123 protein-coding genes and 1 pseudogene (1 of these 124 only partly in view) are annotated in these 107,784 nt (G+C 64.7%); 77 read left to right on the top strand and 47 right to left on the bottom strand.

Annotation, left to right across the window (positions count from 1 at the left end; translation table 11 throughout):
- The 3 genes from modB to ABMA46_RS17110 form a co-directional block, all read left to right on the top strand.
- Positions 1-702, top strand: the 3' portion of a protein-coding gene (gene modB, locus ABMA46_RS17120; RefSeq protein WP_349001152.1) for a molybdate ABC transporter permease subunit. 3 nt of this gene lie to the left of the window's left edge; the window shows 702 of its 705 coding nt (coding positions 4-705); its start codon lies beyond the left edge, outside the window; it ends in the stop codon at positions 700-702.
- A complete protein-coding gene (gene modC, locus ABMA46_RS17115; protein WP_349001150.1) occupies positions 699-1,811 on the top strand; it encodes a molybdenum ABC transporter ATP-binding protein in 1,113 nt (370 codons plus the stop codon). Before modB ends, modC begins: the two co-directional genes overlap by 4 nt.
- Positions 1,812-1,885: 74 nt before the next feature.
- Positions 1,886-2,227: a winged helix-turn-helix domain-containing protein gene (locus ABMA46_RS17110; RefSeq protein ID WP_349001149.1), complete on the top strand. Its 342-nt coding sequence runs from the start codon at positions 1,886-1,888 to the stop codon at positions 2,225-2,227.
- Between the two features lie 62 nt (positions 2,228-2,289).
- Here ABMA46_RS17110 and ABMA46_RS17105 read toward each other — a convergent pair whose 3' ends face one another.
- Both ABMA46_RS17105 and cobF read right to left on the bottom strand, forming a co-directional pair.
- Positions 2,290-2,718 carry a hypothetical protein gene (locus ABMA46_RS17105; protein WP_349001147.1) on the bottom strand — a complete coding sequence of 143 codons (429 nt, stop codon included), beginning with the start codon at positions 2,716-2,718 and terminating at the stop codon, positions 2,290-2,292.
- 123 nt (positions 2,719-2,841) lie between these two features.
- On the bottom strand, positions 2,842-3,615 hold the full coding sequence (gene cobF, locus ABMA46_RS17100; protein ID WP_349001224.1) for a precorrin-6A synthase (deacetylating): 774 nt from the start codon (positions 3,613-3,615) through the stop codon (positions 2,842-2,844).
- A gap of 117 nt (positions 3,616-3,732) precedes the next feature.
- On the opposite strand from cobF, the gene ABMA46_RS17095 reads away from it, so the two are divergent.
- The 5 genes from ABMA46_RS17095 to ABMA46_RS17075 all read left to right on the top strand — a co-directional run bounded on the left by ABMA46_RS17095 (position 3,733) and on the right by ABMA46_RS17075 (position 8,338).
- A complete protein-coding gene (locus tag ABMA46_RS17095; RefSeq protein WP_349001146.1) occupies positions 3,733-4,254 on the top strand; it encodes a dihydrofolate reductase in 522 nt (173 codons plus the stop codon).
- A gap of 164 nt (positions 4,255-4,418) precedes the next feature.
- Complete coding sequence (hflK, locus tag ABMA46_RS17090; RefSeq protein WP_349001144.1) at positions 4,419-5,534, top strand: FtsH protease activity modulator HflK; 1,116 nt, start codon at positions 4,419-4,421, stop codon at positions 5,532-5,534.
- Entirely contained in the window at positions 5,534-6,496 is a 963-nt protein-coding gene (gene hflC / locus ABMA46_RS17085) for a protease modulator HflC (RefSeq protein ID WP_349001143.1), read from the top strand. The genes hflK and hflC overlap by 1 nt, the downstream gene beginning before the upstream one ends.
- A 4-nt stretch (positions 6,497-6,500) precedes the next feature.
- Positions 6,501-6,686: a DUF2065 domain-containing protein gene (locus tag ABMA46_RS17080; protein ID WP_349001142.1), complete on the top strand. Its 186-nt coding sequence runs from the start codon at positions 6,501-6,503 to the stop codon at positions 6,684-6,686.
- A 128-nt stretch (positions 6,687-6,814) separates the two neighbouring features.
- Entirely contained in the window at positions 6,815-8,338 is a 1,524-nt protein-coding gene (locus ABMA46_RS17075) for a DegQ family serine endoprotease (RefSeq protein ID WP_349001141.1), read from the top strand.
- 158 nt (positions 8,339-8,496) lie between these two features.
- Here the strand turns inward: ABMA46_RS17075 and ABMA46_RS17070 are convergent, their stop codons facing one another.
- Both ABMA46_RS17070 and serB read right to left on the bottom strand, forming a co-directional pair.
- Complete coding sequence (locus ABMA46_RS17070; RefSeq protein WP_349001140.1) at positions 8,497-9,054, bottom strand: GNAT family N-acetyltransferase; 558 nt, start codon at positions 9,052-9,054, stop codon at positions 8,497-8,499.
- A complete protein-coding gene (serB, locus tag ABMA46_RS17065) occupies positions 9,051-9,938 on the bottom strand; it encodes a phosphoserine phosphatase SerB (protein WP_349001138.1) in 888 nt (295 codons plus the stop codon). Before serB ends, ABMA46_RS17070 begins: the two co-directional genes overlap by 4 nt.
- Between serB and miaA the strand changes: the two genes are divergently transcribed.
- Entirely contained in the window at positions 9,937-10,869 is a 933-nt protein-coding gene (gene miaA / locus ABMA46_RS17060; protein ID WP_349001223.1) for a tRNA (adenosine(37)-N6)-dimethylallyltransferase MiaA, read from the top strand. The genes serB and miaA overlap by 2 nt on opposite strands.
- A 123-nt stretch (positions 10,870-10,992) precedes the next feature.
- Positions 10,993-11,787: a GGDEF domain-containing protein gene (locus ABMA46_RS17055; protein ID WP_349001136.1), complete on the top strand. Its 795-nt coding sequence runs from the start codon at positions 10,993-10,995 to the stop codon at positions 11,785-11,787.
- Between the two features lie 53 nt (positions 11,788-11,840).
- Here ABMA46_RS17055 and ABMA46_RS17050 read toward each other — a convergent pair whose 3' ends face one another.
- The 5 genes from ABMA46_RS17050 to ABMA46_RS17030 form a co-directional block, all read right to left on the bottom strand.
- Positions 11,841-13,673, bottom strand: a complete 1,833-nt coding sequence (locus ABMA46_RS17050) for an ATP-binding protein (protein ID WP_349001134.1) — start codon at positions 13,671-13,673, stop codon at positions 11,841-11,843.
- 162 nt (positions 13,674-13,835) lie between these two features.
- A complete protein-coding gene (locus ABMA46_RS17045; RefSeq protein WP_349001132.1) occupies positions 13,836-15,644 on the bottom strand; it encodes an NAD(P)-binding domain-containing protein in 1,809 nt (602 codons plus the stop codon).
- Between the two features lie 193 nt (positions 15,645-15,837).
- Entirely contained in the window at positions 15,838-17,409 is a 1,572-nt protein-coding gene (locus ABMA46_RS17040) for a GMC family oxidoreductase (RefSeq protein ID WP_349001131.1), read from the bottom strand.
- A 45-nt stretch (positions 17,410-17,454) separates the two neighbouring features.
- Positions 17,455-17,985 (bottom strand): gluconate 2-dehydrogenase subunit 3 family protein, encoded by a 531-nt coding sequence (locus ABMA46_RS17035; protein WP_349001130.1) that lies wholly within the window; start codon positions 17,983-17,985, stop codon positions 17,455-17,457.
- Positions 17,986-18,061: 76 nt separating this feature from the next.
- Positions 18,062-18,457 carry a VOC family protein gene (locus tag ABMA46_RS17030; RefSeq protein ID WP_349001128.1) on the bottom strand — a complete coding sequence of 132 codons (396 nt, stop codon included), beginning with the start codon at positions 18,455-18,457 and terminating at the stop codon, positions 18,062-18,064.
- A 198-nt stretch (positions 18,458-18,655) separates the two neighbouring features.
- Between ABMA46_RS17030 and ABMA46_RS17025 the strand changes: the two genes are divergently transcribed.
- The 11 genes from ABMA46_RS17025 to ABMA46_RS16975 all read left to right on the top strand — a co-directional run bounded on the left by ABMA46_RS17025 (position 18,656) and on the right by ABMA46_RS16975 (position 26,596).
- Complete coding sequence (locus ABMA46_RS17025) at positions 18,656-18,985, top strand: ribbon-helix-helix domain-containing protein (RefSeq protein ID WP_349001126.1); 330 nt, start codon at positions 18,656-18,658, stop codon at positions 18,983-18,985.
- A 210-nt stretch (positions 18,986-19,195) separates the two neighbouring features.
- Positions 19,196-20,977, top strand: coding sequence for an acetolactate synthase 3 large subunit (locus tag ABMA46_RS17020; RefSeq protein WP_349001124.1), 1,782 nt, complete (start codon positions 19,196-19,198; stop codon positions 20,975-20,977).
- A 72-nt stretch (positions 20,978-21,049) separates the two neighbouring features.
- The gene (ilvN, locus tag ABMA46_RS17015; protein WP_349001123.1) at positions 21,050-21,622 is read left to right on the top strand and encodes an acetolactate synthase small subunit; all 573 of its coding nucleotides are present in this window, start codon (positions 21,050-21,052) and stop codon (positions 21,620-21,622) included.
- A 165-nt stretch (positions 21,623-21,787) separates the two neighbouring features.
- The gene (locus ABMA46_RS17010) at positions 21,788-22,384 is read left to right on the top strand and encodes a LysE family translocator (protein ID WP_349001122.1); all 597 of its coding nucleotides are present in this window, start codon (positions 21,788-21,790) and stop codon (positions 22,382-22,384) included.
- A gap of 45 nt (positions 22,385-22,429) precedes the next feature.
- Entirely contained in the window at positions 22,430-23,041 is a 612-nt protein-coding gene (gene nthA, locus ABMA46_RS17005; RefSeq protein ID WP_349001121.1) for a nitrile hydratase subunit alpha, read from the top strand.
- On the top strand, positions 23,038-23,697 hold the full coding sequence (nthB, locus tag ABMA46_RS17000; protein ID WP_349001120.1) for a nitrile hydratase subunit beta: 660 nt from the start codon (positions 23,038-23,040) through the stop codon (positions 23,695-23,697). The genes nthA and nthB overlap by 4 nt, the downstream gene beginning before the upstream one ends.
- A complete protein-coding gene (locus ABMA46_RS16995; RefSeq protein ID WP_349001119.1) occupies positions 23,684-24,058 on the top strand; it encodes a nitrile hydratase accessory protein in 375 nt (124 codons plus the stop codon). Before nthB ends, ABMA46_RS16995 begins: the two co-directional genes overlap by 14 nt.
- 47 nt (positions 24,059-24,105) lie before the next feature.
- Positions 24,106-24,648 (top strand): NADPH-dependent FMN reductase, encoded by a 543-nt coding sequence (locus ABMA46_RS16990; RefSeq protein WP_349001117.1) that lies wholly within the window; start codon positions 24,106-24,108, stop codon positions 24,646-24,648.
- Between the two features lie 124 nt (positions 24,649-24,772).
- Positions 24,773-25,036 carry a type II toxin-antitoxin system VapB family antitoxin gene (locus ABMA46_RS16985; RefSeq protein ID WP_349001116.1) on the top strand — a complete coding sequence of 88 codons (264 nt, stop codon included), beginning with the start codon at positions 24,773-24,775 and terminating at the stop codon, positions 25,034-25,036.
- Positions 25,036-25,422: a type II toxin-antitoxin system VapC family toxin gene (locus ABMA46_RS16980; protein WP_349001114.1), complete on the top strand. Its 387-nt coding sequence runs from the start codon at positions 25,036-25,038 to the stop codon at positions 25,420-25,422. The genes ABMA46_RS16985 and ABMA46_RS16980 overlap by 1 nt, the downstream gene beginning before the upstream one ends.
- A gap of 46 nt (positions 25,423-25,468) precedes the next feature.
- Positions 25,469-26,596 (top strand): ATP-dependent DNA helicase, encoded by a 1,128-nt coding sequence (locus ABMA46_RS16975; protein WP_349001112.1) that lies wholly within the window; start codon positions 25,469-25,471, stop codon positions 26,594-26,596.
- Between the two features lie 273 nt (positions 26,597-26,869).
- Here the strand turns inward: ABMA46_RS16975 and erpA are convergent, their stop codons facing one another.
- The gene (erpA, locus tag ABMA46_RS16970) at positions 26,870-27,217 is read right to left on the bottom strand and encodes an iron-sulfur cluster insertion protein ErpA (protein ID WP_349001110.1); all 348 of its coding nucleotides are present in this window, start codon (positions 27,215-27,217) and stop codon (positions 26,870-26,872) included.
- Positions 27,218-27,339: 122 nt separating this feature from the next.
- Here erpA and ABMA46_RS16965 point away from each other — a divergent pair, with 122 nt between their 5' ends.
- The 9 genes from ABMA46_RS16965 (at position 27,340) to tatC (ending at position 38,513) form a co-directional block, all read left to right on the top strand.
- Complete coding sequence (locus ABMA46_RS16965) at positions 27,340-28,572, top strand: deoxyguanosinetriphosphate triphosphohydrolase (RefSeq protein WP_349001108.1); 1,233 nt, start codon at positions 27,340-27,342, stop codon at positions 28,570-28,572.
- 207 nt (positions 28,573-28,779) lie between these two features.
- Positions 28,780-30,537 (top strand): arginine--tRNA ligase, encoded by a 1,758-nt coding sequence (gene argS / locus ABMA46_RS16960; protein ID WP_349001106.1) that lies wholly within the window; start codon positions 28,780-28,782, stop codon positions 30,535-30,537.
- Positions 30,538-30,640: 103 nt separating this feature from the next.
- A complete protein-coding gene (locus ABMA46_RS16955) occupies positions 30,641-33,655 on the top strand; it encodes an SPOR domain-containing protein (protein WP_349001104.1) in 3,015 nt (1,004 codons plus the stop codon).
- 121 nt (positions 33,656-33,776) lie between these two features.
- Entirely contained in the window at positions 33,777-34,793 is a 1,017-nt protein-coding gene (gene nagZ / locus ABMA46_RS16950; protein WP_349001102.1) for a beta-N-acetylhexosaminidase, read from the top strand.
- 201 nt (positions 34,794-34,994) lie between these two features.
- A complete protein-coding gene (locus ABMA46_RS16945; RefSeq protein ID WP_349001221.1) occupies positions 34,995-35,792 on the top strand; it encodes a segregation and condensation protein A in 798 nt (265 codons plus the stop codon).
- Positions 35,789-36,529: an SMC-Scp complex subunit ScpB gene (scpB, locus tag ABMA46_RS16940; protein ID WP_349001100.1), complete on the top strand. Its 741-nt coding sequence runs from the start codon at positions 35,789-35,791 to the stop codon at positions 36,527-36,529. Before ABMA46_RS16945 ends, scpB begins: the two co-directional genes overlap by 4 nt.
- A gap of 136 nt (positions 36,530-36,665) precedes the next feature.
- Positions 36,666-36,899: a twin-arginine translocase TatA/TatE family subunit gene (locus tag ABMA46_RS16935; RefSeq protein ID WP_349001098.1), complete on the top strand. Its 234-nt coding sequence runs from the start codon at positions 36,666-36,668 to the stop codon at positions 36,897-36,899.
- Between the two features lie 31 nt (positions 36,900-36,930).
- Positions 36,931-37,677, top strand: a complete 747-nt coding sequence (tatB, locus tag ABMA46_RS16930) for a Sec-independent protein translocase protein TatB (protein ID WP_349001096.1) — start codon at positions 36,931-36,933, stop codon at positions 37,675-37,677.
- Positions 37,674-38,513: a twin-arginine translocase subunit TatC gene (gene tatC, locus ABMA46_RS16925; protein WP_349001094.1), complete on the top strand. Its 840-nt coding sequence runs from the start codon at positions 37,674-37,676 to the stop codon at positions 38,511-38,513. The genes tatB and tatC overlap by 4 nt, the downstream gene beginning before the upstream one ends.
- 147 nt (positions 38,514-38,660) lie before the next feature.
- Here the strand turns inward: tatC and tyrS are convergent, their stop codons facing one another.
- On the bottom strand, positions 38,661-39,914 hold the full coding sequence (gene tyrS / locus ABMA46_RS16920) for a tyrosine--tRNA ligase (protein WP_349001092.1): 1,254 nt from the start codon (positions 39,912-39,914) through the stop codon (positions 38,661-38,663).
- Positions 39,915-40,184: 270 nt separating this feature from the next.
- On the opposite strand from tyrS, the gene ABMA46_RS16915 reads away from it, so the two are divergent.
- Both ABMA46_RS16915 and ABMA46_RS16910 read left to right on the top strand, forming a co-directional pair.
- On the top strand, positions 40,185-40,919 hold the full coding sequence (locus ABMA46_RS16915; RefSeq protein ID WP_349001090.1) for a glycosyltransferase family 2 protein: 735 nt from the start codon (positions 40,185-40,187) through the stop codon (positions 40,917-40,919).
- A complete protein-coding gene (locus ABMA46_RS16910; protein WP_349001089.1) occupies positions 40,912-41,244 on the top strand; it encodes a lipid-A-disaccharide synthase N-terminal domain-containing protein in 333 nt (110 codons plus the stop codon). The genes ABMA46_RS16915 and ABMA46_RS16910 overlap by 8 nt, the downstream gene beginning before the upstream one ends.
- A 23-nt stretch (positions 41,245-41,267) precedes the next feature.
- On the opposite strand, the gene ABMA46_RS16905 is transcribed toward ABMA46_RS16910, so the two are convergent.
- Entirely contained in the window at positions 41,268-41,912 is a 645-nt protein-coding gene (locus ABMA46_RS16905; RefSeq protein WP_349001088.1) for an FMN-binding negative transcriptional regulator, read from the bottom strand.
- A 184-nt stretch (positions 41,913-42,096) separates the two neighbouring features.
- Positions 42,097-42,771 carry an alpha/beta hydrolase gene (locus ABMA46_RS16900; RefSeq protein WP_349001086.1) on the bottom strand — a complete coding sequence of 225 codons (675 nt, stop codon included), beginning with the start codon at positions 42,769-42,771 and terminating at the stop codon, positions 42,097-42,099.
- Positions 42,772-43,037: 266 nt separating this feature from the next.
- Here ABMA46_RS16900 and ABMA46_RS16895 point away from each other — a divergent pair, with 266 nt between their 5' ends.
- The 9 genes from ABMA46_RS16895 to ABMA46_RS16855 all read left to right on the top strand — a co-directional run bounded on the left by ABMA46_RS16895 (position 43,038) and on the right by ABMA46_RS16855 (position 50,921).
- Positions 43,038-44,198: a cysteine desulfurase family protein gene (locus ABMA46_RS16895; protein WP_349001084.1), complete on the top strand. Its 1,161-nt coding sequence runs from the start codon at positions 43,038-43,040 to the stop codon at positions 44,196-44,198.
- A gap of 198 nt (positions 44,199-44,396) precedes the next feature.
- Positions 44,397-45,932, top strand: coding sequence for a Fe-S cluster assembly protein SufB (gene sufB, locus ABMA46_RS16890; protein ID WP_349001083.1), 1,536 nt, complete (start codon positions 44,397-44,399; stop codon positions 45,930-45,932).
- A gap of 40 nt (positions 45,933-45,972) precedes the next feature.
- Complete coding sequence (locus ABMA46_RS16885; protein WP_349001081.1) at positions 45,973-46,296, top strand: GIY-YIG nuclease family protein; 324 nt, start codon at positions 45,973-45,975, stop codon at positions 46,294-46,296.
- Between the two features lie 60 nt (positions 46,297-46,356).
- Positions 46,357-47,112: a Fe-S cluster assembly ATPase SufC gene (gene sufC / locus ABMA46_RS16880; RefSeq protein ID WP_349001079.1), complete on the top strand. Its 756-nt coding sequence runs from the start codon at positions 46,357-46,359 to the stop codon at positions 47,110-47,112.
- A gap of 16 nt (positions 47,113-47,128) precedes the next feature.
- Positions 47,129-48,394 carry a Fe-S cluster assembly protein SufD gene (gene sufD, locus ABMA46_RS16875; RefSeq protein ID WP_349001077.1) on the top strand — a complete coding sequence of 422 codons (1,266 nt, stop codon included), beginning with the start codon at positions 47,129-47,131 and terminating at the stop codon, positions 48,392-48,394.
- Between the two features lie 82 nt (positions 48,395-48,476).
- Positions 48,477-49,718 carry a cysteine desulfurase gene (locus tag ABMA46_RS16870; RefSeq protein WP_349001075.1) on the top strand — a complete coding sequence of 414 codons (1,242 nt, stop codon included), beginning with the start codon at positions 48,477-48,479 and terminating at the stop codon, positions 49,716-49,718.
- Positions 49,719-49,723: 5 nt separating this feature from the next.
- A complete protein-coding gene (locus tag ABMA46_RS16865; protein ID WP_349001073.1) occupies positions 49,724-50,137 on the top strand; it encodes an SUF system Fe-S cluster assembly protein in 414 nt (137 codons plus the stop codon).
- 74 nt (positions 50,138-50,211) lie between these two features.
- Positions 50,212-50,466 carry a hypothetical protein gene (locus ABMA46_RS16860; RefSeq protein WP_349001071.1) on the top strand — a complete coding sequence of 85 codons (255 nt, stop codon included), beginning with the start codon at positions 50,212-50,214 and terminating at the stop codon, positions 50,464-50,466.
- A 20-nt stretch (positions 50,467-50,486) separates the two neighbouring features.
- Positions 50,487-50,921 carry a DUF930 domain-containing protein gene (locus ABMA46_RS16855; RefSeq protein ID WP_349001069.1) on the top strand — a complete coding sequence of 145 codons (435 nt, stop codon included), beginning with the start codon at positions 50,487-50,489 and terminating at the stop codon, positions 50,919-50,921.
- A gap of 54 nt (positions 50,922-50,975) precedes the next feature.
- Here the strand turns inward: ABMA46_RS16855 and ABMA46_RS16850 are convergent, their stop codons facing one another.
- On the bottom strand, positions 50,976-51,287 hold the full coding sequence (locus tag ABMA46_RS16850; RefSeq protein WP_349001067.1) for a DUF1236 domain-containing protein: 312 nt from the start codon (positions 51,285-51,287) through the stop codon (positions 50,976-50,978).
- A gap of 193 nt (positions 51,288-51,480) precedes the next feature.
- Here ABMA46_RS16850 and sufA point away from each other — a divergent pair, with 193 nt between their 5' ends.
- Complete coding sequence (gene sufA / locus ABMA46_RS16845; protein WP_349001065.1) at positions 51,481-51,867, top strand: Fe-S cluster assembly scaffold SufA; 387 nt, start codon at positions 51,481-51,483, stop codon at positions 51,865-51,867.
- Between the two features lie 151 nt (positions 51,868-52,018).
- Here sufA and ABMA46_RS16840 read toward each other — a convergent pair whose 3' ends face one another.
- The gene (locus tag ABMA46_RS16840) at positions 52,019-52,516 is read right to left on the bottom strand and encodes a GFA family protein (protein WP_349001063.1); all 498 of its coding nucleotides are present in this window, start codon (positions 52,514-52,516) and stop codon (positions 52,019-52,021) included.
- A 136-nt stretch (positions 52,517-52,652) separates the two neighbouring features.
- On the opposite strand from ABMA46_RS16840, the gene ABMA46_RS16835 reads away from it, so the two are divergent.
- Entirely contained in the window at positions 52,653-52,976 is a 324-nt protein-coding gene (locus tag ABMA46_RS16835) for a TfoX/Sxy family protein (protein ID WP_349001061.1), read from the top strand.
- Between the two features lie 174 nt (positions 52,977-53,150).
- On the opposite strand, the gene ABMA46_RS16830 is transcribed toward ABMA46_RS16835, so the two are convergent.
- Together ABMA46_RS16830 and ABMA46_RS16825 are read right to left on the bottom strand one after the other, a co-directional pair.
- On the bottom strand, positions 53,151-54,068 hold the full coding sequence (locus ABMA46_RS16830) for a pseudouridine-5'-phosphate glycosidase (protein ID WP_349001060.1): 918 nt from the start codon (positions 54,066-54,068) through the stop codon (positions 53,151-53,153).
- 37 nt (positions 54,069-54,105) lie between these two features.
- The gene (locus tag ABMA46_RS16825; RefSeq protein WP_349001058.1) at positions 54,106-55,050 is read right to left on the bottom strand and encodes a carbohydrate kinase family protein; all 945 of its coding nucleotides are present in this window, start codon (positions 55,048-55,050) and stop codon (positions 54,106-54,108) included.
- A gap of 230 nt (positions 55,051-55,280) precedes the next feature.
- Here ABMA46_RS16825 and recA point away from each other — a divergent pair, with 230 nt between their 5' ends.
- The 4 genes and pseudogenes from recA to ABMA46_RS16805 all read left to right on the top strand — a co-directional run bounded on the left by recA (position 55,281) and on the right by ABMA46_RS16805 (position 61,078).
- The gene (gene recA, locus ABMA46_RS16820; protein WP_349001056.1) at positions 55,281-56,366 is read left to right on the top strand and encodes a recombinase RecA; all 1,086 of its coding nucleotides are present in this window, start codon (positions 55,281-55,283) and stop codon (positions 56,364-56,366) included.
- Positions 56,367-56,630: 264 nt separating this feature from the next.
- Positions 56,631-59,297, top strand: coding sequence for an alanine--tRNA ligase (alaS, locus tag ABMA46_RS16815; protein WP_349001054.1), 2,667 nt, complete (start codon positions 56,631-56,633; stop codon positions 59,295-59,297).
- 4 nt (positions 59,298-59,301) lie between these two features.
- Entirely contained in the window at positions 59,302-60,597 is a 1,296-nt protein-coding gene (locus tag ABMA46_RS16810; RefSeq protein WP_349001052.1) for an SDR family oxidoreductase, read from the top strand.
- Positions 60,594-61,078 (top strand): annotated as a pseudogene (locus tag ABMA46_RS16805) (DUF2269 family protein). The gene ABMA46_RS16810 and the pseudogene ABMA46_RS16805 overlap by 4 nt, the downstream one beginning before the upstream one ends.
- 169 nt (positions 61,079-61,247) lie before the next feature.
- On the opposite strand, the gene aqpZ reads toward ABMA46_RS16805, so the two are convergent.
- The 3 genes from aqpZ to ABMA46_RS16790 all read right to left on the bottom strand — a co-directional run bounded on the left by aqpZ (position 61,248) and on the right by ABMA46_RS16790 (position 64,021).
- Positions 61,248-61,970 (bottom strand): aquaporin Z, encoded by a 723-nt coding sequence (gene aqpZ / locus ABMA46_RS16800; RefSeq protein ID WP_349001050.1) that lies wholly within the window; start codon positions 61,968-61,970, stop codon positions 61,248-61,250.
- Between the two features lie 85 nt (positions 61,971-62,055).
- Positions 62,056-62,691 (bottom strand): glutathione S-transferase family protein, encoded by a 636-nt coding sequence (locus ABMA46_RS16795; protein WP_349001048.1) that lies wholly within the window; start codon positions 62,689-62,691, stop codon positions 62,056-62,058.
- A 118-nt stretch (positions 62,692-62,809) separates the two neighbouring features.
- Entirely contained in the window at positions 62,810-64,021 is a 1,212-nt protein-coding gene (locus tag ABMA46_RS16790) for an NADP-dependent isocitrate dehydrogenase (protein ID WP_349001046.1), read from the bottom strand.
- A gap of 125 nt (positions 64,022-64,146) precedes the next feature.
- Here ABMA46_RS16790 and ABMA46_RS16785 point away from each other — a divergent pair, with 125 nt between their 5' ends.
- The 4 genes from ABMA46_RS16785 (at position 64,147) to ABMA46_RS16770 (ending at position 66,602) form a co-directional block, all read left to right on the top strand.
- On the top strand, positions 64,147-64,542 hold the full coding sequence (locus ABMA46_RS16785) for a barstar family protein (RefSeq protein WP_349001045.1): 396 nt from the start codon (positions 64,147-64,149) through the stop codon (positions 64,540-64,542).
- Between the two features lie 93 nt (positions 64,543-64,635).
- Positions 64,636-65,520 carry an RNA methyltransferase gene (locus ABMA46_RS16780; RefSeq protein WP_349001043.1) on the top strand — a complete coding sequence of 295 codons (885 nt, stop codon included), beginning with the start codon at positions 64,636-64,638 and terminating at the stop codon, positions 65,518-65,520.
- Positions 65,513-66,358 carry a glutamate racemase gene (gene murI / locus ABMA46_RS16775; protein WP_349001041.1) on the top strand — a complete coding sequence of 282 codons (846 nt, stop codon included), beginning with the start codon at positions 65,513-65,515 and terminating at the stop codon, positions 66,356-66,358. The genes ABMA46_RS16780 and murI overlap by 8 nt, the downstream gene beginning before the upstream one ends.
- A gap of 61 nt (positions 66,359-66,419) precedes the next feature.
- The gene (locus ABMA46_RS16770; RefSeq protein ID WP_349001039.1) at positions 66,420-66,602 is read left to right on the top strand and encodes a DUF3008 family protein; all 183 of its coding nucleotides are present in this window, start codon (positions 66,420-66,422) and stop codon (positions 66,600-66,602) included.
- Positions 66,603-66,639: 37 nt separating this feature from the next.
- Here the strand turns inward: ABMA46_RS16770 and ABMA46_RS16765 are convergent, their stop codons facing one another.
- The gene (locus tag ABMA46_RS16765; protein ID WP_349001038.1) at positions 66,640-67,278 is read right to left on the bottom strand and encodes an NAD(P)-dependent oxidoreductase; all 639 of its coding nucleotides are present in this window, start codon (positions 67,276-67,278) and stop codon (positions 66,640-66,642) included.
- Positions 67,279-67,442: 164 nt separating this feature from the next.
- On the opposite strand from ABMA46_RS16765, the gene ABMA46_RS16760 reads away from it, so the two are divergent.
- Positions 67,443-67,853: a winged helix-turn-helix transcriptional regulator gene (locus ABMA46_RS16760; protein ID WP_349001036.1), complete on the top strand. Its 411-nt coding sequence runs from the start codon at positions 67,443-67,445 to the stop codon at positions 67,851-67,853.
- Positions 67,854-67,916: 63 nt separating this feature from the next.
- On the opposite strand, the gene ABMA46_RS16755 is transcribed toward ABMA46_RS16760, so the two are convergent.
- Positions 67,917-68,123 carry a hypothetical protein gene (locus tag ABMA46_RS16755; protein ID WP_349001034.1) on the bottom strand — a complete coding sequence of 69 codons (207 nt, stop codon included), beginning with the start codon at positions 68,121-68,123 and terminating at the stop codon, positions 67,917-67,919.
- Between the two features lie 332 nt (positions 68,124-68,455).
- Here ABMA46_RS16755 and rpsD point away from each other — a divergent pair, with 332 nt between their 5' ends.
- Entirely contained in the window at positions 68,456-69,073 is a 618-nt protein-coding gene (gene rpsD / locus ABMA46_RS16750; RefSeq protein ID WP_349001032.1) for a 30S ribosomal protein S4, read from the top strand.
- Between the two features lie 124 nt (positions 69,074-69,197).
- Positions 69,198-70,061: a tRNA 2-thiocytidine(32) synthetase TtcA gene (gene ttcA, locus ABMA46_RS16745; protein ID WP_349001031.1), complete on the top strand. Its 864-nt coding sequence runs from the start codon at positions 69,198-69,200 to the stop codon at positions 70,059-70,061.
- Between the two features lie 9 nt (positions 70,062-70,070).
- On the opposite strand, the gene ABMA46_RS16740 is transcribed toward ttcA, so the two are convergent.
- Both ABMA46_RS16740 and grxD read right to left on the bottom strand, forming a co-directional pair.
- A complete protein-coding gene (locus tag ABMA46_RS16740; RefSeq protein ID WP_349001029.1) occupies positions 70,071-71,333 on the bottom strand; it encodes a multidrug effflux MFS transporter in 1,263 nt (420 codons plus the stop codon).
- Between the two features lie 195 nt (positions 71,334-71,528).
- Positions 71,529-71,864, bottom strand: a complete 336-nt coding sequence (gene grxD, locus ABMA46_RS16735) for a Grx4 family monothiol glutaredoxin (RefSeq protein ID WP_349001027.1) — start codon at positions 71,862-71,864, stop codon at positions 71,529-71,531.
- 147 nt (positions 71,865-72,011) lie between these two features.
- Between grxD and ABMA46_RS16730 the strand changes: the two genes are divergently transcribed.
- The gene (locus ABMA46_RS16730; protein ID WP_349001025.1) at positions 72,012-72,815 is read left to right on the top strand and encodes a phosphodiester glycosidase family protein; all 804 of its coding nucleotides are present in this window, start codon (positions 72,012-72,014) and stop codon (positions 72,813-72,815) included.
- Between the two features lie 3 nt (positions 72,816-72,818).
- Here the strand turns inward: ABMA46_RS16730 and ABMA46_RS16725 are convergent, their stop codons facing one another.
- The 10 genes from ABMA46_RS16725 to purC all read right to left on the bottom strand — a co-directional run bounded on the left by ABMA46_RS16725 (position 72,819) and on the right by purC (position 80,333).
- The gene (locus ABMA46_RS16725) at positions 72,819-73,052 is read right to left on the bottom strand and encodes a BolA/IbaG family iron-sulfur metabolism protein (protein WP_136360105.1); all 234 of its coding nucleotides are present in this window, start codon (positions 73,050-73,052) and stop codon (positions 72,819-72,821) included.
- Positions 73,053-73,111: 59 nt separating this feature from the next.
- Positions 73,112-73,621: a hypothetical protein gene (locus tag ABMA46_RS16720; protein ID WP_349001024.1), complete on the bottom strand. Its 510-nt coding sequence runs from the start codon at positions 73,619-73,621 to the stop codon at positions 73,112-73,114.
- Positions 73,587-75,812, bottom strand: a complete 2,226-nt coding sequence (purL, locus tag ABMA46_RS16715; RefSeq protein WP_349001022.1) for a phosphoribosylformylglycinamidine synthase subunit PurL — start codon at positions 75,810-75,812, stop codon at positions 73,587-73,589. Before purL ends, ABMA46_RS16720 begins: the two co-directional genes overlap by 35 nt.
- Positions 75,813-75,855: 43 nt before the next feature.
- Positions 75,856-76,380 carry a hypothetical protein gene (locus ABMA46_RS16710; protein WP_349001020.1) on the bottom strand — a complete coding sequence of 175 codons (525 nt, stop codon included), beginning with the start codon at positions 76,378-76,380 and terminating at the stop codon, positions 75,856-75,858.
- Positions 76,381-76,546: 166 nt separating this feature from the next.
- On the bottom strand, positions 76,547-76,963 hold the full coding sequence (locus ABMA46_RS16705; protein WP_349001019.1) for a hypothetical protein: 417 nt from the start codon (positions 76,961-76,963) through the stop codon (positions 76,547-76,549).
- Positions 76,964-77,046: 83 nt separating this feature from the next.
- Positions 77,047-77,715 carry a phosphoribosylformylglycinamidine synthase subunit PurQ gene (gene purQ / locus ABMA46_RS16700; protein ID WP_349001018.1) on the bottom strand — a complete coding sequence of 223 codons (669 nt, stop codon included), beginning with the start codon at positions 77,713-77,715 and terminating at the stop codon, positions 77,047-77,049.
- Between the two features lie 100 nt (positions 77,716-77,815).
- Positions 77,816-78,892 (bottom strand): acyltransferase family protein, encoded by a 1,077-nt coding sequence (locus ABMA46_RS16695; protein ID WP_349001017.1) that lies wholly within the window; start codon positions 78,890-78,892, stop codon positions 77,816-77,818.
- A gap of 116 nt (positions 78,893-79,008) precedes the next feature.
- Positions 79,009-79,263 (bottom strand): hypothetical protein, encoded by a 255-nt coding sequence (locus tag ABMA46_RS16690; protein WP_349001016.1) that lies wholly within the window; start codon positions 79,261-79,263, stop codon positions 79,009-79,011.
- 25 nt (positions 79,264-79,288) lie between these two features.
- Complete coding sequence (gene purS / locus ABMA46_RS16685; RefSeq protein WP_349001015.1) at positions 79,289-79,531, bottom strand: phosphoribosylformylglycinamidine synthase subunit PurS; 243 nt, start codon at positions 79,529-79,531, stop codon at positions 79,289-79,291.
- A gap of 10 nt (positions 79,532-79,541) precedes the next feature.
- Positions 79,542-80,333, bottom strand: coding sequence for a phosphoribosylaminoimidazolesuccinocarboxamide synthase (gene purC, locus ABMA46_RS16680; protein ID WP_349001014.1), 792 nt, complete (start codon positions 80,331-80,333; stop codon positions 79,542-79,544).
- A 267-nt stretch (positions 80,334-80,600) separates the two neighbouring features.
- Between purC and ABMA46_RS16675 the strand changes: the two genes are divergently transcribed.
- Together ABMA46_RS16675 and ABMA46_RS16670 are read left to right on the top strand one after the other, a co-directional pair.
- Positions 80,601-80,921 carry a DUF1476 domain-containing protein gene (locus ABMA46_RS16675; RefSeq protein WP_349001013.1) on the top strand — a complete coding sequence of 107 codons (321 nt, stop codon included), beginning with the start codon at positions 80,601-80,603 and terminating at the stop codon, positions 80,919-80,921.
- A gap of 103 nt (positions 80,922-81,024) precedes the next feature.
- Positions 81,025-81,804 (top strand): HpcH/HpaI aldolase family protein, encoded by a 780-nt coding sequence (locus ABMA46_RS16670; protein WP_349001012.1) that lies wholly within the window; start codon positions 81,025-81,027, stop codon positions 81,802-81,804.
- 61 nt (positions 81,805-81,865) lie between these two features.
- On the opposite strand, the gene ABMA46_RS16665 is transcribed toward ABMA46_RS16670, so the two are convergent.
- Complete coding sequence (locus tag ABMA46_RS16665; RefSeq protein WP_349001220.1) at positions 81,866-82,414, bottom strand: RBBP9/YdeN family alpha/beta hydrolase; 549 nt, start codon at positions 82,412-82,414, stop codon at positions 81,866-81,868.
- 203 nt (positions 82,415-82,617) lie between these two features.
- On the opposite strand from ABMA46_RS16665, the gene ABMA46_RS16660 reads away from it, so the two are divergent.
- Entirely contained in the window at positions 82,618-83,442 is an 825-nt protein-coding gene (locus ABMA46_RS16660; protein ID WP_349001011.1) for a VOC family protein, read from the top strand.
- Here ABMA46_RS16660 and ABMA46_RS16655 read toward each other — a convergent pair.
- From ABMA46_RS16655 to purB, 3 genes are all read right to left on the bottom strand, one after another.
- A complete protein-coding gene (locus tag ABMA46_RS16655; RefSeq protein WP_349001010.1) occupies positions 83,439-84,011 on the bottom strand; it encodes an RBBP9/YdeN family alpha/beta hydrolase in 573 nt (190 codons plus the stop codon). The genes ABMA46_RS16660 and ABMA46_RS16655 overlap by 4 nt on opposite strands.
- 70 nt (positions 84,012-84,081) lie before the next feature.
- Positions 84,082-84,294, bottom strand: coding sequence for a hypothetical protein (locus ABMA46_RS16650; RefSeq protein ID WP_349001009.1), 213 nt, complete (start codon positions 84,292-84,294; stop codon positions 84,082-84,084).
- A gap of 118 nt (positions 84,295-84,412) precedes the next feature.
- Positions 84,413-85,732, bottom strand: a complete 1,320-nt coding sequence (gene purB / locus ABMA46_RS16645; RefSeq protein ID WP_349001008.1) for an adenylosuccinate lyase — start codon at positions 85,730-85,732, stop codon at positions 84,413-84,415.
- Between the two features lie 294 nt (positions 85,733-86,026).
- Between purB and ABMA46_RS16640 the strand changes: the two genes are divergently transcribed.
- Entirely contained in the window at positions 86,027-86,275 is a 249-nt protein-coding gene (locus ABMA46_RS16640; protein ID WP_349001219.1) for a DUF2171 domain-containing protein, read from the top strand.
- 6 nt (positions 86,276-86,281) lie between these two features.
- Here the strand turns inward: ABMA46_RS16640 and ABMA46_RS16635 are convergent, their stop codons facing one another.
- Together ABMA46_RS16635 and ABMA46_RS16630 are read right to left on the bottom strand one after the other, a co-directional pair.
- Positions 86,282-87,286 (bottom strand): P1 family peptidase, encoded by a 1,005-nt coding sequence (locus ABMA46_RS16635; protein WP_349001007.1) that lies wholly within the window; start codon positions 87,284-87,286, stop codon positions 86,282-86,284.
- Positions 87,286-88,356, bottom strand: coding sequence for a branched-chain amino acid ABC transporter substrate-binding protein (locus tag ABMA46_RS16630; RefSeq protein WP_349001006.1), 1,071 nt, complete (start codon positions 88,354-88,356; stop codon positions 87,286-87,288). Before ABMA46_RS16630 ends, ABMA46_RS16635 begins: the two co-directional genes overlap by 1 nt.
- A gap of 171 nt (positions 88,357-88,527) precedes the next feature.
- Here ABMA46_RS16630 and ABMA46_RS16625 point away from each other — a divergent pair, with 171 nt between their 5' ends.
- Genes ABMA46_RS16625 through ABMA46_RS16585 form a run of 9 tightly spaced genes read left to right on the top strand, consistent with a single transcriptional unit; the run spans position 88,528 to position 95,465 of the window.
- Positions 88,528-89,022 (top strand): flavin reductase, encoded by a 495-nt coding sequence (locus ABMA46_RS16625; RefSeq protein ID WP_349001005.1) that lies wholly within the window; start codon positions 88,528-88,530, stop codon positions 89,020-89,022.
- Positions 89,023-89,062: 40 nt separating this feature from the next.
- Positions 89,063-89,998: an AAA family ATPase gene (locus tag ABMA46_RS16620; protein WP_349001004.1), complete on the top strand. Its 936-nt coding sequence runs from the start codon at positions 89,063-89,065 to the stop codon at positions 89,996-89,998.
- Positions 89,995-90,324 carry a DUF4258 domain-containing protein gene (locus tag ABMA46_RS16615; protein WP_349001003.1) on the top strand — a complete coding sequence of 110 codons (330 nt, stop codon included), beginning with the start codon at positions 89,995-89,997 and terminating at the stop codon, positions 90,322-90,324. The genes ABMA46_RS16620 and ABMA46_RS16615 overlap by 4 nt, the downstream gene beginning before the upstream one ends.
- Entirely contained in the window at positions 90,321-90,533 is a 213-nt protein-coding gene (locus ABMA46_RS16610) for a hypothetical protein (RefSeq protein WP_349001002.1), read from the top strand. Before ABMA46_RS16615 ends, ABMA46_RS16610 begins: the two co-directional genes overlap by 4 nt.
- Positions 90,534-90,542: 9 nt before the next feature.
- Positions 90,543-91,784 (top strand): vWA domain-containing protein, encoded by a 1,242-nt coding sequence (locus tag ABMA46_RS16605; RefSeq protein ID WP_349001001.1) that lies wholly within the window; start codon positions 90,543-90,545, stop codon positions 91,782-91,784.
- Between the two features lie 48 nt (positions 91,785-91,832).
- Complete coding sequence (locus ABMA46_RS16600) at positions 91,833-92,183, top strand: XdhC family protein (protein WP_349001000.1); 351 nt, start codon at positions 91,833-91,835, stop codon at positions 92,181-92,183.
- A gap of 3 nt (positions 92,184-92,186) precedes the next feature.
- Positions 92,187-92,891: an XdhC family protein gene (locus ABMA46_RS16595; RefSeq protein ID WP_349000999.1), complete on the top strand. Its 705-nt coding sequence runs from the start codon at positions 92,187-92,189 to the stop codon at positions 92,889-92,891.
- The gene (locus ABMA46_RS16590) at positions 92,888-94,516 is read left to right on the top strand and encodes an NTP transferase domain-containing protein (RefSeq protein ID WP_349000997.1); all 1,629 of its coding nucleotides are present in this window, start codon (positions 92,888-92,890) and stop codon (positions 94,514-94,516) included. Before ABMA46_RS16595 ends, ABMA46_RS16590 begins: the two co-directional genes overlap by 4 nt.
- Before the next feature lie 49 nt (positions 94,517-94,565).
- On the top strand, positions 94,566-95,465 hold the full coding sequence (locus tag ABMA46_RS16585; RefSeq protein WP_349000995.1) for an alpha/beta hydrolase: 900 nt from the start codon (positions 94,566-94,568) through the stop codon (positions 95,463-95,465).
- A 3-nt stretch (positions 95,466-95,468) separates the two neighbouring features.
- Here ABMA46_RS16585 and ABMA46_RS16580 read toward each other — a convergent pair whose 3' ends face one another.
- Complete coding sequence (locus ABMA46_RS16580; protein WP_349000994.1) at positions 95,469-96,518, bottom strand: DUF1176 domain-containing protein; 1,050 nt, start codon at positions 96,516-96,518, stop codon at positions 95,469-95,471.
- A gap of 117 nt (positions 96,519-96,635) precedes the next feature.
- Here ABMA46_RS16580 and ABMA46_RS16575 point away from each other — a divergent pair, with 117 nt between their 5' ends.
- On the top strand, positions 96,636-97,142 hold the full coding sequence (locus ABMA46_RS16575; RefSeq protein ID WP_349000993.1) for a DUF1993 domain-containing protein: 507 nt from the start codon (positions 96,636-96,638) through the stop codon (positions 97,140-97,142).
- 3 nt (positions 97,143-97,145) lie between these two features.
- Here ABMA46_RS16575 and ABMA46_RS16570 read toward each other — a convergent pair whose 3' ends face one another.
- Complete coding sequence (locus tag ABMA46_RS16570) at positions 97,146-97,310, bottom strand: hypothetical protein (RefSeq protein ID WP_349000992.1); 165 nt, start codon at positions 97,308-97,310, stop codon at positions 97,146-97,148.
- Between the two features lie 47 nt (positions 97,311-97,357).
- On the opposite strand from ABMA46_RS16570, the gene ABMA46_RS16565 reads away from it, so the two are divergent.
- From ABMA46_RS16565 to ABMA46_RS16555, 3 genes are all read left to right on the top strand, one after another.
- Entirely contained in the window at positions 97,358-97,567 is a 210-nt protein-coding gene (locus tag ABMA46_RS16565; RefSeq protein ID WP_349000991.1) for a hypothetical protein, read from the top strand.
- Positions 97,568-97,770: 203 nt separating this feature from the next.
- Complete coding sequence (locus ABMA46_RS16560; RefSeq protein WP_349000990.1) at positions 97,771-98,139, top strand: hypothetical protein; 369 nt, start codon at positions 97,771-97,773, stop codon at positions 98,137-98,139.
- Positions 98,140-98,253: 114 nt separating this feature from the next.
- On the top strand, positions 98,254-99,318 hold the full coding sequence (locus ABMA46_RS16555; RefSeq protein WP_349000989.1) for an aldo/keto reductase: 1,065 nt from the start codon (positions 98,254-98,256) through the stop codon (positions 99,316-99,318).
- A 21-nt stretch (positions 99,319-99,339) separates the two neighbouring features.
- On the opposite strand, the gene ABMA46_RS16550 is transcribed toward ABMA46_RS16555, so the two are convergent.
- The 5 genes from ABMA46_RS16550 to ABMA46_RS16530 form a co-directional block, all read right to left on the bottom strand.
- Complete coding sequence (locus ABMA46_RS16550; protein WP_349000988.1) at positions 99,340-100,374, bottom strand: histone deacetylase family protein; 1,035 nt, start codon at positions 100,372-100,374, stop codon at positions 99,340-99,342.
- The gene (locus tag ABMA46_RS16545) at positions 100,374-100,874 is read right to left on the bottom strand and encodes a GNAT family N-acetyltransferase (protein ID WP_349000986.1); all 501 of its coding nucleotides are present in this window, start codon (positions 100,872-100,874) and stop codon (positions 100,374-100,376) included. Before ABMA46_RS16545 ends, ABMA46_RS16550 begins: the two co-directional genes overlap by 1 nt.
- Complete coding sequence (gene kce, locus ABMA46_RS16540; RefSeq protein WP_349000984.1) at positions 100,871-101,806, bottom strand: 3,5-dioxohexanoate:acetyl-CoA acetone transferase; 936 nt, start codon at positions 101,804-101,806, stop codon at positions 100,871-100,873. The genes ABMA46_RS16545 and kce overlap by 4 nt, the downstream gene beginning before the upstream one ends.
- 45 nt (positions 101,807-101,851) lie before the next feature.
- The gene (locus ABMA46_RS16535; RefSeq protein ID WP_349000983.1) at positions 101,852-103,198 is read right to left on the bottom strand and encodes an aminotransferase family protein; all 1,347 of its coding nucleotides are present in this window, start codon (positions 103,196-103,198) and stop codon (positions 101,852-101,854) included.
- Between the two features lie 215 nt (positions 103,199-103,413).
- Positions 103,414-105,051, bottom strand: coding sequence for a N,N-dimethylformamidase beta subunit family domain-containing protein (locus ABMA46_RS16530; RefSeq protein WP_349000981.1), 1,638 nt, complete (start codon positions 105,049-105,051; stop codon positions 103,414-103,416).
- A 140-nt stretch (positions 105,052-105,191) separates the two neighbouring features.
- On the opposite strand from ABMA46_RS16530, the gene ABMA46_RS16525 reads away from it, so the two are divergent.
- The 5 genes from ABMA46_RS16525 to ABMA46_RS16505 form a co-directional block, all read left to right on the top strand.
- Positions 105,192-105,440, top strand: a complete 249-nt coding sequence (locus tag ABMA46_RS16525) for a ParB N-terminal domain-containing protein (protein ID WP_349000979.1) — start codon at positions 105,192-105,194, stop codon at positions 105,438-105,440.
- A 176-nt stretch (positions 105,441-105,616) separates the two neighbouring features.
- Entirely contained in the window at positions 105,617-106,015 is a 399-nt protein-coding gene (locus tag ABMA46_RS16520) for a GFA family protein (RefSeq protein ID WP_349000977.1), read from the top strand.
- Between the two features lie 117 nt (positions 106,016-106,132).
- The gene (locus ABMA46_RS16515; RefSeq protein ID WP_349000975.1) at positions 106,133-106,327 is read left to right on the top strand and encodes a hypothetical protein; all 195 of its coding nucleotides are present in this window, start codon (positions 106,133-106,135) and stop codon (positions 106,325-106,327) included.
- Positions 106,328-106,579: 252 nt separating this feature from the next.
- Positions 106,580-107,593: a glycoside hydrolase family 25 protein gene (locus tag ABMA46_RS16510; protein WP_349000974.1), complete on the top strand. Its 1,014-nt coding sequence runs from the start codon at positions 106,580-106,582 to the stop codon at positions 107,591-107,593.
- A gap of 60 nt (positions 107,594-107,653) precedes the next feature.
- On the top strand, positions 107,654-107,784 hold a 131-nt coding region (locus ABMA46_RS16505), incomplete at its 3' end, for a transposase (protein ID WP_425475763.1).

Here is a 107,784-nt window from a genome sequence, read left to right as displayed (position 1 = left end):
AACTGGCTGACGGACCTCACACCCGACGAATGGAACGCGGTCCGGCTGTCGATCAAGGTGGCGACCGTGGCGATGCTGGCGAGCCTGCCGCTCGGCATCGCCGTCGCGCTGCTCCTGGCGCGCGGCCGGTTCTGGGGCAAGACGCTGCTCAACGGTCTTGTCCACCTGCCGCTGGTGCTGCCGCCGGTCGTTACAGGCTACCTTTTGCTGCTCACCTTCGGCCGGCGCGGACCGGCCGGGGCCTTTCTCGCCGAGCATTTCGGCATCGTCTTCTCCTTCCGCTGGACGGGCGCCGCGCTCGCCTGCGCGGTGATGGGCTTTCCGCTGATGGTGCGGGCGATCCGCCTGTCGATCGAATCGGTGGACCGCAGGCTCGAGGCGGCGGCAGGAACGCTGGGCGCCAATGTGGGTTGGGTGTTCGCCACCGTGACCCTGCCGCTGATCCTGCCCGGCATCATCGCCGGCATGATCCTCTCCTTCGCCAAGGCGATGGGCGAGTTCGGCGCCACCATCACCTTCGTCTCCAACATCCCGAACGAGACGCAGACCCTGCCGTCGGCGATCTACACCTTCACCCAGATACCGGGCGGCGACGAGGGCGCGCTGCGGTTGACCCTCATCTCCATCATCATCTCGATGGCCGCGCTCGTCGTGTCCGAGGTGCTGGCGCGCCGTGTCGGCCAGAGGCTGAATCTCGAATGACGCTGGATGTCGATATCGTCCACCACCAGGGCGATTTCCTGCTGGAGACCCGCTTCGAGAGCGGCGGCCGGCTTACCGCTCTGTTCGGGCCCTCCGGCTCCGGCAAGACCTCGCTGATCAACATGATCGCCGGATTGGTTCGCCCCGAGCACGGCAGGATCACAGTCGACGGCCGGGTTCTGGTCGATTCCGAAAAACGCGTCTTCGTGCCGAGGCACAAGCGCAGGATCGGCCTCGTCTTCCAGGACGCGCGGCTCTTTCCGCATCTCAGCGTCGCCGCCAACCTGCGCTACGGTCGCTTCTTCACACCTACGGCGGAGCGCTACGCGAAGATGGACGCGGTGGTGGATCTGCTCGGCATCGGCCATCTGCTGGAGCGCCGACCGTCCGGCCTGTCGGGCGGCGAAAAGCAGCGCGTGGCGATCGGCCGGGCGCTGCTCGCCAGCCCACGCCTGCTCCTGATGGACGAGCCGCTGGCGGCGCTCGACGAGGCGCGCAAGGCCGAGATTCTGCCCTATATCGAGCGTCTGCGCGACCAGACGAAGATCCCCATCGTCTATGTCAGCCATTCGGTAGCGGAGGTTGCACGGCTGGCCAGCGAAATCGTGGTGCTGGCCGACGGCAAGGTGGCCGCCTCCGGTCCGGCGGCCCGGATCATGCAGCGGTTCGATCTTCTTCCGGGCGACGAGCGCGGCGAGGGCGGCGCGCTGATAGAGGCCGTCGTCGCCCGTCACGACGAGGCGTTCGCCATGACCGTGCTGGCCTCCGGCGCGGGCGAAATCCGCGTGCCGCGGCTCGACCTTGCCGTGGGCGCGCCCGTGCGCATCCGCATCCGCGCCCGCGACGTGATGATCGCGACCGAGCGGCCGCACGGCCTGTCGGCGCTCAACATCATGCCGGGAACGATCGATATGGTCGAGCCGGGGGAGGGCGGAGCGGTCGAGGTGCGGATCGATTGCGGCGGCACACCGGTCCTGTCGCGCGTCACGCGGCAGTCACGCGAGGCGCTGGACCTGAAACCGGGCCGCAAGGTGTTCGCGGTGGTCAAGACGGTCAGCTTCGACCGGGCAAACATGGCGGCCGGGCCGCGCGGCGACATCGATGCCTGAGTAATGCAACCGTTATTGCAATTTGGAATAGCGGTCGTGCGGCGCCGCCGCTATGCTGGAACCGGGAGAAGTCCATGCCGTCGCTGAGCCTACGCATCAATCTCGATCCCGACGGCCGCATCGGCCCCGGCAAGATCGAGCTTCTGGAGAACATCGCCGCCTTCGGCTCGATCTCGGCCGCCGCACGCGCCATGGAGATGTCCTACAAGCACGCCTGGGATCTCGTCGAGGACATGAACCGGGTGTTCGGCAAGCCGCTGGTGGCGGCGCAGACCGGCGGCCGGCAGGGCGGCGGCGCGCAACTGACGCCGGTGGGGCTGGCGGTCGTCAGCCGCTACCGCGCCATCGAGAAGGCGGCGGGTGCCGCCGCGTCCGCGCATATGCAGGCCTTGCAGGCCGAGATCGAAGCGGGCTGACTGCGCCCTTCACCCGTCGCAAGTCAAAACAAGCGACTCGCCTGATGAAATGATGACTGGGTTCAAGTCGCCAGCGCGAAATGAAAGGACCGCTCGACCCGCTGTTCCTCGACAGCTGGAACGGGATAATCCAGCCTGGCATAGCCGACATCGGGGTCGTGGCCGAGCTCGTCCTTGTCGGGTCCGGCGCCCATCGCCTTGATGATATCCTGGTACTCGTCGATGTGCAGGAGCGCGCGGTGAACGAGATAGGGGTCCAGGCCATAGGTGAAGACGAGCGCGTAGAAATCCCGAAGGACGGCGAACTGCTGGTCCTTCTCCGGGAGGTTTCTCCGATACACTTCGGCGGCCCCGCCCGTGTAGAAATACGGCCGCGTCCAGTCAGTGTCGCCGTCGAAGAGCAGCGGACCCACGGCGATGCTGCCCGCCTGTCCTTCGTCCCTGTGCGTGGTCGACCCATTCCAGGCGATGACCGCTTCCGATGCCTTCATAGGCTGCCTCCCTGCTTGTTTCGCGAAGCATAGCACATGAATTCGCCGACGCTGTAGCCGTCGTTCGGAAACAGGGCCTTGTGTTTCGATAGACCAGCGAAGCGGGCGCTCCGCTTGCCGATCTCAGGAGGAAGGGGTTTCGGCCTTCCGGATCAGGTACGTGTCCATGATCCAGCCCTTTTGCGCCCGTGCTTCCTCGCGCACGCGCACGATCTCGTCCTCCATGTCGCCGAGGCGGCCGCTGACGAGGATTTCGTCTGTGGTGCCGAGATAGGCGCCCCAATGGATCGTGGCGTCCTTGTCCGTCACCGAGCGGAAGGCCAACTGGCCGTCCAGCATGACGATGGTCGTGCCGGCATTGGTGGGCAGCCCGTCCTCTGCGAGGCGCCGTCCGGTCGTCACCAGAAACGGGTCGCCGATGCGGTTCAGCGCCATCCTGTGCCCGGCCGCGAGCGCCTGTATGGCGGTGATGCCGGGAACGACTTCCAGTTCGAACGCGACTTCGCCGCGCGCCGAAACCCGCTCCAGTATGCGCAGCGCGCTGTCGTAGAGCGACGGGTCTCCCCAGATCAGGAATGCGCCGCAGCCGTTCTCGCCGATCTCGTCGCGGATCAGCCGCTCGTAGATCCCGGCGATCGCCGCATGCCAGTCGTCCACCGTCTGGCGGTAGGATGCGGTCGGTTCGGCCCGCGCCGGAACGTCGAACTCGACCCGCCGCGACGCCGGATTGGTGACGAAGCGGTCGCAGATTTCGCGCCGCAACTCCGCCAGCTCGGTCTTCTTCGCCCCCTTGTCGGGGATGAACAGCACGTCCGCGCGGTTGAGCGCGTTGACGGCCTGGATGGTCAGGTGTTCGGGATTGCCGGCGCCGATGCCGACGACGAGGATTGTACGCATGGCGCTGTCGTGCCCGAATGCGCCGGGACTGTCCAGATCGAAGCGAAGCGGATAGCGTGGCTGCAGCACGATGTCTGCGGACATTGAAGGCTGGAAGATAAACGGGAGCGACGATTTATGGATGTGGCGATCCACGTGGCGATTGCCGAGAACGGCGTGATCGGGCGCGAAGGCGACCTGCCGTGGCGGCTTTCCTCCGACCTCAAGCGCTTCAAGGCCGACACGATGGGCAAGCCGGTCGTCATGGGCCGCAAGACCTGGGAAAGCTTTCCGAAGCGCCCGCTGCCCGGCCGCCTGAACATCGTCGTGACCCGCGATCCGTCCTATCGGGCCGAAGGCGCCGAAATCGTCCACTCGCTTGAGGATGCCTTGACGCTGGCGCGGGCCAGGGGGCGCTGCATGGCTGGCGCCGACGAGATCTGCGTCATCGGCGGCGGCCAGATCTACGCCCAGGCGCTGCCCCTGGCTGACCGGCTCCACGTCACGCATGTGAAGGCGTCGGTGGACGGCGACACCCGGTTTCCGCTGATCGATCCGGCTGTCTGGCAAGCCGTCAGTTCGGACGATCTCCCGGCCGGCGAAAAGGACAGCCACGCCACGCGCCATGTGGTCTATGAGCGCAGGAAAACAGGCGCTTGACGCGTGTTTTCGACGCGGGCCAGGCTTTGAAGCCCGCAAATCGTCGGCAACGGCGGCGCCCGCATTGAAAGCGGATGACGGCGTCCCTATAGAGGGTTGAGCGCCCCGGTGGCGACCAATGAGGCAGCGCCCCGGCGCAAGAGGGAAGTCAGCGAAAGGACATCATGCCCTGGAACGACAAGAGCGGCGGAGGCGGCGGCCCATGGGGCGGCGGCGGTAACAATGGTGGCCCGTGGGGGCAGGGGCCGCGCGGCCCAGGCGGTCCGCAGGGAAATCCTCCCGATCTTGAAGACATCATCCGGCGCGGCCAGGACAGGCTGCGCAGCGCGCTGCCGGGCGGCGGCGGTGCGAGCCCCGCGCTCATCGGCCTGATCGTGCTGGTGCTGATCGGTCTGTGGCTGTTCAAGGCCATCTACACCGTGCAGCCCGACGAGGTCGCGGTCGAACTGCGCTTCGGCCAGCCCAAGGCCGAACTCTCCGAACCCGGCCTGCATTTCCACTGGTGGCCGATCGAAACCGTGGAAACCGCCAAGATTTCCGAGCAACTGGTCAATATCGGCGACAGCGCCCGCAATTCCAGTTCCTCGGGCCTGATGCTCTCTGGCGACCAGAACATCGTCAACGTGCAGTTCTCCGTGGCTTACGAGGTGTCCGACCCGCGCGCCTATCTGTTCGACGTGTCCGATCCCGAAGGCATGCTGCGGCAGGTCGCCGAAAGCGCGATGCGCGAGGCGGTCGGCCGACGTCCGGCGCAGGACATCTTCCGTGACGACCGCGAGGGCATCGCCGCATCCGTGCGCGACATCATCCAGAGCACGCTGGACAGCTACAAGGCGGGCCTGACCGTCAACGCCGTCTCGATCGAGGATGCGGCGCCGCCGCGCGAAGTGGCGGACGCCTTCGACGAGGTGCAGCGCGCCGAGCAGGACGAGGACCGCTTCGTCGAGGAGTCCAACCAGTATTCCAACCAGAAGCTTGGCGGCGCGCGCGGTCAGGCCGCGCAGATTCGCGAGGAAGCGGCCGCCTACAAGAACCGCGTCGTGCAGGAAGCGCAGGGCGAGGCCAAGCGCTTCATTTCCGTTTATGACGAATACGCCAAGGCGCCGGACGTCACGCGTAAGCGCATCTATCTCGAAACGATGGAGAAGGTCCTGCAGGATTCCAACAAGGTGATCGTCGGCGACGGCGGCAGCCAGGGCGTGCTGCCCTACCTGCCGCTGCCCGAACTGCAGCCGAAGGCGCCTGCCGCGCCGGCTGCCTCGACAGGAGGCAACCCGTGATGGCCAATCGTCTTCCCGTCATCGCGGTCATCGCCGCGATCGTTCTCTATCTCGCCTATTCGTCGGTCTTCGTGGTCAACGCCCGCCAGCAGGCGATCGTGCTGCGCTTCGGCGAGATCGTCGAAGTCAAGTCCGACCCCGGTATCTATTTCAAGCTGCCGTTCGCCATGTTCGACGCCGACACGGTGCAGATGGTCGAGAAACGCGTCCTGCGCTTCGATCTCGACAACATCCGCGTACAGGTGTCGGGCGGCAAGTTCTACGAGGTCGATGCCTTCATCGCCTACAACATCTCCGATCCGCGGGTTTTCCGCTCCGCCGTTTCCGGCTCGATCGAGCAGGCCGAGCAGCGCCTGAAGACGCGTCTGGATGCGGCGCTGCGCCGGGTCTATGGCCAGCGTGGCTTCGAGGCGGCGCTGTCGGAGGAGCGCGCCGACATGATGCGCGAGGTCCGCGACCAGCTCCGGCCCGCCGCGACGTCGCTCGGCCTGACGATCGACGACGTGCGCATCCGCCGCACGGACCTCACGGCCGAGGTTTCGCAGCAGACCTATGACCGCATGAAGGCCGAGCGCCTTGCCGAGGCCGAGCGGCTGCGCGCCCGCGGCCGCGAGGCCGCCCAGCGCATCCGGGCGCGTGCGGACCGCGAGGTGATTGAAATCGTCGCCGAGGCGCAGAAGGAATCGGAGATCCTGCGTGGCGAGGGCGATGCCGAGCGCAGCGCCATCTATGCCGACGCCTACCAGCGCGATCCGTCGTTCTTCGATTTCTACCGCTCGATGAGCGCTTATGGCACCGCACTGGACAATACCGGCACCACGATGCTGTTGTCGCCGGACTCCGAGTTCTTCCGGTTCTTCCGCGATCCTCAGGGGGGCGGGGCGACATCGCCGGCAAAGCCTCCGGCGCAAGCGCCGGCGGCGACAGGAACCGCCGTCCCTACGGCGCCGGCCCAGCAATAGGCCGGTGCAGGACTTCCTGACCGCCATTGGCCTCGTCCTCGTCGTGGAGGGCGTGGTCTATGGCGGGTTGCCGGGCCTGGCGCGGCGGTTGGCCACGGAAGTGCTGTCGATGCCGGAAAGCGCGCTGCGCATCGCCGGTCTCGCCGCGGTGGCCGTGGGCGTCGGGATCGTGTGGCTGGCGCGCGGCTGAACCGAACTGCCGGCTGGACGCACGGCGATACCCGATGCAAGCTCGCGCAGTCGCAAACGCGCCGCATTCTTCGCCAACATGGCGCCAAGCGGATTGCGCCGAATTTCGAGAACGCCGGGAGGCATGCAATGACCAGAGGAACTTTTCTGCGCGGCGCCAGGGTGACGCTGGCCGCGGCTGTGGCCGTCACGATGGTCGGCGCCCTGTCCGTTCCGGCCTTCGCGGCAGCGACGCCGCCGACCGACGGCCCGGCCTCCGTGGCGGACCTTGCCGAAAAGCTGCTCGGCGCGGTCGTCAACATCTCGACCTCGCAGACCGTCAAGGGAACCGAAGGCCCCGGCGCTGTGCCGATGCCGCAACTGCCGGAGGGTTCGCCCTTCCAGGATTTCTTCGACGACTTCTTCAAGGATCGCGGCGGCGACAATGACGGCGCCGGCCAGAAGGTGCAGTCTCTCGGTTCCGGCTTCGTCATCGATGCGCAGGAAGGCATCGTGGTGACCAACAACCACGTCATCGCCGACGCCGACGACATCGAGGTCAATTTTTCGGACGGAATCACCCTGAAGGCCAAGCTGATCGGCACCGACACCAAGACCGACATCGCGGTGCTGAAGGTCGATCCCAAGGGCCACAAGCTGACCGCCGTGAAATTCGGCGATTCCAACAAGATGCGCATCGGCGATTGGGTAATGGCGATCGGCAACCCGTTCGGCCTCGGCGGTACCGTGACGGTCGGCATCATCTCGGCGCGCAACCGCGACATCAATTCCGGCCCGTATGACGATTTCATCCAGACCGACGCGGCCATCAATCGGGGCAATTCCGGCGGACCGCTGTTTAACATGGACGGCGAGGTGATCGGCATCAACACCGCCATCATCTCGCCCTCCGGCGGCTCGATCGGCATCGGCTTTTCGATCCCCGCGCAGATGGCCGAAGGCGTCGTCGACCAGTTGCGCCAGTATGGCGAGACGCGCCGCGGCTGGCTCGGCGTGCGCATCCAGCCGGTGACCGACGACATCGCCGAAAGCCTCGGCATGGACACGCCCAAGGGCGCACTGGTCGCCGGCATCATCAAGGGCGGTCCGGTCGACAAGGGGCAGATCCAGCCCGGCGACGTGGTCCTCAAGTTCGACGGCAAGGATATTCACGAGATGCGCGACCTGCCGCGCGTCGTCGCCGAAAGCCCGGTCGGCAAGGCCGTCGATGTCCTGCTTGTGCGCAAGGGTAAGGAAATGACCGTTCAGGTGACGCTCGGCCGCCTCGAGGACGGCGAGAAGATCGCCGGCAACGAGGACGCCGGCGGCCAGGACGAGGGCAATCGCGGCGGCGACGAGCAGGCGCCTGTCGCGACCGCGTCGGTGCTCGGCATGACCGTCGGCGAACTGAACGACGACACCCGCAAGAAATTCGGCATCGCCGCAGATGTGAGCGGCGTGGTGATCACCGACGTCGCCAAGGATTCGGCTGCCGCCGAACGCGGCATACAGGCCGGCGAGGTCATCACCGAGATCGCGCAGGAATCTGTCGCTTCGCCCAAGGACGTGATGGACCGCATCGCCGCCCTGAAGGACCAGGGCCGCAAGAACGCGCTCCTGATGCTGGCCTCCAAGTCCGGCGAACTGCGCTTCGTCACGGTGAGGATGGACTGAGCCTTTCGGGTTCTTCCCATCGTTTGCGTTATCCCGGAAGTTGTCCGAAGCGACGCGAAGGACGGCTTCCGGGATCCATTCCGGAGCATTGAAAAGATGCGGAATGGAGTCCGGCTCCGCCCTCGCTCCGCTCGGTTGGCCGGAATAAAGTCTAGGTGTTATGCAGTCAGCCAATCCGCGCGGCGCAGCGCGTAGAACACGTGCCGTTTCAGGTGCGGGTGGCTGCCGGGGATGCCCGGATGGTCGAAGTCGCGCGCGGTGTCGGCGGTCATGCCGATCCGCTCCATGACGGCGGTCGAACGGCGATTGTCCTTGACCGCGAAGGAGACGATTTCGGCTGCGCCGAGGGTCCGGAAGCCGTAGTCCAGCCATGCTCGGGCCGCTTCGGCCACATAGCCGTTGCCCCAGAACTCGGGTGCCAGCCGCCAGCCGATCTCGATCGTGCCTTGCGGCAGGAAGGGCAGGTGGTCGGATCCGTGCAGGCCCACGAAGCCGATGCATGCGCCGGTGGCGGCGATTTCGGCGGCTGTCCAGCCGAAGCCGTCGCGCTCGATGTCGGCGCGGAATTCATCGAGCTTGTCGTCCGCCTCCGCGCGGCTGCGCCGGAACGGAAAGAACTCCATCACCCGCTCGTTGCTATTGATGCGATGGAACAGGGCGCGGTCCCGCTCTTCCCAGTTGCGCAGGATCAGCCGTTCTGTGCGGATCGGGGTCATTGCGCGAATTCGTCCCGGCTGTAGCCTTGCAGGTAGAGCAGGGCGGTCAGGTCGGCATGGTCGATGCGCGCCTTCGCCTCGGCCGCCACGGCCGGCTTGGCATGGAGGGCGACACCGGTGCCGGCGAGCCTGATCATGTCGAGGTCGTTGGCGCCGTCGCCCACCGCGATCGCGTCGGCGGGCGTCAGGCCGAGCCGGGCGGAAATCTCCGTGAGCGCGTCTGCCTTCGCGACCCGGCCGAGGATCGGCTCCGCCACCTCGCCGGCCAGCCGCCCGTCGGCGTCGATCAGCCGGTTGGCGCGATTCTCATGGAAGCCGAGCTTTTCCCCGATCCGGCTGGTGAAGACATCGAAGCCGCCCGATACCAGAGCCGTGTAGCCGCCATGCGCGCGCATCGTCTGCACCAGCGCCCGCGCGCCGGAGGCAAGCGTGATGCGGTTGGCGACGATGCGGTCGATCACCGCCAGGTCGAGATTCTTGAGCAGGGCGACGCGCTCGCGCAGGGCCGGCTCGAAGGCGATTTCGCCGCGCATGGCGCGTGCGGTGATCGCCGCGACATGCGCCTTCAGCCCCACCTCGTCGGCCAGTTCGTCGATGCATTCCTGGTCGATCATGGTGGAATCCATGTCGGCGATGAGGATGGCCTTCCTGCGTCCGGCCTCTTGTTGCACAACGATGTCGACGGGCTCCGAGCCGAGGGCATTGCGCAGGAGTTGTTCCGCTTCCGGCTTTCCCAAGCCTTCTGGCAGGGAGAGGTCGCAGGCGACATCCTGCGAAAGCCATCGCAAGGCGCTTGCGCCGACGGCCTCGAAAGCCATATTCGCAAGCGACGGCGTCAGCAGGCGCTGCGCAGGATGAGAGACGAGGGTGGCGACCAGCGGCATGGTGACTTCCGGAACGCAGGATGAAGGGCGCATCAGCAACGCCGTCCTGATAGCCGGGCCGACCGCTAGCGGCAAGTCGGCGCTGGCCCTCGACATCGCCGAGCGGATCGGCGGCGTGATCGTCAATGCCGATTCCATGCAGGGCTACCAGATCCTCGACGTGCTGACGGCGCGGCCGGCCACCTCCGACATGGCGCGTGTTCCGCATTTCCTCTACGGGCATGTCCATCCCTCGACGCCCTATTCGACAGGCTTATGGCTGCGCGACGTGAGCCGGCTTGCGAGTGAGGGGGCGCTTGCGGCGCGGCCTGCCGTTTTCGTCGGCGGCACCGGGCTCTATTTCCGCGCTATCGTCGAAGGCATTTCCGAAATGCCCGACATCCCCGCCGATGTCAGGCTGCATTGGCGCGAACAACTGGAAGTGCGTGGTCCGGGGGCTCTCCACCAATTGCTGCGGCGCGACGACCCAGCCGCCGCGGCGCGTTTGAAACCGGGCGACGGTCAGCGCATCGTCCGCGCGCTCGAAGTCCTAGAGGCGTCGGGCCAATCCATCCTGCACTGGCAGGATACGCGTTCGACCCCGTTGATCGATAGCGCCAGCGCGCGTTTCCTCGTCGTCGAACCGGAAAGAGAGGCGCTGAAAGCCCGTATCGATGAGCGTTTCGACTCCATGATCGAGCGCGGCGCCTTGGAGGAAGTCAGGACGCTCGACGCATTGGCGCTGGATCCCGCCCTTCCCGCCATGAAGGCGATCGGTGTGCCCGAATTGCGCGCCGCGCTCGCCGATGAAATCGGATTCACCGAGGCGATCGACCGCGCCAAGACAGCTACCCGACAGTATGCCAAGCGGCAGGGCACCTGGTTCCGCCACCAACTCGGGGCCGAGTGGAAGCGCGTGAGTGCCGATGGAGTGGGGCAAACCATTTTTTGATTTGCAGTCCGGTTCGCTTCCGTTAGGTAGGCTGCGCGAGGAATTTCACGCACAGGTTGTCGTGGTTAACCGCTCGTAAGGTCCTTGGTGGCATAACGGGCAAGTCGATTTCGCGGGCGGCAGATGCGATTCCACAAGGCCGAGTCGGCCTTTTTCGTTTTCATATTCGTGATCCTGGCCGCCGGCCTGGTGATTTTGCACGCCTATGATTTTCTACATACATCGGCCGGCGTCGCCACGCTTCACGAAGAGCGCGCGGCCAATATACGCTATCTGGGCAAACTGCTTTTCGCGACGGGGGTGCTGCTCGCCACCGCCCTGTTCTTCGGCATCTTCTTCATCTATCCGCTTATTCGCCGGCAGGTGAAGGAGGAGGGCAAGCTCAGGGCCATGACCCAGTCATTGTCGGCCCGCTCCGAGACGCTGGAGCATGCCGCGTTGACCGACGGCCTGACGGGCATGCACAACCGGCGCTATTTCGACGACGCCCTGAAGGAATACCTCGCGGAGTTCCGCCGTGTCGGCAAGCCCGTCGGGCTGATGATCCTCGACCTCGACCATTTCAAGCAGGTCAACGACACGCATGGCCATGACGTCGGCGACGAGGTGCTGCGGGCCGTTTCCAAATGCCTCAAGGACATGACCCGTTATCACGACGTGGTGGCGCGGCTCGGCGGTGAGGAATTCGCGGTCGTCACGCCGAACATGGATGCCGACATGCTGTCACGGTTCGCCGAGCGCATCCGCAGGGAGATTGCCGCGATGGCGGTCATGACCGGCAATGTCCGGCTCAAGATCACCGCCAGCGTCGGACTGGCCGTCTGGGACCGCAGGGAAACGGCCGAGGACTTTTATCGCCGCGCCGACAGGCAGCTCTACGAGGCGAAGCGCCAGGGCCGCAACCGGGTCTGCGCGTAAGCGACCAACGGTCTGACGGTTGCAACGGGCGAAGGAAAGGCGGCAGCGCCGGCTTATTCGTTTTGCGGGCGCATGCCGAAGGTGGCGGGTTTCAACCCGTAGCGAAGGTCGAAATCCTCGCTCGGCGGCCGCGGCGCCGGCGCCTTGCGATAATCGGGGTCGCCGGCCTGGCGGGCGGTGTCGACCTGTTCGGCAAAGACCATGCCTTGCTGCGGCCTCGGCACGTTGCGCAAACGCTCCACGATTGCCGCGAGATCGACCTCCTGGTCAGTACCTTCGACAAATGTTTCGCCGGCATGTTTGCCGGAGCCGGGCAGCAGAGCGGCGTCGAGTTTCTCGAATTTGAGGCGCATGGTGGTGGCCACGCCTTCACCGAAGGCGATCGCCTCCCGCTGGCCCATCGACGACAGGAAGGAGAGCGTCGAGGCCGATGAATCGGCGATGGCCGAGCGGACGATCGCCTGGTCCTGCTCGTTGGCCAACCGCATCGCGAACACGGTCGAGCATTGCGACAGGATGGTGGGGTCGAGCTCGCCGGGACGCTGGGTGACGACACCGAGATAGCAGCCGTATTTGCGTCCTTCCTTGGCGATGCGCGACAGCGCATGCCGGGTCGGCGCGAAGCCGAGCCTGGCGTCGGCCGGCATGTAGCGGTGGGCTTCCTCGCACAGGAGCAGAAGCTTGAGCCGTCCCTCGCTCCACAGCGCAAGGTCGAAGGCCAGGCGCGCCAGCACCGAGCAGACGGCGTTCACCACTTCGGACGGCAGGCCGGCCATCTCGAAGCAGGTGACCGGTCGTCCATTATGCGGGACACGGAAGATGTTTCCTACCGTCTCGTGGATGGTGTCTTCGATCAGCCGCGAATTGAACATGAACCGGTAGCGCGGGTCGGCCGCCGCCGATTCGATGCGGGTCTTGAGCGATTTCAGCGCCGGCCGGTCGCCTTTGGCATCCAGCAGGCCCATGCGCTCGTCGATCTGCTTGACGAGGTCGGCGATCCGGTACGGCACCGGCGTGTCGGCGGTGACGGCGTCGCCGCCGCCGCGGCGCAGGACCCCGCCGGAAGCGGGATTGCGGTAGAGGCTCTTGGCGCTTGCGATGAGGTCGCGCAGCATGTCGACTTCTTCGGGCTCCTGTTCGCGGCCGCGGAACAGGACTTCCGCGAATTCCTCCAGCCTGAATATCCAGAACGGAAGGTCGAGCGTGGAGGCGTCGATCCTTACGCTGTGCTCGGGAAGCGAGGCCGCGAACTCATTGTGCGGATCGAGGATCAGCACCCTGAGATCGGGACGCGCCACGATCGCCTTGCGCAAGAGAAGCGAGACGGCCGTCGATTTGCCGACGCCCGTCGTGCCGACGACCGCGAAATGGCGCGCCAGCGTGTCGTCGATGGCGATGTTGGCGGCGATCTCTTCGTCCTGCGACAGCGACCCCACGGTGATGCTCCGCCGCCCCGCAAGGTCATAGACGGCCTGCAGGTCCCGGGAGCGGATGCGATGGGCGATGGCGCCGATATGCGGATAGTTCGTGATACCGCGGTCGAACGTCGGTTTCTGCCCGGCTTCGGGCGCATCACGCACCTCGCCGACGAGCTCGACCTTGACCTCGATGAGGTTGCCGCCGGCCTCGCTCCAGGCGTGGTCGGTCTTGCCGATCGCATAAACCAGACCGACCGTGCGCGTCGTGCCGAGATTGATGGAGATCATGCGTCCGACGCGCCAGTGGCTGGTCGAAACGCCCTCCAGTTCGTCGGCGTAGGCGCTGATGATCGCCCGCGATCCGTCGCAATGCACGACATTGCCAAGGATGCGCCGGTCGTTCTGGCTTGCGTCACGGCGCTCCTGTGACGTCGCTTCGCCTCCGGAAGCTTCACGCTCGACAAACATCGGCAAATCGGTCCCCACGTCCGCTAGGAAGGAAAGACTAGCGCTGCGCGGTTAAGGCCGCGTGTGGCGGCATGGTGTAGAGGCAATTAAGCAATTGTACGGGACTCGACAGAAAGGGCGACGTTCAGTGACGTCGCCCGCTTGCGTCGGTCTGCGCTTGTCTCAGTTCTTGTGGTGCACCTTCTGCAAGCCGTACACCGGCGTCGCGATCCCTTCCTGCCGGGCCTTCAGCTGCAGGGACAGATACTGCGAATAATGTCGCGACTGATGCAGGTTGCCGCCGTGGAACCACAGCGCCTCCTGCTGCGTCGGCTTCCACATGTTGCGCTGCTCGCCTTCCCAGGGGCCGGGGTCCTTGGTGGTGTTCGAGCCGAGACCCCAGACCTTGCCGACCTTGTCCGCGACGCCCTGGCTTATCAGATCGGCCGCCCAGCCGTTCATCGAGCCGTAGCCCGTGGCATAGACGATGAGATCGGCGGGAAGCTCGGTGCCGTCGACGAATTTCACGCCGGTCTCGGTCAGTTCCTGAATGCCAGCGCCCTTGCCGCTTTTCAGCTTGATCGAGCCGTCGATGACGAGATCGCAGGCGCCGACGTCGATATAGTAGCCGGACCCACGCCGCAGGTATTTCATGAACAGGCCCGAGCCGTCGTCGCCCCAGTCGTGCATGAAGCCTACCTTTTCGAGCGCCTCGTAGAAATCCTTATCGCGCTCGCGCATCTGCTCATAGAGCGGGATCTGGAACTCGTGCATGATTTTGTAGGGCAGGGAGGCGAAGATCAGGTCCGCCTTGCGGGTAGTGACGCCGTTCTCCACCGCCTGTTCTGAATAGAGCGCACCCAGCCCGATATCCATCAGCGTGTCGGACTTCACGATGTGGGTGGACGAGCGCTGCACCATGGTGACGTCGGCGCCGCCCTCCCACAGTGCCGCGCATATGTCGTGCGCGGAATTGTTCGAGCCGATGACGACGACCTTCTTGCCGCGATAGGTCTCTGGTCCGGGATGGGTCGAGGAATGCTGTTGCTCGCCCTTGAAGATGTCCTGGCCCTTGAATTTCGGCACATTGGCCTTGCCCGACATGCCGGTGGCGAGAACCAGCTGCTTCGGCTTCAGCGTGATTTCCTTGCCGTCGCGCTCGACGACGACAATCCATTCGCCGGCCTTTTCGTCGTACTTCGCGGATTTGGCTGTGGTGGAGGACCAGTAGTTCAGCTCCATCACCTTCGTGTACATCTCCAGCCAGTCGCCGATCTTGTCCTTCGGCGCGAAGACCGGCCAGTTCTTCGGGAAATCGATATAGGGCAGGTGATCGTACCAGACGGGGTCGTGCAGACAGAGCGACTTGTAGCGCTTGCGCCAGGAATCGCCGGCACGGCCGTTCTTCTCCACGATAATGGTGGGAACCCCGAGTTGCTTGAGCCGCGCGCCGAGCGCGATGCCGCCCTGGCCGCCGCCGATGATGACGGTGTAGGGCTGCCTGGAGAAGCCGAGTTCGGTGACTTCCTCCTCGCGCTCTTCCTTCCAGCTCTTGCGATCCTTGCCGTGGCCGTGCTTGGCGCCCTTCGGGCGCGTGTAGCCTGCCTTCTCCTCATGTCCCTTCAGTTCGGCCATGGTGGTAAGCAGCGTCCATATCCTGCCGTTCTTCAGGCGGATATGGCCGAACCCGCGCGCCACGTTGGTCTCGAAGCTGATCCAGCCTTCGATCAGCGCGTCGTCGCCGGTCGCGTCCTCGCCTTCCGCGATGCGCCAGTGCGACGGTTTAACTGCGGACAGCTGGCTTTCCAGCATCGCGCGGATCTGGTCCTTGCCCTCCATCGTCTTGATGTTCCAGGTGAAGGTGACGAGGTCTCGCCAGTAGCAGTCGTCCTGGAAGCAATCGACGGCCTTGTCGATGTCGCCGGCGCCGAGCGCTGTGCCGAACCGGTCGAGCAGATCGGTCAATTTCTTGCTGGGGGCTTTGTCGAGCATGAACATTCCTCCGTTTGATCCGCGCATGACCGGCATCTGGCGTCCGATCGCTGTCAGTATCGAAGGAAAGCGGACCTCGCGTCACTCTGCCAATTAGTTTTGTGCGATTTCAATATGTTGGCATGAATCCGGGTCGAACCTGCGCGGACAGGTTGGCCCGTGACGCTCGCGCCACGGGCCTGGGGAGGCTGCGTCAGATCGAGTTCGACTTCATCTGGTCGGCGATGTACTCGGCTTGCCGGATCGCCAGCGACACGATGGTCAGCGTCGGGTTCTCCGCCGCGCCCGAGGTGAACTGGCTGCCGTCCGATACGAACAGGTTCTTGATGTCGTGCGTCTGGCCATGCCTGTTGACGACGCCGTCTTCCGGCTTCTCGCTCATGCGGTTGGTGCCGAGGTTGTGCGTCGACGGATAGGGCGGCGTTGGGAACACGCGCGTCGCGCCCACCGCGTCGTAAAGGGCCGCGCTTTGCTTGTAGGCATGGTTGCGCATGGCCTCGTCGTTGGGGTGATCGTCGAAATTGACGTTGGCCACCGGCATGCCGTGCTCGTCCTTAACGTCCTTGTTGAGGGTGATGCGGTTATCCTCGCGCGCCATGTCCTCGCCGACGATCCAAAGGCCGGCCATATGGTCGTAGTGGTCGAGCGCGGTGGTGAAGGAACGCCCCCAGGCGCCCGGATCGAGGAAGGCGGCCATGAAGGGCAGGCCGAGCGACAGCGTCTCCAGTTCGTAGCCGCCGGCGAAGCCGCGCGCGGTATCGTGCCGCGCCTCGTCGCGGATGATGCCGGCCATTGTCGTGCCGCGATACATGTGCACCGGCTTGTCGAAGATGGCGTAGACGGAGCCGGTCGTGTGGCGCATGTAGTTCCGGCCCACCTGGCCGGAGGAGTTGGCCAGCCCGTCCGGGAATTTCGAGGATTCGGAATTGAGAAGCAGGCGCGGGCTTTCGATGGAGTTGCCGGCGACGGCCACGATGCGCGCCTTCTGCTCCTGCATCTTGCCGTCCTTGTCGGCATAGACCACGCCCGTCACCTTGCCCGACGCGTCATGGTTGATCTTGATGACCATCGCGTTCGGCCGGACTTCCATGTGGCCGGTTTCCTCGCCCTTGGGGATTTCCGTATAGAGCGTCGACCACTTGGCGCCCCACTTGCAGCCCTGGAAGCAGAAGCCGGTCTGCTGGCACGACATGCGGTCGTCGCGCTCGACCGAGTTGATAGCCATGTTGCCGGTGTGGCATTCCTTGTAGCCGAGCTTGTCTGCGCCGGCCTTCATCACCTTGAAGTTGTTGTTGCCGGGCAGGCGCGGCCAGCCGTTGGTGCTGGTGACGCCCATCTTGGCTTCGGCCTTGGTGTAATAGGGCTCCATTTCCTGAAGGGTGATCGGCCAGTCGAGCAGGTTGGCGCCGTCGATCTTGCCGTAATGCGTCAGCGTCTTGAACTCGTGCTCCTGGAAGCGCAGCGAGGCGCCGGCCCAGTGTGTTGTCGAGCCGCCGACCGCCTTGACGATCCAGGCCGGCAGGTTCGGAAAATCCTTGTGGACGCGCCAGGACCCGGAGGTGGTGCGCATGTCCTTCCAGGCGAGTTGGCCGAAGGAGTCCCATTCGTCGTTGATGAAATCCTCGTATTCGTGCCGGCCGCCGGCCTCGAGGATGACGACGTCGATGCCCTTTTGCGCCAGCTCGTTGCCGAGCGTGCCGCCGCCGGCGCCTGAGCCGATGATGACGACGACGCTGTCGTCCTTGAGATCAAAGGTCTTTGCCATGGTTTCCTCCCATGAGAATGGTGTGCTGAGCAGTTCGCGGATGGCCTAGAGCCATTCGATGTCGTCAAACCCGCGCTGGATGTAGCCGCCCTTGGAGTAGGACTCGCCCTCGTAGCCGAAGACCGGCCACAGCTCCTTCTGGTTGTAGAGGCCGACGACGAGGCCGCCACGCACCGCTTGGAAGAACGGCGTGTCCTCGATTTGCTTGAGCAGCGCCACGCGTTGGTCCTCCCAGCCGAGTCCCGAATAGCCGCCGGGACCGGCCTTGGCGTCGAGATCGGCGATTCCGTTCTCGATCAGGTCCTTGTGGGCAGGGTCTTTCGCCGCCGCCTCATCATGGCTCTTGACCGCGATGGCGTAGTATTTGTCGGCGACCTGATCGTGCGGATAGATGTCGCGCGCCACCTGGATCAGCGTCTTGACCGTCTCGGGCCTGAGGGCGGATGCTTCCAGCCCCCAGGCATGTTCCGGGCTGATGACCGCACTTCCGGAGATGATGAGCAGCGCTCCCGCGCCGCCGCGCCTGAGCAGTTCACGACGCGAAAGTCCCGGCTTTCCGTCATAGATCGTGACCATGGATTTCCTCCTTTGCTGGCTGAAGCGCCGGACGGCGCTGTTGCTGGCGTCGTGCCCGCCGGCACGCGCACTCCTCCTATTTGAAACGGCCGTGGCGCTGCAGGACCTCGATCTTGTAACCGTCGGGATCCTCGACGAAGAAGAACCGTGCGAGCAGAGTGCCGTCGCGGTTGAATTCGACGATCTTCCTCGGATTGAAGCCGAGCGCCCCGATGCGGTCGTGCTCGCTGTCGAGGTCGGCCACCGAAAAGGCGAGATGGCCGTAGCCATCGCCGGGCGCATATGGCTCCTCGCGGCCCTTGTTGACGGTGAGTTCGAGCTCGAATTCGCTTTCGGCATTGCTCATGTAGACGAGCGTGAAGGTCTCGAAATCGAGCCGCTCGGCGATCTCCAACCCGAAGGCCTGACGATAGAAATCGACGGAACGGGTCTCGTCGAGAACCCGGATCATGGAATGAATTGCCTTTGCCAATCGCCGTCTCCGTTCCAATCGATAGTCCGGATTATGCGGCAGCCGCCAGGCGGGTGGTGGCAGCCCGTTACCACGCCCTCGAAAGCGCGGCTTTGGCACGAAAGTGCGATTGTGCGGCGGTGCTTTTGGCATAACAATGCGAAGACAAGCTGCCGCTCGTGCGCATCGCGGCGGTGACAAAGCAGGCGGAGGAAGGTCATGTGCAGGGTTTTCGCCGGACAGGATCCGGAAGGCTACCGGCAGATCAACAGGTCGATCCGCATTGCCGGCCACTCGACCAGCATCCAGCTCGAGGCGACGTTCTGGCTCCTTCTCGACGAGATCGCTGCGAGCCAGAACCTCAGCACGCCGAAATTCATCTCCAAGCTTTATGACGAGGCGATCGAGATCAATGGCGAGATTCCGAACTTCGCCTCGATGCTGCGCACCACCTGCGCGCTCTATCTGCGCGGCCATCGCCCGTCCGATGCCGAGGTCGAACTCGACCGGGATATTGCCGAGCGGCGGCCGGCGATTTTAGTGCATTGACAGCGCGGCGACTTCGTCCTTATTGTCCGCGCCCATGAACTCGGCACTCATTCTCGTAGTAGGAACGCGCGTGGGCAAGGCGGTGTAACCGCCGGGCGAAATCCTCCCATGCGCGACAGACAGGCTCCCTCGGGGGCCTTTTTTATTGCCCGAGACAGGACTAAACGACCAGCAAGCGCTTACAGAAGCCAGGGAAGACGGAACGGACCGATGAGCAACGGACAGAACGAGCGACGTGAAATGTCAGGTGCCGAGATTGTGGTGCAGGCGCTGATCGACAACGGCGTCAAGCACCTTTTCGGCTATCCGGGCGGCGCCGTCCTTCCGATCTACGACGAACTCTTCCAGCAGGACGAGATCGAGCACATCCTCGTTCGCCACGAGCAGGGCGCCGGCCATGCGGCCGAAGGCTATGCCCGCTCCACCGGCAAGGCCGGCGTCATGTTGGTGACTTCAGGTCCGGGCGCCACCAATGCGGTGACGGCGCTGCAGGACGCGCTGATGGATTCCATCCCGCTGGTCTGCCTCACCGGCCAGGTGCCGACGACGCTGATCGGTTCCGACGCCTTTCAGGAATGCGACACGGTCGGCATCACGCGCCCCTGCACCAAGCACAACTGGCTGGTGAAGGACCCCAACGACCTCGCCGCCACCATCCATGAGGCGTTCCACGTCGCGACGACTGGCCGGCCCGGTCCGGTCGTGGTCGATATCCCGAAGGACGTGCAGTTCGCCAAGGGCACCTACGTGCCGCCGCAGATCGCGCCGCGCATGAGCTATCAGCCGAAAGTCCAGGGCGATCTCGAAAAGATCAAGGCGGCTGTCGCGCTGATGGCGTCGGCGAAGAAACCTATCCTCTACACCGGCGGCGGCGTCGTGAATGCCGGGCCGGAAGCAAGCCACCTGCTGCGCGAGCTGGTCGATCTCACCGGCTTTCCGATCACCTCGACGCTGATGGGGCTGGGCGCTTATCCGGCGAGCGGCAGGAACTGGCTGGGCATGCTCGGCATGCACGGCTCCTACGAAGCCAACATGGCCATGCACGATTGCGACGTGATGGTGTGCATCGGCGCGCGCTTCGATGACCGCATCACCGGTCGCCTCGACGCCTTCGCGCCGAATTCGAAGAAGATCCATGTCGACATCGACGCATCCTCGATCAACAAGAACGTGCGCGTCGACCTCGGCATCATCGGCGATTGCGGGCTGGTGCTGGAGGATATGGTCAGGCTGTGGCGGGCGACGACGAAGGCCGACAAGAAGGCGCTTTATCCCTGGTGGGAGCAGATCGCCAGATGGCGCGCCCGCGATTCCTTCGCCTACAAGCAGAATCCCGATGTCATCATGCCGCAATACGCCATCCAGCGGCTCTACGAGCTGACCAAGGACCGCGACACCTATATCACCACCGAGGTCGGTCAGCACCAGATGTGGGCCGCCCAGCTCTACGGCTTCGAGAAGCCGAACCGCTGGATGACCTCGGGCGGGCTCGGCACGATGGGCTACGGCCTGCCCGCGGCCTTGGGTGTGCAGATCGCGCATCGCGATGCGCTGGTCGTCGACATCGCCGGCGACGCCTCGGTGCAGATGACGATGCAGGAAATGTCCGCCGCCGTGCAGTACGAGGCGCCGATCAAGATCTTCATCCTCAACAACCAATACATGGGCATGGTGCGCCAATGGCAGCAACTGCTGCACGGCAACCGCTTGTCGCATTCCTACACCGAGGCGATGCCCGATTTCGTCAAGCTGGCCGAGGCCTATGGCGGCCACGGCATCCGCTGCGACAAGCCGGATGATCTGGACGACGCGATCAACGAGATGATCTCGGTGAAGAAGCCGGTGCTGTTCGACTGCCGCGTGGCGAACCTCGCCAACTGCTTCCCGATGATCCCCTCGGGCAAGGCCCACAACGAGATGCTGCTGCCCGACGAGGCGACAGACGAAGCGGTGGCGAACGCCATCGACGCCAAGGGGCGGGAGCTTGTCTAGGCGGACAGTAGCAGCCGGACAGTGCTGCATGGAAACGAAGAAGATTCCGGAACTCAGGATCGAGAGTCAGAGATGAACCCCCACCTTCAACCCACCGGCTCCGCCTATTTCATCGCCAAGGAAACCCAGGTGCCCGAGAGGCACACGCTTTCGGTGCTGGTCGACAACGAGCCGGGCGTGCTGGCCCGTGTCATCGGCCTGTTCTCCGGGCGCGGCTACAACATCGAGAGCCTCACGGTCTCCGAGACCGAGCACGAAAAACACCTGTCGCGCATCACCATCGTCACCAGCGGGACCTCGCACGTGCTGGAGCAGATCAAGCATCAGCTCGAGCGCATCGTGCCGGTCCATGGTGTCGTCGATCTCACCGTCAGGGCCGGGGAATTGGGGCAGGAGCGGCCGCTGGAGCGGGAGCTTGCGCTGGTCAAGGTGGCCGGCACCGGCGACAACCGTGTCGAGGCGCTGCGCCTCGCCGACGCCTTCCGCGCCAGCGTCATCGACGCCAACACCGAGCACTTCATCTTCGAGATCACCGGCAAGGGCTCGAAGGTCGACCAGTTCATCGCCATCATGCGCCCGCTCGGCCTTGTCGAAATCTGCCGCACCGGCGTGGCCGCCATGAACCGTGGGCCGGAAAGCATGTAGGGGGCGGCACCTTCCTTCGGTATGGAGGGGATATTCCCAACTTTCCGCGGGCGTGGTCTCCAACGACATTCATACGGTGTTGGCATAAGCGTCTGGTCCGCAAGGCGACGAGCGGTCGCGGTTTCCTGACGCTGGAGGCCGGCATAATCAACCGGACGGCACTCCATGTCCCTCGACGTCTTCCTCGCGCTGCTGGCCTACGCCTTCGTGACCTCGATCACGCCGGGGCCGAACAATTTCATGCTGCTGAGTTCCGGCGTGAATTTCGGCTTTGTCCGCACGGTGCCGCACATGCTGGGCATCGCCATCGGGTTTCTGGTTTTGTTGCTGGCGGTCGGCTTCGGGCTCGGCGCGGTGCTGACGGCGTTCCCGGCCCTGCACACGGCGCTCAAGGTCGCGGGAAGCGCCTACCTGCTTTATCTGGCCTGGAAGATCGCCACGTCGCGCTCGATGAGCGGCAAAAGCGAGGCGGGTGCGCAGCCTTTGCGCTTCATCGACGCCGCCGCCTTCCAGTGGGTCAACCCGAAAGCCTGGGTGATGGCTGTCACCGCCATGGCCGTCTACACGGACCCGGCGCGGCCGTTCCTGTCGGTCGTGCTGATCGCCGTCGCCTTCGCGCTGGTCAACCTGCCGAGCGTGTCGACCTGGGCCGGCTTCGGTACGGCGCTGCGCGGTTTCCTGTCCGATCCGGTCCGGCTGAAATGGTTCAACATCGCCATGGGCCTGCTGCTGGCGGCGACGCTGTGGCCGATGCTGCGCTGACGGTTGGTTCTTGAACCGCGAAGGCCGTCGCCGTAGTTTTCCGGCATGGCGCACGACCACAATCACGAGCACGACAACGATCTCGATCCTTTCGCCGCGCGGGTGCGGGCGTTGGAGACCATCCTGACCCGCAAGGGACTGATCGATCCTGCTGCCGTCGACGCCATCGTCGATACCTACGAGACCAGGGTGGGGCCGAGAAACGGCGCGCTGGTCGTGGCGAAAGCCTGGAGCGATCCGACCTTCGCCGACTGGCTGAAGCGCGACGCGACGGCTGCCATCGCATCTCTCGGCTTCACCGGCCGGCAGGGCGAGCACATGCAGGCGGTCTTCAACACGCCCGACACCCACAATCTCGTCGTCTGCACGCTGTGCTCCTGCTATCCGTGGTCGGTGCTCGGCCTGCCGCCGGTCTGGTACAAGGCGCCGCCCTATCGCAGCCGGGCCGTCATCGACCCGCGCGGCGTTCTTGAGGAATTCGGTCTGAGACTCCCCGCGGAAACGAAAATCCGCGTGTGGGATTCGACCGCCGAGCTTCGTTACCTGGTCGTTCCCCTGCGTCCCGAAGGCACGGAGGGGCTACCCGAAGAGCGGCTGGCCGACCTCGTCACGCGCGATTCCATGATCGGCGCCGGGCTGGCGAGGCAGCCGGCATGAACGGGCCGCAGGACCTCGGCGGCCAGATGGGTTTCGGGCCGGTCGCGCCTGAAATGGACGAACCATATTTCCATGCCGAATGGGAAAAGCGGGCGCTGGGCGTGACGCTGGCAACCGGCGGGTTCGGCGCCTGGAACATCGACGAAAGCCGCCATGCGCGGGAATCGCTGCATCCGGCCATCTACTATGCGGCCACCTACTATGAGATATGGATCCGCGCGCTGGAGATCCTGCTGAAGCGCCACGGCTTCCTCAGCGATGCGGACCTTGCGGCTGGCGAGGCCGTCGACGCCGCGGCGACGCCGAAGTGCGTGCTCAGGGCCGAAGACGTCGCGGCCACGCTCGCGAAAGGCGGTCCCTGCGACCGGCCGGTTGCCGGCGCGCCGCTGTTCAAGGCAGGCGACAGGGTGCGCGCGAGGAATTTCAACCCCACCGGCCACACGCGCCTGCCGCGCTATGCGCGGGGCAAATGCGGAACGGTCGAGCGCGTCCATGAGGGCTTCGTCTTTCCCGACACCAATGCGCACGGGAAGGGCGAAAATCCGCAGCGGGTCTATACCGTCGTCTTTTCAGGCGGCGAAATCTGGGGCGAGGGCGCCGATCCGACGCTCACGGTGTCGATCGACGCCTGGGAGAGTTATCTTGAAGCCGCCTGAGCCGGAAGGCGGCGTCCCGCCTGACCGGCCGGTCTTCAGCGAGCCGTGGCAGGCGCAGGCTTTCGCGCTGACCGTGGCGCTGCACGAGAAGGGGCTGTTCGCCTGGAGCGAATGGGCCGAGGCGCTTTCGTCCGAGGTGAAGCGCCCCGGCGCCGCGCCTGACGGCAGCGACTACTATGAGCATTGGCTGGCCGCGCTCGAAAAACTGCTGGCAGACAGAGGTGTCGCGGCCCCGGCCGACGTGGCCGAGCTTGCCCGAGCGTGGCGCCGGGCCGCGCAGGCTACGCCGCATGGCAAGCCGATTCTTCTGGAGAACGATCCGGGCGTTCAATGCGTTGAGGATGTCCCCGGTGCCGAATGAGCGCCGGGCACCAGCCTGATATCGACAGCCAAGACAGGAGCCAATCCATGACCAAAGTCGCCGTTCTCGTCGGAAGCCTGCGCAAGGAATCCTTTAGCCGCAAGACCGCAAAGGCCCTGGCTAAACTCACGCCTGAGATGGATTTCGATTTCCTGGATATCGGCTCAGTCTCGTATTTTAATCAGGACCTGGAAGAACATCCGCCGGCGGACTGGGTGTCGTTCCGCGAGCGCATTGCGGCGGCGGATGCGGTGCTGTTCGTGACGGCCGAATACAACCGCTCTGTTCCCGGCGTCCTCAAGAACGCAGTCGACGTGGCCTCGCGGCCCTATGGCAAGGGTGCGCTGCTGGGCAAGCCGGCGGCGATCATATCGACCTCGATCGGCGCCATCGGCGGCTTCGGCGCCAACCATCATCTGCGCCAGTCTCTCGCCTTCCTCGACATCCCGACAATGGCGCAGCCGGAAGCCTATATCGGTAACACCGGAAGCCTGTTCGACGACGCCGGCAACCTCACCAACGATGCCACCCGTGACTTCCTGGCCAAGTTCGGCAAGGCGTTCGCGGCGTTCATCAAGAAAAGCACCTAAGCCGTCGACATCGCCATCTCTGGCCTTGTGAATAACACAACCATATTCAATGTTCTTGTTGTGTTCGGCATTTATGTATCGTATGCTGTTGTGGGATATAACAACTTTAAAGTGATTATACACGATGGTCCTGCACGTTAAGGATGTGGAAACCGATGATCTTGTTAGGCGTTTGGCTTCTGAACGCGGTATCGGCATCACTGAAGCCATCAAGGAGGCGGTGCAGGAAGCACTTCAGTCGGACCGTGAACGTCAGAGTCGCCGTGAAGCTGACTCTCTCGAAGAGCGATTGAAACCTTTGCTGGATCGACTGGACAGGCTTCCGAGGACCGGCTTGAGGGCAGATAAGGCATTCTTTGATGAACTTTGGGGCGAGGCGGCAGATTGATGCATATCGACGCTTCCGTCATCGTTGCGATCCTTGCGAATGAGCCTGATCGGCCTATCTGGATCGATCGCATGCGTACGCCCTACAAATCGACATCGCCGATATCCGTGTTGGAGGCGTCGATAGCCCTGAGTGGTCTAACGGGAAGTTGCATCGCTGCACTTGGTGAGGTTTCGCGATTTCTAGCGCTCGCTGGTATCGAGATATTACCCGTCGGTTCGGATGTCCTACCTGAGATGTGCGTGGCGAGGGACCGCTACGGCAAGGGTACCGGCCATCCGGCCAGGCTCAATCTGGGCGACTGTGTCTCCTACGCTATGGCGAAGAAGGCTGGCGTCCCACTTCTCTACAAGGGCAACGATTTCGCACAGACCGATCTGGCCTGAGCACTTCGCAATTGCCTTTGCCGCCCGAATCCGGTCACACGGTGCGATGGACTTTTCTCCGCAACAGGACGAGGTGCTGAAGGCGGTCGGCCGCTGGCTGAAGGAGGGGCGGCCGCAGGTGTTTCGGCTGTTCGGCTATGCCGGCACCGGCAAGACCACGCTAGCGCGCTACTTTGCCGAGCATGTCGACGGTCAGGTGCAGTTCGCCGCCTTCACCGGCAAGGCGGCGCAGGTGTTGCGCTCGAAGGGCGCCACCAACGCCCGCACCATCCATTCGCTGATCTACCGGCCGCGCGGCGAGGAGGCGATCGAGGACGAGACGACCGGCAAGACCTCCATCAACCCGACCTTCTCGCTCAACCGCCAAAGCCCGATCGCGCGCGCCGCCCTCGTCGTCATCGACGAATGTTCCATGGTGGACGAACAGCTCGGCCGCGACCTGATGAGTTTCGGCACGCCGATCCTGGTGCTTGGCGATCCGGGGCAGTTGCCGCCGATCTCGGGCGGCGGCTTCTTCACCGAACACGAGCCGGATTACCTGCTCACCGAAATCCATCGTCAGGCGCGCGACAATCCTATCATTCGGTTGGCGCTCGACGTGCGCGAGGGCAGGGAATTCATGCGCGGCGACTTCGGCACCGCCCAGGTCATCGGCCGCGAGGACGTGACGCAGGATCTTGTGCTCAAGGCCGATCAGGTGCTGGTCGGCACGAACCGCACCCGCCGCCGCTACAACCAGCGCCTGCGCGAGCTGAAAGGGTTTTCCGCCGACTATCCACAGGCGGGCGACAAGCTGGTCTGTCTCCGAAACGATCCCGCCAAGGGCCTGCTCAACGGCTCATTGTGGAAGGTCATGACCGCCTCGCGCGAGACGGTGAAGCCGGGCATCAACCTGCTGGTCTCGCCGGAGGAGGACGACCCGGACCGCGGCGTCGCCAAGATCAAGCTGTTGAAGGCCGCCTTCGAATCGCCGGAAGAGGAAATCTCCTGGCAGCAGAAGAAGCGCTTCGACGATTTCGACTACGGCTACGCACTCACCGTGCACAAGGCGCAGGGCTCGCAGTGGAACGACGTGGTGCTGTTCGACGAGAGTTTCGCCTTCAAGGACACGCGCCAGCGCTGGCTCTACACGGCCATTACGCGGGCCGCGGAACGGCTGACGGTGGTGCGGTGAGGGGTAGGCTGTCCTGGTTGGAGCTTCGGTAGAGCGGCGATGTTCCGGCATGGATTCCCGGGTCGCGTCCGTCGCTTCGCTCGGACTTGCCCGAGAATGACGAAGGTGGCGTTCGCGCCAATTTCAAATGTACTGGCGGTGAAGTATGCACGTTCGTCATCCTATTGCGGAGCAGGCCGAAGGCCGCTGCGGAGACCATAGGATCCATGCCTGAACGTTTCAGTATTTGACAAAACCCTCAAGCACACGGGAATGGCCCGCTACGGAAGACTCTCAGATCGAAAAACTCGTGCCGCAGCCGCAGGATGCCACCGCGTTGGGGTTCCTGATCTGGAATGACTGGCCCATCAGGTCGTCGACAAAGTCGATCACCGAGCCGCCCATATAGACCAGCGACAGATCGTCGATCAGCACGGTCGCGCCGTCCTTCTCGATAGCAATGTCGCCGTCATTGCGGTCGTCCACCAGGTCGAACGTGTAGGAAAAGCCCGAGCAGCCGCCGCCTTCGACAGCGACGCGCAACGCCGTCTTGCCGGGTTCACCGGCAACGATCTTCGCGATCCGCTTCGCGGCGGCGTCGGTCACTTCGACTTTCATGGCGGTCTTGGCGTCGGCACCCATGGGCGTCACCTTGCATTCGTTCGCCCCTGATAGGTATGAAGCTGCGGCGGTCCAGTCAATGGGACAGGCAAGCGGGATTGGGGGACAGGCAAGCGGGATGGGTCAGCGCCAACCGGAGAAACATGGCTGAGGAACGGCAGGAGAGGGCGGCTCTGGGCGACATCGGCTTCGGCTACCGCCCCCGTGCCGTCTATGCCAGCGACCCGGCGCGCTCACGCGGGCGACTGTGGAACGAGCCGGAGAGCCCAACCCGCACGCCCTTCCAGCGTGATCGGGACCGCATCGTCCACTCCACAGCCTTCCGCCGGCTGAAACACAAGACCCAGGTCTTCATCGCCCATGAGGGCGACCACTACCGCACGAGGCTGACCCACACGATCGAGGTGGCGCAGATCGCGCGCGCTCTGGCCCGCGCTTTGAAGGTCGACGAGGATCTGGCCGAGGCCGTCGCGCTCGTCCACGATTTCGGCCATACGCCGTTCGGCCATACCGGCGAGGATGCGCTCAACGAGAAGATGGCGGACTGGGGCGGTTTCGACCACAACGCACAGTCGCTGAGGATCGTCACGCGGCTTGAGCGGCGCTATGCCGAGTTCGACGGGCTGAACCTGACCTGGGAGACGCTGGAGGGGCTGGTCAAGCACAACGGCCCGCTGGTGGACGCCGCCGGCAACGGCCTGTGTGGATCCCTCCCGCAGGCGATACGCGACTACAACGAACTTCACGACCTCGAACCTTCCACCTTCGCCGGGATCGAGGCACAGTGCGCGGCCATCGCCGACGATATCGCCTACGACACGCACGACATCGACGACGGACTGCGCTCGGGCCTGCTGTCGCTCGACATGCTGGAAGCCTTGGCGCTGCCGGGCGGCGTGCTGAAAGGCGTGAGGGACCGCTACCCGGCGCTCGATCCCGTGCGCACGGGGCATGAGCTGATGCGCCGCCAGATCACCCTGATGGTCGAGGACGTGATCGCCCGCGCGCAGGAGAACCTGGCGCGCCTTCGCCCCGCAAGCGCCGACGAGGCGCGCCGGGCAGGCGAGACCGTCGTCGCCTTCTCGCCGCGCATGGCCGCTGCGGAGAAGGAACTGAAGAGCTTTCTCTACGGCCATCTCTACCGCCATCCCGACGTGATGGCCGTTCGAGCCGAGGCCGAAGGCGTGGTGAAGGACCTGTTCGACGCCTACTATGCCGCGCCGCGCGAAATGCCGGAAGGCTGGCGAGAGGGGCTGGACCGAGCCGAGCCGCGCATCAGGGCGCGCAGCGTCGCCGATTTCCTTGCCGGCATGACCGACACCTACGCGCTCAAGGAGCATCGGCGCTTGTTTGACCGCACGCCGGATTTGGGCTAGGCGCTGCCAGGATTTTCGGTAGGCTTTTCGGCGACGTCATCCCGGAAGCCGCAGCCGAGCGCAGCGAGCGAAGGCTGTCCGGGATCCATTCCGTGGCTTTCGAAGGTTCCGGAATGGATCCCGGATAATCGATCTCCGCTTCGCTCCGCCGATTTCCGGGATGACGCCGCTCTTATGCCTGCCTCGTAGCAGCCAGAGACATATCGCATGAACATCTTCGCCGACTTCACAGCGCGGATCAACAAGACCGTCCAAGGCCTTGGCCTGACGGACAAGGACGGAAACGCGCCGGATCTGTCGCGCATCGCCGTGGAGCCGCCGCGCGACCCGAGCCACGGCGATCTCGCCACCAATGCGGCGATGGTGCTGGCCAAGCCGACAGGCCAGAATCCGCGCGTTCTGGGCGAGAAGATCGCGGAGGCGCTGCGCGCCGACGCCGATGTCGCGTCGGCCGAGATCGCCGGCCCCGGCTTCGTCAACCTTCGGCTGACCGAGCGCTTCTGGCAGGCGCATCTCGGCAACGTTCTGGAGGAAGGCCAAAACTACGGCCGCTCGACGGTGGGCAGGAATGCCAAGGTCAACGTCGAATACGTATCCGCCAACCCGACCGGCCCCATGCATGTCGGCCATACGCGCGGCGCCGTGGTGGGCGACGTGGTGGCCAATCTGCTGGCGTTCGCCGGCTACGACGTGACCCAGGAATACGTCATCAACGACGCCGGCGCGCAGATCGACGTGCTCGGCCGTTCCGCTTTCCTGCGCTACCGTGAGGCACTGGGCGACGACATCGGCGAAATTCCGCCCGGCCTCTATCCCGGCGACTATCTTGTCCCCGTCGGCGAGGCGCTGGCGAAGGAATTCGGCCGCTCGCTGCTGCAGATGCCGGAAGAAGAGTCGCTTGAGATCGTCAAGGACCGCACGGTCGACGCCATGATGGCGATGATCAAGGATGACCTGGCGCTGCTCAACGTCCACCACGACGTGTTCTTCTCCGAGCGCACGCTGCATGCCGACCACGCCAAGGCGATCCGCGCGGCGATCGCCGAACTGACGCTGAAGGGCCATATCTACAAGGGCAAGCTGCCGCCGCCCAAGGGCGAGAAACCGGACGACTGGGAGGATCGCGAGCAGACGCTGTTCCGCTCCACCGAGGTCGGCGACGACATGGATCGCCCGCTCGTCAAGTCCGACGGGTCCTTCACCTATTTCGCCGGCGACGTGGCCTACCTGAAGAACAAGGTGGACCGTGGCTTCGAGGAACTGATCTATGTGCTCGGCGCCGACCACGGCGGCTACGTCAAGCGGCTGGAAGCGCTGGCCAGGGCCGTCACCGACGGCCGCGTCAAGCTCACCGTGCTGCTTTGCCAGTTGGTAAAACTGTTCCGCGACGGCGAGCCGGTGCGCATGTCGAAGCGCTCCGGCGATTTCATCACGCTTCGCGAGGTGGTGGAGGAGGTCGGTCGCGATCCCGTCCGCTTCATGATGCTCTACCGCAAGAGCGACGCGCCGCTGGATTTCGATTTCGCCAAGGTCACCGAGCAGTCGAAGGACAATCCGGTGTTCTATGTGCAGTACGCGTCGGCGCGCTGCCATTCGGTGTTCCGCCAGGCGGCCGAGCAGTTTCCGGGCGAAACCTTCGATCGCGCTGACCTGAAGGCGGCGCTCGCGGCGCTGACCGATGAAGGCGAGATCGGCCTCGTGCGCAAGCTCGCGGAGTTCCCGCGCCTGATCGAGCAGGCGGCCCTTGCGCTGGAGCCGCATCGGCTTGCATTCTACCTCTACGACTTGGCAAGTGCCTTCCATGCGCATTGGAATCGGGGCACCGAGAATCCAGGCTTACGTTTTGTTAAGGTTAACGACCGACAATCGACTTATGCCAGACTGGGGCTGGTGCAGGCTGTATCGGACGTTTTGACGTCCGGCCTGACGCTGATAGGGGCCGATGCGCCCAAGGAGTTGCGTTAGGTTTTACTCAAACACCTGCCACCTTTCGCTCACATTGGTCTGGTAACGGCCAACCCTTCGCGACGTCGCTGGCGTGCGAACGAGTACGAGTTCGGGAACGATTATGGCAGAGAGAAACCAGCTCAAGATCGCCGACCGCCACGGTATCGCCGACGACGATCCATTCGCGGAACTCACCAGGATCATGGGGTTCGATCCGCGCGAGCCGGCACGGCCGCAGGCGGTCGAGCCCGAATTGTCCGCATCGCCCGAGGGCGGCGCGCATGACGATTTCGACATCGATCTCGAAAAGGAACTGATGGGCGACTTCTCGCTCGAGGGCGAAGAAGCAGAGCCTGGTTCTGCCTTTGCCGAGCTTCCTTCGTCGGAACAGTCCGCAATATCCGCCGAGGAGGACGAGGCCAGATCTTTCGCCGACGCCGATCAACCGGCGTTCGATGACGGCATGGATGACGCGGTCGCCGCCTCGCTGGACGAGGATGTCGCTGTTGAACAGGCTGCTGTTGAACAGGCTATTGTCGAGTCTCCCCGATGGGACGACGAGCCGGCCTATGAAGAGACGGCTTATGACGAACCAGCCTACGAGCCGGCTCACGCCGTTTCCGACGAAGCGCGGCGCTCCGCGCCCGAAGCAGGCGTAGCCGAGACGAACGACGCCGAGACGGACGTAGCCGCTGCGCTGGAAGGCACCTGGTTCGAGCCGGTGCTCGATGACGAGGACCAGTTCGCTGCGGAGGACGGGGCCGAAGCGCTCGCCGGAAGCGGCGAGGGGGATGCGGACGAGCCGGCTTTCGACACAAATGCTTTCGACGCGGCCATCGCTGCTGAACCTGACGATCGGCTCACCACCGTCCACATGTCCGATGACGCGCAGGAAGATCTTGCCGACAACCCGGACGCAGTCGCTGCTCATGATTTCTTCGAGGAAGCGGGCTCCTACGAGCCGGCCTCTTACGAACTCGCGTCCTATCAGGCGTCCGAAGATCATGAGGCTGATGCGCTGGCCGCTCCGGCGACCGGGACCGGCGATCTGGAAGACCATTTCGACGCCGCTATGGCTGACGTGGACATGGACTTCGAAGCCCGCGAGGCGGATGTCTCCGGCTTCGCGGCGCCCGACGCTCCTGTTTTCGCCGCTGGCGAAGAAGCCGCTTCGGACGATATCGCTTTCGACGAGGATTTTGCTTCCGCCGACTTCGACGAGCCTGTGCAGGCGGCAGCGGCAACGCAGGCAGATCCGGCACCGGTCGAGACGCCTGCTTCGGCGCCTGCGGGCGATACCTCGCTGGAAGACGAGCTCAATGCGCTGCTCGCCAGGATGACGACCCGCCCGGCGATTACCGAACAGCCGGCCTGGCCTCTCGCGACACCGGTGGCCGGCGGGGAACAGTATACGCCCGCTCCGCAACCGGCGGCAGCCGAGCCGCATCCCGCCGAGGACGACCTGCACGCCATGCTGGCGGCCGATCTCGACGCCATGGACTTCGATGAGACGCCGCAGGCTGCCGCCGATTTCGACGCCGAGGCCTTCCACGCCGCGTTGCATGGGCCTGACGAGCCGCAGGTCGAGGAATCGGTTTCGGTTCCGCATGAAGAACCAAGCCGGTTCTCTCAGGTGGCGGCCGCGAGCGCCGCGGCGTTCGCTTCCGCCGTTGCGGCGAAGTCGGGCCGTGCAGCACCGCCTGCGGATGCGCCCGAAATCGAGACCGTCGATGTTCCCGAGCGCGCCGTGGCGCTGGCCGACGACCTCGATATCCCCGACGTTCCCTTCGAGGAGCCGGCAGGCGACAACGCCATGTTCGACGATCTCGAGAACGAGTTCGCCGGCCTGCTCGGGCAGATGAACGATGCCCCCGCGCCGACCCATGCCGCCTATCGTGACGACGCCTATGGCGTCGGCTTCAGCCGCGGCGCGATGCAGGCGCAGGCCGGGTCCGAAAACGCCTTCCGGCAGCCTGTCGCGCCGAGCGCGCAGGCGGCCTTCCACCCGGCAGCGGCCGGGTTCGCGGCCGATGAGATCGCTTCCGGCGGTTCGGCGCAGGAGAACGACCCCTTCGCGGTCGACGACCTGGCCTATGATCCGGACGATACGGTCGCGCTGTCCGGCATGGCGGACGACGAGCAGGCGCGTCAGCCACGGCGTGGCTTGCTGATCGCCGGTATCGTCTGCGCGGTCGCCGTGGCCGGCGGGCTGGGCGCGCTGGCGTTCTCCTTCGGCGGCGGAGGCAGCAGCGATGCGCCGGCTCTGGTCAAGGCGGACAACCAGCCGATCAAGGTCAAGCCGGAAAATCCGGGCGGAACCGTGATCCCCAACCAGAACAACAAGGTTTACGACGCGATGGCCAAGGGCATCCAGCCGGCGGCGCCGAGTCAGCCGAAGCTGGTTACCAGCAATGAGGATCCGGTCGATGTGAACGCCGCGGCACCGCAGAGCCGCGTTGTCGACCTGTCCGGGTCGCAGGACGAGGCTACCGTCGGGAAGTCAGAGGACCGGATTGCGCCGACGGCGCAGGACGACAGCCAGACCGCCGCGGCCGACGTGCCGGTGGTGACGCCGCGCAAGGTGCGCACGATGATCGTCAAGCCGGACGGTTCGCTGGTGCCGCGCGAGGATCCGACGCCGCAGGTCGCGGCGTCCGAGCCCGCCGACCCCGCGCCGCAGCATGTCGGCGCGAACGACCAGACGGGCACCGTGGCGACCGCAGATGCCGGCGAGAGCGCGCTCAAGCCTGCGAATGCCGGCGCTGACGTGACCACGCCGAAGATGGCGCCGATCGCGCCGCAGCGGCCGTCCGACCAGCCCGTCGACGTCGTCGGCGAGGTCAAGCCGGATCAGGTGGCCTCGCTCGACACGACGGCCTCCACCGCGCCGGCCGGCGAATGGTCGATGCAGATCGCCTCGCAGCCGACCGCCGAGAGCGCCCAGTCGACCTACAATGACCTGTCCCGTCGCTACGGCAGCGTGCTCGGCGGCCATGGCGTCAATATCGTCAAGGCCGATATCGCCGGCAAGGGAACGTTCTATCGCGTGCGGGTGCCCACCCAATCCCGCAACGACGCGATCAAGCTGTGCGAGAGCTATAAGGCCGCGGGCGGTAACTGCTTCGTCTCGAAGTAAGATCGGTAGCAAAGAAATCCGAACGGCGCGGGGCGACCCGCGCCGTTTTGCTTGAGGAGACCGGTGTCATGCCTCTTGCCACTGGATTCCCTTTGCTCCTCCAACGCTCTAGAATCCTCCGATGAGCGAATCACAAACCGTCATTCTCGGCTGCGCCGGCAAGTCACTCACCCGCGAGGAGGTCTCGTTCTACCGAAGCGAGATGCCGTGGGGCTTCATCCTGTTCGCGCGCAACGTCGCCGAACCCGAGCAACTCGGCGATCTGGTCGCGCATCTGCGCGACTGCGTGGGCTGGAACGCGCCCGTCTTCATCGACCAGGAGGGCGGGCGGGTGCAGCGTCTGCGCCCGCCGCTGGCGCCGAACTATCCCGCTGGCGCGGCACTTGGCGCGCTCTATCGCGATGACGAGGAGGCCGGCCTGCGCGCCGCATGGCTGCTGTCGCGCCTGCATGCCCTGGACCTCTCCCGCTATGGCATCAGCGCCGACTGCCTGCCGGTGCTGGACGTGCCGGTGGAGGGCGCCAGCGACGTGATCGGCCAGCGCGCCTACGGCAAGGAGCCGAAGATCGTCGCGGCCCTCGGCCGCGCCGCCGCAGAGGGATTGATGGCGGGCGGGCTGCTGCCGGTGATGAAGCATATTCCCGGCCACGGCCGCGCCACCGCCGATACGCATCTCGAACTGCCGACGGTGACGGCGTCGCTCAAGGACCTGCGCGACCACGATTTCGCCCCCTTCGAGGCGCTGAACGACCTGCCGGTCGCCATGACCGCGCATGTCGTCTACCAGGCGGTCGATCCGGCCAATCCCGCTACCACGTCCGGCAAGGTGGTGGACGAGGTCATCCGGGGCATGATCGGCTTCGACGGACTGCTGGTCAGCGACGATACATCGATGAAGGCGCTTTCTGGGGATTTCCCGACAAAGGCCGCGTCGATCCTTGCGGCCGGCGTCGATATCGTCCTTCACTGCAACGGCGACATGGACGAGATGCGCGGCATCGTCTCGCGGGCAAAGCCGCTGGAAGGGGTTTCCAGGGCGCGCGCCGAGCGGGCGCTGGCTTCGGTCAAGGCGGCTGACGACAGCCGCGAAGCCGATCTGCGCGCCGAGTTCGCGGAGTATTTCGAAGCGGTCGCCTGAGGGCGCCAGAGCATCGGACCGAAAAGTGGAATCCGGTTTTCGGGAAGATCCGATGCTCAAACAAGGAGATGGATTGCCACTTTACACCCGCTAGGGTGCCTGGCGATCCAAGGCAGAGGACGTCGAGTGGCGGAAACGTCGGGCAAGGAAACGGCGCAGGCACGGCAGGTCAAGGCCTCGTCGGCTGACCGCGCCATGCCGATGGACCGGCTGTGGGCCGAGAACGACGACGACCGCGCCACCGGCGAGCCCGAACTCGTCGTCGACGTGGCGGGCTTCGAGGGGCCGCTCGACCTGTTGCTTCATCTGGCGCGCAACCAGAAGGTCGATCTGGCCCGCATTTCCATCGTGGCGCTGGCCGAGCAATATCTCGCCTTCATCGCGCGGGTGCGGGCGATGCGGCTGGAACTGGCCGCGGATTATCTGGTGATGGCGGCCTGGCTGGCGTTTCTCAAGTCCAAGCTGCTCATCCCCAAGCAGAAGGACGAAGAGGGCGAGAGCGGCGAGGAGATGGCGGCGGTGCTGCAATTCCGTCTGCGCCGCCTGGAAGCGATGCGCGATGCCGCCGCGCGGCTGGTCAACCGCAACCGCCTCGGCCGCGACGTCTTCGCGCGCGGCATGCCGGAAATGGTCATCGTCGAGAAACGCAACGAATATTCGGCGTCGCTCTACGATCTTCTGTCCGCCTATGCCCAGCAGCGCCAGCGGCTGGCGGTCTCGAACGTCACCATCGCCAAGCGCGGCGTCTGGTCGCTCAAGGATGCGCGCGCCGTGCTCACCCGCCTCGTCGGGCAGCTTGCGGACTGGACGGCGCTGGACGCCTTCCTGATAGACTATCTCGCCAATCCGGAAGAAAAGCGCACGGCGATCGCATCGTCCTTCGCGGCGACGCTCGAACTCGTGCGCGAGGGGGCGCTGGAAGTGCGCCAGCAGGAGGTTTTCGCGCCGATCTATCTGCGCGGCCGCAACAGGACCAAACCCGTCGAGGTGACATCATGAGCGACAGCGTCGGCGCTTCGGTGGTTCCTTTCGTCACCGGTGAGGATGACGAGGAGGCCGGCCCGCGCAATCCCGCCGAGAGGCTTCATCTGGCCGAGGCGATGCGCATGGCCGAGGCGATCGTCTTCGCCAGCGCCGAGCCGGTCAGCGACAGGCAACTGGCGCAGCGCCTGCCGGACGGCATCGACATTGCCGCCGCGATGGCCGAATTGCAGCAGGTCTATGCCAGACGCGGGGTCAATCTCGTGCGGGTCGGCGACGCCTGGGCCTTCCGCACCGCGGGCGATCTCGCCTTCCTGATGAGCCGCGACTCCGTGCAGCAGAAGAAACTGTCGCGCGCCGCGCTCGAGGTGCTCGCTATCATCGCCTACCACCAGCCGGTGACGCGCGCCGAAATCGAGGATATCCGCGGCGTCGAAACCTCCAAGGGCACGCTCGACACGCTGCTGGAGACCGAGTGGGTGCGCATGCGCGGACGCCGCAAAACGCCCGGCCGGCCCGTCACCTACGGCACGACGGAGAATTTCCTCGACCATTTCGCGCTTGAGGAAATCCGCGACCTGCCGGGCATGGAGGAACTGAAGGGTGCCGGCCTGCTTTCGGCGCGCATGCCTTCCAATTTCTCCATTCCGCTGCCGCCTGCCGATCCCGACGACTTGACGGAAGACGAGGACCCGCTGACCGATATCGACCTCGAGGAGCTAGGCCTTCTGACACCCCGCGTCACGGAAGAGTAAGGCCCGCCTGTTTTTTGCATTGCCGATTGGCGCGCACATGCGGCATATGGACCGAAAGTCTGTCGCGGTTCTGTTTGAAACCGGCTACGAAAACGCATAGATCAACGGTTGGGAAACCGCTCGGGAGAAATTCGGTATGGGTTCGTTTTCGATTTGGCACTGGCTTATCGTGCTGGTGATCGTGCTTCTGGTCTTCGGCCGGGGCAAGATTCCGGAACTGATGGGCGACATGGCCAAGGGCATCAAGAGCTTCAAGAAGGGCATGGCCGACGATGACGACGACGATGTCGTCGATGCCGGCAAGCGTACCGTCGAGCACCGCGCCGACGAGACCGTGACCGCTCCGCGCGAGAAGGCCACCAAGAGCTGAGCCGGTAGCGGCGCTTCGGGAATAGACGGCCATGTTCGAAGTCGGCTGGACCGAGATGCTGGTGATCGCGATCGTCATGATCGTGGTCGTCGGGCCGAAGGATTTGCCCAACATGCTGCGCACCATGGGCCGGATGGCCGCGAAGGCGCGCGGCATGGCCAATGATTTCCGGCGCCAGTTCGACGAGGCGCTCAAGGAAGCCGAACTCGACGACGTCAAGAAATCCGTCGACGAGTTGCGCGGCCTCAACCCGATGACGCAAGTGCGGAAGCAGCTCAATCCGTTCGAAAAGGCGGCGGCCGACCTGCGCGCCGGCGTCGAAAACACCATGAAGCCGAAGCCGGCGACGCCGCCGGCGGTGGAAGCCGCGGACGCGCCCGCGACGCCCGCCGAGCCGTTGAAGAACGGCGCGGCCGACATGCCGGGCGTCTCCGGTCCGCAGGCCATGCCGGAGGCGCCGGCCTTCACGACCGTGAAATCGGCCTCGGGCACCGCCCCTGCGGCCAAGGCCGCACGCAAGCGCGTCGCGTCGGCAACGAAAGCCTCCAAAGCCGCGGCGACGGCGAAGGCCGTCGCCGGTTCATCTGCCAAGGCGTCCGCCTCCAGGACCGGCGCTGGCGCCGCGGGCAAGGCCAAGGGTGAGGCGTCCAAGAGCAAACCGGCCAGCGCGGCGGCCAAGACCGTAAGGGCTGCGTCGGGATCGGCGAAATCGGCAAGCGCCAAGCCAGCGTCGCCCGCCAAATCCGCTGCCGCCAAGAAGACGGCGAGGGCCAAGTGAGCGTATCCGAGCGCGACCGCGAGGAGATCGAGAAGTCGTCGGCGCCGCTGATCGAGCATCTGATCGAACTGCGCCGCCGCCTGATCTGGTCGATAGGCGGCTTCTTCGTCGCCTTTCTCGTCTGCTTCTTCTTCGCCAGAAAACTGTTCAACCTGCTGGTCGTGCCGTTCAAATGGGCCACGCAATGGGCGCATCTCGATCCGACCAAGGTCGAGCTGATTTACACCGCGCCGCAGGAATTCTTCTTCACCCAGGTGAAGCTCGCCATGTTCGGCGGCATGGTGATCGCCTTCCCGTTGATCGCCACGCAGATTTACAAGTTCATCGCGCCCGGCCTCTACAAGAACGAGCGCAACGCCTTCCTGCCCTTCCTCATCGCCTCGCCGATCCTGTTCCTGATGGGCGCCTGCCTCGTCTATTTCTTCTTCACCCCCATGGTGATGTGGTTCTTCCTGTCCATGCAGCAGGTGGGCTCGGGCGAGAACGTCCAGATTTCCCTGCTGCCGAAGGTGTCGGAATATCTCAGCCTCATCATGACGCTGATCTTCTCCTTCGGGCTGGTCTTCCAGCTTCCGGTGGTGACAAGCCTGATGACGCGCGTCGGGCTGCTGTCGTCCAAGGCGCTGGCGGAGAAACGCAAATGGGCGATCGTGCTGGCCTTCGTCGTGGCGGCCGTGCTGACGCCGCCCGACCCGATGAGCCAGATCGGCCTCGCGCTGCCGACCATCATCCTCTACGAGATCTCGATCTGGGCCGCCCGCATGATCGAGCGCGGCCGTGAGCGCGACCGGCTCGCGCGCGAGAAGGAAGAGGATACGTCGTCAACTGCGGCGTAGATAACCTTCGTCATCCCGGAATGCGCTATCGAGCGAAGCGAGAAGCGGATATCCGGGATCCATTCCGTGATTCCGCAAACGTTCCGGAATGGATCGCGGCTCTCTCCTCATGCCCTCCGGGCATTCGGCAGCGGCCGGGATGACGGGCTATATCGCCCTGACGAGAACGTGTTTTTTCTTGCCGAGGGAAAGCTTTAGCACGCCTTCCGGACTCAAATCCTGAAGCGTGACGGCGCGCCGGTCGTCGGAGACCGGCTGGTCGTTGAGGCGTACCGCGCCACCCTGCACGTGCCGGCGCGCCTCGCCATTGGAGGCGGCCAAGCCAGCCTTCACGAACAGCGCGAGGATGCCGACGCCGGCTTCGAGCTCGGCGCGCGGCATCTCGACCGTGGGCAGGCTGTCGGCGGTGACGCCTTCCTCGAAAGTCTTGCGCGCTGTCTCCGCCGCCTGCTCGGCGGCCTGCCGGCCGTGCAGCAGGGCGGTGATTTCGGTTGCCAGCACCTTCTTGGCCTCGTTGATCTCGGCGCCGTCGAGCGTGGCCAGGCGCGCCACCTCGTCCAGCGGCAGGGTGGTATAGAGCTTGAGGAAGCGGCCCACGTCGGCATCCTCGGTGTTGCGCCAGTATTGCCAGAAATCGTACGGCGACAGCATTTCCGGATCGAGCCAGACCGCGCCCGAGGCCGTCTTGCCCATCTTGGCGCCCGACGAGGTGGTCAGCAGCGGCGTGGTCAGCGCGAACAGTTGCGGCGTGCCCATCCTGTGGCCGAGGTCGATGCCGTTGACGATGTTGCCCCATTGGTCCGAGCCGCCCATCTGCAGCCGGCAGCCGGTGCGCTTGCTCAGTTCCACGAAGTCGTAGGCCTGCAGGATCATGTAGTTGAATTCGAGGAAGGATAGCGACTGCTCGCGGTCGAGCCTGAGCTTCACCGAATCGAACGACAGCATGCGGTTAACAGAGAAATGGCGGCCGACATCGCGCAGGAACTCGACGTAGTTGATCGACATCAGCCAGTCGGCGTTGTTGACCATGAGCGCCTTGCCCGGTCCGTCGCCGAAGGTGAGGTAGGGCGCGAAATTGCGGCGGATGCCGACGAGGTTGGCGTCGATGTCGGCCGGCGTCAATAGCTTGCGCGCCTCGTCCTTGAAGGACGGATCGCCGATCATTGAGGTGCCGCCGCCCATCAGCGCGATCGGCCGGTGACCTGTCTTCTCAAGCCAGTGCAACATCATGATCTGGATCAGCGAGCCGGCATGCAGACTTTTCGCCGTCGCGTCGAAGCCGATATAGGCCGTCACCACTTCCTTGGCGAAAAGGTCGTCCAGCGCGGCATCGTCCGAAGTCTGGTGGATGAAGCCGCGCTCGCTCATGATGCGCAGGAAATCGGACTTGAAGGCGGACATCGTTCTCTACTTTCGGGATGCGGGGCGGCCTCGGCGGCCGCGCTTGTCGTGAATGCGCGCGTTTAGCATTCCGAGGACTGGAATCACAAGGACGGCGGCGCGCATGTCCGAGCAGGAGGCAGCGAACAGGAGGGCGCCCGGGCAGGGCGCTTGCACGGCGATGGCCGCTGGCGTATTGGAACAGCCCGTTGCGGCGGCATGGTGCCGCCGGCTTCGCTCGGACGTGCCGGGCCATCTCGATCGAGCAAAATCCAACAGATTCGAGACGTCATGCCGGACGCGCTGATTTCCATCGTCATTCCCTGCCGCAACGAAGCGGCGAACCTGCCGCTGCTGGTCGACGAGATCGCGGCGGCGATGCAAGGGCGCGCCTTCGAGGTGATCGTCGTCAATGACGGCTCGACCGACGACACCGCCGCCGTGCTGGCGGCTCAGGCTGTCGCGCGTCCGTTCCCGGTCCGCCATATCCTGCACGAAAAGTCCTCCGGCCAGAGCCTTGCCGTGCGCTCCGGTGCCTGGGCGGCGCGCGGCTCCATCGTCGCCACCATCGACGGCGACGGCCAGAACGATCCGCAATACATTCCGGTCCTCGTCGATGCCTTGCTGGCCGCCGGGCCGGAGGCGGGAATGGCACAAGGCCAGCGGCTGAAACGCCGCGACAGCAAGCTAAAGCAGCTCGCCTCGCGTTTCGCCAACTGGTTGCGCAACGCCATCCTGCATGACCGGACGCGCGACACCGGCTGCGGTCTCAAGGCCGTTCATGCCGATATATTGCGCCGCCTGCCGTTCTTCGACGGCACGCACCGCTTCACCCCGGCGCTGGTCATCCAGGAAGGCTTTTCGGTCGTGCATTGCGACGTGGTCGACCGCTCGCGCCGGCACGGTAAGTCGAACTACGGCATCTTCGATCGCGGCCTGCAGGGCGCGCTCGACCTGGCCGGCGTCTGGTGGCTGCGCCGCCGGCGGCGGCGGATGCCGAAGCCGCGGGAGATCGTGCATGACTGACGTTTTCGGCAATCTGGCGAACTGGCTGCACCAGGTCTTCATCGTCCAGTTCGACGGTTGGGTATTGCTCGGTTTCGTCGCACAGCTCTTCTTCACCATGCGCTTCGTCGTCCAGTGGCTGGCATCGGAGCGTGCCAAGCGCTCTGTCGTGCCGATCGCATTCTGGTTCTTTTCGCTGGGCGGCGGCGCGCTGCTTTTCGTCTACGCCATCCAGCGGCGTGATCCCGTCTTCATCGCGGGCCAGGGCATGGGCCTGTTCATCTACATCCGAAATCTGTGGCTGATCGCCAACGAGCGCAAGGCGGCCATGAGCAAGGTGGACTGAACGCCGCAGCTCGACGGCCGAGCTCAGCCCAGGCCGCCGAAACGGCGCACGAGGCTGGCCATTTCGACAGGGCCGGACGCATCGGCCGCAAGGCCTTCGGCGACGCCCGCACGGTCCGCAGCCGGCCGGTTCTGGTTGACCTTCCATTTGCCGTGAAGCTCGTCGATCATGATCTCGATGCCGACGATGCCCTTGAGCTGCGCCGCGATGAAGGCCGGCGGCGCGTCGGTGACCGCCCAGGGCTGGGCGCGGCCGCTTTCATGACGCCCGGTCAACTCAGCGACCTGACGGCCGATCCATTCGGCATCCTCGATCACGCGTGCCCGCCCGCGCGCCTGCACGGTGGCGTAATTCCAGGTCGGAACGACCTTGCCGGTCTCGCGCTTCGTCGCGTACCAGGACGGGGTGATATAACTGTCCGCTCCCTGGAAGACGACCAGGACCGGCATGTTCGGCTGGCTCGCGATCAGTTTCCACTGCGGATTGGCGCGCGCGACATGGGCGCGCAGCCGGCCGTTCGGGCCGATGTCGGCGTCGAGAAGGAAGGGGACTGGATCGGCCACCGGCCCCTCGGCTGTCGCCGAAATCAGCAGCCCGAGCGGATGCGCGCGCATCAGCGCATGCAGCGTGTCGCGATCGGTCTCGATGAAATGCGGCGGTTGATACAAGCCGGCCTCCTTATGAGGACTGTCATCCTATCAGACGCTGTCCCAAATTCTTGAGCCAGATAAGTCGGGAGTCGGGCCATCTATTGAGTTGGTATGCCAGCGCAACGTCATTCCGGGGCCGCGCAGCGGAACCCGGAACGACGTCGTGCTGCCGTAAAGGTTCAGGAACGACGACCCGCTCGTCTTATCTCAGCCGCTTCGGTCGCGGATCGGCCAGTTCTCCGTTGAGGCGCCGGTCGAGATAGTCCGCGCATTCGTCGAGCAGCAGGTCGGCGTCGCTGGAGAAGAAGTGGTTGGCGCCGAGCAGCGTCTTCTGGGTGATGGTGATGCCCTTTTGCGTATGCAGCTTGTCCACCAGGCCCTGTACGTCCTTGGTGGGCGCCACCTTGTCCGAATCGCCGTGGATGATGAGGCCTGAAGAAGGGCAGGGGGCAAGGAAGGAGAAGTCGTAGATGTTGGGCTGCGGGGCAATCGAGATGAAACCCTCGATCTCCGGCCGCCGCATCAGTAGCTGCATGCCGATCCACGCGCCGAAGGAATAGCCGGCGACCCAGCAGCTCTTGGAATCCGGATGCAGCGACTGCACCCAGTCCAGCGCCGCTGCGGCGTCGGACAATTCGCCCGTGCCGTGGTCGAATTCGCCCTGGCTGCGGCCGATGCCGCGGAAATTGAAGCGTAGCGTGGTGAACCCGCGCTTCTGGAACATGTAGAAGAGGTCGTACACGATCTTGTTGTTCATCGTGCCGCCGAATTGAGGGTGCGGATGCAGCACGATGGCGATCGGCGCGCTCTTTTCCTTGGACGGCTGGTAACGGCCTTCCAGGCGACCGGCCGGACCGGCGAAAATGACCTCTGGCATACAAAACTCCACTTGGACCTGACGACACCTGTGGCCCGAACGATTCCCGCCCCGATCCGGTGACGCGGCGGCTTGACGCAGCGCCAACGTCTTCCTAAAACCCAGTTTAGAATTGTTCAAAACTTGGCAGCCGCCCGGTTGGTCCTGAATGGACGTCCGGGTAGCCACCGTGCCGCAAGCCGCGTAAATAGGACGGCTTGCCTCGAAAATTCAAGGAAATAACGCTTTCGCCCCCGCGAAGCACGTCAGGGATGATGGAAAGGACAATGGCGGTTCGACGCGCCTATCTCGACTGGAATGCCAGCGCACCGCTTAGCGAGGCGGCGCGAATGGCCATGGTCGGCGCGCTGGATGCTGCCAATCCGTCGTCCGTGCATGAGGAGGGCCGCGCCGCCCGCCGGCTGGTGGAGGATGCGCGCCGTTCGGTGGCTGCGCTCGTCAACGGCAGGCCGGAGCATGTGGTCTTTACGTCCGGCGCAACGGAGGCGGCCTCCATGCTGCTGACGCCCGACTGGCAGATGGGGCGGGCCGCTTTGCGCATGGGCAGGCTCTATGTCTGCGAGGCGGATCATCCCTGTCTGCTCTCGGGCGGCCGTTTCGTGGGCGAGCGCGTCACGCGCATCGGCGTTGGCAGCGACGGCATTCTGGACCTCGCGGCGCTGGAAATGGCGCTGACCGCCCATGACAAGGCGGATAGCCTGCTGCTCGTGGCTATCCATGCCGCCAACAACGAGACCGGCGTGATCCAGTCGGTCGAGGAGATCGGCCGTATCGTCAAGGCGGCCGGTGGTATCCTGGTGCTTGACGCCGTGCAGGCGGCGGGACGCATTCCGCTCGATGTTTCGGCAGGTTGCGCTGATTACCTGATTCTTTCCTCGCACAAGATCGGTGGCCCGAAAGGCGTTGGCGCCATCGTTGCCGCGGCCGACCTGATGATGCCGCAGCCGCTGGTTCGCGGCGGCGGGCAGGAGAAGGGGCATCGCGCTGGCACCGAGAACCTGCCGGGTATCGCCGGTTTCGGGGCGGCTGCGCTGGAAGCACTGTCCGGGCTTGAACGGATTGCCGAGTTGCGCCAGAAGCGCGATGCCGTGGAGTCGATCGTGGCCGAACTGGTGCCGGACGCGGTCTTCTTCGGCGCCGCCGCCCCGCGTCTCGCCAACACGAGTTTCTTCGCCATTCCGGGCATGAAGGCGGAAACGGCGCAGATCGCGTTCGATCTCGCCGGCGTGGCGCTTTCGTCCGGCTCGGCCTGTTCGTCCGGCAAGGTCGGTCCGAGCCATGTGTTGAAGGCGATGGGCGTGGAGGACGGCGCGGGCGCGCTGCGCGTTTCCGTCGGTCCCGCCACGAGTGACGAGGATATCGCGCTGTTTCGCAAGGCGCTGGCGGGCATCGTCGCGCGGCGGGCGGCAAGCGACAGGGCGGCATGAGTAGTTGAGTGCCGGCGGGTATCGTCCGGCACGATCAGGAATTTTCAGGCTTCGGCCTGGCAGAGCGGTGCAATTCGAATTGGCCGGGTGAATTTCCGGCACGGACGCACTATATCGAACTTACTCCGCCGGCTTGGCCGGCGGTGCCAGAGTTCAAAAACGGCCGGGCCTTGAACCCGGCATGGATGGAGAACGCCGATGCCTGCAGTGCAGGAGACGATCGATCAGGTCAAAGGGATCGACGTCGATCAGTATAAATACGGATTCGAGACGCATATCGAGACCGACAAGGCGCCCAAGGGCCTGTCGGAGGACATCATCCGTTTCATCTCGGCCAAGAAGGGCGAGCCGGAGTGGATGCTGGACTGGCGGCTGAAGGCCTACCAGCGCTGGCTGACGCTCGAAGAGCCGACCTGGGCGCGCGTCGAATATCCGAAGATCGATTTCAACGACATCTACTATTACGCCGCCCCGAAGAACCAGTCGGGCCCGAAGTCGCTCGACGAGGTCGATCCCGAACTGCTGAAGACCTACGAGAAGCTGGGCATTCCGCTCAAGGAACAGGAGATTCTTGCCGGCGTGAAGAAGGCCGCACCGGCCGACGGCCTGGACGACGAGGATCCCGACGCCGCCAATGACAACGTCTACAAGTCCGGCCGAGTGGCCGTGGACGCCGTGTTCGATTCCGTCTCCGTGGTCACCACCTTCAAGAAGGAACTGGCGGCCGCCGGCGTCATCTTCTGCTCGATCTCGGAAGCGATCCGCGAGCATCCCGAGATCGTGCAGAAGTATCTCGGCTCGGTCGTGCCGATCTCCGACAATTTCTACGCCACGCTGAATTCGGCCGTGTTCACCGACGGCTCCTTCGTCTTCGTGCCGAAGGGCGTGCGCTGCCCGATGGAGCTCTCGACCTATTTCCGCATCAACGAGAAGAACACCGGCCAGTTCGAGCGCACGCTGATCATCGCCGAGGAGGGGGCTTACGTCTCCTATCTCGAAGGCTGCACCGCCCCCCAGCGCGACGAGAACCAGCTCCATGCCGCCGTGGTCGAACTGATCGCGCTGGACGACGCCGAGATCAAGTATTCGACCGTTCAGAACTGGTATCCGGGCGATGCGCAGGGCAAGGGCGGCGTCTACAATTTCGTCACCAAGCGAGGCGATTGCCGCGGCGACCGCTCGAAGATTTCGTGGACGCAGGTGGAGACCGGCTCGGCCATCACCTGGAAATACCCGTCCTGCATCCTGCGCGGCGACGACAGCCAGGGCGAGTTCTACTCGATCGCCGTGTCGAACGGCTACCAGCAGGTCGATTCGGGCACCAAGATGATCCACCTCGGCAAGAACACCAGGAGCCGGATCATCTCCAAGGGCATCGCGTCCGGGTTTTCGCAGAACACCTATCGCGGTCAGGTCTCGGCCCACCGCAAGGCGACCAATGCGAGGAACTTCACCAATTGCGACTCGCTGCTGATCGGCGACCAGTGCGGCGCGCACACCGTGCCCTACATGGAAGCCAAGAACGCCACCGCCCAGTTCGAGCACGAGGCGACCACCTCGAAGATTTCCGAGGACCAGAAGTTCTACGTCATGCAGCGCGGCATCCCCGAAGAGGAAGCCATCGCGCTCATCGTCAACGGCTTCGTCAAGGACGTCATCCAGGAGCTGCCGATGGAATTCGCCGTCGAGGCGCAGAAGCTGATCGGCATCAGTCTGGAAGGAAGCGTGGGGTGATTTGTGCTTCGCGGCCCCGGAATGACGGCAAGGTGACCGGATGTCAGGATGGGTCTACATCATGGCATCCACGCGAAACGGAACGATCTACATCGGCGTGACGAGTGATTTGCAGGGACGTGCCTACGAACATCGAACGTCTGTACAGCCCGGTTTTACGAACAGGTACGGTTGTAGCCGACTGGTTTGGTACGAACGACATGACAACATCATCGAAGCGATAGCTCGCGAGAAGGAACTGAAGAAATGGCGGCGATCCTGGAAACTCTATTTGATCGAAGGTTTTAACGCCGAGTGGGATGACTTGTTCGAGACATGCTACGAGCGGGACAACCCCTCCGATATGATCAGAGCGAGAGGCTAAGTTCATCATTCCGGGTTCCGCTGCACGGCCCCAGAATGACGGAAGAGAAAGACGAAAGAAATGCTTGAAATCAGAAACCTGCACGCCCGCATCGCAGACGAGGGCACCGAGATCATCCGCGGCCTGAACCTGACCGTGAAGAAGGGCGAGGTCTCGGCCATCATGGGGCCGAACGGCTCCGGCAAGTCGACGCTGTCCTACATCCTCGCCGGGCGCGAGGACTACGAGGTGACTGAGGGCGACATCCTGTTCAACGGCGAATCCATTCTCGAAATGGACCCGGCCGAGCGCGCCGCTTCCGGCATCTTCCTCGCCTTCCAGTATCCGATGGAGATACCGGGCGTGGCGACCATGGAATTCCTCAAGGTGGCGCTCAACGCCCAGCGCAAGGCGCGCGGCGAAGAGCCGCTAAAGGTTCCGGAATTCCTCAAGCGGGTGAAGGAATCCGCCGGCACGCTGCAGATGGATATGAACATGCTGAAGCGCCCGCTCAATGTCGGGTTCTCCGGCGGCGAGAAGAAGCGCGCCGAGATCCTGCAGATGAAGCTCCTGGAGCCGAAGCTGTGCGTCATGGACGAGACCGATTCCGGCCTCGACATCGACGCCTTGAAAATCGTCTCAGACGGCGTCAACGCGCTGCGCTCGCCCGACCGCGCCATCGTCGTCATCACCCATTACCAGCGCCTGTTGGAGCATATCGTTCCAGACAGCGTGCACGTGCTCTACAAGGGCCAGATCATCAAGTCCGGTGACAAGTCGCTCGCGCTCGATCTCGAGGCCAACGGCTATGCCGGCGTGATCGGCGAGGCGGCCTGAGGGGTGGTATGAGGTCATGAACATCCAGACGCCCATCCAGAACACGCCGGCCGAGCAGGCGATCCTCGATGCCTTTTCGGAGCGGCTTTCGCTGCTGCCGGGCGACGGCGAGGTGATGCTGAAGCGCGACGCGGCCATCGAGGCCGTAAAGGCCGGCCTGCCGACGCGTCGCATCGAAGCCTGGCATTATACGGACCTGCGCCGGCTGCTGGCCAAGGTGCCGGCCTATGACGACGCGGCGGACGCCCAGACCGTACCGGTCCTGATCGAAGGCTCAACGGTGCTGCCGGTGCTCAACGGCACCGTCGGCAAGGCGCCGGCGCTTGACGGCGTGTCGGCCCAGTCCGTGGCCGAAAAGCTGCGCGACGGAACCTATGCGCCCGCGCTCGAACGCCAGGGCGACGACGACGCCATCGGCGCGCTGAACGCCGCGCTGGTCGCCGACGGCTGGTTCCTCGACATTGCCGATGGCACGGTGCTGGAAAAGCCGATCGAGCTGCAGAACGTGCAGGCCGGCGGCCAGGTCCATACACGCTTCGCCGCCAGGGTCGGCGACGGCGTGACCGCCACCATCGTCGAGCGCCAGGCCGGCAGCGGCGGCGCGTTCGTCTCCTCCGTCGACAATGTCGTGATCGGCGACGGCGCGAACGTGACGTGGCTGATCGTGCAGGAGGAGCCGGACACCGCAACCTATCTCGGCCAGTTCAACGCCTGGATCGGCAAGGACGCCAGGTTCAGCCTGTTCGTGATGAACGCCGGCGGCAAGCTGGTGCGCCAGGAAGTCCGCGTCGCCACGAAGGGCGAGGGCTCGGATTTCCAGTTGCGCGGCGTCAACCTGCTTTCCGGCGAGACGCACACCGACGTGACAATGGTGCTCGACCACGCTGTTCCCAACACCGGCTCGCGCGAACTGGTGCGCAACGTGGTGACGGGCAGGGCGCACGGCGTGTTCCAGGGCCGCATCAACGTGCATCAGGTGGCGCAGAAGACCGACGCCAAGATGGCCTGCAACACACTGCTCCTGTCCGACGATGGCGAGTTCTCGACCAAGCCCGAACTGGAGATCTTCGCCGACGACGTGGCCTGCGGCCACGGCGCCACGGTCACCGAAATCGACCACGGCCATCTGTTCTACCTGATGGCGCGCGGCATCGACGAGAAGACCGCGCGGGGGCTTCTTGTGAAGGCTTTCGTCGCCGAGGTGATCGAGGGGCTTGAGGATGAGCCGTTGATCGAGGCTCTGGAAGCGAAGCTCGACGCGTGGTTCGCGACGCATGGATAAAGGGACGGCAATCGCCAATCGGCAACCGGCAGTCGGATATCACGATCGCCGACTGCCTGCTGCCGACTGCCGCACGATTTAGATGGATCAGACAATTCCAACGACTCCCTACGACGTCGAGGCGATCCGCCGCGATTTCCCGATTCTCGCGCGCGAGGTCTACGGCAAGCCGCTGGTCTATCTCGACAATGGCGCCTCCGCGCAGAAGCCGCAGGTGGTGCTGGACACCATCCAGCATGCCTATTCCCAGGAATACGCCAACGTTCATCGCGGCCTGCATTTCCTCTCCAACGCCGCCACGGATGCCTATGAAAAGGCGCGCGAATCGGCGCGCCGCTTCCTGAACGCACCGAGCACGGAAAATATCGTCTTCACCTCCAACACCACGGCGGCGATCAACACCGTCGCCTATGGCTGGGGCATGCCGAACATCGGCGAGGGCGACGAGATCGTGATCTCCATCATGGAGCATCACTCCAACATCGTGCCGTGGCACTTCATCCGCGAGCGGCAAGGCGCCAAGCTTGTCTGGGTGCCTGTGGACGACCGGGGCGTCTTCCACAGCGAGGATTTCGAGAAGAGCCTGACGCCGCGCACCAAGCTTGTCGCCATCACCCAGATGTCGAACGCGCTGGGCACCGTCACCCCGGTCAAGGACATCTGCCGCATTGCGCATCAGCGCGGCATTCCGGTGCTGGTCGACGGCTCGCAGAGCGCAGTGCATATGCCGGTCGACGTGCAGGACCTCGACTGCGACTGGTTCGTCTTCACCGGCCACAAGGTCTACGGTCCCTCCGGCATCGGCGTGCTCTACGGCAGGAAGGAGCGGCTGGAAGCGATGCGCCCCTTCATGGGCGGCGGCGAGATGATCGAGGAGGTGACGGAGGACATCGTCACCTACAACGACCCGCCGCACCGTTTCGAGGCCGGCACGCCGCCGATCGTCCAGGCGATCGGGCTGGGCGCGGCGCTCGACTACATGGAATCGATCGGCCGCGAGCGGATCGCCGCGCATGAGGCGGACCTGCGCGACTATGCGCATGAACGGCTGCGCTCGATCAACTCGCTGCGCATCTTCGGCGACGCGCCCGGCAAGGGCGCCATCATCTCCTTCGAATTGCAGGGCATCCATGCCCATGACGTGTCGATGGTCATCGATAGGCAAGGTGTCGCCGTCCGCGCCGGCACCCACTGCGCCCAGCCGCTGTTGAAACGCTTCGGCGTCACCTCCACATGCAGGGCATCGTTCGCCATGTACAATACGAGGGCCGAGGTTGACGCCTTGGCCGAGGCGCTGGAAAAAGCGCGGAAATTCTTCGGGTAGCGGTCATGGAAGACACAAAGCTCACGTCAGAGGTGGTGGAAGCGCCGGCTGAGACCGTCGCACCGGAGGCAGGTGCCGCCCCATCGCAGGTCTCCGCCATTCCTGCCGACGAACTGGCCCGGCTGACCGACGACATCGTCTCGGCGCTGAAGACCGTGTACGATCCCGAGATCCCGGCCGACATCTACGAGCTCGGTCTCGTCTACAAGATCGACATCGAGGATGATCGGCAGGTCAAGATCGACATGACGCTGACCGCACCCGGCTGCCCGGTGGCCGGCGAGATGCCCGGCTGGGTGGAGAACGCCGTCGGCGCCGTCGAAGGCGTCTCCGGCGTCGAGGTCTCGATGGTGTTCGACCCGCCCTGGACGCCCGACCGCATGTCCGAAGAGGCACAGGTCGCGGTGGGATGGTACTGAGCCTGGCCGAGCATCTTTTCGCGTTCGGCTTCTTGCCTTGCATTCCCGAGAACGGGCGGTAATTCTTCCAGTCGATGCAGGCAGTGATCCTGGACGACCAGACGGGTCGCAACACATCCTTTCTTGCCTCCCTGAGCGCCCATCTGCTTGTGGGCGCGGCGCTTCTGTTCGTGCCGCTGGCGGGCCAGCGCTTCATTGAGCCGGCCGAACCGGTGCCGGTCGCCATCATCATTCCGGCGCCACCACAGGCAGCGCCCGCCGCGCCGAAGTCCGGCTCTTCGCCGGCGCCGGGCAGTGATGGGAAGACAGCGCTACCCCTGCCGAGATAAAACCGGCAGTTCCGGCCTCATTGCCACCCAAGGAACCGTCTGCAGGCGCGGAGAAGGATGAAGGCCTCATCTCCGCTCGCACCATGTTGTCGGCGGGCGTGCTCGCCAATCCGCGCAGCCGCAAGGCCATGCAGCAGTTGCGCACATTCTCTGCCGACGAGCGCATCGTCCAACTCTGCAATATCGAGGCGATGGAGCAGGTGCATGCCCGGCAGCCGGCCATGCTTCCCGAGGCCGTTTCGCCCTATGCCTTTCAGGATCTGACGTTGCGCGGCGGTTCGGTCATCGCCGACGGCGCGACCTTCTACAGCGGGCATCGATGGTATGGTCTGCGCTTCGCCTGCAATGTCGAGGCCGGCAAGGTCGTGGCCTTCGCCTTCCGGATCGGCCAGCCCGTTCCCCGCGCGCAGTGGGAGGAGCACAATCTCGCCGAGTCGATCGACACCGGTGATTAGGGACGAAGCGCAAATGAAAGCCGTTCCAAGGGGAACGGCTTTCAAATGTTGCTGTCAGTTGAGAATTTCGACGATCTCGCGGGTGTCGGGATCGACCAGCACACCGCGTCCGTCGACCACCATATATTCGTAGCGCTTCTCGAGCCCGGGCGCGTCCAGAGGCGAGACCATCACGTCCTCGGGAACGACCTGGCCGACGGAGAGGTCGAAATCGTCCGGCAGGACGACGTCCTGATGCGGTTGCTTGACGATGTATTCGCGCACGACGACCTGTTCTTCCGGCTGGAGGACGACCGTTTGTGCGAAAGCGCCTGTTGCAGTCGCGGCGAGCATGGCCCCGGCAAGCAGAAATGGGCGGATGTGCATTTTAGCCTCCTGTGATAAAGGGTATCGACAAACAGGGAAGGGGCGCGGGTGGTTCCCAAAAGTGAGAAGTGTTACGCCCGGTCACGAAGCGCTCGAGAAGCGTTCGACTTGCAGCGGTCCGGAAAGTTCACCATCTTAGGCAGGATAATCATTCGGCAGGCCTTGACCCTGCATGGAATGGAGATTTGAGATCATGGCAGGTTTTGCCGTCATCACCATGACCGATAAGGCCGCGGATCGCGTGCGCGAGATCGTCTCGACGCGCGACAACGCGCATGGCATCCGCCTTGGCGTCAAGAAGGGCGGCTGCGCGGGCATGGAATACACGGTTGATCTGGTGACCGAGCCGAACGTCAAGGACGACCACGTCGAACGCGACGGCGCCCACGTCTACGTCGCCCCGGAGGCAGCGCTCTTCCTGCTCGGCACCGAGATGGATTTTGAGGCGACGACGCTCAGGACCGGCTTCACCTTCCGCAACCCGAACCAGTCGTCGGCCTGCGGCTGCGGCGAATCGGTGGAACTGAAGCCCGCCGATTTGAAGGCGCTGGCCGAGGCGCGGGCGCAAAGCGCGGCCTGACTAAACGTCGTCATCCCGGCCGCTGCCGAGTGACCGTAGGTCGCGAGGCGAGAGCCGGGATCCATTCCGGAACACCAGCAAGGTCACGGATTGGATCCCGGATAGCCGCTCTCCGCTTCGCTGCGGTCGGCTTCCGGGATGACAAGTTCAGCTACTCTACCCACATGCCCGTCCGCCTATGCCAGTCGGCGATGGACTCTTCCGGATAGACGTCGAACGCCTTGTCGCCCTCGGCGATGTCGGGCTCCACCCAGTTGGCCTTGTATTTCAGCATCAGGTGCGTGTGCTCCTTCGGCATCGGCAGGTCTGAATCGATCGCCGACGCGAAAGGATGCACCAGGTCCGGCCAGGTCGGATCGTAGAGCCACAGCGCCGACCCGCACTGGGTGCAGAAATTGCGCTCGCCGGTCGAGACCTCGCAATGCGGATGCTCGTCGTCCTCGATTTCCGCGCGATAGACGCCGAGGTTCTCCTTGCCCTCGACCTTCATCGTCTCGTTGATCGCGCCGAGGTTGATGGCATATCCGCCACCGCCCTGCTGCTTGCGGCATATCGAGCAATAGCAGAGCTGGTAGGGCGCCGGCGTGTGGCTTTCGACTTCGAATTTCACCGCGCCGCAGCGGCAGGATCCCTTGAGCAGCATGGGCATGGGAGTTCTCCTCGACTGGATGGTCTGACCATAGCACCTCGCGCAGCCTCAACCTGTCAGCAGCGTTTCGGTTGCCTGCCCCAGACGAATGACAAGGGCGAATGACAAGGGCGCGACCGCGTGAGAAGATCGCGTCATGGACGACGAAAGACTCCGCGAACTGTTTGAAGGGCTCGGCCCCGTCACCATCCGCCGCATGTTTTCGGGCAAGGGCATCTACCACAACGGCGTCATCTTCGCGCTGGTCCTGCGCGGCGATCTCATGCTGAAGGGTGACGACGAGGTGGCCGCCGCCTACGAGGCGGCCGGCGGGCGGCGCTGGACCTATGTCAACAAGCGCCACGACCGGGAGGTCGCCATGCCCTACTGGACAGCGCCCGAAAGCGCGCTGGACGATCCTGAAGAAATGGCGGCATGGGCGCGCAAGGCCTACGAGGCGGGACTGCGGAGCGAGAAGTAGATGTGGTGCGCTTTACCCTGCGCCTTGAGAGGAGGGTCGGCGAATGCCTGGAGGCAAGCGAGGGCGCGAGACGGGATGAGATCCTCGTCGTAGAGCACCGCCACTTGAACCATTCCGCGTCTCTCGCCTTGTCTTGCCAGGCTCGTTTCACGATCCTCCCGCAAGGGGGCGTAGTCACAGCGCCTTCGCCACCCTTGCCGCCAGGCGCGCATTGTTCTCCACCAGCGCGATGTTGGTTTTGAGGCTGCGGCCGCCGGTCAGTTCCAGGATTTTGCCCAGCAGGAACGGCGTCACCGCCTTGCCGACAACGGCCTGCGCTTCGGCCGCCTTCTGCGCGGCGTCGATATAGGCGGCCATCTCGGCCGCCGGGATCTCGTCGTCCTCCGGCACCGGGTTGGCCACCAGCATGCCGCCCTCCAGCCCGAGCGCCCGGCGCGTCTGGTAAAGCCGCGCGATCTTTTCAGGCGAATCGAGCACCAGCGGCGCGCGGTAGGGCGATTGGCGCGACCAGAAGGCCGGCATCACCTCGCTGCCGTTGCCGATCACCGGCACGCCGCGCGTTTCCAGCACCTCCAGCGTCTTTTCGATGTCGAGGATGGCCTTCGCCCCGGCCGAGACGACGATGACCGGCGTGCGCGCCAGTTCATCCAGATCGGCCGAGATGTCGAAACTCTTTTCCGCGCCCTTGTGCACGCCGCCGATGCCGCCCGTCGCGAACACGCTTATGCCGGCCATCGCCGCGCAGATCATCGTGGCCGCGACCGTCGTGCCCCCGGTGCGCCCTTCGGCCACCGCGAAGGCGAGATCGGCCCGCGACAGCTTCATGGCGTCGCCGGTCATGGCCAGCGATTCGCGCTCGCCGTCAGACAGGCCGATCTTGATGCGGCCGTCGACGACGGCGATGGTCGCCGGCACTGCGCCTTCCCCGGTGATGATCTTTTCGACATTGGCCGCCATCGTCCCATTGTCGGGATAGGGCATGCCGTGGGTGATGATGGTCGATTCCAGTGCCACGACGGGTCGGCGCGCGGCAAGCGCTTCTGCCACCGGCGGATGGATGTCGAGGAAGGGGCGGGCGGTCTCTGGCGTCATGGTCGTGTCTCCGGGCCGATCGGCCGACTGCGATGCCTCATGCCATTTCGACAGGGTCCGGCACAAGGGTGAGGGTCGCGGCAAATTCCCCGGGCGTGAAGACGGGAACAGCCCTGTCGCTCTCGATGGCGAGCAGGGCCGCCGCCACGCCTTCGCGCAGAGCCTGCCGCAGCGGATGCCCGGCGAGCAGAGCCGCCGCCGTCGCACCCGCCAGCGCGTCTCCGGCGCCGGTGACGTCGGCAACGGCGCGTGGTGTCGGCGGGGCGAGCCGGAAGGTCCCGCTTCCGTCATAGGCGATGACGGGGTCGTCTCCCGCCGTCACCACGGCCGCATTCAGGCCGATGGCGCGCAGGCCTGCGATGACAGCCGATGCTGGCGCATCTTCCCCCAGCCCCGTCAGTGCATGGACCTCGCGCCGGTTGAGGAAGGCAAGCGCCAGCCGCCCCAGCACGGCTTTCAGCCGCACCACCTTGGCCGGCGAGATGGCGATGGCGAAGATCGGCCTGGTCGGCTCGAACCCGGCCAGCCGCTCCAGCGCCGCCGCCGGCAGGTTGGCGTCGATCAGCAGCGCATCCGCCTGGCCGACGGCCTCGCGCAGGCCGGAACGGCGCACCTGCTTCGGGAAGGCGAGATCATAGAGCGCCATGTCGGCGAACCCGACCACAAGGTCGCCCTCGGCATCGAGGATAGCGGTATAGCTTGGCGTCGCCCGGTCGAGGAAGACGGCGGAAAGATCGGTTATGCCGGCCTCTCCGATCGCCCGCGCCACCGTCTCGCCGGCCGCGTCGCCGCCGCGCACCGACATCAGCGACGCCGAAAGGCCGCGCCGGACGGCCGTGCGGACGGCATTGAAGACGCCGCCGCCGACATCCTCGCGCATCATGCCCGGGTTGGAAGCCGCCGGCACGTAGGGGCCGCTGATCTGGCCGCGCCGGTCGATATGCGCACCGCCGATGGCGAGAACGTGTGGCTTGGAGTTCATGCGCCCGACCCCGTCAGATCGAATCGGTCGCCGCTGGACTGGCGACGCGCATCCGCGGCCCCGGTGGACAGATTTTCCGTACCGTCCTTGAAACAGAAAAAGAACATGTGTGGAATATGATTGAAAATCAATTCCTTGGCCTCTCTTGCCAAATTGGAACAAAACAGGTACATATTCACAACGCGCAGCGGCCGGTCCGGCCTCCATTGACGATCAAGGGGTGATGTATCATGGCTCAGAACAGTTTGCGGCTTGTAGAGGACAATTCGGTGGACAAATCAAAGGCTCTTGACGCCGCGCTGTCGCAGATAGAGCGCGCCTTCGGCAAGGGCTCGATCATGCGGCTCGGAGCCAACGAGCAGGTGGTCGAGATCGAGACGGTACCGACCGGCTCGCTGGGGCTGGATATCGCGCTCGGCGTCGGCGGCCTGCCGCGCGGCCGCATCATCGAGATTTACGGGCCGGAAAGCTCCGGCAAGACGACGCTGGCCCTGCATACCGTGGCCGAGTCGCAGAAGAAGGGCGGCATCTGCGCCTTCGTCGACGCCGAGCATGCGCTCGATCCGGTCTATGCCCGCAAGCTGGGCGTCGATCTGGAGAACCTGCTGATCTCCCAGCCCGACACGGGTGAGCAGGCGCTGGAAATCTGCGACACGCTGGTACGTTCCGGCGCGATCGACGTGCTGGTGGTGGACTCGGTCGCCGCACTGACGCCGCGCGCCGAGATCGAGGGCGAGATGGGTGATTCGCTGCCCGGCCTTCAGGCCCGGCTGATGAGCCAGGCGCTGCGCAAGCTCACCGCCTCCATCGCCCGCTCCAACACGATGGTCATCTTCATCAACCAGATTCGCATGAAGATCGGCGTGATGTTCGGCTCGCCCGAGACCACGACGGGCGGCAATGCGCTCAAGTTCTACGCGTCGGTGCGCCTCGACATCCGCCGCATCGGCTCGGTCAAGGACCGTGACGAGGTGGTCGGCAACCAGACCCGCGTCAAGGTGGTGAAGAACAAGCTGGCGCCGCCCTTCAAGGTGGTCGAGTTCGACATCATGTATGGCGAGGGCGTGTCCAAGACCGGCGAACTGATCGACCTTGGCGTCAAGGCGGGCGTCGTCGAGAAGTCTGGCGCCTGGTTCTCCTACAATTCCCAGCGCCTCGGCCAGGGCCGCGAGAACGCCAAGCAGTTCCTGCGCGACAATCCCGAGCTTGCCCGCGAGGTCGAACTGGCCTTGCGCCAGAACGCCGGCCTGATTGCGGAAAAATTCCTCGAGAACGGCGGCGAGGGCGACCTGCCGGACGAAGCAGCCGAAATGTAGGCTGCCTTGGCCGCGCGCTTCCGCCGTGGCCTCCGGGAAGCAGACGACCAATCGGTCCGTGTCGTTCCGTGTCTTCAAACCGCCGGCTTTTCAGCCGGCGGTTTTGCTTTTGAACCTCCCATAGAAGCGACTGAGAAACCGACGGTTTCGCTTTGTCCGGCCCATTCTGGACAGGGGTGAGGCCGCTCGCTAAAAGGCATGACCGTTTCGCCGGGTCGGCCGGCGATTTTTCTTTGGAACGCGCGTGCGCGCGGAGGCAGTCCGATGAGTGGCGTCAACGATATAAGGTCGACCTTCCTCGACTATTTCAGGAAGAACGGGCACGAGGTCGTGGCCTCCAGCCCGCTCGTGCCGCGCAACGACCCGACGCTGATGTTCACCAATGCCGGCATGGTGCAGTTCAAGAACGTCTTCACCGGGCTGGAGAAGCGTTCCTATTCGCGCGCCACGACCTCGCAGAAGTGCGTGCGCGCCGGCGGCAAGCACAACGACCTCGACAATGTCGGCTACACCGCCCGCCATCTCACCTATTTCGAGATGCTCGGCAACTTCTCCTTCGGCGACTATTTCAAGGAGAACGCCATCGAGTTCGCCTGGAACCTGATCACGAAGGAATTCGGCCTGCCGAAGGACAAGTTGCTGGTCACGGTCTATCACACCGACGATGAGGCGGCCTCGCTGTGGAAGAGGATCGCCGGCTTTTCGGACGACCGTATCGTGCGCATCGCCACGTCGGACAATTTCTGGGCGATGGGCGATACCGGCCCCTGCGGCCCCTGCTCGGAAATCTTCATCGACTGCGGCGACCACATCTGGGGCGGACCACCCGGCAGCCCTGAGGAGGACGGCGACCGCTTCCTCGAATTCTGGAATCTGGTTTTCATGCAGTACGAGCAGGTGACGAAGGACGAGCGCGTCGACCTGCCGCGCCCCTCCATCGACACCGGCATGGGGTTGGAGCGCATGGCCTCCATCCTGCAGGGCGTCGACAGCGTTTTCGAGACCGACCTGTTCCGCCACCTGATCGATGCGACCGCCTCGGCGCTCGGCCGCAGCCCCGGCGCCGACGATGCCGCGTCCTTCCGCGTTATCGCCGATCACCTGCGCTCGTCCTCCTTCCTGATCGCCGACGGCGTACTGCCGTCCAACGAGGGCAGGGGCTACGTGCTGCGCCGCATCATGCGCCGCGCCATGCGCCACGGGCAGTTGCTCGGCGCAAACGAGCCGCTGATGTGGAAGCTGGTGCCCGCCCTCCTGCGCGAAATGGGGCAGGCCTATCCCGAACTCGTGCGCGGCGAGGCGCTGATCACCGAAACGCTGAAGCTCGAAGAAACGCGCTTCCGCAAGACCCTGTCGCGCGGCCTTACCTTGCTGGAAGAAGCGGCCGGGGGCCTGTCCGCCGGCGACATGCTGGACGGCGAGACGGCGTTCAAGCTCTATGACACCTACGGCTTCCCGCTCGACCTGACGCAGGACGCGCTGCGCCAGCGCAACATCTCGGTCAATCTCGACGGCTTCAACGACGCCATGGAGCGCCAGCGTGCCGAAGCGCGCGCGAGCTGGGCGGGCTCCGGCGAGGCGGCGACCGAGACGATCTGGTTTGCGTTGCGCGAGAAGCTCGGCGCCACCGAATTCCTCGGCTACGACACCGAGAAGGCTGAAGGCGTCGTGCTGGCGCTGGTGCGCGACGGCAAGGAGGCCGACAGCGCCGCGGAGGGCGACGCGGTCGCGGTCGTCGTCAACCAGACGCCGTTCTATGGCGAGTCCGGCGGCCAGATGGGCGACACCGGCACCATCTCCGGCGAGGGGTTTTCCATCGCAGTCACCGACACGCAGAAGAAGGCGGACGGCCTGTTTGTCCATCTCGGCAAGGTCGCCAACGGCACGGTGAAGACGGGCGCGGCGGTCGGACTCGAGGTCGATCACGCGCGCCGGTCGAGGCTGCGTGCTAACCATTCCGCCACCCACCTCATCCATGAAGCGTTGCGCGAGGTGCTTGGTACGCATGTCGCCCAAAAGGGCTCTCTGGTCGCGCCCGAGCGCCTGCGCTTCGACATCTCGCACAACAAGCCGATCTCGCCGGAGGAGCTCGAACATGTCGAGGCGATGGCCAACGAGATCGTCGTCCAGAACGGTCCGGTCACCACGCGGCTGATGTCCGTGGACGATGCGCGCGCCGAAGGCGCGATGGCGCTGTTCGGCGAGAAATACGGCGACGAGGTGCGCGTGGTGTCGATGGGCACGGCCCTGCATGGCGACAAGGCCAACCGTCCCTATTCGACCGAGCTGTGCGGCGGCACCCATGTCTCGGCCACCGGCGATATCGGTCTGGTGCGCATCCTTTCCGACAGCCCGGTCGCGGCCGGCGTGCGCCGTATCGAGGCGCTGACGGGTGAGGCCGCGCGCAAATATCTCGACGAACAGGACAAGCGCCTGAAGTCCGTCGCCGCCGCGCTAAAAATATCGCCTGCCGACGTCCCGGCCCGGGTCGAGGCGCTGGTGGAGGAACGCCGCAAGCTGGAGCGCGAGCTTTCCGAGGCGCGCAAGAAGCTGGCGCTGGGCGGTGGCTCGTCCGCGGATGCGCCTGCCCAGAACGAGACGGTCGCCGGCGTTGGTTTCCTCGGCAAGGCCGTAACGGGCGTCTCGCCCAAGGATCTCAAGCCGCTGGCCGATGCGGGCAAGACCTCGCTCGGCTCGGGCGTCGTGGTCTTCGTCGGTGCGAGCGAAGACAACAAGGCGAGCGTCGTGGTCGGCGTCACCGATGATTTGACCAGCCGCTTCAGCGCGGTCGATCTCGTGCGCGTAGCGTCCGCGGCTCTCGGCGGGCAGGGCGGCGGCGGCCGGCCCGACATGGCTCAGGCCGGCGGCCCGGATGCCTCCAAGGCAAGCCAGGCCATCGCAGCGGTCAGGGCGGCGCTGGAAGCCGCATAAGGGCATGAGGGTCCTTGTCCTCGGTGGATACGGGCTTATCGGTTCGGCCATCGTCGACAGGTTGCTGCGCGACGGTTGCGGCGTCGCCGGCCTTGGTCGCAACGTGGCCGAGGCGCGCCTGCGGCGGCCCGCTGTGGACTGGATCAAGGCCGACATGGCATCGATGCTGTCGGCGAAGGACTGGCTTCCCCTGCTGGCCGGCATGGATGCCGTGGTCAACGCCGCCGGAGCGTTGCAGAACGGCGCACGGGACGATCTTGATGCCCTCCACCGCGCCGCCGTCGAGGCGCTGGTGGAAGCCTGCGGGATGGCCGGTGTCCATCGGTTCGTCCAGATTTCCGCCATCGGTGCGGCTCTTTCGTCCCGCGACCCGTTCTTCCGCACGAAGGCGGAGGGCGACGGCTGTGTCATGCGATCCGCACTGTCCTGGACCGTCCTACGTCCCGGTCTGGTGATCGCTCCGGCCGCCTATGGCGGCACGGCTCTGCTGCGCGCGCTCGCGGCCTTTCCGTTTGTCGTTCCCGCCGTGCTGGCGGACAGCCCGCTCCAGACAGTCGGCGTCGGCGATGTCGCCCAGGCGGTCTCGCGCGCCGTCGCGGGAAATCTGCCAGATCGGGTGGCCATCGATCTCGTTGAGGAGCGGCCGCGTCCACTCGGCGATGTCCTGCTGGCGTTCCGCTCCTGGCTCGGCCTGCCGCCCGCGCGCATCGTGCCGGTGCCTGCGTGGATCGGACGGGTCGTCGGCGCGGCCGCCGACGCTCTTGGCTGGCTGGGCTGGCGCTCGCCCCTGCGCAGCGCAGCCCTGTCCGCGGTGGCGGCAGGCGTGGTTGGCGACCCTTCGACATGGCGGTCGATCGCGGGTGCGCCGCTTCCGCCCCTGGAAACCACGCTCGCGTCCATGCCCACGACGGTGCAGGAGCGCTGGTTCGCCTGCCTCTGGCTGCTCAAACCCGTCGTGTTCGCCTGCCTGTCGCTGTTCTGGCTCCTGTCGGGCGCGATCGGGCTGGCCCGCATCGGTGCCGCGGCCGAGGTGCTGACCGCGCGCGGCATCGGCGAAGGGCTTGCTCGGACAGTGGTCGTCGCGGGCGCCGTCACCGACATTGCGGTGGGAGCTGCGGTTCTGTTGCGCGCTCTGACACGGCCGGCATTGCTGGTAATGGCGGCCGTCGCCGCCTTCTATCTCGCTGCGGCAACCCTGCTGGCACCAGATCTGTGGCTCGATCCGCTGGGGCCGCTGGTCAAGGTGATTCCGGGCTTTTGTCTGGTCCTGACGGCGCTGGCAATACTGGACGAGCGATGATGGCAGCGGATGTCCTGCGGTGGCTGCATATCATCGGGGCCGCCGTCCTGTTCGGCACTGGGGCCGGCATCGCCTTCTTTATGCTGATGGCGCAACGCACCGGTCGCGCCGAACTGGTCGCGCACGTCGCCGGTACGGTCGTCGTCGCGGATGCGGTATTCACGGCAACCGCCGTGGTCGTCCAGCCGATCACAGGCGCGCTGCTGGCGCAGGCGACCGGCTGGCCGCTCACGCAAGGGTGGATCGTTCTGTCGCTGGCGCTCTATGGCGTGACCGGCCTATTCTGGCTGCCGGTCGTGTGGATCCAACTGCGCATCCGCAATCTCGCGCGCGCCGCCGCGGCAGGAAACAGGCCTCTCCCGAAGAAGAGAAGCGCTTGTTCCGCATCTGGTTCGCCTGCGGCTTTCCGGCCTTCGCCGCCGTCCTCGCCATATTGTGGCTGATGGTGACGCGACCGGAAATATCCTGGATTCCAGGATAGGTCTCGCCCGGTCGCGATATCGGGAGGCGATGGCCGCCTCCCGACAGGTTCGAACCGTTTTCTCGCTAGAGCAGCGGGCGTTCCGGCGAAGGCGGTTCCGCTGCTCCAACCTGTTTCCTTAGCTGCATTTGTGCGGACGCCAGACGATTCCGTCTGGCTGCAAAATGCTCTATATGGCCGGAGCGGCGCCCAGCGTGGTTTCGGCGCTGTCATGGAAGAGCGAGCGCCACAAAGCGGCGCCGATGACGGCTCCGAGGATCGGCGCTACCCAGAACAGCCACAATTGGCCGAGCGCCGCGGTCTCGGCGAACAGCGCGACGCCGGTCGAGCGTGCCGGATTGACCGAGGTATTCGTCACCGGGATCGAGACCAGATGGATCAGCGTCAGGGTCAGGCCGATCGCCAGCGGCGCGAAGCCGGGCGAGGGTGAGCGCGGGCTGGTCACCGCCAGGATGATGAAGATGAAGAAGCCCGTCATCACCACTTCCATCACAAGGCCGGCCAGCAGCGAGTATTTGCCCGGCGACAGGTCGCCATAACCGTTCGAGGCGAAGCCGCCGGGCGTGAAGCCCGCCTGTCCTGAGGCGATGACATAGAGGACGCACGCCGCCACGATCGCGCCGATCACCTGCGCGATGATATAACCGGCGAGTTCCCGGGCGGGCATGCGGCCGCCGGCTACCATGCCGACCGACACCGCGGGATTGAAATGGCCGCCGGAAATGCCACCGACCGCGTAGGCCATGGTGACGACCGTCAGGCCGAACGCAAGCGCGACGCCGAGAAGCCCGATGCCGACGTTGGGAAATGCCGCCGCAAGCACGGCGCTGCCGCATCCACAAAAGGTAAGCCAGAACGTGCCGAGGAACTCGGCTGCCAGTTTCTTCTGCATAGTACCCTCCATCATGGGCGCACGTGCCCGAAGCGGAAAGTAAGCCGAGTCGCGGAGTCCGCATAGCGGGGTGAAACGAGGCGGGTCAACTCGCCCTGGTTGTGCCGACGAAGCTTGACCGTATGCTTACGGTGTCCCACCACTGCGCGATCGCCGGAACGGTTGCGAGCAGGTCGCGGCCTTCCTCCACATTCAGGAAATAGCCGATCACCGGGGCGAGGTGCAGGTCGGCGAGGCTGACCATGTCGCCCAGGAGCCAGTCTCCGGGCATTTTCAAGTCCGAAAGAACGGTCAGCGTCGTTCGCGCGACGCCGAGCCCGGCGACGATGCGCTTCTCGTCCGGCGGATTGCCTTCCAGCCGCTCGACCGCCACATCCCAGACCATGGCGCGATAGGCATAGGCATCGACCAGGCCGATGATCTGGTTCATCACCGCGCGCCGACGCGCGTCCGCAGGCTGCAAAGACGGGCCCTGGAAAGCCTCGTCGACATAGCGGGTGATCGCGCCGGTCTCGAACAGACGAAAACCGTCATGCTCGAAGGCCGGAATGCGCGCGAACGGATGGCGTTCGAGATACCAGTCGGGCGGGCCGCCTTCCGCGAACACGTCCACCGGCACGAGGTTGTAGCCGACGCCCTTCTCCTCCAGCGTCATGCGCGCGATGCGGACGTAAACGCTGTAGTCCGCGCCGTAGAGGATCGGCTTCGATCGGTCGGCCATGCGGTCGTCTCCTTCGCCCGCGTCATAGCATGAAGAGGCCGTCGCGGCGCGGTTGACGAGCGATAAAAAAAGCCCCGGATCGCTCCGGGGCTTTTGTTTGTCCGCGATGCGGGACCCTTCAGGCCATCGCCTTCTGCAAATTCTCGTCCACCTTGTCGAGGAAGCCGGTGGTGGAGAGCCAGGGCTGGTCGGGACCGATCAGCAGCGACAGGTCCTTGGTCATGAAACCGGATTCGACGGTTTGGACGCAGACCTTCTCCAGCGTCTCCGCGAATTTTTTCAGCTCCGCATTATCGTCCAGCTTGGCGCGGTGCGCGAGGCCGCGCGTCCAGGCGAAGATCGAGGCGATCGAGTTGGTCGAGGTCTCCTCCCCCTTCTGGTGCTGGCGATAGTGGCGGGTGACGGTGCCGTGCGCGGCTTCGGCTTCCACTGTCTTGCCGTCCGGCGTCATCAGCACCGAGGTCATCAGGCCGAGCGAGCCGAAGCCCTGCGCCACCGTGTCGGACTGCACGTCGCCGTCGTAGTTCTTGCAGGCCCAGACATAGCCGCCCGACCACTTCAGCGAGGAAGCCACCATGTCGTCGATCAGGCGGTGCTCGTACCACAGCTTGCGCGCCTTGAACTCGGCCTCGAACTCCTTCTCGTAGACTTCCTGGAAGATGTCCTTGAAGCGGCCGTCATAGGCCTTGAGGATCGTGTTCTTGGTCGAGAGGTAGACGGGATAGTTGCGCAGCAGGCCGTAGTTCAGCGAGGCACGCGCGAATTCGCGGATCGACTCGTCGAGATTGTACATGGCCATCGCCACGCCCGAGCCCGGCGCGTCGAACACGTCGTGCTCGATGGTGGTGCCGTCCTCGCCGACGAATTTTATCGTCAGCTTGCCCTTGCCGGGGAAACGGAAGTCGGTGGCGCGGTACTGGTCGCCATAGGCGTGGCGGCCGACGATGATCGGCTTGGTCCAGCCCGGAACCAGGCGCGGCACGTTCTTCATGATGATCGGCTCGCGGAAGATGGTGCCGCCGAGGATGTTGCGGATCGTGCCGTTGGGCGACTTCCACATCTTCTTGAGGTGGAATTCCTCGACGCGGGCCTCGTCGGGGGTGATGGTGGCGCACTTCACGCCGACGCCGACGCGCTTGATGGCATTGGCCGCGTCGACCGTCACCTTGTCGTCGGTGGCGTCGCGGTTTTCCATGCCGAGGTCGTAATCTTCCAGGTCGACGTCGAGATAGGGGTGGATCAGCTTGTCCTTGATCATCTGCCAGATGATGCGGGTCATCTCGTCGCCGTCGAGCTCGACGACCGGGTTCGCCACCTTGATCTTCGCCATGGAATGAAAGCCTCACTGCTGGAAATGGGGTCGCGCCAGAGGCACGGCCTGGAAGGATGCGGCCCCTATATCAAAGCGGCGGGAGGCGCGCAAACGGATGCCGCATTTCCGTGCGAGAGAGCCGCATGTCGAAAAAGCCCCTTGTCATCGACGGCGCCGGGATCACCGGCATCGCCTCCTTCTACGACGAGATCAATCGCGTCTTCATGGGCGACGAGGATTGGAAGATCGGCGCCAGCCTGGATGCCTTGAACGATATGTTCTACGGCGGTTATGGCGCAATCGCCGGGGACGAACCTGTTCTGCTTGTCTGGCGGAACATGGACGACAGCCGGCGGGCGCTCGGACGGGAGGCGACGCGTGCCTTTCTCGAAGATAAGCTTTCGCATCCCGACAGATACGATGTCGCGCGCATAGGCCGGGATCTGGCCGAACTGGAAGGCGGAGGCGGCCAGACCTTCTTCGAGATCGTGCTGGAGATCATCCGCGATCATCCGAACATCGAATTGATCGAGGCCTGAGGCCGGCCCACTCCCGACTTTTGCAATTGCTTCATTTTGCAGGCCGACTATTCAGGACGCCGAAAAACCGCAAATCCCGTTTCATTGGTGCCAATGTCCGAACAACACAACACTACGGTCAACACAGGCCCCGTCGTCATCCTTGTCGAGCCGCAGCTCGGCGAGAACATCGGCATGGTGGCGCGCGCCATGGCGAATTTCGGCCTTTCCGAGCTCAGGCTGGTCAATCCGCGCGACGGCTGGCCGAGCGAGAAGGCGCGCGCCGCCGCCAGCCGCGCCGATCACGTCATCGACGGCGTGCGCGTGTTCGAGGATTTGCGCGCGGCTATCGCCGACCTGAACTTCGTCTTCGCCACGACGGCGCGCGAGCGCGACGGCTTCAAGAGGGTAGCAGGGCCGGTCGAGGCGGGCAGGGTGCTTCGCGCCAGGAATACCGCCGGCGAGCGCACCGGCATCCTGTTCGGCCGCGAGCGCTTCGGCCTGTCGAACGAGGAGGTCGGCCTTGCCGACGAGATCGTCACCTTCCCGGTCGATCCGTCCTTCGCCTCGCTCAATATCGCCCAGGCGGTGCTCCTCATGTCCTATGAATGGCGCAAGTCCGGCCTTGCCGACGAGACCGAGACGAATTTTGCCGCGCCCGACATGCTCCCGGCGACCCGGGAGCAGTTGCATGGGCTGTTCGACCATCTGGAGGCCGCGCTGGAGGCGCGCGGCTATTTCAGGCCGGCTGCGAAGAAGCCGAAGATGGTGGAGAACCTGCGCGCCGTGCTGACGCGGGCGGGTTTCGCCGAGCCGGAACTGAAGGTGCTGCGCGGCGTCGTCGCTTCGCTCGACTATTTCTCGCCGAAGGAACCGCGCGGTGCCGGCTATCCGGCGCGAAAGGCGAAGATCGACCAGATCGCTCACGCTGCCTCTTCCGGGGCGGACGAAGCGGCCGAGGAGCCGCCACAGGGCGGCAAGGGAATGGACAATGACTGACACCTCGCCGTTGGGGTGCGTGGTCTCCGACGGTGTCGCCGCGCAACCGGTGCTGATGTTCGATTCGGGCATCGGCGGGCTGACGGTGCTGCGCGAGGCGCGCGTGCTGATGCCCGGCCGCCGCTTCGTCTATGTCGCCGACGACGCCGCCTTTCCCTACGGTGCGTGGGAGGAGCCGGCGCTGAAGGATCATATCCTGTCGCTGTTCGCCGGGCTGCTCGAACGCTATCGGCCATCGATCTCCGTCATCGCTTGCAACACGGCCTCGACCCTGGTGATCGACGCACTGCGCCAGGCGTTTCCTGGTCACCCCTTCGTCGGCACCGTGCCGGCGATCAAGCCGGCCGCCGAGCGCACGCGTTCCGGCATCGTCTCTGTGCTCGCCACGCCGGGAACCGTCAGGCGGCAATATACGCGCGACCTGATCGAGACCTGGGCCAGGAAATGCCACGTCCGGCTGGTCGGCTCGGACCGTCTTGCCGGGCTTGCCGAGGCCTATATGCGCGACGGCTTCGTCGACGAGGAGGCAGTCCGCGCCGAAATCGCGCCGTGCTTCATCGAAAGGGACGGCGCCAGCACCGACATCGTGGTGCTGGCCTGCACGCACTATCCCTTTCTGGTCAACCGCATGCGCAAGACCGCGCCGTGGCCGGTGGACTGGATCGATCCGGCCGAGGCGATCGCGCGCCGCGCCGTGTCGTTGCTCGACGGCCTGGAAGCGGGCAGGGCGCATGAGGCGCTGCCAGGCGAAAGGAACGACGTCGCCGTCTTCACCTCAGGCAAGGCCGGTTTCGCGACCCGCCGCCTGATGCAGGGTTTCGGGCTGACGGTGACATAGCGCTTTCCGGGAACATGCGCCGTGCTGTCGCGTTCTTCCAGCCTGCAAGGAGGAACAACCCATGCCTGCCACATCGAAAGCGCAACAGAAGGCGGCCGGCGCGGCACTGTCGGCCAAGCGCGGCGAGACGAAGAAGAGCGAGTTGAAGGGCGCGTCCCGCGATATGTACGAATCCATGAGCGAGAAGGAACTCGAGGAATTCGCCGAGACCAAGCGCAAGGGCCTGCCGAACAAGAAGAACTGAGATGTCAGCCGGCGGGCGATGCCGCCGGCTGCGTTTTTCAGTAGCCCAGCGTGAAGCGCCGCCCGATATGTTTCGGGGTCTCCGCTTCGTCGACGAGGGCGACGGCAAGGTCCTCGACGGAGATGCGGCTTTCGCCCTTCTCATCGAACACCGGGTTCTCTCCGCCGAGGCGGTAGGCGCCGGTGCGCTCGCCGGGCGCCAGAACGAAGGCGGGCGAGACGAACGTCCAATCCTTCCAGTCGCTCTCCTTCAATGCGGCAAGAGCGTCGCGCGCGGCCCGTGCGCCGTCTTTCCATTCGGCGGGGAATTCCGGCGAATCGACGAACTGGCTACCGTCCGGTGCGTACAGGCTGCCGGCGCCGCCGACCTCGATCAGGCGCACGCCGGCCGATTTCGCCGCTGTGGCTATGGCCTTCGAGCCGCTCAGGTGCCTGGCGTAGATGTCGGGATTGCCCCAGCCGCCGTTGAAGGCGGAAATGACCACGTCCTGGCCGTGCAGCAATTCGGCGAGCCTGTGTTGATCGGTGACGTCGGCCGCGATCACGGAAACGTTGGATGCTGCCTCGACCTTCGCGGGATTGCGCACGATGGCGGTGACGGTGTGCCCGCGCTCGACTGCCTCCTTGAGCACGGCGGCGCCGACGAAGCCGGAGGCTCCGATAAGAGCGATCTTCATGACGATCTCCTTTCGCCGGGTTTTCCCGCCCGGATATTCAGGGTATGATTTGTAATCAGGTTACGACGGATAACCACATAGCGAGCCTGCCGCAGTTCGAAAAGGACGCATGTTTGCGTGCGCAGGGTACAGTCGGGTAACCGCCCCGGAAAGGAAGTGTTTGAATGAATGCCAGAACCGATGCCGGCGAGAGCGCGCCGCTGCTGCACGCTACGCCGGGATTCGAGCGGGACGAAAACGGCAACTGCCCCATGCGCGAGGTGCTTGACCGGATCGGCGACACCTGGAGCCTGCTGGTCATCATCAACCTTCAGGAACGGCCGGTACGTTTCAATGCGCTGCGCCGCGCGATCGAAGGCATTTCGCAGCGCATGCTGACGGTGACGCTGCGCTCGCTGGAGCGCGACGGGCTGGTGAGCCGCACCGTCCGCCCCACCACGCCGCCGGAGGTGGAGTACGCCTTGACCGAGCTCGGACGCTCGATTGCGGTGCCGATCAGCGCATTGGGAGTGTGGGCGGCACAAAATCGCGATCGCCTGCGCGCTGCGCGGGAGGCTTTCGACGCGTCTGCGTGAATTTCAGTCGCGAAAAAAGGCACCGCGATGTGCGGCGCCTGGATTTGGCCGGATAAGCCGTGCTCAGCGGTACCAGCAATGTCTTGTCTTGTAGCGGATGGTGTGGGGGCGATGGTGGCGCCACACGACCTTCTTTTTCCAGACGACCCGGCATACCTTGTGATGCCGCGCGTGGTGATGGTCGCGTGCCATCGCCGGTTCGGAAGAGACGACTGACATGGAACCGGCAAGCAAGGCCGCGCCGGCAAGTGTAAGGAAGAATTTTCTCATCTCGATCTGCGTTCCTCTGTTGAAGTCCCTTCCATGCGGTTCGGAAGGTGTCGGTGCTCGAAGGACGGACCGGGCTGGCGATCCAAGCCTGTGCTTGACATCGCGCGAATGCCGGTCTATCCACCCGCCGAACACCGGGCGGGAACGTCCGGTGCTTTATTTTGTTCCGCAGATCGGCCTGATTGCCGGTCTGTATCCACGACGTGTCCCGTGGATTTCGCTGCTCGCTGCGGCGAAATCCTGTCAGGCTCCGAAAACGGGGGCCAGAGGAGGGCGCGTTTCCTTCACCCGAAACGTGAGGTTTCGGGCGTATCGTTTTGAAAGGGAATGCGATGAGCAAGCGCGAATCCGCAAAGTACAAGATCGACCGCCGTCTCGGCGAAAACATCTGGGGCCGTCCGAAGTCCCCGGTCAACAAGCGCGAATACGGCCCCGGCCAGCACGGCCAGCGCCGCAAGGGTAAGCTGTCCGACTTCGGCCTGCAGCTCCGCGCCAAGCAGAAGCTGAAGGGTCACTACGGCGACGTTTCGGAAAAGCAGTTCCGCAAGGTCTACGAGGAAGCCAACCGCCGCAAGGGCGACACCTCGGAGAACCTGATCGGCCTGCTGGAATCGCGCCTCGACGCCATCGTCTACCGCGCCAAGTTCGTGCCGACGATCTTTGCTGCGCGCCAGTTCGTCAACCACGGCCACGTCAACGTCAACGGCCGTCGCACCAACATCGGTTCTTACCGCTGCAAGCCGGGCGACGTGATCGAGGTGCGCGAGAAGTCGAAGCAGCTCGTTTCGGTGCTGGAAGCCGTGCAGCTCGCCGAGCGCGACGTGCCGGACTACATTGAGGCCGACCACAACAAGATGGTCGCTACTTATCAGCGCGTGCCGGGCCTGGCCGATGTGCCGTTCGCCGTGCAGATGGAGCCGAACCTGGTCGTCGAGTTCTACTCGCGCTAAGGTTTCGCTTCTCGCAAGCATTCAAAGGCCGCCTTCGGGCGGCCTTTTTGCGTTCCGGCGCTTCCGCCGGCTCCACAAAGGCGTTAGGTCACGACCTTCACCGACGAAGAACCGGCGGAATCCCATGAATATCCACGCAGACACCGAATTCCTCGCCGACGAGCCCGGGGACGGCTGTCACCCGCTCTTCCGCGCCGTTCCGTCCTCCGTCGAGTTCAACAAGCTGCGCAAGCGCCTGCTCAGGCAGGCGCGGCAGGCGATCGAGGATTTCGCGATGTCGAAGTCCGGCGAGCGCTGGCTTGTGGCGCTGTCGGGCGGCAAAGATTCCTACGGGCTGCTGGCGCTGCTGCTCGACCTCAAATGGCGCGGCCTGCTGCCGGTGGAGCTTCTGGCCTGCAATCTCGATCAGGGCCAGCCGAACTTTCCCAAGCATATCCTGCCCGATTACCTGACCGCCAACGGTATCGACCATCGTATCGAATATCAGGACACCTATTCGATCGTCACCGACAAGCTGCCGGAAAACAGCACCTACTGCTCGCTGTGTTCGCGCCTGCGGCGTGGCCACCTCTACCGGATCGCGCGCGAGGAAGGCTGCTCGGCGCTGGTGCTAGGCCACCACCGCGAGGACATCCTCGAAACCTTCTTCATGAACCTCTTCCACGGCGGGCGGCTCGCCGCCATGCCGCCGAAGCTCGTCAACGACGAGGGCGACGTGCTGGTGCTGCGGCCGCTCTCCTACTGCGCCGAGGCCGATCTGGAGAAATTCGCCGCGGCCATGCGCTTCCCCATCATCCCCTGCGACCTGTGCGGTTCGCAGGAGGGGCTGCAGCGCAATGCCATGAAGGCGATGCTGGACGATATCGAGAAGCGCATGCCCGGCCGCAAGGACACCATGATCCGGGCGCTCGCCAACGTCCGGCCTTCGCACCTGCTCGACCGGAAACTGTTCGATTTCGCCAGCCTTGCGCCGACGGTTGAAGGCTAACGCGCTCTGCTACTCGCCGAAACCGCCGCCCGGCTCCACCGGCGCGTTGTGCGGCTGGAACAGCTTGCCGTTCTCGGCGATCAGCACGGCGACGAAGGCGCCAGCCGAGACGAGGCAGAACCCGGCCGCCAGCGGCGTGACCGTGCCGTTGTAGGCCTGGCCGATGATCGTGCCGAGAAGCCCGCCGCCGAAGGTCTGCAGGAAGCCGAGCACCGAGGAGGCCGTGCCGGCAACCGCGCCGAGCGGCTCCATCGCCAGCGCGTTGAAATTGGAGCCGAGCATGGCGAATGGGACCATCGCCGAAGCGAAGATGGCGATGAACAGCGGCAGCGGGATCGGCCCGCGCAGCGAAAGCAGCAGCCACAGCAGGCTGATCGAGAGCAGCGCGATCAGCGCACCCTGCGACAGGCGCCGCATGCCGATGCGTCCGACCAGGCGGGCATTGGCGAAGTTGGAGACCGCGATCATGCCCGCAACGCAGGCGAAGATCACCGGAAACAGCTCGCCGACCCCGTAGAGCCCGACATAGATCTGCTGGGCGGAGTTGATGAAGCCGAACATCGCCGCGAAGGCGAAGGTGCTGGCGAGCGCGTAGCACAGCGCCACCCGGTTCGACAGCACGGTGGTGAAGCCGCCGATGATCGCCTGCGATGTCAGGGGGCGCCGATATTGCGGATGCAGCGTCTCGGGAAGACGCAGCGTCACCCAGGTCGAGATCAGAATTGCGCCTATCGCCATCGCCACGAAGATGAAGTGCCAGCTCGCGAACAGGATCACCAACTGGCCGATGCTGGGAGCGATGACCGGGATGGCCATGAACACCATGAAGATCAGCGACATGACCTCGGCCATGCGCCGGCCCTCGAAGGTGTCGCGCACGATCGAGACGGCGATGACGCGCGTCGAGGCGGCACCGATGCCCTGCACGAAGCGGCAGAGCAGCAGGGTCTCGAAGGTCGGTGCCACCGCGGCTGCACCCGAGGCGAGCACATAGATGACGAGGCCGGCCAGCAGCGGCGGGCGGCGGCCGAAACGATCGGACAGCGGGCCGAAGAACAACTGCGCGAAGCCGAAGCCCAGAATGTAGGCCGGGATGACATATTGCCGGTGATTTTCGTTCTCGACCCCCAGCGACGCGCCGATCTGCTGCAAGGCCGGCAGCATGATGTCGATGGCCAGCGAATTCAGCGCCATCAGCGCCGCGCACAGTGCGATGAATTCCCACCGCGCAATACGCATCGTCGTCGGGGCAGGGATGGCCTGCTGGTCCATGGCAAATCCAGTCGTCAAACGAAAATGCGCCGGCAGGCCAGCGCATGGGGCTCGTCAGCTTCCCTCGCGGGAATGGGGTTGGCGAGGCGGGGCAACCTCGGCCGGGACATGTCCGCACCAGCGTCGGCGGACATGCATCAGATCAAAAAATCAAAACGGGACGTGGCGCCAGACGCGCCACGCTCTCGCGAAAAATCAGGCGGCGCCTTTGACGCTGACGCCCTTCTCCTCGAGGAAGGACTGCAATTCGCCGGCCTGGAACATCTCGCGGATGATATCGCAGCCGCCGACGAACTCGCCCTTGACGTAGAGCTGGGGGATGGTCGGCCAGTTGGAATAATCCTTGATGCCCTGGCGCAGCTCGTTGGAGGTGAGCACGTTGATGCCCTTGTAGTCCGCGCCGACATAGTCGAGGATCTGCACGACCTGGCCCGAGAAGCCGCACTGGGGGAAGCCCGGCGTGCCCTTCATGAAGAGGACCACGTCGTTGCTCTTCACCTCACTGTCGATGTAGTCGTTGATTCCGCTCATGGGTTGCCCTTTCGCGCTCGTGGGAGTCGAGCTGAAACATGACACTCAGATAACCCCCAAGGCGACCCGAAACAAGCCGTTTGCCGGTTTGCCGGGGAAATGGCGCAAGAATTGAAGCGATTTGGGCCAAATGGACGACGAGCCGACATGCCTCGACGCTCTTTGATCGCGGCGCTGGCTTTTTTCGTGGCCGCCGTCGCGCTGCTTCTTGCCGGCCTGCTCCTGTGGCGACCGATGCCGACGCCGAAACCGCCCTTGGTGGTCGGCGAACTCCCCGCCATCTGCCGCGACACCGGTTTCGAGGGCGTGCCCTACGCGGTCTGCGAGATCGACCCGCATCGCCATGCTGTCGTCCTTGCCCGCGCGGACGGCAACGGCAAGCCCTACGGATCGCTACAGGCCTTCGACACGGTGGTGACGGCGAAGGGGGCGCCCGTCCTGCTCGCCATGAATGCCGGCATGTATCATAAGGGGCTCGGCCCGGTCGGCCTGTTCGTCGAGGACGGACGGCAGGAGACGCCGCTGAATACGGCCGAGGGGGAGGGGAATTTCTTCCTCAAGCCGAACGGCGTATTCTTCGTGCGGCCGGACGGCAGCGCCGGCGTTCTGGAAACCGGCGCCTATGCGGCGGCGCATCCCGATGTCGCCTACGCCACGCAGTCGGGGCCGATGCTGGTCATCGACGGCGCTATCCATCCGCGCTTCGAGGAAAACGGCTCGTCGCGCTACATCCGAAACGGCGTCGGCGTGCGCGCCGACGGAACGGTGGTGCTGGCGATCTCGCGATCTCCCGTCAGCCTCGGCTCCTTCGCACGGCTGTTCCGGGACCGCTTGTCGTGCCCGAACGCACTGTTCCTCGACGGCGCCATCTCGAGCCTGTCCGATGGCGAGCGCACGCTGATCGGCGGCAAGGACCCTGTGGGGCCGATATTGGCGGTGCGAGAGAAGTAGAGATTACTCCGGCACGCTGGTTTGCAGCGCCAGCGCGTGCAGCACGCCGCCCATGTTGCCCTTGAGCGCGTCGTAGACCATCTGGTGCTGCTGGACGCGGCTCTTGCCGCGAAAGCTCTCTGCAACCACCTCGGCGGCGTAGTGGTCGCCGTCGCCAGCGAGGTCGCGGATCGTCACGCGGGCATCGGGTATGCCCTGCTTGATGAGGCGTTCGATGTCGTGGGCGTCCATGGCCATTGTCGGTTCTCCTCTGCCGCCCAGAGGTAGGTGACAAACCGATCGGCATCAACGGAAAATCAGTCGGGGTCCACGACATAGTGGCGGGCCATGCCGACGGCCTCGATGAACAGCGCCAGCGTCACCAGAATCGATCCCAACACAAGGATCGCCCGCGCCGCGTCCCACAACGGAAAGCCGCCGGAAGCATTGCACGCCAGCGCGTCGCCCAAGGTTTCCACCCAGGTGATCGCAAGCGAGATCGCGAAAAGGACGATGCCGGCCTTGGGATAGGCCCTGTTCCGCGCGGGCGTGCTGAAACGGCTCATGCCGACAAGAAAGACGATCGGCAGCGCATAGACGGCGCTCATGGCGAGCAGAAGAGGAAGCGTTCCGATTGCGAGATCGAACGAGGCGCCGGCGGGTAGTCCGGCGCAACTCGCCGGATCGAAGACGGTGTAGGGATAGAATGCCAGGGGCGCCGCCGCCCAGCAGGCCAGAAGCGACAGCCAGAAGCCGACGAGACAGGCGGCGAGCAGCGTGCGGCGCAGCCCGTCACGCATCCATGTAGCGGGGGAACCAGCCTTCATGCGCGGTCTTCATCTCCGCGACCGGTATGGCGCGCGCCTCGCCGAGCTTCAGATCGGCGCCGCCGGTGGTGCCGATCCACGGCGCGAAGACGCCGGCTTCCTTGGCCTCTTTCCACAAATCCACCATCTCCTGGCCTTGCGGGTCGAGGTTGACGGTGACGAGGTAGCGGCCCTGGTCTTCGCCGAACCAAACCGGAACGGCGTCCACGCCGGCAAGGCCGGGAACAGCGGCGCCGATGCCGGACGCCATCGCCATCTCGGCCAGCGCCACGGCCAGGCCCCCGTCGGACAGGTCGTGGCAGGCGGTGACGACGCCGGAGGCGATCAGCTTGCGCACGAAATCGCCGACCTTCTTTTCGTGTGCGAGGTCGACCGGCGGCGGCGGGCCGTCTGTGCGGCCGTGGATCTCGCGCATATAGGCCGACTGGCTGAGATGGATGCCCCACAGCGTCGGCGCGCCGACCAGCAGGATAGGCTGGTTTTCAGCTGCAAAGCCGATGCGCGCCATCCTGCCCCAGTCGGCAATCAGCCCGACTCCGCCGATGGTTGGTGTCGGCAGGATGCCCTGGCCGTTGGTCTCGTTGTAGAGCGAGACGTTGCCCGAGACGATCGGGAAGTTGAGCGTCCGGCAGGCCTCGCCGATGCCCTCGATGGCCTTGACGAGCTGGCCCATGATCTCGGGCCGCTCGGGGTTGCCGAAATTGAGGTTGTCGGTCGCCGCCAGCGGCAGCGCGCCGGTGGCGGTAAGGTTACGCCAGCATTCGGCTACCGCCTGCTTGCCGCCCTCGAACGGGTCGGCCTCGCAATAGCGCGGCGTCACGTCGGAGGAGAAGGCGAGCGCCTTGGTGGCGTGGCCTTCCACGCGCACCACGCCAGCGTCGCCGCCCGGAATCTGGAGCGAATTGCCCTGGATCAGGGTGTCGTACTGCTCCCACACCCAGCGCCGCGAGGACAGGTCGGGGCCGCCGAGCAGCTTGAGCAGCGCGTCGGCGACGTCGGCCTTCGGCGCGTCGTCCGGCTTGAACGCGGCCGGCTTCTTCGGTTCCACCCACGGACGGTCGTATTCCGGGGCCTGGTCGCCGAGATCCTTGATCGGCAGGTCGGCGACCTGCTCGCCCTGGTGAATGACGCGGAAGCGCAGATCGTCCGTCGTCCTGCCGACGATGGCGAAGTCCAGCCCCCATTTGGTGAAGATCGCCTCGGCTTGCTTCTCCTTTTCGGGGCGCAGCACCATGAGCATGCGCTCCTGGCTTTCCGAGAGCATCATCTCGTAGGCGCTCATGCGTTCCTCGCGCACCGGCACCTTGTCGAGGTCGAGTTCGATGCCGAGGTCGCCCTTGGCGCCCATTTCGACAGCCGAACAGGTCAGGCCGGCCGCGCCCATGTCCTGGATGGCGATGACCGCGCCCGACGCCATCAGTTCCAGGCAGGCCTCCAGCAGGCATTTCTCGGTGAAGGGGTCACCGACCTGCACGGTCGGGCGCTTTTCCTCTATGGAGTCGTCGAACTCGGCCGAGGCCATGGTGGCGCCGCCGACGCCGTCGCGGCCGGTCTTGGCACCGAGATAGACGACGGGCAGGCCGACGCCCTTGGCTTCCGACAGGAAGATGCCGTCTGCCTTGGCGATGCCCGCGGCAAAAGCGTTCACGAGAATATTGCCGTTATAGCGCGCGTCGAAATTCACCTCGCCCCCGACCGTCGGCACGCCGAAGGAGTTGCCGTAGCCGCCGACGCCTGAGACCACACCCGCCACAAGGTGCTTCGTCTTGGGATGTCCCGGATCGCCGAAGCGCAGCGCGTTCATGGCCGCCACCGGCCGCGCGCCCATGGTGAAGACATCGCGCAATATGCCGCCGACGCCGGTCGCCGCGCCCTGGTAGGGCTCGATATAGGAGGGGTGGTTGTGGCTCTCCATCTTGAAGACCACGACCTCGCCGTCGCCGATGTCGACCACGCCGGCATTCTCGCCCGGTCCCTGGATGACCACGTCCCCCTTGGTCGGCAGGGTGCGCAGCCATTTCTTGGATGATTTGTAGGAACAGTGCTCGTTCCACATGGCCGAGAAGATGCCGAGTTCGGTGAAGCTCGGCTCGCGCCCGATCAGATCGAGGATGCGCTGGTATTCGTCCGGTTTCAGACCGTGCGCGGCGATCAGTTTATCGGTGATCGGCACGGCGTTGGAAATCGTCATCGGTTCCTGTCTCGGCTCGGGCAGCGTCGATCCACGACCTAGTTCACGTGTTGCGATAAATCCAGACCGAACACGCTGCCGTGTAGAGATAAGACATCATTTCTAGCGTTTCCTCGACACCTTCCATGTGACGTCTTTCCATCACCTCGGCCGCGACAAGCAAGACGAAGGCGACGCCGAGAGGCCAGAAGAGGAAACTCCAGCGCGGTTTCAGCGCGTCGATCACGTCATTGCGCCGCGGGACGAGGACGGCAAGCAGAACAATGCTGAAGACGGCGGAAAGCGCGTACTTCGTCGGATCGTAGAGACAGACGCCGCCCGGATAGAACGAGCTGTCGCAACGCGGCGTCTCGCGCATGAGCACATGCAGCATGATGAAGGCAAGAACCGCGCAGATCAGGGCGACGGGACCTCTTCCGCGCCAGGTTCTGGCGGCGAACACGAAAATCGGAGCCAGGATGACCGCGCTTTGTAGACCTTCGATCGGTCCATTCTCGGCGAAGAAGAAGTCGTCCAGATTCGTTTGAACGTCGATGTACCATCCAAATAGCGCGCCGAAGACGAGCATTGCGCCTCCAAGAGCCAGCCAGGGCAGGAGGCGCGGATAGCGCGCGGGTTTGTCGGCCATGTCAGAAGGCTCCCCCCAAAGACATTGAAGGATGTCCGTAAGCGCGGTGAAGCACGATCCGCAAGGCTCACAGGCTGCTAAAGCACAGGAAAAGGCAGAACCAGTGTCAGGAAGCGGTGGTGCAACCGTTGTTTCCGCCCTGCCAGCGGCCGATGTCGGAGCCGATGCGCCCAGCCAAGGGCCCGTCCATCAGCGGTCCGTAGACGTCGATGCGGCGCGAATTGCCGGTTGCCTGCACGACCAGCAGCGGCTTGCCGCCGTAATGCTTGGCCGGCACCAGCAGGAAACGCGGCGTGCCGCCGAAATTGTTGAGCTCGTTGGCCATCTGGTAGTCCTTGAAGGCCGGGTCCTTCGAGGCGATCCAGCATTTATGCGCGGCGATGGCGACCTGCTCCATCGCCTGAAGCGAAGCGCTCTTGCCCCCGCCGCCACCCGAACCATTGTAGGATTTGGACTGGCAACCGGCCAGCGCGAGCGTCGAGGCTGCAAGGAGGATGCCGGCGGCTGCGAAACGGATCGTCATGCTCTCATGTCGTCCTGCTCAAGGGGCGAATCGATCAGACGAGACAGAATCACAGACTTTGCCGCGGCGCGCCAGCGGCGTTGTCAGGCAGCCAGCCCGAGCGCGCTTTCGAACAGCGCGCGTCCGTCCTTGCCGCCATGCGCGGCTTCGATCAGGTTTTCCGGATGCGGCATCAGGCCCAGCACATTGCCCTTTTCGCTGACAATGCCGGCGATGTCGTTGATCGAGCCGTTCGGGTTGGTGCCCTCGGCGTAGCGGAACACCACCTGGCCTTCGCCCTCGATACGTTTCAGCGTCTCGGCGTCAGCGAAATAGTTGCCGTCGTGATGCGCCACCGGGCAGCGGATGACCTGGTGCTGGCTGTAGCCGCGGGTGAAGGCGGTGTTGGCGTTGGCCACCTGCAGCCTGACTTCGCGGCACACGAACCTCAGCGAGGCGTTGCGCATCAGCGCGCCGGGCAGCAGGCCGGCCTCGACCAGGATCTGGAAGCCATTGCACACGCCGATCACCATGACGCCCTGCGCCGCCTTTTCTGCCACAGCGCGCATGACCGGCGAACGCGCCGCGATCGCGCCGCAGCGCAGATAGTCGCCGAAGGAGAAGCCACCGGGAATGGCAATCAGGTCGACATCGGGGATTTCGGTGTCCGTTTGCCATACCGTCGCAGGTGCGGTTCCCGAAATCCTGGTCAGCGCCGCGATCATGTCTCGGTCGCGGTTGAGGCCGGGAAGCAGGACGACGGCGGATTTCATGGTTGCTCCAGACCGCTGGCGTTGAACACGGGCCAGTCCTTATCCCAAAGCGTCTTCGCCCGCGAGCCAATTGTGGCGGACGCAGCCGAAACAGTCGCGATTATTCCGCCGGCTCGACCGAAAGCGGCTTGCCGCGCTTGTCGCTGCCGTCCGGCAGGTGCGCCCAGGCGGGCCGCTCGAACAGGAATTCGCCGATGCCGAATCGCTTGATCGCGAGATAGAGCAGGACGGGCGCGAAGACCGACGACACGAACACCACGATCGCGACGGCACTCGGATCGGCCAGGAGACCGGTCTTCGCCAGGACGATGCGGACGGCCGACATCGGCAGCGTGAATGCGAGATAGACGACCAGCGAGTGCGCGCCGAGCCAACGCAACCAATCGGTATAGGGCAGGCGCATCAGCAGGCATGCCAGCACGCACAGCGCGATCGCTCCCGCTACGGCGAGTGCCAGGTGCAGCGGCGCGAAGGCGGCGAGCCCCATATGCATGGCCATCGGCTCGACCCTGCCGTCGGGCCAGAACACCAGGAACGCCTCTGCGGCCGCCCACGCCGCCAGCGCGGCCCATGCCCGGCCGGGATGGCGCGTGGCGGCATCGACGATGCGGAACACGTAGGCAGCCCCGACGTAGCCGACATGGAAGAACACGAAATAGGCCGCGAATTGTGTCACCGCGTAGCTGGGCGACTGGATCTGCGCGATCTGCAGCGCCGCCGCCGCCGCGATCACCAGCCAGTGGGGCAACCGCAACTGCGCGCACAGCTTCGCGGTCACGCTGAACACCGCCAGCATGTAGATGAACCACAGCACCCCGTAGGGCTGGATCATCGCCAGAGCGATGCCTTTCACCATGACGACACCGTCCTGCTGGGCAATGCCGCTTTTCAGGATGAAATCGATCGCCACCCACACGACATAGAAATAGAGGTAATGCACGACGCGCCGGTCGGCATAGCGCCGCCACGGCCGGTCGATGACCTGCGACAGGAAAAGGCCGGAGATCAGGAAGAATTCCGGCATCCGGAATGGCGTGGCGAAACCGATAATGTAGTGCAATACGCCGATCTGGCCGGTATGCTCGCCGAGATTGTAGGCGGCGTACATCATCACCACCAGCAGGATCGAGAGACCCTTGGCGGCGTCGACCCAGTCGAGACGGTTGCTGTTGCCCATTGCGCCCGGCATTCCCTTCGCCGGGCGAACAATAGCGCGCAGGTGCGCAAGCCGGGTTAACCGGGAAGGTAAAGATGAAGCTTTCAGGCGATCTGGTTAACCGGCCGGCCGAACTGTCACTCCGGCTGGTAGGGCTTTTGCGCTTCGGCCAGTTCGTGCAATTCGAGGCGGCGTTCTATCCGGTCGAGGCGATCATCGATACGCGCAGTAACCGAATAGATATTGTTTATATCCGTCTGGGTGCTCATGGCTTGCAGGCGTATCGCCACGATCTCGTGCTTTACTTCACCCAGGCCGTTTTCCAGGCGATCCATGCGCTGATGTATCTTCTTCAGAAGCTCGTACATCAATTCATTGCTGACTTCCGCCATGTAGTCGCTACCCTTCGGTACAACTTCAGGTAATGGCTACACTATAATTCTCAATCACCGTATTTGCCAGCAGCTTGTCGCACATGGCCTTGAGATCCGCCTCGGCTTTCGCCCGGTCGGCACCGTCGATCTCTATGTCGAACACCTTGCCTTGGCGCACTTGGCCGACGCCGTCGAAGCCGAGGCCGGTCAGCGCATGTTCGATCGCCTTGCCCTGCGGGTCGAGAACGCCGGTCTTCAGGGTGACGGTGACGCGGGCCTTGATCACGCGGCTTACCTCAATGCTTGGTGGACTTGGGATCGGTCGAGGCGACGAGCACGGGGCCGGTGGGGCGCGGCGGCTCGTTCTCGTTCATGATGCCGAGACGGCGCGCGACTTCCTGATAGGCTTCCACCAGCCCGCCCATGTCGCGGCGGAAGCGGTCCTTGTCGAGCTTGTCCTGCGTGGCGACGTCCCACAGACGGCAGGAGTCCGGGGAAATCTCGTCGGCGACGACGATGCGCATCATGTCGCCCTCGTAGAGACGGCCGCATTCCATCTTGAAATCGACGAGCTGGATGCCGACGCCGAGGAACAGGCCGGAGAGGAAGTCGTTGACGCGGATGGCCAGCGCCATGATGTCGTCGATCTCCTGCGGCGACGCCCAGCCGAAGGCGGTGATGTGCTCTTCCGATACCATCGGGTCGTCCAGCGCGTCGGCCTTGTAGTAGAATTCGATGATCGAGCGCGGCAGCACGGTGCCTTCCTCGATGCCGAGGCGCTTGGACAGCGAGCCGGCGGCGACGTTTCGTACGACCACTTCGAGCGGGATGATCTCGACTTCCTTGATCAATTGCTCGCGCATGTTCAGCCGCTTGATGAAATGGGTCGGGATGCCCATGCGGTTGAGATGATTGAAGATGTGCTCGGAGATGCGGTTGTTGAGCACGCCCTTGCCGTCGACCACCTCGTGCTTCTTCTTGTTGAAGGCGGTGGCGTCGTCCTTGAAGAACTGGATCAGTGTCCCTGGCTCGGGTCCTTCGTAAAGGATCTTGGCCTTGCCTTCGTAGATGCGGCGGCGTGATTTCATGGGAATGGTCTCTGGTTGGAAGGGCAGACGGAGCGAACCGGGTCCCTCTCTTCGCGGCACCGACGGCCGCCACGGGTTTCGATGCCGGTCTCTAGCGCAATCGTGAGGTTTGCTCAACGTGCAAAACCCGAGGATCAACCGATTTGAAGGCGAAATGCTGCGGCGCACCACGCGCAGTCTCATATTGACCGCGGAGCGGGCTTTTGGTTTGTGCTGCCCAGCCACATATTCGCATCACAACTCGCTTTTCCATCGGAGGCAATGCCCATGACCAGCATGAAGGACCGCCAGGAAGGTTTCGAGCGCAAGTTCGCGCTGGACGAAGAACAGAAATTCCGCGCCGTGGCGCGCCGCAACAAGGCGCTCGGCCTGTGGGCGGCCGAAAAGCTCGGCAAGAGCGGCGCCGATGCCGACGCCTATGCCAGGGAAGTGGTCGTCTCCGATATCGAGGAGGCGGGCGATCATGACGTGTTCCGCAAGATCCGGAGGGATTTCGATGCCGCCGGCGTCGACCAGTCGGACCACCAGATCCGCCGCACCATGGACGAATTGATGGCGCAGGCTGCCGAGCAGGTGAAGAACACCTGATCCCTGCCGTGCTGGACCAACGAACCGCCCGCATAGTCGGGCGGTTTTTCTTTGCCTTTCAGTTCTTTCCGGCTGAAACTGGATTCGATTCAGGAGGAAGCCGATGTCGTTGAGAGCTCGTCTGGAAGCCGATGAGACGCTTTGCACAGCCTGGTCGGGCGTTCCCGATGCCCTGACCGTCGAGATCATGGCCGGCCAGGGTTTCGACTGCGTGACGCTGGACATGCAGCATGGCGGCCACAACGAGGACAGCGTGCTGCGCTCCCTCGCGCCGATCCTGGCGGCGGGAAAGCCGGCCCTCGTGCGCATTCCGGTCGGCCGTTTCGACATGGCCAGCCGCGCGCTCGACTTCGGTGCCGAGGCCGTCATCGCGCCGATGATCAATTCGGTGGCGGATGCCAAGGCCTTCGCCGAATCGATGAAATATCCGCCTCTCGGCGGGCGATCCTGGGGGCCGACCTACGCGTTCCCGCGTCACGGCAAGGGCACTGCCGCCGAATGGCTGCACGAAAGCAACCAGCGCACGATGGCTTTCGCCATGATCGAGACGCGCGCCGCGCTCGATGCGCTGGACGGTATCCTCGATACGCCGGGTATCGACGGCATCTTCCTCGGTCCCTCCGATTTCTCGATCGCCTGGACGAACGGCGGCGTGATCGATTCCACCCACGAGGACATGCTGGAGACGGTCGCGCAGGTGGCGAAGCGCGCCCGCGAAGCAGGCCGGCATGCGGCCATCTACGTGGTCGAGCCGAGGATCGCCGGTCGCGTCGTCGAGATGGGCTACCGCCTGCTGGCCGGCGGTTCCGAGCATTCCCTCATCGCGCTCGGCGCGGCGTCCTATCTGGGCAGCGTGAAGGAAAGTATCGGCAATCGGCAGTAGCCAATCGGCAGTCCGGAAGACCGTTTCGACTGCCTACTGCCTACTGCCGACTACCGTGTTCCTACAATCGCGTCATAAACTGCGCGAAGGTCATGGAGCCTTCCGGCCACGGTCCATGTCCGGATTCGGCGTTGAGATGGCCTGCCTCGCCCGCGTCGATGAACAGCGAGCCCCAGGCCGATGCGATGTCCTCGGCCACCTCGAAGGTGCAGTAGGGATCGTTGCGGCTGGCGATGGTGATCGACGGGAACGGCAGCGGATCGCGCGGATAGGGCCCGAACGTCATCAGATGGCGCGGCCTGATATCCGGATTGGCCACGTCCGGCGGGGCCACGAAGAAGGCGCCGGCGACCCGGTTGCGAAAGCGCGGTATCGCCTGCACCACGCTCGGCACGCCGAGCGAATGCGCGATGACGACCACCGGCCGCTCCGCCTCGTTGACAGCATCGGCCACCTTCGCCGTCCAGTCTTCGCGTACCGGCTTCGACCATTCCGCCTGCTCAACGCGCCGCGCGGTCGACAGCCGTGATTGCCAGCGGCTCTGCCAGTGGTCAGGTCCGGAATTGGTATAGCCGGGAACGATGAGGATATCGGCGTCCTTGACTTTCATGGCCGCCATGTAGCGAGCCGAGGCTAGGGCTGCAACCACCGGCATATGTCCGCTTCGATGTCGAAACAGTGAACACGATGTTCGATTTCGTGCATCTTGTGTGAACGCACGCGATGGCCGATCTAGGCAGGGAGAGCGATCGGCGAAACATCCTCCCGAGAGTCCGGGACAGGAATTCAAGGCCGGTTGCCAAGGAGATTTCGATGAGCGAACTGCCCTTTGCCGCGACCACCCCCGTCAGCGTCGCCCGCGTCGGCCTGAAGGCGCGCGACGCCGAGGCCCTGGCTGCGTTCTATCGCACCGTCGTCGGATTGCAGGAACTGGCCCGCGACGGCGAGACCATCACGCTCGGCTCGCCGGACCGGCCCTTGCTGGTTCTGGAGAGCGACTCCGGCGCGAAGCCGGACGACCCGCGCGGCGCCGGGCTGTTCCACACCGCTTTCCTGTTGCCCGGCCGCGCTGATCTCGGCCGCTGGATCAATCACGCGATCGCCGACCGGATCAGCATCGACGGGGCGTCCGACCACATCGTTTCCGAAGCCCTTTATCTCTCCGATCCGGAAGGCAACGGCATCGAGATCTACGCCGACCGTCCCCGTCAGGAGTGGAAATGGAACGACGGCATGGTGGAGATGGCGACGGCGCGCATGGATATACCGGGCGTCGTCGGTTCGGTCCCCGCCGGCGATGCCGGATGGAGCGGCATGCCTGAAAACACCGTCGTCGGTCATGTGCACCTGCGCGTCGGCGATCCACGTGCGGCGGAAGATTTCTGGCATCGCGAATTCGGTTTCGACACGGTCGCGAGATACGGGACACAGGCCGCGTTCCTGTCTTCCGGCGGCTATCACCATCACATCGGCGCCAACACCTGGCAGAGCGCCGGCGCCGGTCCGCGCGATCCCTCGCGCACCGGCCTGTCATGGGTGGAGATGCGCTCGGCCCTCGCGCCCGGCTTCGTCGAGAGGCGGGACCCTTGGGGGACCTCCATCCGGGTTGTGCCGGACAAGGTGACGGCGACGGCTTAAAGCCCGGCCTTCGCCAGCAGGCGTCCGAGCAAAAGCAAGCCTTCCGGCCAAAGCCCGAGCGCCTGCTCATTGCCCATATGGCCGAGATCGCCGGCATCGGCGATGTCGGCGCCCCAGGCGCGGGCGAACGCCTCGGCCTTGTCGAAGGCGACGCGCGGGTCCGTCCGGCTCGCCACCACCAGTGCGGGAAAGGGCAGCGGAGCGAGCGGCATAGGCGCGAACGGCCGCACGAGATCGAACGACGGATCTGGATCCTCGACATTCGTGGCGGCGACGAGAAAAGCCGCCGCGACCTTGTGCCTGTTTGCCTCGTCGGCCTGTGCAGCCCATTTGACAGCGGTCGCCACCGAAAGCGAATGGGCGAGAAGCACCACCTTGCGTGGTGCGCCGGCCACCGCCGCATCGACCCGCGCGATCCAGTCGGCCGGGTCTGGCCTGTCCCAGTTCTGCTGAAGCACGCGGCTGGAATTCGGGAAGACCCTGCACCAGTGCGACATCCAGTGCTGCGGCCCCGAATTGCCGCGTCCCGGCAAGGCCAGAAAGTCGAAATCACCTTTGATGCTGATCATTCGAAGCTCCCGATACCAATACCGTCATGGTGCGGTGCGCGGACGAGTGTCGCGCGCTCGGCCGTGCCGATCAATTCCCTTCGATGATCTGTGATCCGTCGGTATCGGTCGCGTGCGATGAGGCAAGCCAACTTTGTGCGGCGAGGAAGGTGCCGAAAATAAGCGCGGCGGCCACGAAACCCTTGAGAAACCAGCCCCAGTGACCCTTGCGGGTGTTGCGGTCGCCGCCGTCCTTCTCTGGCGGCAGTTCGTGCAATTCCGGCATGTTGACGACGCCCGGCATGACACCTCCAAATGGTTGTCTTTCCGCCTTAAACGTCTACGTGGGATCGCCGGTTCCGACCATCGCGTCGCGCCAGGTGTTGTGTGCTTTGTCGGCCACAGTCCTTATCCAGGAGCGGCTACGCGGCGTCCCGGCTTTCGCCGAACACCCGCTTGAAGATCGTATCGACATGCTTGGTATGATAGCCGAGGTCGAATTTCTCGCGGATCTCGGCTTCCGGAAGCGCGGCCGTCACCTCCTTGTCGACCAGCAGTTCCTCCAAAAAGTCCTTGCCCTGTTCCCACACTTTCATGGCGTTGCGCTGGACAAGCCGATAGGCGTCTTCGCGCGACAGTCCTGCCTGGGTCAGTGCCAGAAGCACGCGCTGCGAGTGAACAAGTCCGCGGAAGCGATTCAGATTCTTCAGCATATTGTCCGGATAGACCAGGAGCTTGTCGATCACGCCGGTCAGACGGGCGAGCGCGAAATCCAGCGTGATGGTCGCGTCAGGCCCGATCATGCGTTCGACCGAGGAATGCGAAATGTCTCGCTCGTGCCAGAGCGCCACGTTCTCCATCGCCGGCATGGCGTAGGAGCGCACCATCCGGGCGAGCCCGGTGAGGTTTTCCGTCAGCACCGGGTTGCGCTTGTGCGGCATGGCCGACGAGCCCTTCTGGCCGGGCGAGAAATACTCCTCCGCCTCCAGCACCTCGGTGCGCTGCAAATGGCGGATTTCGATGGAAAGACGCTCAATCGAGGAGGCGATCACGCCGAGCGTGGCGAAGAACATGGCGTGGCGGTCTCGCGGGATGACCTGCGTGGAGACCGGCTCCGGCTTCAGCCCCATCTTTGCCGCGACGTGTTCTTCCACGTAAGGATCGATATTGGCGAAGGTGCCGACGGCACCGGAAATGGCGCAGGTGGCGATATCCTCGCGCGCATGCACCAGCCGCTCGCGGGCGCGGGAGAATTCTGCATAGGCTTCCGCCAGCTTGATGCCGAAGGTGGTCGGTTCGGCATGGATGCCGTGGCTGCGGCCGATGGTGACGGTGTCCTTGTGCTCGAAGGCGCGCTTCTTCAGGGCGGCGAGCAGGGCGTCGATGTCAGCCAGGAGAATGTCGCTGGCGCGGGTCAACTGTACGGCGAGGCAGGTATCCAGCACGTCCGACGAGGTCATGCCCTGATGAATGAAGCGGGCATCCGGCCCGACGAACTCGCCCAGATGCGTCAGGAAGGCGATGACGTCGTGCTTGGTGACGCGCTCGATTTCGTCGATGCGCTCGACGTCGAATTCCGCCGCGCCGCCCTTTTCCCAGATGGTCTTCGCAGCTTCCTTCGGAATGACATCGAGCTCGGCCAGCGCGTCGCAGGCATGCGCCTCGATCTCGAACCAGATGCGGAAGCGCGTTTCCGGCGACCATATGGCGACCATTTCGGGGCGGGAGTAGCGGGGGATCATAGGTAAACCCTTACTTGGCTTGTCGGGTGGGGCGCGCATCGATGTCTTGCCGTCGCCGCCTCCTAACAGACCGAACGGCAATCCTCAACGTGTGCACCGGCGAAGCACAGACCGGCGCGCGGAGAATCCGGCGGGCAACCGGAACTGCCGCCGCAAGCGGCATCGGGGCTTCTCCGACCTGGCGAATTCGGACTATCATGGCTGCGTGCAGTGGCCGCCGCAGCGTTTTTGTTGCGCTCGACGCATCCAAATGCCGCCCAGACCGTTGCAGGGGTGCAGAAACGGAGTTTTGTCATGAGCGACATTCGCGAGCATATGGAAGTCATTGGTGCCGATGGCGTGCATATCGGCACCGTCGACCGGGTCGAGGGCGACCGCCTCAAGCTCACCAAGGCCGACAGCGGCATGGGAAGCCACAAGGGCCACCATCACTATCTCCCGAAAAGCCTGGTGGCCGCCGTTGAAGGCGACAAGGTTCGGCTTTCGGCCAATGCGGATGTCACGATCGACGAATTCCTCGAGGAAAAATCTGATCCGACGTGATCGAACCTATCGGCGCGCGGACCAGACCGGCAGCGTGTCGCCCTCCGTCGCCGTCGCCGAATAAACCCCGCGCGCGATGGCGCGGGACATCGTCGCGCCAGCGGCTGCGTAGAGTTCGATCGCGGCCGCAGGATCGGGTTCGATACCGCTCGTACCTGTCGCCAGCGCGAACACCAGATCGCCGTCGAACGGCGTGTGCGTCGGCCAGATCGCGCGGGCGAAGCCGTCATGCGCGGCGATGGCAAGCCGCTTGCACGCCGCCTTGCTGAGCACCGCGTCTGTCGCGATCACCGCGATCGTCGTGTTCTCGATCGGGTCGAGACTGCGCCGCTTGAGCCGGATGTCCTGGGCTTCCGCCGGAAGCGGATGCGGGAAACCCAATCCGCCGAATTCCTCGCCGATCTCATGAGGCGCCGCCCAGAAATGGCGGCCGGCGCCGACTGTCACCGAGCCCACCCCGTTCGCTGCCGCGATCGCGCCCACCGTTATTCCGCTTTCCAGAACCGTCGATGCCGATCCCAGCCCGCCCTTCAGGCCGGCGGTCGTAGCGCCCGTTCCCGCTCCGACGCTGCCGAGTTGGAAGACCGCGTCGGCCGCCCGGGCGGCCTGATAGCCAAGTTCGCGATAGGGCGAATAGCGCCCCCACTCCTTGTCTCCGCCGTTGACGAGGTCGAACAGGATGGCCGCAGGCACGATCGGCACGATATGGCCGAAGGCATCGAAGCCGACGCCCTTTTCGCGCAGCGAGGCCTGCACGCCCGATGCCGCGTCCAGCCCGAAGGCCGATCCGCCGGAAAGCACGATGGCGTTGACGCCCTCGACCATGTTGTGCGGCTCGAGCAGGTCGGTTTCGCGCGTGCCGGGAGCGCCGCCCAGCACCTGGACGCCGGCGGCCGTCGGCTTGTCGCAGATCACGGCGGTGACGCCGGATTTCAGTCTGGCGTCCCCGGCGTTGCCGACGCTCAGGCCGGCCACATCGGTAATCAGGTTTCTGGGGCCGGTGCGCGGCATCACTGTTCCTCCGCGGGCACGAACCGGCCGCCCTCGTAGCGGAACAGCCGGTAGGGATTGCCGGAAAGATCGCCCTTTTCGTCGAACCGGATCGGCCCGATGGCGGTGGTGAAATCCTGTCCTGCCAGTTCCGCCGTGACCGGCCTGTCGTCCCGTCCGGCCTTTCCAGCAGCGGCCACGGCGATCTCGACGGCCGCATAGGCGGGCAGGGCATAGCCTTCCGCGATCACGTTGGCGGTCTTGAAGGCATCAAGCGCGGCAGGGTCCGCCACGTCCGCCCACTCCGGCAGGGAGATCATCAGGGTGCCGTCGGCATAGGGAATATCCTCCGAGGCGGACCGCAGCGCCTCACCGCCGGCGAAGACGATATCCGCGCCCAGTTTGGCCGCATCGCGGGCCATGACGGCGACGTCGCCGCCGTCGCCGCCGACGAAGACGCTTGCCGCGCCGGCCCGCTTCAGGCGTCCGACGAGGCCGATCTGGTTGTCGCTGTCGGGGCGGTAGGTATCGATGAACACGGGCTTCAAGACGGCCTGCTCGGCGCCGTTGCGCACGGTCTCGGCGAGTTCGCGGCCGTAGATCGTCCCGTCGTCGACGATCGCGAAGAGACGGTCTCGCCAAAGCTGCGTCAACAGCGAGGCGGCGGCGTTGCGCTCGTCATCGCCGCGCGGCGCCAGCCGATAGACCGGCCAGCCAGTCTTGGCGCGGCGGTCGGTCAGGCTTTCGGTGCGCACGCCGACCGTGATGACCGGAATGTTCGCGTCCTTCAGGACCGGCAGCGCCGCCTCGATGGCGTCCGTGCACAGGAAGCCGACGACCCCGGCCACTTTCGCCTCGACGAAGGCTTGCGCGGCGGCGCGGCCGCCCTCGGCCGTGCAGGAATCGTCGACCGCGGTTATCCTGGCGTCGAGCCTGCCTGCCGCGATCGCCGCACCCGTCCGCACCTGCGAGCCAAGGCTCTCCAACGGGCCGGACAACGGCGCCGCTACGCCGATGGCCAGCGGCTCGGCATGCGCTTCGCCGAACATCAGCAGGCAGGCGCTGGCGGCTAGGGCGAGGGCTGTTCGCATCGCGGAGGTCGGCTTTCTTGCGCAGGCTGCGCTCTCTGGCGCCAAGGTTCCTAAAGCCTGGCCGGCTTGCGTGCAACACGACACAATGGCGAGAGGCCGCATTAACACTTTGCTTGTAGCATCCGGGCTTCGGTCATACATAGCGGGCAACTCCGACTTGGACGATCATTGGTGCTGACGAAGAACGACATAGGGCCGCAGGCCTATCGCGACGCGATGAGCCATTTCGCCGGTCACGTCCATGTGGCGACCACGGACGGCCCGGGCGGCCGGCGCGGCGCGACCATCATCGCCGCCTGCTCGGTTTCCGACTCGCCGCCGATGGTGCTTGCCTGCCTGAACCGGGAGAACCCGAAGAACGAGCCGTTCCTCGTCAACGGCCGGTTTGCGCTGAACACGCTGTCCTCGCATCATCAGGCGCTTGCCAGCGGATTTTCCGGGTTGACCGGCTTGTCGCCGGACGAACGCTTCGCGCTCGGCGAATGGGACGTGATCTCGACCGGCGCGCCGACGCTGAAGGACGCACTTGCCGTCTTCGATTGCGAACTGGTCGACCACAAGGACCTTGCCACCCATCGTGTGCTTTTTGGCAAGGTGACAGGGCTGCGCATCGGCGATAATTTGCAGCCGCTGATCTATCACGACCGCAGCTATCACAGCCTCTGACGCCGGGCCGCGCCGGCGGGAAACCGGACCCGTTTCGATCTTGACCAAGACCGCCTCACAACCGCGCGCCCTGCCGCGCACGATCGACGAGACATTGGCGCTGCTGACCGGCGCCGACTACGTGGCCGACAGGTCTCTGGCGACCGTGCTGTTCCTGTCGCTGCGCATGAGGCGGCCGTTGTTCCTGGAAGGCGAGGCCGGCGTCGGCAAGACGGAGATCGCCAAGGTCCTGGCATCCGCGCTCGGCCGCCGGCTGATCCGCCTGCAATGCTACGAGGGGCTCGACGTCTCTTCCGCCGTCTACGAGTGGAACTATGCGGCCCAGATGATCGAGATCCGCATGGAGGAGGCGACCGGTGAGGTCGAGCGCGCCGCCCTGGAGCGCAATGTCTTCTCTGAAAAATACCTGATCAGGCGTCCGGTGCTCGACGCGCTCACCGGCAAGGCGGGCGCAGCACCAGTCTTCCTGATTGACGAACTCGACCGCACCGACGAAGCGTTCGAGGCGTTCCTGCTGGAAATCCTCTCCGATTTCCAGGTGACCGTCCCCGAACTCGGCACCATCAAGGCGGAGGAGCCGCCGCTCGTCATCATCACCACCAACCGCACGCGCGAGATTCACGATGCGCTGAAGCGGCGCTGCCTCTATCATTGGGTCGACTATCCCGACGCCGAGCGCGAACTGGAAATCGTGCGCCGCAAGGTGCCCGAGGCCAACCGCAGGCTCTCGGCCGAGGTGGTTTCCTTCATCCAGAAACTGAGGCAGGTCGACCTGTTCAAGGCGCCGGGCGTCGCGGAGACCATCGACTGGGCCGGCGCGCTGCACGAACTCGACAAGGTGGCGCTCGACCCGGAGACGATCTCCGACACGATCGGCGTGCTGTTGAAATATCAGGACGACATCGCCCGCATCGGCCAGGGCGAGGGCAGACGGATATTGGACGAGGTCAAGGCCGAACTTGCAGCGGCTGAATGATGAGCACCTTGCTTGCCGGAATTCAGCAACTGGCGGCGAGAGGAAACGTTCGTGTTTCGGCGCACGGTTTTGATGAACTCGCCAACGATGATATTTCTTTCGGCGAAGTTCTTGGCGGTTTGCCAATGGCTGTTATCGTCGAGGAGTATCAGGATTATCACAAAGGCCCTTGTGTTCTTCTATTCCAGCTCTTGGATGACGGAGGTCCGGTGCATGCCTTGTGGGGTCTCGCCAAGAACGCGCCGGATATGGTTACCTTGATCACGGCATACCGCCCGGATCCCGAAAAATGGAGCCCGGATTTCCTGAGGAGGAAGCCGAAATGAACCGCAAATCTCTGCGCTTCGTGCATACCGATAAATACGCTGCGGAGGTCGAGGTCGAATTGAGCCCCGACGACGATGCGTGGGGCCCCTATCTCTCGAAGGACGACGCACTGAAACTCGACCGCGTGCGGGCAGCGCTCAAGCGTGGCGACCTTGCGTCGGCCAGTCATGAGGCGCGCGTGTTTCGGTTGATGCCGCTTTCCGCCTGAAGGCCTGTGATGCAATCGGAAATCTCAGATGGCAGCGGCGCCGGCCGCATCGCCAACAACATCGTTTATTTCGCCCGTGCGCTGCGCAAGGCAGGCCTTCGGGTCGGGCCGGCTTCGGTGAAGGACGCCATCGAGGCGGTGCTGGCGGCCGGCATCGGCAGCCGCGACGATTTCTACTGGACGCTGCATTCCGTTCTGGTGTCGCGGCGCGAGGATCACGCCACCTTCGACGAGGCGTTCCGGCTGTTCTGGAAGTCGCGCGAACTGGTGGAAAAGATGCTGGCCATGTTCTCGCCGGTGGCGCCCGACAATCGCGAGCCGGAAAAGCCGCGGGCAGCGGAGAACCGCGTCAGCCGGGCGCTGTTCGAGGGCCATGAGAAGAACCAGCCGGTCCGGGAGACGCCCGAGGTCGAGGTGGACGCCAGCTTCACCTTTTCCGGCAGCGAGGTGCTACGCACGCGCGATTTTGCGCAGATGAGCGCCGGGGAACTGACCGATGCGCGCCGGGCGATCACGGATTTGAAACTGCCGTTCGATACGGTCCTGACGCGCCGTTTCCGCGCCGATCCAGCCGGCCGCCGTGTCGATCCGCGCGCCATGATGCGCGCGGCGGCGCGTAGCGGCGGTGGGCTGATCCTGCCGAAATTCCGCTCACCGCGCGAAATCCACCCGCCGTTGGTGGTGCTGGCCGATATTTCCGGCTCGATGAGCCAGTACACACGTATCTTCCTGCATTTCCTGCATGTGCTGAGCGAGAAGCGGCGGCGCGTCCACGCTTTCGTCTTCGGCACGCGGCTGACCAACATAAGTCGGCAGTTGCGCCATCGCGATCCGGACGAGGCGCTGGCCGACTGCTCCGCCGCCGTGAAGGACTGGTCGGGCGGCACGCGTATCGGCGAGGCGCTGGCCGAGTTCAACCGTCTGTGGTCGCGCCGCGTGCTGGGGCAGGGCGCCGTCGTGCTGCTCATCACTGACGGGCTGGAGCGTGACGACGTGGAAGGCCTGTCGGCAGAGATGGAACGGCTGCACAAGTCCTGCAGGCGGCTGATCTGGCTGAATCCGCTGCTGCGCTTCGACGGGTTCGAGGCGCGGGCGCGCGGCGTTCGCGCCATGCTGCCGCATGTCGACGAATTCCGGCCGGTCCACAATCTGGATGCGCTGGCCGATCTCGTCGCGTCGCTCGACCGCCGGCGCGGCGCCAATGTCGATCCGAAACGCTGGATGGCGCTTGCAACCAGGCGCGCGGCATAGCCATATATAACGCGGCATGGTTCCATGCCGTTGCAAGGAGGTTCAGTCATGGACAACCCAGCACAGATGCCGGCATCGATCGACGAGGCGCGCGATCCTCTGGCGATCGCCGAGAATTGGGTCGCAGAGGGTAAGCCCGTCGCGCTCGCCACCGTGGTCGAGACCTGGGGCTCGGCGCCGCGCCCGGTCGGCAGCCATCTGGTGATCGACGCCGACGGCAATTTCCACGGCTCCGTCTCCGGCGGCTGCGTCGAGGGCGCGGTGGTGACCGACGCGATGGACGTGATCGACACCGGCAAGGCGAAAATGCTCGAATTCGGCGTCGCCGACGAGACCGCTTGGCAGGTCGGCCTGTCCTGCGGCGGCCGTATCAAGGTCTATGTCGAAAGGCTTTCCTGAACGATGGATATCGGCACTCTCAAGCGGCTGAACGAAGCCCGCCGCGCCCGCCGCGCCGCGGTGCTCGTCACCGACATGGACGGCGGACCGGACCGACTGGTGCTGGAAGGCGACGAACTGGATGGCGCACTGGGCGAAGCCGTGGCGCGCGCTTTCCGCACCGGACAATCCGGATCGGTCGAGGCTGATGGGCGCCAGGTGTTCCTCAACGCGCACCTGCCCAGCCCCCGGCTGGTGGTGATCGGCGCGGTGCATATCAGTCAGGCGCTGGCGCCGATGGCACGGGTGGCCGGTTATCCGGTCGAGATCATCGATCCGCGGACGGCCTTCGCCACCGCCGAGCGCTTTCCCGACGTCACGCTCGAAGCCGAGTGGCCGGAGGATGTCCTGAAGGCGCGACCGCTGGACGGCTATACCGCGCTGGCTGCCGTCACCCACGACCCCAAGATCGACGATTTCGCGCTGAAGGCGGCACTCGATGCCGGCTGCTTCTATGTCGGGGCGCTCGGTAGCCGAAAGACCCATGCGAAGCGGGTGGAGCGCCTTCTGGCGCTCGGTGCGCTGGCGGACCAGATCGAGCGCATCCATGCGCCTATCGGCCTCGATATCGGCGCCTCCAGCCCGGCCGAGATCGCCGTGGCCGTGCTGGCGCAGATGATCCAGGCCTTCCGCTCGCGCGGTCTGGAAGCGAAGGGCCGTGCGGCGTGAAATTCGGGCCGGTCGCCGTCGCGGACGCCGAGGGCGCCATCCTCGCGCATGCCACCGTCGCGGGCGACAGGCGCTTGCGCAAGGCGCACCGGCTGACCGGCGATGACATCGAGGCGTTACGTGCCGCCGGAATCGGCGAGGTGGTCGCCGTCGTTCTCGCGCCGGACGATGTCGACGAGAACGCAGCGGCAACACGCATCGCCGAGGCGCTGCGCTTCAGGGGCATCGAGGCGCGGCCCGCCGCGACCGGCCGCGTCAATCTTCACGCGCTGGTATCGGGCATCTTCACCGTCGACAAGACGCTGATCGATCGGATGAACCTTGTCGATCCGCGCATCACGATCGCCACGATGCCGGCCTTCGCGCCGATGCTGGAAGGCCAGATGGTCGCGACGATCAAGATCATTCCCTTCGCGGTGCCGGAGGCGGTGCTGAAAGAGATATTGGCGCTGGCCGCCGGGCACGAGGTCTTCGGCATGCACGCCTACCGCCCCATGCGCGTCGGTGTGGTGCAAACCACGCTGCCGACCGTGAAGGCGAGCGTACTGGATAAGACGCTGCGCGTCACCGAGGAGCGGCTCGGTCGCACCGGCAGCATCGTCTCGAAGGAAATCCGCACATCCCATGCGACGCCAGAGGTGGCGGAGGCGATCGAGAACCTGTCGGCGGCCAACGACATGGTGCTGGTGTTCGGCGCTTCGGCCATGAGCGATCCCGAGGAAGATGTCATCCCCGCCGCCATCCGGGCGTCCGGCGGCACGGTATTCCGGTCGGGAATGCCGGTCGATCCCGGCAATCTTTTTGTGCTGGGAGAGCGCGACGGCAAGCCGGTACTCGGCGCGCCGGGCTGCGCCCGCAGCCCCAAGCTCAACGGCTTCGACTGGGTGCTGGACCGCATTGCCTCCGGCATCGGCATCACCAGCGAAGACATCGCCGGCATGGGCGTGGGCGGACTCCTGATGGAGATCCCAACCCGTCCGCAGCCGCGCGAAACCTCGCCGCGCGAATCCGCGCCGGGCAAGATAGTCCCGAAGGTCCACGCCGTGCTGCTCGCTGCCGGCCGGTCGAGCCGCATGTGCGGACCGAACAAGCTGCTGGCCCGCTTCGACGGCGAGGCGCTTGTGCGGCGCACCGCCGAACGGGTGATGGCGTCGCGGGCGGCCGCCACGGTGGTGGTCACCGGCCATCAGACGGCAGAGATCGAGGCGGCGCTCGCCGGACTCGACCTGCGCGTCGTTCATAATCCCGACTATGCGGAGGGCCTGTCGTCTTCCCTGAAGGCGGGCGTCGCCGCGTTGTCCGCCGATGCGGCGGGCGCGTTGATCGTGCTGGGCGACATGCCTGGCATTGCCGCGCGGGACCTCGACCGGTTGATCGACGCCTTCGTCCGCGCCGACGGCAAGGCGGTGGTGCGCGCGACGCATGCCGGCAAGCGCGGCAATCCGGTCCTTCTGCCACGCGCGCTCTTCCCTGCCGTCGCGACGCTGGAAGGCGACACCGGCGCGCGCCATCTGGTCGAGGCGGGGGGACTCGACGTGATCGATGTCGAGATCGGCGCGGCCGCTTCGGTGGATGTCGACACGCGCGAGGCGCTGGCGAGTGCCGGCGGCGTCCTGCAGGATTGATCGCGCACCCGGTTGACAAGAACGCGACGAACCGCGCAAGCCATGCCGCATGGCAAGGCTTTTTAGAATTCGACCCGCACTGTCTCTCGCGCTCTTGTTCTCGGCGCTGCTTGCCCCGACGCTGCCCGCCACCGCGCTGACGCTCAAACCCTACAAGGACGAGCTTTTCGCCTATCCGGCGGTGCTGTCTTCGGAAAAAGGCGATCTCTATCGCGTTTTCGACTACCGCGAGATGCGCGACATCAACCAGCGCGACGAAATCCCCGAAAAGCGCGTCCAGTCGCAATATGTGTCGCTCGGCGTGCGCCGGGTGCAGAACGACCTGAAACTGAAGAGCGATGCGGGCGACGTGCGCCACATCGCGGTCGGCAGGACCGAAGGGGCGTCGGTGATCGTGCTCTATCTGCACGGGCAGGGCGGTTCGCGCCGGCAGGGTGCGGACGACTTCACTTTCGGCGGCAATTTCAACCGCATCAAGAACCTGATGGCTGACAATGGCGGCCTCTACCTGTCGCCCGACTTCACCGATTTCGGCGATACGGGCGCGGCGCAGGTCGCCGCCCTGATCGATCACTACGCACAGCAGTCGCCCGCCGCGAAGATCTTCGTCGCCTGCGGCTCGATGGGCGGTCATATCTGCTGGAAACTGGCCGAGCGCCGGGATACGGGCGGCCGGATCGACGGCCTGCTGCTGCTCGGGTCGCTGTGGGATCAGGATTTTCTCGCCAGCCCGGCCTTCCGCCGGCGCGTTCCCGTCTTTTTCGGGCAAGGCAGCAAGGACCCCGTCTTCCCCATCGCCAACCAGGAGGCGTTCTTCCGCTCGATCCTGGCCAAGGCGCCCGGCTACCCCACCCGCTTCGCGCGCTTCGAGACCGGCACGCACGGCACGCCGATCCGCATGGTGGACTGGCGCGAAACGCTCAACTGGATGCTGTCGCTGGAACGGTGAGGATCACGGCGCGGTGTAGTAGTCCACGACGGTTTGGGGATCGACCTCGCCGTCATAGGACGCGTCCACGTCGTACTTCACCAGCGAGAAATCGCCGTTGCGGAAAAGGTATAGCCCGGTAGAAGACGCGTCGCCGACGCCGCGCCATTTGTCGGCCGTGGTGATGGTGCGGTCCTTCTCGTCGTAGTTGGAATTGATGGCGACGTCCTCGGTCTGGAAGCCGGTGACCGTAACCGAATCCACCTTGCCCTCTGGATTGTCGTTCTCGTAGCGGATGTCGAGTTCCGGTACCGCGAACTGCAATTGCCGCACTTCGCCCGTATCGTCGGCGAGGTAGTAATAGGCGCTCTCGTTGTAGGCCGCCATCCGGCAGAAGAAGCGGAAGAGCCGGGCCGTCCGGTCTGGGTCGTTTTCCGCCGCATCCTTATCCTTGTAGGAGATGGTGAAAGCAGCCGGTTCGCTGATCGGCTTGTGGTCGGGTGTCTCCTGATCGCATTCGTCGCCGTAACTGGCCAGGAATGCCTTTTTTGCCTGCTCCAGCGCCGAATCCTTCTTCGGCGGCGGCGGGCCGTCGCCGCATTTTTCCGGCACCGCCTTGTCGAGGCTTTCGGTCGAAGGCTTCAACTCGCCCTTTTCGATGTGGATGGGATCGAAGGGCGGTTCCTGGATTTCGCCGTTGACCTGGCGCAGCGTGTAGCAGCCCGCGAACACCTTGGCGTCGCCACCCTTGGTGATCGCCTCAATGGCGACGGGAACCGAGTAGTAGACGCTGCCGGCCGCGCCTTCCTCCGATACCGCTCCGGTGCGGACTTTGACCGAGTCGGTCTCGGTATAGCCTTTGACGAAGCTGTCGAAGTCCTTGGCCGGCTTCGCGTCGCCGAAGTAACCCCAGGCGCGCGCGTAGTCGTGCCGGTCGATGGCGTTGTAAAGGGAGCGGATCACCGATTCGGCGCTCGACCGGTCGTCCAGATAGGTGGTCTCGGCCGCAAGGACCGGATGCGCGCAGGCAATAAGCGTGGCGGCGGCGGTTGCGGCAAGGGCGATAGGATTCATGCTGGGGACCTCCTGCTGGCCGCGAGTCTACCATCGAATGCGGCGGCGAGGTGGCGCTTGCGAAATCGCCGAAATCGGCGCTATCTCGTCGCGGTTCCAGGCATGGGAGAAGCAGGCGTGACCATTTCGATGTACGAGGCGTCGGTGCCGGTGTTCGCAGCACGCCTCAAGGCGCTTGCGGCGGTCCTGAACGAAGGCGAGCGCAATGCGCAGACGCGCAAGATCGATCCGCAGGTGTTCCTAAACGCCCGCCTCGCACCGGATATGTTCGCGCTGACGCGCCAGGTGCAGATCGCCACCGACCATGCCAAAGGCGCGCCTTCGCGCCTCGCCGGGCGGACGGCGCCACGATATGAGGACGATGAGGCGAGCTTCGCCGATCTCCAGGCCCGGATCGCGAAAACGATCGACTATCTCGAAACCTTTTCAGCCGGCGATATCGATGGTTCGGAGGATCGGGCGATAGAACTGAAGCTCGGCGGACGGGAGATCGCCATGCCTGGCATGCAGTATCTGCTGCATTTCGCCATGCCGAACTTCTATTTCCACGTCACCACCGCCTACGACATCCTGCGCCATAACGGCGTGCCGCTCGGCAAGCCGCTGTTTATCGGCGGTCGTTGACGGTCATCGCATCGCCAGTTCGCGCGCGATACGCGGAAAATCGACCGGCTTGAGGACGAATTCCGTCCGGTCGGCGTTATTCATCGCATGGACGACGGCCAGGGCGGCGCGGTAGCGCGCCTGCTCCTTTGGTCGGGGCCGGGAGAACATCTCTGTCAAGAACCCCACGGTCAGGCTCTCCTAATTGGTCCTCCCGCTTCACATATAGGTGATTCATGGTGATTGTGCAGCGCAGCATTTCGCATAACAGCCATGCGCGGCGTTTTGTCCGATCGCTGGACGATGAAACTTTTGCGTGTCTCGCACGTATTCATGATGCCGGCCTTGCCGGCTTCCCTCGCCAACAGGCGACTTTCCGGATCGCGCAAGCGACCCGGTTTTTCTTGCACCCGAGTGATAACGGCGAAAACGGCGGCATTGCCTAAATTGCCCCGCACCGGGCGCATTCATTTTTAACGAGCGCTGCTTATGGTGCCGGCCAGATTGACGTGAATCGGGGGAGGCGGACATTTCTGGCAGTGCCAAGCGTGATTTCGCTTCGCTTCTGGACGACCTCTTCACCGCTCCGGAGCAGGACGCGGCGGAGAAGGGCGCCGCCACGCCGACCATTCCCTTCGATTATCTTTCGGTGGTGGACGAACTTCATTCGGGCCGCATCAAAGTGTCGGGCGATGCTCTGGCGGCGGAATACCGCGAGACCGGCGTCGATATGGCGGCCGAATTCGCCGCGCTTTTGGAACAGGCCCGGCTGGCGCTCGCGGACGAGGCGTCTGCGCCCGAGCGCGACCTGCCGCCGATCGATCCCGAATCGATCGCCGCCGAACTCAGCCTCGACCAGGCCGCGACCGACGCCGAACTCGGCCGGCTTAGGCGCAGCTTCGCCTTCGAAAACCACCCGGATCGTGTCGAATCTCATCTGCGCTCGCGCGCGATCGTACGTATGCAGGTGGCCAACATGCTGATCGACGACGCACGCAGGAAGCTGCGCAAGCGCTGACCGCGCTCTGTTGCAAGATTCCCGCTTTCCGACACTTGGCCAACGCGGCCCGCCTCTCTATTCTCCCGGTTCCTTCCTGCGCGGTCACGCGCTGAAATCCCCGGAGACTACCTCATGCAGACACGCCGGCTCGGTCGTACGGACCTTGTTGTTTCCCGCATTTGCCTCGGATCGATGACCTGGGGCCAGCAGAACACCGAGGCCGACGGGCACGCGCAGATGGACCTCGCCTTCGAGCGCGGCGTCAATTTCATCGACACCGCCGAGCTCTATCCGATCCCGCCCAAGGCCGAGACGCAAGGGCGAACCGAAAAGATCATCGGCACCTGGATGAAGGCCAAGGGCAACCGCGACCAGGTGATCCTCGCGTCCAAGGTGGTCGGGCGCACCGCCAACGACTGGTTCCGCGGCGGACGTCCCTCGAAGCTAGTCCGCGCCGACATCATGGATGCCGTCGACAAGTCGCTCGCCAAGCTCCAGACGGACTATCTCGATCTCTACCAGATCCACTGGCCGGATCGAGATATTCCCTGGGGCGCCAATCCGACCCGCGCCGGCGCGGCCCGCCGGGCGGACGCCGCCGCCGTCACCGATCCGGAAACCCCGGTCGCCGAGACGCTCGCCGTGTTCGACGATCTGGTGAAGGCCGGCAAGATTCGTCACTTCGGCCTGTCGAACGAGAGTTCGTGGGGCGTCCTGCGCTTTCTTTTCGAAGCGGAGAAGGGCGGAGGTCCGCGCGTTTCCTCGCTTCAGAACGCCTACAATCTCGTCAACCGCACCTTTGAGGTGAACCTCGAGGAAGTCTGCGAGCGCGAGCAGGTCTCGCTGCTCGCCTATTCGCCTCTCGCGCAAGGCTACCTGACCGGCAAGTACGACCACGGCGCGCGCCCGCAAGGCTCGCGGACCGCGCTGTTCAACCGCGGGACGCGCTACGAGACGCCGAACGCTGCCGAGACATTGCTTGAATACAACGAGCTGGCGCGATCCTTCGGCATGGAGCCGGCGCTGTTCGCTGGCGCGTTCGTGCTCAACCGGCCGTTCGTCACGGCGAGCATCGTCGGCGCGACGACCATCGGCCAGCTTGAAACCGCGCTTTCGGCCATCGACGTGAACTGGACCGAGGAGATGCAGGCAGCTGTCGATGCCGTACACCAGCGGACGGGAAACCCCTGCCCGTAGGGCAGACGGCGGCGAAGCCGCTTACGCCGCCTGATGCTTGGCGCCGAATCCCGTCAGGAACGATGTCAGGTTGTCGCCGAGTTCGTCGCACAGATAGCCGCCCTCCTGCACGATGACGGTCGGCAGGCCGAGCCCGGCGATCGCCTCGCCGATGCGCGCGAAGCCGGGCGTCGAGACCGACAGCCCGCCGAACGGGTCGCCTTCGAACGCGTCGAGCCCGAGCGCCACGACCAGCGCCTCGGGCGCGAAGGCGCGGATGCGTTGCACCGCCGACGCCAGCGCTTCGAGAAAGGCGTCGTCGCCCGATTTGCGCGCCAGCGGCAGATTGAAATTGTAGCCGAGACCTGGGCCGTCGCCGCGCTCGTCGGCATGACCCCAGAAGAAGGGATAGAAGCGGATCGGATCGGCATGGAGAGAGACCGTCAGCACGTCCGGCCTTGCATAGAAGATGCCTTGTGTGCCGTTGCCGTGATGCAGGTCGACGTCGAGGATGGCGACGCGCGGCGCCTGCTTTCTCAGCGTCTGCGCGGCGACCGCCGAATTGTTGATGAAGCAGAAGCCACCGGCGACGTCGGCGAAGGCGTGGTGGCCCGGCGGGCGGCAGAGCGCATAGGCGGCCGGCGCGCCGGCCATCACGCTTTGCGCCGCCTCGACGGCCGTCCATGAACTCCACAGCGCGCTTTCCCAGGTCTCGGCCGAGATCGGGCAGGACGTGTCGGCCATGTGGTAGCCCGCCTGGCCGACGGCCGAGGCCGGACGCATGCCCCCGCGGGCGATCGGATGGATATTGGGGATCACTTCCGCCGAGGCGCCTTCGATGCGCTGCCAGCGTTCGTAGATGCGTTCCAGGAAATCGAGATATTCCGGTGTGTGGACCGATGCGGCCGGCCCGAGGCCGTGATTGCGCGGCCGCTCGACCGTGCAGCCGGCAGCCCTGGCGCCGGCCAGCAGCCGCTCGACGCGCTCCGGCTGTTCCGGATTCGGCTTCTGGGCGCCGCTCGACAGGAACATCTTCGGATCGTGGCGTTTCTGTTCGGCTGCGTAGATGGCTTTCATCAAATCCCCTTGTTGTTGTCCCGGTCGGCGAAGGTGAAAAAGGTATCGCCGGTGATGCGATGCACCTGATCATCCGCCCGGTGGGTGATGCCGATGCGCTCGTAGAAGCGCTGCGCCGCATGGTTGCCCGTATCGACCGCGAGTTCAATATAGGCGCCGCCCTGATCGCGCACCGCGCGCGCCAGAGCGCGCAGCAATTGCTCGCCGATCTTCAGCCCACGGAATTTTGCGTCGACGAACAGGTCCTGAACATAGGCGCCCGACCTTCCCATCCATGTCGAATAGATCGGGAAATACAGGCACATGCCGGCGAATTCTGAATCGATTTCTGCAATCAGCGTCGAGAAATGCGGGCGTTCTCCGAACCCGTCACGGCGGATGTCTTCCGGCGTCGACTTGATCTTGTGGGCCTCGCCCACCGTCTCGCCGATGCCCATCAGCGCCGCGTGGATGGCCTCGGCATCGTCGGGGCGGGCGGGGCGTATGACGAGCCCGGTCAAAACGCCACCCGGTCGCCGCCCTTCAGCGCAAGCATGTCGCGCGCCTCGGCCGGCGTGGCGACCTCCAGCGACAGGCCTTCGAGGATGCTGCGGATGCGCCGCACCTGATCGGCGTTCGAGGTCGCCAGCGCGCGCCCGTCATAGAGCGAATCCTCCAGCCCGACGCGCACGTTGCCGCCCATCGCCGCCGCCATCGAGATCAGCGGCATCTGCGCCCGGCCGGCCGCCAGCACCGAAAAGCGGTAGTCGTCGCCGAACAGCTTGTCGGCGATGCGCTTCATGTGGACGAGGTTTTCCGGATCGGCGCCGATGCCGCCGAGGATGCCGAGGACGAACTGGATGAACAGCGGCCCCTCGACCAGCCTGCGGTCGCGGAAATGCGCCAGCGAATAGAGGTGGCCGACGTCGTAGCATTCGAATTCGAAGCGCGTGCCGCATCCCTTGCCGAGTTTTTCAAGGATCGTCTCCATGTCGGCGAAGGTGTTTTTGAAGATGGTGTGGCGCGTGGCTTCAAGCAACTTCGGCTCCCACTCGTGCTGCCACTCGCGCGGCCGGTCGAGCATCGGGAACAAGCCGAAATTCATCGACCCCATGTTGAGCGAGCACATTTCCGGTTCGGCTCGGAGCGGGGCGGCCAGCCGCTCCTCCAGCGTCATCAGCGAGGAGCCGCCGGTGGTGATGTTCACCACCGCGTCGGTCGCCTGCTTGATGCGCGGCAGGAACTGCATGAACACGGCCGGATCGGCGGTCGGGCGGCCGTCCTGCGGGTCGCGGGCGTGCAGATGCAGGATCGACGCGCCGGCTTCAGCAGCCGCGAGCGCCTCAGAGGCGATCTGGTCGGGCGTCACCGGCAGGTACGGCGACATGGTCGGCGTGTGCACCGAACCGGTGACGGCGCAGGTGATGATGACCTTGCGGGGCGCTGACGCCATTTCTTCTTTCCCCCTCGGTGATTGTTCGACCCGGCGATGACCCGGTCAGTTGTTGGTCGGCAGGTCGAGTTCGGTTGCCAACGCTTCCAGTGTGTCGCCGAGCAGACCCATGATCTCGCCGATCTGGTCCCTCGTCACGATCAGCGGCGGGCAGACCATGAAGTTGTCGCTCTCCGGCCCGCCCTTAACGCGCCGGGAGTAGACGATGAGACCACGTTCGAAAGCAAGGTCGATGAGGCGCACATTGGCATTGAGGTCGCGCGGCAGCGGAACCCTTGCCACCGGATCGGCATAGAGTTCGCCGCCGAGAAGCAGCCCCTTGCCGCGGATGTCTCCGACGAAGGGGAAGCGGGCCGACAGGCCTTCCAGTTCGGTCTTCAACACCTCTCCCATCGCGGCGGCGTTGTCGATCAGGCCGAGCCGGTCGACCTCGGAAAGCACCGCGCCGCCGGCGGCGCAGGCCACCGGGTTGCCGCCATAGGTATGGCCGTGCAGGAAGCCGCCCATTTCAAGCACCGGGCCGACGATACGCTCCGACGCCGCCAGGGCGCCGAGCGGCGCGTAGCCGGACGACAGGCCCTTCGACAGCGAGACGATGTCGGGGCGGCAGTTCCAGTGGTCGCCGCCGAGGAAGGCGCCGGTGCGGCCGATGCCGGTCATTACCTCGTCATGGATGAGCAGAATGTCGTATTTGTCGCAGATCGCGCGGATGCGCGCGAAATAGCTGTCCGGCGGTACCAGCGCGGCAGTGGCGGCTCCGCCGATCGGCTCCATGATGAAGGCGACCACGCTTTCCGGCCCCTCGGCCAGGATTTTCTCCTCCAGCATGTCGGCATAGCGCAGTCCGCGCTGTTCCAGCGACAGGTTGTCGTAGTCGCGGTGAAGCATGGGCGCCGGGATCAGCGGCATCGCACGGCCCATCGCCTCGAAGGCCGGCGTCAGGACCGCGTCGCCGGTGACGCCGAGCGAGCCGATGGTGATGCCGTGGTAGGAAGGCATGCGCCCGATGATCTTCCAACGCCCCGGCTGGCCGGTGGCGATGGCCCATTGCCGCGCCAGCTTCAGGCAGGCCTCCACCGCTTCCGAACCGCCCGAGACGAAATAGATGCGGTCGAGGCCGGGCAGGCGAGCGGCGAGATCTCGCGCCAGATCGAGCGCCGGCTGGTTCTCGAAATGGATCGTATAAGCGAAGGACACCCGGTCCATCTGCCGCTTCATGGCGTCGATCACGGCGCGGTTGCCGTGGCCGATATTGACGTTCACCGCACCCGACGAGCCGTCGATATAGCGCTTGCCGGTGGCGTCCCACATGTAAACGCCGTCGGCCCGGTCGATCAGCGGGCGAGGCGCGCGGGTGAAGTGGAAGAGGTGGGGTTTTGCGGGCGTGCTCATGATGTGTGCTGCATTCCTTCGCGCCCCCCTCTGTCCTGCCGGACATCTCCCCCACGAGGGGGGAGATTGGCAATTTCGGCCTCAGCGCCTTTTCTGCAATGCCGGAGACTGGCGAAAGTGGACGCGAGGATTGATCTCCCCCCTCGTGGGGGAGATGTCCGGCAGGACAGAGGGGGGCGCCGTAAAGTCGAAACCAAAATCCGTGGCCCTCCCAGTCAAGGTCCCAAAAACCGGTCCAGCACGTTCTTCGTCACGCGCTCCACCATCGCGTCCCGCCGAAGCAGCCCCGCCACCCATTCGCAGGTGCCGGCGTGGAAGACCTCGCCCTTGCCGCGTCGGAAATTGACGATCATACCGTTGGAATAGCGCACTTTTTCGAGATTCTCGTCGCTCGCTCCACCATAAAGCGTCTCGGCGATGAAGCGGCCATCCTCGTCGCCGAAGAACTGGTCCTCAAGCGGCACGTCGGGGCTTTCCTCGACCTGGCAGGCCATGCCGAGCGCGAGGATTTCCAGACCGTCCGGTGCGCCGCTGGTAGCGCTGGGGTAGGGCAGGCCGTGGCGCATCTCGTAGTCCAGCCCGTCTACCTCGTAGCCGTAGATGTGGCTCTCGGCGCCGAGTAGGTCGCCGTAATAGAGGCCGGTGCCGGCAAAGGCCCAATGCTGCGGCCGGTAGACGGGGAAACCGCGAACCCCGCGCGGCGCGCAGCCGCCCCAACCGGCATAGACGCCGTTCGAGGCGTTCAACCCGAAGGTCTTGCAGCCCGGTCGGCCGATCTCCGGCGCCTCCCATGAGTTGGTAGCCCGCGTCACGTCGCCGCCGCGATAGACAGGGTCCTCGGCGCGCGCCCGGTACTTGTAGCAGACCTGCTTGCGGCCCTCGTCCTCCTGCCGCGTCTGCCACATGAAGTTGCCGGCAAAGCGCGCCGCATGCCCGCCCTGGTCGACGAAGGCGTCGACCGCGTCGCGCATTTCCCATGTCCAGTATTCGTCATGGCCGACGAACACCGCGCAATCGTAGTCTGCCAAGATTTCCGGCGAAAAATGCAGGTCGTGCTGGCAGGCAAGGTCGACCTGATAGCCGGCCCTCTCGGCGAACCGGAAGAAATGGCTGTCGTAGCTCGCCCAGCCGGCCGAGGCGTATTTCTTGGAATGGCCGGTGGCGTAGGCCCATTCCATATGCGGGTAGCGCGGCACGGTTTTGGGCGGCATCGCCACTTCCAGCGGCACGCGCGGTGCGTCGTCAGGCAAAGCGACGAAGCCGCGACACCACGGCCGCTGTGTGGAGACGGTCGGCGAATACTGGTTGCGCTCCGGTCCGGTGATGCCCTCGTAATGGTTCGAGCCGCCCCATGTGTTATAGGCAAGCCAGGTGCCGGTCGCCGCGACCTGCAGGATGCGGCCGGGCTTTCGGCCCGGCTTCGGCAGCACGATCAGGATGTGGTGGCAGCGGATCGGCCCACCGTCGCGGCCTTCGACCGTGAGCGTCAGCCGATAGCCGCCGGAAGGCCAATCCTCGCCGATTGTAAATTCGAACGCCGTTTCCCAGCCGCAGCCGACGACAGAGCAATTGTCCGGCGTGTCCTGCCAGCGCGCGGCGATTCCGGCCTGTTGGAAGACCTTCGTTTCGCTCGCGCCGTCGCGTGCGATCTCGATGGCGAAGCGCGGTGCGGTGGAACTCACCCGCAATCGCACCGTGTCGCCCGGCCGGTAGGAAAAGCGGTCGCTGTAGCACCAGATCTCGCCGCGCGCGCCGTCCATGCCCGGCCGCTCGTAATAGTGGCTGCGCACGGCGAGCCTGCGCTGCTCGGGCGTCAGGCCGAAATCCGGGAACTCTGTCGGCAAACCTGTCATGGCGATCCTGTGGGAAGCCGACATTCGGCGATGCGGCCACGGGACGTCAAGGAAGCGCATCGGGCCAGCGCGGCGACTTCCATTGGCCGCAGCCGGCAAAGCCTCTATGACTGTGGGAGGCAGGGGAGGCAGGACATACGATGCTCAGGGTCCAGAAGATCAAGATCGAGGACATCTACGTGCCGACGGCGCGCCGCAAACTGCTGCATCCCGAAACGGCGCGCGCGCTGGCCGAGGATATCGTCGAGAACGGGCTGAAGACGCCGATCCAGGTGCGCCAGGACGGCAAGCGCTTCGTCCTCGTCGAGGGCCAGCACCGGCTGGAGGCGATGAGGTGGCTCGGCGAGGAGGCGATCGACGCCTATCTGGTTCAGGCCAGACGCCATTGAATCGGTTTCGTGGAAGGATGCCGTAACCGCCGGGCCTCAAAGGACTACGTGTCGACGGCCGACGGCTCGGCCCACGCTCGTACGCTGCAGCGAAATCGATTTCTCCATCAGGACTTTTCGTTGGATCGGCCTGTGTCCGTCACTATCATCGCTGCTACAACGGATGAGGAAATGTGATGGACGACAAATACACGGGCGGCTGTCTTTGCGGCGCGGTGCGCTATCGCGCCGAGGGCGAGCCGATCAACGAGCGCATCTGCCACTGTCGGCTTTGCCAGAAGGCGATCGGCGCCGCCTTCAATGCGCGCGTGCTCTTCGCCGTCGAGGCCGTGCCCATCGACGGGCCGGCGGGCTGGGCGAAGTCGTCGCCGGATCTCGAACGCGGTTTCTGCCCCGGCTGCGGGACCACCATGTTCTCCAGGCGCGCCGGAGCGGGAATCATCGGGATCACCACCGGTTCGCTGGACGATCCGTCCGTGTTCCGCCCGCAGATCCATATCTGGACCGCCTCGAAGCAGCCCTGGGTGGTGATCGACGACGGTCTGCCGCAATATCAAGGCGCGCCGCCGGCATGACGCCTGACGGATTTTTTCGTCTCGTCATGAGATCGCCGTCTAATCATCATTGGCAAGCCACGATCGCTTCCTATCTATAGGACATTCGGTAAGGCGGCGGATGACGAGGAGAGCGCGATGACAAAGAGCCATACCCACCTGGACGACCTTTTGAACGACCCGATGGTACAACTCGTCATGAAAAGAGACAGCGTGCGCCCCGAACATCTGCGCTCGATGCTCGAACGTGTCCGCACGCAGGCCGTCGAGGACGGCATTCCGCCCGCCCATGTCATCGACAAGGGTTGCGGTTTCGGACGTTTGTGCCTGTAACGCTGGTTTTCAGTCTCTTCCCGCATTTCCCGGAGAAAGCAGCGGAGAGATTGCACGAGTAAGGATAATGCCCGCGGCTCCAGGCTGCGGGCGTTTTTGTTTTCCCGGATCGACGATTCGCGCGCCGCCGCTGCTTTCTCCCAACCGTTAAGACTTCGATTCAATCTTTCTTGGTAATTTATCGTTCATAAACGAGCGATCTCCCGCCGGCATGTCGCCGTCGGTCTGTTTTGTTCTGCGTACAGGGTCGAGATGCGTTCTCCGGGCGTTCTCACATCGTTGCTTCTTTGTCTGGTTGCCGCCGGCTGCGCGTCGAGCGGAGGCCTTGAGGATATGGTGCCGCGCCCATCGCTGGAGACGACCAGCTCCATCCCGCGCCCTGCCGCTGCCGTGAAAGAGGGGGATGCTGGAACACAGGCCATCGCGTCTGCTTCCGACGATTTCCCGGCTTCGGAGCCCGCGGCTCTGGTGGAGCCGGAGAGCCCGGTGCCGGCGAGCCTTGTTGCGATCACTCCGTCCGCACGACCCGCGCGGCCGCGCAGCGTCCGTCACGGCGTCGTCCACGAACGGCGCTTTCGTGACGCCAAGCCGATCAACTTCGGCAAGCGCTCGCCCAAGCATCTGGCCGTGCACGGTGTCGATGTCTCGCGCTGGCAGGGTGACATCGACTGGGTAAAGTTGCGCTCGCAGGGCGCCAACTTCGTCTACATCAAGGCGACCGACGGCGGCGACCACCTCGATCCGATGTTCCGCAAGAACTGGCGCAACGCCGATGAGGCGGGGCTGCGGCGTGGCGCCTACCATTTCTTTTACTGGTGCCGGCTGGCCAGCGAGCAGGCGGACTGGTTCATCCGCAATGTGCCGAAGGACAAGGACGCGCTGCCGCCCGTCATCGACGTCGAGTGGAACCACGAATCTTCGTGCAAGCGCCGGCCCTCGCACAAGAATGTGTTGGACAAGATGCAGGTCTTCATGGACAGGCTGGAGCGTCACTACGGCAAGCGCCCCATCATCTACACTTCGCCGGACTTCTACGCCGACAACCTGAGAGGCGCTTTCCAGGACTATCCCTTCTGGCTGCGGTCCGTGGCCGCCCATCCGGGGAAAGTCTACCCGGGACGCGATTGGGTATTCTGGCAATATTCGGGCTCCGGTCTCTCGCACGGCGTCAACGGCCGCGTCGATCTCAATGCCTTCAACGGCGACGAGAACGACTGGTGGGCATGGCTCGCCCGCCAGAACGGCTCGCGCATGGCGAGCAACTAGGTTCAGGACCTATTAAATTGATTTGAGATGTGATTCACAGTCTTGTTTGAGGAGGCTGTGATGAGTGATTTGTTTCTGCTGAGCGCGCGCCAGATGGCTCGGATCTCGCCGTTTTTTCCCTTGGCGCATGGCGTGCCGCGTGTTGATGACCGACGGATCGTGAGCGGGATCGTCTATGTGATCCGCAATGG

The sequence above is a fragment of the Mesorhizobium hunchu genome, assembly GCF_040081975.1.
GTDB lineage: Bacteria > Pseudomonadota > Alphaproteobacteria > Rhizobiales > Rhizobiaceae > Mesorhizobium > Mesorhizobium hunchu.
This window is presented reverse-complemented; position numbering and strand designations above follow the sequence as displayed.

Bases quoted from the DNA above. Each gene is read 5' to 3' on its own strand.
- aqpZ (WP_349001050.1), bottom strand. From the start codon at position 61,970: ATGCAGAAGAAACTGGCAGCCGAGTTCCTCGGCACGTTCTGGCTTACC.
- ABMA46_RS17040 (WP_349001131.1), bottom strand. From the start codon at position 17,409: ATGGCAAAGACCTTTGATCTCAAGGACGACAGCGTCGTCGTCATCATC.
- ABMA46_RS17020 (WP_349001124.1), top strand. From the start codon at position 19,196: ATGAGCAACGGACAGAACGAGCGACGTGAAATGTCAGGTGCCGAGATT.
- ABMA46_RS16870 (WP_349001075.1), top strand. From the start codon at position 48,477: ATGGATCAGACAATTCCAACGACTCCCTACGACGTCGAGGCGATCCGC.
- nthA (WP_349001121.1), top strand. From the start codon at position 22,430: ATGGCGCACGACCACAATCACGAGCACGACAACGATCTCGATCCTTTC.
- ABMA46_RS16580 (WP_349000994.1), bottom strand. From the start codon at position 96,518: ATGAATCCTATCGCCCTTGCCGCAACCGCCGCCGCCACGCTTATTGCC.
- hflC (WP_349001143.1), top strand. From the start codon at position 5,534: ATGGCCAATCGTCTTCCCGTCATCGCGGTCATCGCCGCGATCGTTCTC.
- ABMA46_RS16780 (WP_349001043.1), top strand. From the start codon at position 64,636: ATGTCCGAACAACACAACACTACGGTCAACACAGGCCCCGTCGTCATC.
- ABMA46_RS16710 (WP_349001020.1), bottom strand. From the start codon at position 76,380: ATGCTCGTCTTCGGCGCGCTATTTGGATGGTACATCGACGTTCAAACG.
- ABMA46_RS16530 (WP_349000981.1), bottom strand. From the start codon at position 105,051: ATGACAGGTTTGCCGACAGAGTTCCCGGATTTCGGCCTGACGCCCGAG.
- ABMA46_RS16990 (WP_349001117.1), top strand. From the start codon at position 24,106: ATGACCAAAGTCGCCGTTCTCGTCGGAAGCCTGCGCAAGGAATCCTTT.
- ABMA46_RS16830 (WP_349001060.1), bottom strand. From the start codon at position 54,068: ATGACGCCAGAGACCGCCCGCCCCTTCCTCGACATCCATCCGCCGGTG.
- ABMA46_RS16900 (WP_349001086.1), bottom strand. From the start codon at position 42,771: ATGCCAGAGGTCATTTTCGCCGGTCCGGCCGGTCGCCTGGAAGGCCGT.
- nagZ (WP_349001102.1), top strand. From the start codon at position 33,777: ATGAGCGAATCACAAACCGTCATTCTCGGCTGCGCCGGCAAGTCACTC.
- ABMA46_RS16770 (WP_349001039.1), top strand. From the start codon at position 66,420: ATGCCTGCCACATCGAAAGCGCAACAGAAGGCGGCCGGCGCGGCACTG.
- alaS (WP_349001054.1), top strand. From the start codon at position 56,631: ATGAGTGGCGTCAACGATATAAGGTCGACCTTCCTCGACTATTTCAGG.
- ABMA46_RS16610 (WP_349001002.1), top strand. From the start codon at position 90,321: ATGAACCGCAAATCTCTGCGCTTCGTGCATACCGATAAATACGCTGCG.
- purQ (WP_349001018.1), bottom strand. From the start codon at position 77,715: ATGAAATCCGCCGTCGTCCTGCTTCCCGGCCTCAACCGCGACCGAGAC.
- ABMA46_RS16835 (WP_349001061.1), top strand. From the start codon at position 52,653: ATGGACGACGAAAGACTCCGCGAACTGTTTGAAGGGCTCGGCCCCGTC.
- recA (WP_349001056.1), top strand. From the start codon at position 55,281: ATGGCTCAGAACAGTTTGCGGCTTGTAGAGGACAATTCGGTGGACAAA.
- ABMA46_RS16690 (WP_349001016.1), bottom strand. From the start codon at position 79,263: ATGGCGGAAGTCAGCAATGAATTGATGTACGAGCTTCTGAAGAAGATA.
- ABMA46_RS16795 (WP_349001048.1), bottom strand. From the start codon at position 62,691: ATGGCCGACCGATCGAAGCCGATCCTCTACGGCGCGGACTACAGCGTT.
- ABMA46_RS16720 (WP_349001024.1), bottom strand. From the start codon at position 73,621: ATGAAGGCTGGTTCCCCCGCTACATGGATGCGTGACGGGCTGCGCCGC.
- ABMA46_RS16510 (WP_349000974.1), top strand. From the start codon at position 106,580: ATGCGTTCTCCGGGCGTTCTCACATCGTTGCTTCTTTGTCTGGTTGCC.
- ABMA46_RS16975 (WP_349001112.1), top strand. From the start codon at position 25,469: ATGGACTTTTCTCCGCAACAGGACGAGGTGCTGAAGGCGGTCGGCCGC.
- ABMA46_RS16705 (WP_349001019.1), bottom strand. From the start codon at position 76,963: ATGACGATCCGTTTCGCAGCCGCCGGCATCCTCCTTGCAGCCTCGACG.
- ABMA46_RS16565 (WP_349000991.1), top strand. From the start codon at position 97,358: ATGGTGATTGTGCAGCGCAGCATTTCGCATAACAGCCATGCGCGGCGT.
- ABMA46_RS17055 (WP_349001136.1), top strand. From the start codon at position 10,993: ATGCGATTCCACAAGGCCGAGTCGGCCTTTTTCGTTTTCATATTCGTG.
- ABMA46_RS17105 (WP_349001147.1), bottom strand. From the start codon at position 2,718: ATGAAGGCATCGGAAGCGGTCATCGCCTGGAATGGGTCGACCACGCAC.
- ABMA46_RS16695 (WP_349001017.1), bottom strand. From the start codon at position 78,892: ATGGGCAACAGCAACCGTCTCGACTGGGTCGACGCCGCCAAGGGTCTC.
- ABMA46_RS16935 (WP_349001098.1), top strand. From the start codon at position 36,666: ATGGGTTCGTTTTCGATTTGGCACTGGCTTATCGTGCTGGTGATCGTG.
- ABMA46_RS16520 (WP_349000977.1), top strand. From the start codon at position 105,617: ATGGACGACAAATACACGGGCGGCTGTCTTTGCGGCGCGGTGCGCTAT.
- cobF (WP_349001224.1), bottom strand. From the start codon at position 3,615: ATGCGTACAATCCTCGTCGTCGGCATCGGCGCCGGCAATCCCGAACAC.
- ABMA46_RS16730 (WP_349001025.1), top strand. From the start codon at position 72,012: ATGCCTCGACGCTCTTTGATCGCGGCGCTGGCTTTTTTCGTGGCCGCC.
- ABMA46_RS16895 (WP_349001084.1), top strand. From the start codon at position 43,038: ATGGCGGTTCGACGCGCCTATCTCGACTGGAATGCCAGCGCACCGCTT.
- ttcA (WP_349001031.1), top strand. From the start codon at position 69,198: ATGAATATCCACGCAGACACCGAATTCCTCGCCGACGAGCCCGGGGAC.
- ABMA46_RS17070 (WP_349001140.1), bottom strand. From the start codon at position 9,054: ATGACCCCGATCCGCACAGAACGGCTGATCCTGCGCAACTGGGAAGAG.
- ABMA46_RS16665 (WP_349001220.1), bottom strand. From the start codon at position 82,414: ATGAAAGTCAAGGACGCCGATATCCTCATCGTTCCCGGCTATACCAAT.
- ABMA46_RS16655 (WP_349001010.1), bottom strand. From the start codon at position 84,011: ATGATCAGCATCAAAGGTGATTTCGACTTTCTGGCCTTGCCGGGACGC.
- ABMA46_RS16840 (WP_349001063.1), bottom strand. From the start codon at position 52,516: ATGCCCATGCTGCTCAAGGGATCCTGCCGCTGCGGCGCGGTGAAATTC.
- ABMA46_RS16860 (WP_349001071.1), top strand. From the start codon at position 50,212: ATGCAGGCAGTGATCCTGGACGACCAGACGGGTCGCAACACATCCTTT.
- sufD (WP_349001077.1), top strand. From the start codon at position 47,129: ATGAACATCCAGACGCCCATCCAGAACACGCCGGCCGAGCAGGCGATC.
- murI (WP_349001041.1), top strand. From the start codon at position 65,513: ATGACTGACACCTCGCCGTTGGGGTGCGTGGTCTCCGACGGTGTCGCC.
- ABMA46_RS16595 (WP_349000999.1), top strand. From the start codon at position 92,187: ATGGATATCGGCACTCTCAAGCGGCTGAACGAAGCCCGCCGCGCCCGC.
- rpsD (WP_349001032.1), top strand. From the start codon at position 68,456: ATGAGCAAGCGCGAATCCGCAAAGTACAAGATCGACCGCCGTCTCGGC.
- ABMA46_RS17095 (WP_349001146.1), top strand. From the start codon at position 3,733: ATGGATGTGGCGATCCACGTGGCGATTGCCGAGAACGGCGTGATCGGG.
- ABMA46_RS16865 (WP_349001073.1), top strand. From the start codon at position 49,724: ATGGAAGACACAAAGCTCACGTCAGAGGTGGTGGAAGCGCCGGCTGAG.
- ABMA46_RS16555 (WP_349000989.1), top strand. From the start codon at position 98,254: ATGCAGACACGCCGGCTCGGTCGTACGGACCTTGTTGTTTCCCGCATT.
- ABMA46_RS16515 (WP_349000975.1), top strand. From the start codon at position 106,133: ATGACAAAGAGCCATACCCACCTGGACGACCTTTTGAACGACCCGATG.
- ABMA46_RS16850 (WP_349001067.1), bottom strand. From the start codon at position 51,287: ATGCACATCCGCCCATTTCTGCTTGCCGGGGCCATGCTCGCCGCGACT.
- ABMA46_RS16955 (WP_349001104.1), top strand. From the start codon at position 30,641: ATGGCAGAGAGAAACCAGCTCAAGATCGCCGACCGCCACGGTATCGCC.
- ABMA46_RS16965 (WP_349001108.1), top strand. From the start codon at position 27,340: ATGGCTGAGGAACGGCAGGAGAGGGCGGCTCTGGGCGACATCGGCTTC.
- purC (WP_349001014.1), bottom strand. From the start codon at position 80,333: ATGAAATCACGCCGCCGCATCTACGAAGGCAAGGCCAAGATCCTTTAC.
- ABMA46_RS17035 (WP_349001130.1), bottom strand. From the start codon at position 17,985: ATGGTCACGATCTATGACGGAAAGCCGGGACTTTCGCGTCGTGAACTG.
- serB (WP_349001138.1), bottom strand. From the start codon at position 9,938: ATGCCGCTGGTCGCCACCCTCGTCTCTCATCCTGCGCAGCGCCTGCTG.
- ABMA46_RS16810 (WP_349001052.1), top strand. From the start codon at position 59,302: ATGAGGGTCCTTGTCCTCGGTGGATACGGGCTTATCGGTTCGGCCATC.
- ABMA46_RS16605 (WP_349001001.1), top strand. From the start codon at position 90,543: ATGCAATCGGAAATCTCAGATGGCAGCGGCGCCGGCCGCATCGCCAAC.
- ABMA46_RS16785 (WP_349001045.1), top strand. From the start codon at position 64,147: ATGTCGAAAAAGCCCCTTGTCATCGACGGCGCCGGGATCACCGGCATC.
- ABMA46_RS17110 (WP_349001149.1), top strand. From the start codon at position 1,886: ATGCCGTCGCTGAGCCTACGCATCAATCTCGATCCCGACGGCCGCATC.
- ABMA46_RS16790 (WP_349001046.1), bottom strand. From the start codon at position 64,021: ATGGCGAAGATCAAGGTGGCGAACCCGGTCGTCGAGCTCGACGGCGAC.
- ABMA46_RS17045 (WP_349001132.1), bottom strand. From the start codon at position 15,644: ATGCTCGACAAAGCCCCCAGCAAGAAATTGACCGATCTGCTCGACCGG.
- purL (WP_349001022.1), bottom strand. From the start codon at position 75,812: ATGACGATTTCCAACGCCGTGCCGATCACCGATAAACTGATCGCCGCG.
- grxD (WP_349001027.1), bottom strand. From the start codon at position 71,864: ATGAGCGGAATCAACGACTACATCGACAGTGAGGTGAAGAGCAACGAC.
- tatB (WP_349001096.1), top strand. From the start codon at position 36,931: ATGTTCGAAGTCGGCTGGACCGAGATGCTGGTGATCGCGATCGTCATG.
- ABMA46_RS16885 (WP_349001081.1), top strand. From the start codon at position 45,973: ATGTCAGGATGGGTCTACATCATGGCATCCACGCGAAACGGAACGATC.
- ABMA46_RS17025 (WP_349001126.1), top strand. From the start codon at position 18,656: ATGTGCAGGGTTTTCGCCGGACAGGATCCGGAAGGCTACCGGCAGATC.
- ABMA46_RS16725 (WP_136360105.1), bottom strand. From the start codon at position 73,052: ATGGCCATGGACGCCCACGACATCGAACGCCTCATCAAGCAGGGCATA.
- ABMA46_RS16660 (WP_349001011.1), top strand. From the start codon at position 82,618: ATGAGCGAACTGCCCTTTGCCGCGACCACCCCCGTCAGCGTCGCCCGC.
- erpA (WP_349001110.1), bottom strand. From the start codon at position 27,217: ATGGGTGCCGACGCCAAGACCGCCATGAAAGTCGAAGTGACCGACGCC.
- ABMA46_RS16600 (WP_349001000.1), top strand. From the start codon at position 91,833: ATGGACAACCCAGCACAGATGCCGGCATCGATCGACGAGGCGCGCGAT.
- ABMA46_RS16985 (WP_349001116.1), top strand. From the start codon at position 24,773: ATGGTCCTGCACGTTAAGGATGTGGAAACCGATGATCTTGTTAGGCGT.
- sufC (WP_349001079.1), top strand. From the start codon at position 46,357: ATGCTTGAAATCAGAAACCTGCACGCCCGCATCGCAGACGAGGGCACC.
- sufB (WP_349001083.1), top strand. From the start codon at position 44,397: ATGCCTGCAGTGCAGGAGACGATCGATCAGGTCAAAGGGATCGACGTC.
- ABMA46_RS16635 (WP_349001007.1), bottom strand. From the start codon at position 87,286: ATGCCGCGCACCGGCCCCAGAAACCTGATTACCGATGTGGCCGGCCTG.
- miaA (WP_349001223.1), top strand. From the start codon at position 9,937: ATGGTGACTTCCGGAACGCAGGATGAAGGGCGCATCAGCAACGCCGTC.
- ilvN (WP_349001123.1), top strand. From the start codon at position 21,050: ATGAACCCCCACCTTCAACCCACCGGCTCCGCCTATTTCATCGCCAAG.
- ABMA46_RS16640 (WP_349001219.1), top strand. From the start codon at position 86,027: ATGAGCGACATTCGCGAGCATATGGAAGTCATTGGTGCCGATGGCGTG.
- ABMA46_RS16525 (WP_349000979.1), top strand. From the start codon at position 105,192: ATGCTCAGGGTCCAGAAGATCAAGATCGAGGACATCTACGTGCCGACG.
- kce (WP_349000984.1), bottom strand. From the start codon at position 101,806: ATGGCGTCAGCGCCCCGCAAGGTCATCATCACCTGCGCCGTCACCGGT.
- ABMA46_RS16670 (WP_349001012.1), top strand. From the start codon at position 81,025: ATGTCGTTGAGAGCTCGTCTGGAAGCCGATGAGACGCTTTGCACAGCC.
- tyrS (WP_349001092.1), bottom strand. From the start codon at position 39,914: ATGTCCGCCTTCAAGTCCGATTTCCTGCGCATCATGAGCGAGCGCGGC.
- nthB (WP_349001120.1), top strand. From the start codon at position 23,038: ATGAACGGGCCGCAGGACCTCGGCGGCCAGATGGGTTTCGGGCCGGTC.
- purB (WP_349001008.1), bottom strand. From the start codon at position 85,732: ATGATCCCCCGCTACTCCCGCCCCGAAATGGTCGCCATATGGTCGCCG.
- ABMA46_RS16825 (WP_349001058.1), bottom strand. From the start codon at position 55,050: ATGAACTCCAAGCCACACGTTCTCGCCATCGGCGGTGCGCATATCGAC.
- ABMA46_RS16910 (WP_349001089.1), top strand. From the start codon at position 40,912: ATGACTGACGTTTTCGGCAATCTGGCGAACTGGCTGCACCAGGTCTTC.
- ABMA46_RS16550 (WP_349000988.1), bottom strand. From the start codon at position 100,374: ATGAAAGCCATCTACGCAGCCGAACAGAAACGCCACGATCCGAAGATG.
- modC (WP_349001150.1), top strand. From the start codon at position 699: ATGACGCTGGATGTCGATATCGTCCACCACCAGGGCGATTTCCTGCTG.
- ABMA46_RS16760 (WP_349001036.1), top strand. From the start codon at position 67,443: ATGAATGCCAGAACCGATGCCGGCGAGAGCGCGCCGCTGCTGCACGCT.
- ABMA46_RS16535 (WP_349000983.1), bottom strand. From the start codon at position 103,198: ATGAGCACGCCCGCAAAACCCCACCTCTTCCACTTCACCCGCGCGCCT.
- ABMA46_RS16915 (WP_349001090.1), top strand. From the start codon at position 40,185: ATGCCGGACGCGCTGATTTCCATCGTCATTCCCTGCCGCAACGAAGCG.
- ABMA46_RS16980 (WP_349001114.1), top strand. From the start codon at position 25,036: ATGCATATCGACGCTTCCGTCATCGTTGCGATCCTTGCGAATGAGCCT.
- ABMA46_RS16945 (WP_349001221.1), top strand. From the start codon at position 34,995: ATGGACCGGCTGTGGGCCGAGAACGACGACGACCGCGCCACCGGCGAG.
- ABMA46_RS17075 (WP_349001141.1), top strand. From the start codon at position 6,815: ATGACCAGAGGAACTTTTCTGCGCGGCGCCAGGGTGACGCTGGCCGCG.
- ABMA46_RS17050 (WP_349001134.1), bottom strand. From the start codon at position 13,673: ATGTTTGTCGAGCGTGAAGCTTCCGGAGGCGAAGCGACGTCACAGGAG.
- scpB (WP_349001100.1), top strand. From the start codon at position 35,789: ATGAGCGACAGCGTCGGCGCTTCGGTGGTTCCTTTCGTCACCGGTGAG.
- ABMA46_RS16650 (WP_349001009.1), bottom strand. From the start codon at position 84,294: ATGCCGGGCGTCGTCAACATGCCGGAATTGCACGAACTGCCGCCAGAG.
- sufA (WP_349001065.1), top strand. From the start codon at position 51,481: ATGGCAGGTTTTGCCGTCATCACCATGACCGATAAGGCCGCGGATCGC.
- ABMA46_RS16585 (WP_349000995.1), top strand. From the start codon at position 94,566: ATGGCAAGGCTTTTTAGAATTCGACCCGCACTGTCTCTCGCGCTCTTG.
- argS (WP_349001106.1), top strand. From the start codon at position 28,780: ATGAACATCTTCGCCGACTTCACAGCGCGGATCAACAAGACCGTCCAA.
- ABMA46_RS16615 (WP_349001003.1), top strand. From the start codon at position 89,995: ATGATGAGCACCTTGCTTGCCGGAATTCAGCAACTGGCGGCGAGAGGA.
- ABMA46_RS16675 (WP_349001013.1), top strand. From the start codon at position 80,601: ATGACCAGCATGAAGGACCGCCAGGAAGGTTTCGAGCGCAAGTTCGCG.
- ABMA46_RS16765 (WP_349001038.1), bottom strand. From the start codon at position 67,278: ATGAAGATCGCTCTTATCGGAGCCTCCGGCTTCGTCGGCGCCGCCGTG.
- ABMA46_RS16740 (WP_349001029.1), bottom strand. From the start codon at position 71,333: ATGGACCAGCAGGCCATCCCTGCCCCGACGACGATGCGTATTGCGCGG.
- ABMA46_RS16630 (WP_349001006.1), bottom strand. From the start codon at position 88,356: ATGCGAACAGCCCTCGCCCTAGCCGCCAGCGCCTGCCTGCTGATGTTC.
- hflK (WP_349001144.1), top strand. From the start codon at position 4,419: ATGCCCTGGAACGACAAGAGCGGCGGAGGCGGCGGCCCATGGGGCGGC.
- ABMA46_RS17010 (WP_349001122.1), top strand. From the start codon at position 21,788: ATGTCCCTCGACGTCTTCCTCGCGCTGCTGGCCTACGCCTTCGTGACC.
- ABMA46_RS16755 (WP_349001034.1), bottom strand. From the start codon at position 68,123: ATGAGAAAATTCTTCCTTACACTTGCCGGCGCGGCCTTGCTTGCCGGT.